Origin of the sequence: Haloarcula sp. 1CSR25-25 (genome assembly GCF_032027985.1) — an archaeon.
Taxonomy (GTDB): Archaea; Halobacteriota; Halobacteria; order Halobacteriales; family Haloarculaceae; genus Haloarcula.
Map to the genome: position 1 here is coordinate 721,273 of NZ_JAHYBW010000002.1, position 111,852 is coordinate 833,124.

At 65.6% G+C, this 111,852-nt stretch carries 110 protein-coding genes (1 of these 110 only partly in view); 42 read left to right on the top strand and 68 right to left on the bottom strand.

Going from position 1 to position 111,852, the window contains the following annotated elements:
• Window positions 1-65 carry the start of a hypothetical protein gene (locus tag KZ498_RS08870; RefSeq protein ID WP_312618325.1) on the bottom strand. 76 nt of this gene lie to the left of the window's left edge, so 65 of the gene's 141 nt are visible here — the first part of the coding sequence; it begins with the start codon at window positions 63-65; its stop codon lies beyond the left edge, outside the window.
• A 497-nt stretch (window positions 66-562) separates the two neighbouring features.
• Between KZ498_RS08870 and KZ498_RS08875 the strand changes: the two genes are divergently transcribed.
• Window positions 563-1,822: a DHHA1 domain-containing protein gene (locus tag KZ498_RS08875; RefSeq protein ID WP_312618326.1), complete on the top strand. Its 1,260-nt coding sequence runs from the start codon at window positions 563-565 to the stop codon at window positions 1,820-1,822.
• Window positions 1,823-1,824: 2 nt separating this feature from the next.
• Here the strand turns inward: KZ498_RS08875 and KZ498_RS08880 are convergent, their stop codons facing one another.
• From KZ498_RS08880 to KZ498_RS08895, 4 genes are read right to left on the bottom strand one after another with little or no spacing between them, the layout of a single operon-like run.
• Window positions 1,825-2,748, bottom strand: a complete 924-nt coding sequence (locus KZ498_RS08880) for a DMT family transporter (protein WP_312618327.1) — start codon at window positions 2,746-2,748, stop codon at window positions 1,825-1,827.
• A 7-nt stretch (window positions 2,749-2,755) separates the two neighbouring features.
• Window positions 2,756-3,565, bottom strand: a complete 810-nt coding sequence (surE, locus tag KZ498_RS08885) for a 5'/3'-nucleotidase SurE (protein WP_312618328.1) — start codon at window positions 3,563-3,565, stop codon at window positions 2,756-2,758.
• Between the two features lie 36 nt (window positions 3,566-3,601).
• On the bottom strand, window positions 3,602-5,071 hold the full coding sequence (locus tag KZ498_RS08890; protein WP_312618329.1) for a class I SAM-dependent methyltransferase: 1,470 nt from the start codon (window positions 5,069-5,071) through the stop codon (window positions 3,602-3,604).
• On the bottom strand, window positions 5,068-5,802 hold the full coding sequence (locus KZ498_RS08895) for a prephenate dehydrogenase/arogenate dehydrogenase family protein (RefSeq protein WP_312618330.1): 735 nt from the start codon (window positions 5,800-5,802) through the stop codon (window positions 5,068-5,070). Before KZ498_RS08895 ends, KZ498_RS08890 begins: the two co-directional genes overlap by 4 nt.
• Before the next feature lie 163 nt (window positions 5,803-5,965).
• Here KZ498_RS08895 and KZ498_RS08900 point away from each other — a divergent pair, with 163 nt between their 5' ends.
• Window positions 5,966-6,739, top strand: coding sequence for a fumarylacetoacetate hydrolase family protein (locus KZ498_RS08900; protein WP_312618331.1), 774 nt, complete (start codon window positions 5,966-5,968; stop codon window positions 6,737-6,739).
• Between the two features lie 25 nt (window positions 6,740-6,764).
• Here KZ498_RS08900 and KZ498_RS08905 read toward each other — a convergent pair whose 3' ends face one another.
• The gene (locus tag KZ498_RS08905) at window positions 6,765-7,649 is read right to left on the bottom strand and encodes a halocyanin domain-containing protein (RefSeq protein ID WP_312618332.1); all 885 of its coding nucleotides are present in this window, start codon (window positions 7,647-7,649) and stop codon (window positions 6,765-6,767) included.
• A gap of 241 nt (window positions 7,650-7,890) precedes the next feature.
• On the opposite strand from KZ498_RS08905, the gene KZ498_RS08910 reads away from it, so the two are divergent.
• Together KZ498_RS08910 and KZ498_RS08915 are read left to right on the top strand one after the other, a co-directional pair.
• Window positions 7,891-8,253, top strand: a complete 363-nt coding sequence (locus KZ498_RS08910; protein ID WP_312618333.1) for a helix-turn-helix domain-containing protein — start codon at window positions 7,891-7,893, stop codon at window positions 8,251-8,253.
• On the top strand, window positions 8,250-8,552 hold the full coding sequence (locus tag KZ498_RS08915) for a hypothetical protein (RefSeq protein ID WP_312618334.1): 303 nt from the start codon (window positions 8,250-8,252) through the stop codon (window positions 8,550-8,552). Before KZ498_RS08910 ends, KZ498_RS08915 begins: the two co-directional genes overlap by 4 nt.
• 22 nt (window positions 8,553-8,574) lie before the next feature.
• Here KZ498_RS08915 and KZ498_RS08920 read toward each other — a convergent pair whose 3' ends face one another.
• Window positions 8,575-9,171 (bottom strand): halocyanin domain-containing protein, encoded by a 597-nt coding sequence (locus KZ498_RS08920; RefSeq protein ID WP_312618335.1) that lies wholly within the window; start codon window positions 9,169-9,171, stop codon window positions 8,575-8,577.
• Between the two features lie 169 nt (window positions 9,172-9,340).
• On the opposite strand from KZ498_RS08920, the gene KZ498_RS08925 reads away from it, so the two are divergent.
• On the top strand, window positions 9,341-10,867 hold the full coding sequence (locus KZ498_RS08925; RefSeq protein ID WP_312618336.1) for a cryptochrome/photolyase family protein: 1,527 nt from the start codon (window positions 9,341-9,343) through the stop codon (window positions 10,865-10,867).
• 30 nt (window positions 10,868-10,897) lie between these two features.
• Here the strand turns inward: KZ498_RS08925 and KZ498_RS08930 are convergent, their stop codons facing one another.
• The 3 genes from KZ498_RS08930 to KZ498_RS08940 all read right to left on the bottom strand — a co-directional run bounded on the left by KZ498_RS08930 (window position 10,898) and on the right by KZ498_RS08940 (window position 16,040).
• Window positions 10,898-12,652: an AarF/ABC1/UbiB kinase family protein gene (locus KZ498_RS08930; protein WP_312618337.1), complete on the bottom strand. Its 1,755-nt coding sequence runs from the start codon at window positions 12,650-12,652 to the stop codon at window positions 10,898-10,900.
• 52 nt (window positions 12,653-12,704) lie between these two features.
• The gene (locus KZ498_RS08935; RefSeq protein ID WP_312618338.1) at window positions 12,705-15,320 is read right to left on the bottom strand and encodes a heavy metal translocating P-type ATPase; all 2,616 of its coding nucleotides are present in this window, start codon (window positions 15,318-15,320) and stop codon (window positions 12,705-12,707) included.
• Between the two features lie 129 nt (window positions 15,321-15,449).
• A complete protein-coding gene (locus KZ498_RS08940; RefSeq protein ID WP_312618339.1) occupies window positions 15,450-16,040 on the bottom strand; it encodes a winged helix-turn-helix transcriptional regulator in 591 nt (196 codons plus the stop codon).
• A 155-nt stretch (window positions 16,041-16,195) separates the two neighbouring features.
• On the opposite strand from KZ498_RS08940, the gene KZ498_RS08945 reads away from it, so the two are divergent.
• The 3 genes from KZ498_RS08945 to KZ498_RS08955 are packed head-to-tail and all read left to right on the top strand — an operon-like array spanning window position 16,196 to window position 19,055.
• Window positions 16,196-17,278: a metal ABC transporter substrate-binding protein gene (locus tag KZ498_RS08945; protein ID WP_312618340.1), complete on the top strand. Its 1,083-nt coding sequence runs from the start codon at window positions 16,196-16,198 to the stop codon at window positions 17,276-17,278.
• Window positions 17,278-18,084, top strand: coding sequence for a metal ABC transporter ATP-binding protein (locus KZ498_RS08950; RefSeq protein ID WP_396276109.1), 807 nt, complete (start codon window positions 17,278-17,280; stop codon window positions 18,082-18,084). Before KZ498_RS08945 ends, KZ498_RS08950 begins: the two co-directional genes overlap by 1 nt.
• Window positions 18,081-19,055, top strand: a complete 975-nt coding sequence (locus KZ498_RS08955) for a metal ABC transporter permease (protein WP_312618342.1) — start codon at window positions 18,081-18,083, stop codon at window positions 19,053-19,055. Before KZ498_RS08950 ends, KZ498_RS08955 begins: the two co-directional genes overlap by 4 nt.
• Window positions 19,056-19,121: 66 nt before the next feature.
• On the opposite strand, the gene KZ498_RS08960 is transcribed toward KZ498_RS08955, so the two are convergent.
• The 11 genes from KZ498_RS08960 to KZ498_RS09010 all read right to left on the bottom strand — a co-directional run bounded on the left by KZ498_RS08960 (window position 19,122) and on the right by KZ498_RS09010 (window position 26,444).
• Window positions 19,122-19,829 carry a TMEM165/GDT1 family protein gene (locus KZ498_RS08960; protein WP_312618343.1) on the bottom strand — a complete coding sequence of 236 codons (708 nt, stop codon included), beginning with the start codon at window positions 19,827-19,829 and terminating at the stop codon, window positions 19,122-19,124.
• The gene (locus tag KZ498_RS08965; protein WP_312618344.1) at window positions 19,826-20,518 is read right to left on the bottom strand and encodes a metal-dependent transcriptional regulator; all 693 of its coding nucleotides are present in this window, start codon (window positions 20,516-20,518) and stop codon (window positions 19,826-19,828) included. The genes KZ498_RS08960 and KZ498_RS08965 overlap by 4 nt, the downstream gene beginning before the upstream one ends.
• A 63-nt stretch (window positions 20,519-20,581) precedes the next feature.
• Window positions 20,582-20,731 (bottom strand): hypothetical protein, encoded by a 150-nt coding sequence (locus KZ498_RS08970; RefSeq protein WP_312618345.1) that lies wholly within the window; start codon window positions 20,729-20,731, stop codon window positions 20,582-20,584.
• 125 nt (window positions 20,732-20,856) lie between these two features.
• On the bottom strand, window positions 20,857-21,105 hold the full coding sequence (locus KZ498_RS08975) for an MTH865 family protein (protein ID WP_312618346.1): 249 nt from the start codon (window positions 21,103-21,105) through the stop codon (window positions 20,857-20,859).
• Between the two features lie 259 nt (window positions 21,106-21,364).
• A complete protein-coding gene (locus KZ498_RS08980; RefSeq protein WP_312618347.1) occupies window positions 21,365-21,535 on the bottom strand; it encodes a hypothetical protein in 171 nt (56 codons plus the stop codon).
• A gap of 2 nt (window positions 21,536-21,537) precedes the next feature.
• Window positions 21,538-21,762 (bottom strand): zinc ribbon domain-containing protein, encoded by a 225-nt coding sequence (locus KZ498_RS08985; RefSeq protein ID WP_312618348.1) that lies wholly within the window; start codon window positions 21,760-21,762, stop codon window positions 21,538-21,540.
• Window positions 21,763-22,088: 326 nt separating this feature from the next.
• Entirely contained in the window at window positions 22,089-22,679 is a 591-nt protein-coding gene (locus tag KZ498_RS08990) for a DJ-1/PfpI family protein (RefSeq protein WP_312618349.1), read from the bottom strand.
• Window positions 22,680-22,745: 66 nt separating this feature from the next.
• Entirely contained in the window at window positions 22,746-23,540 is a 795-nt protein-coding gene (locus KZ498_RS08995; RefSeq protein ID WP_312618350.1) for an HAD-IIA family hydrolase, read from the bottom strand.
• Between the two features lie 36 nt (window positions 23,541-23,576).
• Complete coding sequence (locus KZ498_RS09000) at window positions 23,577-24,962, bottom strand: response regulator (protein WP_312618351.1); 1,386 nt, start codon at window positions 24,960-24,962, stop codon at window positions 23,577-23,579.
• Window positions 24,963-25,043: 81 nt separating this feature from the next.
• Window positions 25,044-25,718 (bottom strand): DUF2071 domain-containing protein, encoded by a 675-nt coding sequence (locus tag KZ498_RS09005; RefSeq protein WP_312618352.1) that lies wholly within the window; start codon window positions 25,716-25,718, stop codon window positions 25,044-25,046.
• A gap of 21 nt (window positions 25,719-25,739) precedes the next feature.
• Window positions 25,740-26,444: a DUF2071 domain-containing protein gene (locus tag KZ498_RS09010; protein ID WP_312618353.1), complete on the bottom strand. Its 705-nt coding sequence runs from the start codon at window positions 26,442-26,444 to the stop codon at window positions 25,740-25,742.
• 116 nt (window positions 26,445-26,560) lie between these two features.
• On the opposite strand from KZ498_RS09010, the gene KZ498_RS09015 reads away from it, so the two are divergent.
• Window positions 26,561-27,061 (top strand): macro domain-containing protein, encoded by a 501-nt coding sequence (locus KZ498_RS09015; protein ID WP_312618354.1) that lies wholly within the window; start codon window positions 26,561-26,563, stop codon window positions 27,059-27,061.
• Between the two features lie 7 nt (window positions 27,062-27,068).
• Here the strand turns inward: KZ498_RS09015 and KZ498_RS09020 are convergent, their stop codons facing one another.
• The 3 genes from KZ498_RS09020 to KZ498_RS09030 all read right to left on the bottom strand — a co-directional run bounded on the left by KZ498_RS09020 (window position 27,069) and on the right by KZ498_RS09030 (window position 29,395).
• On the bottom strand, window positions 27,069-27,362 hold the full coding sequence (locus KZ498_RS09020) for a hypothetical protein (RefSeq protein WP_312618355.1): 294 nt from the start codon (window positions 27,360-27,362) through the stop codon (window positions 27,069-27,071).
• Window positions 27,363-27,419: 57 nt separating this feature from the next.
• On the bottom strand, window positions 27,420-28,397 hold the full coding sequence (locus KZ498_RS09025) for an aldo/keto reductase (RefSeq protein ID WP_312618356.1): 978 nt from the start codon (window positions 28,395-28,397) through the stop codon (window positions 27,420-27,422).
• Window positions 28,398-28,468: 71 nt separating this feature from the next.
• Entirely contained in the window at window positions 28,469-29,395 is a 927-nt protein-coding gene (locus KZ498_RS09030) for a hypothetical protein (RefSeq protein ID WP_312618357.1), read from the bottom strand.
• 104 nt (window positions 29,396-29,499) lie between these two features.
• Between KZ498_RS09030 and KZ498_RS09035 the strand changes: the two genes are divergently transcribed.
• A complete protein-coding gene (locus tag KZ498_RS09035) occupies window positions 29,500-29,913 on the top strand; it encodes a ribbon-helix-helix protein, CopG family (protein ID WP_312618358.1) in 414 nt (137 codons plus the stop codon).
• A gap of 12 nt (window positions 29,914-29,925) precedes the next feature.
• On the opposite strand, the gene KZ498_RS09040 is transcribed toward KZ498_RS09035, so the two are convergent.
• Genes KZ498_RS09040 through KZ498_RS09050 form a run of 3 tightly spaced genes read right to left on the bottom strand, consistent with a single transcriptional unit; the run spans window position 29,926 to window position 33,901 of the window.
• Window positions 29,926-31,014: an ABC transporter permease gene (locus KZ498_RS09040; RefSeq protein ID WP_312618359.1), complete on the bottom strand. Its 1,089-nt coding sequence runs from the start codon at window positions 31,012-31,014 to the stop codon at window positions 29,926-29,928.
• Window positions 31,007-32,998, bottom strand: a complete 1,992-nt coding sequence (locus KZ498_RS09045) for a PrsW family intramembrane metalloprotease (RefSeq protein WP_312618360.1) — start codon at window positions 32,996-32,998, stop codon at window positions 31,007-31,009. The genes KZ498_RS09040 and KZ498_RS09045 overlap by 8 nt, the downstream gene beginning before the upstream one ends.
• The gene (locus tag KZ498_RS09050; protein ID WP_312618361.1) at window positions 32,999-33,901 is read right to left on the bottom strand and encodes an ABC transporter ATP-binding protein; all 903 of its coding nucleotides are present in this window, start codon (window positions 33,899-33,901) and stop codon (window positions 32,999-33,001) included.
• A 60-nt stretch (window positions 33,902-33,961) separates the two neighbouring features.
• Between KZ498_RS09050 and KZ498_RS09055 the strand changes: the two genes are divergently transcribed.
• Window positions 33,962-34,393, top strand: a complete 432-nt coding sequence (locus KZ498_RS09055; protein WP_312618362.1) for an SRPBCC family protein — start codon at window positions 33,962-33,964, stop codon at window positions 34,391-34,393.
• Window positions 34,394-34,562: 169 nt separating this feature from the next.
• Here KZ498_RS09055 and KZ498_RS09060 read toward each other — a convergent pair whose 3' ends face one another.
• The 4 genes from KZ498_RS09060 to sucC all read right to left on the bottom strand — a co-directional run bounded on the left by KZ498_RS09060 (window position 34,563) and on the right by sucC (window position 38,097).
• Window positions 34,563-34,799, bottom strand: a complete 237-nt coding sequence (locus KZ498_RS09060) for a transcriptional regulator (protein WP_312618363.1) — start codon at window positions 34,797-34,799, stop codon at window positions 34,563-34,565.
• Between the two features lie 244 nt (window positions 34,800-35,043).
• Complete coding sequence (locus tag KZ498_RS09065) at window positions 35,044-36,036, bottom strand: ATP-binding protein (protein ID WP_312618364.1); 993 nt, start codon at window positions 36,034-36,036, stop codon at window positions 35,044-35,046.
• 43 nt (window positions 36,037-36,079) lie between these two features.
• The gene (gene sucD, locus KZ498_RS09070) at window positions 36,080-36,952 is read right to left on the bottom strand and encodes a succinate--CoA ligase subunit alpha (protein ID WP_312618365.1); all 873 of its coding nucleotides are present in this window, start codon (window positions 36,950-36,952) and stop codon (window positions 36,080-36,082) included.
• A complete protein-coding gene (sucC, locus tag KZ498_RS09075) occupies window positions 36,949-38,097 on the bottom strand; it encodes an ADP-forming succinate--CoA ligase subunit beta (protein WP_312618366.1) in 1,149 nt (382 codons plus the stop codon). The genes sucD and sucC overlap by 4 nt, the downstream gene beginning before the upstream one ends.
• A gap of 138 nt (window positions 38,098-38,235) precedes the next feature.
• Between sucC and KZ498_RS09080 the strand changes: the two genes are divergently transcribed.
• Window positions 38,236-39,018: an NAD-dependent protein deacylase gene (locus tag KZ498_RS09080; RefSeq protein ID WP_312618367.1), complete on the top strand. Its 783-nt coding sequence runs from the start codon at window positions 38,236-38,238 to the stop codon at window positions 39,016-39,018.
• A gap of 15 nt (window positions 39,019-39,033) precedes the next feature.
• On the opposite strand, the gene KZ498_RS09085 is transcribed toward KZ498_RS09080, so the two are convergent.
• Window positions 39,034-39,459 carry a DUF5793 family protein gene (locus tag KZ498_RS09085; protein ID WP_312618368.1) on the bottom strand — a complete coding sequence of 142 codons (426 nt, stop codon included), beginning with the start codon at window positions 39,457-39,459 and terminating at the stop codon, window positions 39,034-39,036.
• Between the two features lie 102 nt (window positions 39,460-39,561).
• Between KZ498_RS09085 and KZ498_RS09090 the strand changes: the two genes are divergently transcribed.
• From KZ498_RS09090 to KZ498_RS09110, 5 genes are all read left to right on the top strand, one after another.
• On the top strand, window positions 39,562-40,062 hold the full coding sequence (locus KZ498_RS09090) for a TIGR04206 family protein (RefSeq protein WP_312618369.1): 501 nt from the start codon (window positions 39,562-39,564) through the stop codon (window positions 40,060-40,062).
• A gap of 123 nt (window positions 40,063-40,185) precedes the next feature.
• Complete coding sequence (locus tag KZ498_RS09095) at window positions 40,186-41,808, top strand: type II/IV secretion system ATPase subunit (protein WP_312618370.1); 1,623 nt, start codon at window positions 40,186-40,188, stop codon at window positions 41,806-41,808.
• 1 nt (window position 41,809) lies between these two features.
• Window positions 41,810-44,257 (top strand): type II secretion system F family protein, encoded by a 2,448-nt coding sequence (locus KZ498_RS09100; RefSeq protein WP_312618371.1) that lies wholly within the window; start codon window positions 41,810-41,812, stop codon window positions 44,255-44,257.
• Window positions 44,258-44,295: 38 nt separating this feature from the next.
• A complete protein-coding gene (ligA, locus tag KZ498_RS09105; protein ID WP_312618372.1) occupies window positions 44,296-45,957 on the top strand; it encodes an ATP-dependent DNA ligase LigA in 1,662 nt (553 codons plus the stop codon).
• A 63-nt stretch (window positions 45,958-46,020) separates the two neighbouring features.
• A complete protein-coding gene (locus KZ498_RS09110; RefSeq protein WP_312618373.1) occupies window positions 46,021-46,767 on the top strand; it encodes an MBL fold metallo-hydrolase in 747 nt (248 codons plus the stop codon).
• On the opposite strand, the gene KZ498_RS09115 is transcribed toward KZ498_RS09110, so the two are convergent.
• Window positions 46,768-47,874, bottom strand: coding sequence for a DNA topoisomerase IV subunit A (locus tag KZ498_RS09115; RefSeq protein WP_312618374.1), 1,107 nt, complete (start codon window positions 47,872-47,874; stop codon window positions 46,768-46,770). It lies immediately after the preceding gene.
• A gap of 1 nt (window position 47,875) precedes the next feature.
• Entirely contained in the window at window positions 47,876-50,263 is a 2,388-nt protein-coding gene (locus KZ498_RS09120; RefSeq protein WP_312618375.1) for a DNA topoisomerase VI subunit B, read from the bottom strand.
• A 139-nt stretch (window positions 50,264-50,402) separates the two neighbouring features.
• Between KZ498_RS09120 and gyrB the strand changes: the two genes are divergently transcribed.
• From gyrB to KZ498_RS09135, 3 genes are all read left to right on the top strand, one after another.
• Window positions 50,403-52,331, top strand: coding sequence for a DNA topoisomerase (ATP-hydrolyzing) subunit B (gene gyrB / locus KZ498_RS09125; protein ID WP_312618376.1), 1,929 nt, complete (start codon window positions 50,403-50,405; stop codon window positions 52,329-52,331).
• On the top strand, window positions 52,328-54,775 hold the full coding sequence (gene gyrA, locus KZ498_RS09130; protein ID WP_312618377.1) for a DNA gyrase subunit A: 2,448 nt from the start codon (window positions 52,328-52,330) through the stop codon (window positions 54,773-54,775). The genes gyrB and gyrA overlap by 4 nt, the downstream gene beginning before the upstream one ends.
• Before the next feature lie 83 nt (window positions 54,776-54,858).
• A complete protein-coding gene (locus KZ498_RS09135) occupies window positions 54,859-55,905 on the top strand; it encodes an FAD-binding oxidoreductase (protein WP_312618378.1) in 1,047 nt (348 codons plus the stop codon).
• On the opposite strand, the gene rocF is transcribed toward KZ498_RS09135, so the two are convergent.
• Window positions 55,906-56,820 carry an arginase gene (rocF, locus tag KZ498_RS09140; RefSeq protein ID WP_312618379.1) on the bottom strand — a complete coding sequence of 305 codons (915 nt, stop codon included), beginning with the start codon at window positions 56,818-56,820 and terminating at the stop codon, window positions 55,906-55,908.
• A gap of 63 nt (window positions 56,821-56,883) precedes the next feature.
• Window positions 56,884-57,801: an NAD-dependent epimerase/dehydratase family protein gene (locus tag KZ498_RS09145; RefSeq protein WP_312618380.1), complete on the bottom strand. Its 918-nt coding sequence runs from the start codon at window positions 57,799-57,801 to the stop codon at window positions 56,884-56,886.
• Window positions 57,802-57,911: 110 nt separating this feature from the next.
• Between KZ498_RS09145 and KZ498_RS09150 the strand changes: the two genes are divergently transcribed.
• Window positions 57,912-58,445, top strand: a complete 534-nt coding sequence (locus tag KZ498_RS09150) for an Rrf2 family transcriptional regulator (RefSeq protein WP_312618381.1) — start codon at window positions 57,912-57,914, stop codon at window positions 58,443-58,445.
• Window positions 58,446-58,589: 144 nt separating this feature from the next.
• Window positions 58,590-59,759: an NAD(P)/FAD-dependent oxidoreductase gene (locus KZ498_RS09155; RefSeq protein WP_312618382.1), complete on the top strand. Its 1,170-nt coding sequence runs from the start codon at window positions 58,590-58,592 to the stop codon at window positions 59,757-59,759.
• Window positions 59,760-60,023: 264 nt separating this feature from the next.
• Here KZ498_RS09155 and KZ498_RS09160 read toward each other — a convergent pair whose 3' ends face one another.
• The 5 genes from KZ498_RS09160 to KZ498_RS09180 form a co-directional block, all read right to left on the bottom strand.
• Window positions 60,024-60,848: a nucleoside phosphorylase gene (locus KZ498_RS09160; RefSeq protein WP_312618383.1), complete on the bottom strand. Its 825-nt coding sequence runs from the start codon at window positions 60,846-60,848 to the stop codon at window positions 60,024-60,026.
• Complete coding sequence (gene cdd, locus KZ498_RS09165) at window positions 60,845-61,231, bottom strand: cytidine deaminase (protein ID WP_396276110.1); 387 nt, start codon at window positions 61,229-61,231, stop codon at window positions 60,845-60,847. Before cdd ends, KZ498_RS09160 begins: the two co-directional genes overlap by 4 nt.
• 46 nt (window positions 61,232-61,277) lie before the next feature.
• Window positions 61,278-62,645, bottom strand: coding sequence for a phosphopentomutase/phosphoglucosamine mutase (locus KZ498_RS09170; protein WP_312618384.1), 1,368 nt, complete (start codon window positions 62,643-62,645; stop codon window positions 61,278-61,280).
• A gap of 135 nt (window positions 62,646-62,780) precedes the next feature.
• Entirely contained in the window at window positions 62,781-63,503 is a 723-nt protein-coding gene (gene psmB, locus KZ498_RS09175) for an archaeal proteasome endopeptidase complex subunit beta (protein ID WP_312618385.1), read from the bottom strand.
• Between the two features lie 91 nt (window positions 63,504-63,594).
• Window positions 63,595-63,765 carry a hypothetical protein gene (locus tag KZ498_RS09180; protein WP_312618386.1) on the bottom strand — a complete coding sequence of 57 codons (171 nt, stop codon included), beginning with the start codon at window positions 63,763-63,765 and terminating at the stop codon, window positions 63,595-63,597.
• A 273-nt stretch (window positions 63,766-64,038) separates the two neighbouring features.
• Between KZ498_RS09180 and KZ498_RS09185 the strand changes: the two genes are divergently transcribed.
• The 3 genes from KZ498_RS09185 to KZ498_RS09195 all read left to right on the top strand — a co-directional run bounded on the left by KZ498_RS09185 (window position 64,039) and on the right by KZ498_RS09195 (window position 65,290).
• A complete protein-coding gene (locus tag KZ498_RS09185) occupies window positions 64,039-64,410 on the top strand; it encodes a DUF555 domain-containing protein (RefSeq protein ID WP_137682236.1) in 372 nt (123 codons plus the stop codon).
• A 71-nt stretch (window positions 64,411-64,481) separates the two neighbouring features.
• Window positions 64,482-65,024: a CBS domain-containing protein gene (locus KZ498_RS09190; protein ID WP_312618387.1), complete on the top strand. Its 543-nt coding sequence runs from the start codon at window positions 64,482-64,484 to the stop codon at window positions 65,022-65,024.
• Window positions 65,025-65,143: 119 nt separating this feature from the next.
• Window positions 65,144-65,290: a hypothetical protein gene (locus KZ498_RS09195; protein ID WP_396276111.1), complete on the top strand. Its 147-nt coding sequence runs from the start codon at window positions 65,144-65,146 to the stop codon at window positions 65,288-65,290.
• 36 nt (window positions 65,291-65,326) lie between these two features.
• On the opposite strand, the gene purM is transcribed toward KZ498_RS09195, so the two are convergent.
• From purM to KZ498_RS09210, 3 genes are all read right to left on the bottom strand, one after another.
• Window positions 65,327-66,340: a phosphoribosylformylglycinamidine cyclo-ligase gene (gene purM, locus KZ498_RS09200; RefSeq protein ID WP_312618389.1), complete on the bottom strand. Its 1,014-nt coding sequence runs from the start codon at window positions 66,338-66,340 to the stop codon at window positions 65,327-65,329.
• Between the two features lie 63 nt (window positions 66,341-66,403).
• Window positions 66,404-67,078, bottom strand: a complete 675-nt coding sequence (locus tag KZ498_RS09205; RefSeq protein ID WP_312618390.1) for a metalloprotease — start codon at window positions 67,076-67,078, stop codon at window positions 66,404-66,406.
• Entirely contained in the window at window positions 67,078-68,610 is a 1,533-nt protein-coding gene (locus KZ498_RS09210; RefSeq protein ID WP_312618391.1) for a TraB/GumN family protein, read from the bottom strand. The genes KZ498_RS09205 and KZ498_RS09210 overlap by 1 nt, the downstream gene beginning before the upstream one ends.
• A gap of 248 nt (window positions 68,611-68,858) precedes the next feature.
• Between KZ498_RS09210 and KZ498_RS09215 the strand changes: the two genes are divergently transcribed.
• The 4 genes from KZ498_RS09215 to KZ498_RS09230 all read left to right on the top strand — a co-directional run bounded on the left by KZ498_RS09215 (window position 68,859) and on the right by KZ498_RS09230 (window position 70,495).
• Window positions 68,859-69,134 carry a PadR family transcriptional regulator gene (locus KZ498_RS09215; RefSeq protein WP_004515723.1) on the top strand — a complete coding sequence of 92 codons (276 nt, stop codon included), beginning with the start codon at window positions 68,859-68,861 and terminating at the stop codon, window positions 69,132-69,134.
• A 57-nt stretch (window positions 69,135-69,191) separates the two neighbouring features.
• Window positions 69,192-69,635: an acyl-CoA thioesterase gene (locus tag KZ498_RS09220; RefSeq protein WP_312618392.1), complete on the top strand. Its 444-nt coding sequence runs from the start codon at window positions 69,192-69,194 to the stop codon at window positions 69,633-69,635.
• Between the two features lie 110 nt (window positions 69,636-69,745).
• Window positions 69,746-70,201, top strand: a complete 456-nt coding sequence (locus tag KZ498_RS09225; RefSeq protein ID WP_312618393.1) for a hypothetical protein — start codon at window positions 69,746-69,748, stop codon at window positions 70,199-70,201.
• A gap of 114 nt (window positions 70,202-70,315) precedes the next feature.
• Window positions 70,316-70,495, top strand: a complete 180-nt coding sequence (locus tag KZ498_RS09230) for an HEWD family protein (RefSeq protein ID WP_312618394.1) — start codon at window positions 70,316-70,318, stop codon at window positions 70,493-70,495.
• Between the two features lie 120 nt (window positions 70,496-70,615).
• Here KZ498_RS09230 and KZ498_RS09235 read toward each other — a convergent pair whose 3' ends face one another.
• Entirely contained in the window at window positions 70,616-73,417 is a 2,802-nt protein-coding gene (locus tag KZ498_RS09235) for an oligosaccharyl transferase, archaeosortase A system-associated (protein ID WP_312618395.1), read from the bottom strand.
• Between the two features lie 95 nt (window positions 73,418-73,512).
• On the opposite strand from KZ498_RS09235, the gene aglG reads away from it, so the two are divergent.
• Window positions 73,513-74,448 (top strand): glucosyl-dolichyl phosphate glucuronosyltransferase, encoded by a 936-nt coding sequence (gene aglG, locus KZ498_RS09240; protein ID WP_312618396.1) that lies wholly within the window; start codon window positions 73,513-73,515, stop codon window positions 74,446-74,448.
• Window positions 74,449-74,488: 40 nt separating this feature from the next.
• Here aglG and KZ498_RS09245 read toward each other — a convergent pair whose 3' ends face one another.
• From KZ498_RS09245 to KZ498_RS09260, 4 genes are all read right to left on the bottom strand, one after another.
• On the bottom strand, window positions 74,489-75,940 hold the full coding sequence (locus KZ498_RS09245; RefSeq protein WP_312618397.1) for a lipopolysaccharide biosynthesis protein: 1,452 nt from the start codon (window positions 75,938-75,940) through the stop codon (window positions 74,489-74,491).
• The gene (locus KZ498_RS09250; protein ID WP_312618398.1) at window positions 75,940-76,986 is read right to left on the bottom strand and encodes a sulfatase-like hydrolase/transferase; all 1,047 of its coding nucleotides are present in this window, start codon (window positions 76,984-76,986) and stop codon (window positions 75,940-75,942) included. The genes KZ498_RS09245 and KZ498_RS09250 overlap by 1 nt, the downstream gene beginning before the upstream one ends.
• Window positions 76,987-77,082: 96 nt before the next feature.
• A complete protein-coding gene (locus KZ498_RS09255) occupies window positions 77,083-78,378 on the bottom strand; it encodes a sulfatase (RefSeq protein WP_312618399.1) in 1,296 nt (431 codons plus the stop codon).
• A 2-nt stretch (window positions 78,379-78,380) separates the two neighbouring features.
• Window positions 78,381-79,310 (bottom strand): glycosyltransferase family 2 protein, encoded by a 930-nt coding sequence (locus KZ498_RS09260; RefSeq protein WP_312618400.1) that lies wholly within the window; start codon window positions 79,308-79,310, stop codon window positions 78,381-78,383.
• A gap of 308 nt (window positions 79,311-79,618) precedes the next feature.
• Here KZ498_RS09260 and KZ498_RS09265 point away from each other — a divergent pair, with 308 nt between their 5' ends.
• Window positions 79,619-81,316 (top strand): glycosyltransferase family 39 protein, encoded by a 1,698-nt coding sequence (locus tag KZ498_RS09265; RefSeq protein WP_312618401.1) that lies wholly within the window; start codon window positions 79,619-79,621, stop codon window positions 81,314-81,316.
• Between the two features lie 105 nt (window positions 81,317-81,421).
• Entirely contained in the window at window positions 81,422-82,567 is a 1,146-nt protein-coding gene (locus KZ498_RS09270; protein ID WP_312618402.1) for a glycosyltransferase family 4 protein, read from the top strand.
• A gap of 3 nt (window positions 82,568-82,570) precedes the next feature.
• On the opposite strand, the gene KZ498_RS09275 is transcribed toward KZ498_RS09270, so the two are convergent.
• The gene (locus KZ498_RS09275; protein WP_312618403.1) at window positions 82,571-83,971 is read right to left on the bottom strand and encodes an oligosaccharide flippase family protein; all 1,401 of its coding nucleotides are present in this window, start codon (window positions 83,969-83,971) and stop codon (window positions 82,571-82,573) included.
• A 114-nt stretch (window positions 83,972-84,085) separates the two neighbouring features.
• Here KZ498_RS09275 and KZ498_RS09280 point away from each other — a divergent pair, with 114 nt between their 5' ends.
• From KZ498_RS09280 to KZ498_RS09290, 3 genes are all read left to right on the top strand, one after another.
• On the top strand, window positions 84,086-85,267 hold the full coding sequence (locus KZ498_RS09280; protein WP_312618404.1) for a glycosyltransferase family 4 protein: 1,182 nt from the start codon (window positions 84,086-84,088) through the stop codon (window positions 85,265-85,267).
• Between the two features lie 68 nt (window positions 85,268-85,335).
• Complete coding sequence (locus KZ498_RS09285) at window positions 85,336-86,316, top strand: alkaline phosphatase family protein (protein WP_312618405.1); 981 nt, start codon at window positions 85,336-85,338, stop codon at window positions 86,314-86,316.
• Between the two features lie 2 nt (window positions 86,317-86,318).
• Window positions 86,319-87,773: a sulfatase gene (locus tag KZ498_RS09290; RefSeq protein ID WP_312618406.1), complete on the top strand. Its 1,455-nt coding sequence runs from the start codon at window positions 86,319-86,321 to the stop codon at window positions 87,771-87,773.
• Here KZ498_RS09290 and KZ498_RS09295 read toward each other — a convergent pair.
• Window positions 87,764-88,612: a helix-turn-helix domain-containing protein gene (locus tag KZ498_RS09295; RefSeq protein ID WP_312618407.1), complete on the bottom strand. Its 849-nt coding sequence runs from the start codon at window positions 88,610-88,612 to the stop codon at window positions 87,764-87,766. The two genes, KZ498_RS09290 and KZ498_RS09295, sit on opposite strands and share 10 nt — an antisense overlap.
• Window positions 88,613-88,919: 307 nt before the next feature.
• On the opposite strand from KZ498_RS09295, the gene aglJ reads away from it, so the two are divergent.
• Window positions 88,920-89,966 (top strand): S-layer glycoprotein N-glycosyltransferase AglJ, encoded by a 1,047-nt coding sequence (gene aglJ, locus KZ498_RS09300; RefSeq protein ID WP_312618408.1) that lies wholly within the window; start codon window positions 88,920-88,922, stop codon window positions 89,964-89,966.
• Between the two features lies 1 nt (window position 89,967).
• Here aglJ and KZ498_RS09305 read toward each other — a convergent pair whose 3' ends face one another.
• Both KZ498_RS09305 and KZ498_RS09310 read right to left on the bottom strand, forming a co-directional pair.
• On the bottom strand, window positions 89,968-90,294 hold the full coding sequence (locus KZ498_RS09305; RefSeq protein WP_312618409.1) for a hypothetical protein: 327 nt from the start codon (window positions 90,292-90,294) through the stop codon (window positions 89,968-89,970).
• Window positions 90,295-90,340: 46 nt separating this feature from the next.
• The gene (locus KZ498_RS09310; protein WP_312618410.1) at window positions 90,341-90,691 is read right to left on the bottom strand and encodes a helix-turn-helix domain-containing protein; all 351 of its coding nucleotides are present in this window, start codon (window positions 90,689-90,691) and stop codon (window positions 90,341-90,343) included.
• A gap of 136 nt (window positions 90,692-90,827) precedes the next feature.
• Here KZ498_RS09310 and KZ498_RS09315 point away from each other — a divergent pair, with 136 nt between their 5' ends.
• Both KZ498_RS09315 and KZ498_RS09320 read left to right on the top strand, forming a co-directional pair.
• A complete protein-coding gene (locus tag KZ498_RS09315) occupies window positions 90,828-91,247 on the top strand; it encodes a DoxX family protein (RefSeq protein ID WP_312618411.1) in 420 nt (139 codons plus the stop codon).
• Window positions 91,248-91,310: 63 nt separating this feature from the next.
• The gene (locus KZ498_RS09320) at window positions 91,311-92,969 is read left to right on the top strand and encodes a rhomboid family intramembrane serine protease (protein WP_312618412.1); all 1,659 of its coding nucleotides are present in this window, start codon (window positions 91,311-91,313) and stop codon (window positions 92,967-92,969) included.
• Here the strand turns inward: KZ498_RS09320 and KZ498_RS09325 are convergent.
• Genes KZ498_RS09325 through dph2 form a run of 5 tightly spaced genes read right to left on the bottom strand, consistent with a single transcriptional unit; the run spans window position 92,966 to window position 98,190 of the window.
• Window positions 92,966-93,592 carry an METTL5 family protein gene (locus KZ498_RS09325; RefSeq protein WP_312618413.1) on the bottom strand — a complete coding sequence of 209 codons (627 nt, stop codon included), beginning with the start codon at window positions 93,590-93,592 and terminating at the stop codon, window positions 92,966-92,968. The two genes, KZ498_RS09320 and KZ498_RS09325, sit on opposite strands and share 4 nt — an antisense overlap.
• 50 nt (window positions 93,593-93,642) lie before the next feature.
• Window positions 93,643-94,710: an ATP-binding protein gene (locus KZ498_RS09330; protein ID WP_312618414.1), complete on the bottom strand. Its 1,068-nt coding sequence runs from the start codon at window positions 94,708-94,710 to the stop codon at window positions 93,643-93,645.
• A gap of 2 nt (window positions 94,711-94,712) precedes the next feature.
• Window positions 94,713-95,159: a response regulator gene (locus tag KZ498_RS09335; RefSeq protein ID WP_312618415.1), complete on the bottom strand. Its 447-nt coding sequence runs from the start codon at window positions 95,157-95,159 to the stop codon at window positions 94,713-94,715.
• Complete coding sequence (locus tag KZ498_RS09340; protein WP_312618416.1) at window positions 95,152-97,083, bottom strand: PAS domain-containing protein; 1,932 nt, start codon at window positions 97,081-97,083, stop codon at window positions 95,152-95,154. Before KZ498_RS09340 ends, KZ498_RS09335 begins: the two co-directional genes overlap by 8 nt.
• A 60-nt stretch (window positions 97,084-97,143) precedes the next feature.
• On the bottom strand, window positions 97,144-98,190 hold the full coding sequence (gene dph2 / locus KZ498_RS09345; protein ID WP_312618417.1) for a diphthamide biosynthesis enzyme Dph2: 1,047 nt from the start codon (window positions 98,188-98,190) through the stop codon (window positions 97,144-97,146).
• A 279-nt stretch (window positions 98,191-98,469) separates the two neighbouring features.
• Here dph2 and KZ498_RS09350 point away from each other — a divergent pair, with 279 nt between their 5' ends.
• Window positions 98,470-98,868, top strand: a complete 399-nt coding sequence (locus KZ498_RS09350) for a YlbF family regulator (RefSeq protein ID WP_312618418.1) — start codon at window positions 98,470-98,472, stop codon at window positions 98,866-98,868.
• A 122-nt stretch (window positions 98,869-98,990) separates the two neighbouring features.
• On the opposite strand, the gene KZ498_RS09355 is transcribed toward KZ498_RS09350, so the two are convergent.
• Window positions 98,991-99,440 carry a universal stress protein gene (locus KZ498_RS09355; protein ID WP_312618419.1) on the bottom strand — a complete coding sequence of 150 codons (450 nt, stop codon included), beginning with the start codon at window positions 99,438-99,440 and terminating at the stop codon, window positions 98,991-98,993.
• 194 nt (window positions 99,441-99,634) lie between these two features.
• On the opposite strand from KZ498_RS09355, the gene KZ498_RS09360 reads away from it, so the two are divergent.
• The 3 genes from KZ498_RS09360 to KZ498_RS09370 all read left to right on the top strand — a co-directional run bounded on the left by KZ498_RS09360 (window position 99,635) and on the right by KZ498_RS09370 (window position 102,659).
• Entirely contained in the window at window positions 99,635-100,468 is an 834-nt protein-coding gene (locus KZ498_RS09360) for an MBL fold metallo-hydrolase (RefSeq protein ID WP_312618420.1), read from the top strand.
• Window positions 100,469-100,625: 157 nt separating this feature from the next.
• Window positions 100,626-101,723 carry a hypothetical protein gene (locus KZ498_RS09365; RefSeq protein ID WP_312618421.1) on the top strand — a complete coding sequence of 366 codons (1,098 nt, stop codon included), beginning with the start codon at window positions 100,626-100,628 and terminating at the stop codon, window positions 101,721-101,723.
• A gap of 39 nt (window positions 101,724-101,762) precedes the next feature.
• Window positions 101,763-102,659, top strand: a complete 897-nt coding sequence (locus KZ498_RS09370) for a hypothetical protein (protein ID WP_312618422.1) — start codon at window positions 101,763-101,765, stop codon at window positions 102,657-102,659.
• A gap of 12 nt (window positions 102,660-102,671) precedes the next feature.
• Here KZ498_RS09370 and KZ498_RS09375 read toward each other — a convergent pair whose 3' ends face one another.
• The 9 genes from KZ498_RS09375 to KZ498_RS09415 form a co-directional block, all read right to left on the bottom strand.
• Window positions 102,672-103,601, bottom strand: a complete 930-nt coding sequence (locus KZ498_RS09375) for an ABC transporter permease (RefSeq protein WP_312618423.1) — start codon at window positions 103,599-103,601, stop codon at window positions 102,672-102,674.
• Entirely contained in the window at window positions 103,598-104,599 is a 1,002-nt protein-coding gene (locus tag KZ498_RS09380) for an ABC transporter ATP-binding protein (RefSeq protein ID WP_312618424.1), read from the bottom strand. Before KZ498_RS09380 ends, KZ498_RS09375 begins: the two co-directional genes overlap by 4 nt.
• Entirely contained in the window at window positions 104,586-105,977 is a 1,392-nt protein-coding gene (locus KZ498_RS09385; RefSeq protein ID WP_312618425.1) for a nitrous oxide reductase family maturation protein NosD, read from the bottom strand. The genes KZ498_RS09380 and KZ498_RS09385 overlap by 14 nt, the downstream gene beginning before the upstream one ends.
• Window positions 105,974-106,774: a hypothetical protein gene (locus KZ498_RS09390; RefSeq protein ID WP_312618426.1), complete on the bottom strand. Its 801-nt coding sequence runs from the start codon at window positions 106,772-106,774 to the stop codon at window positions 105,974-105,976. Before KZ498_RS09390 ends, KZ498_RS09385 begins: the two co-directional genes overlap by 4 nt.
• Window positions 106,775-106,803: 29 nt before the next feature.
• A complete protein-coding gene (gene nosZ, locus KZ498_RS09395; RefSeq protein ID WP_312618427.1) occupies window positions 106,804-108,783 on the bottom strand; it encodes a TAT-dependent nitrous-oxide reductase in 1,980 nt (659 codons plus the stop codon).
• A gap of 1 nt (window position 108,784) precedes the next feature.
• A complete protein-coding gene (locus KZ498_RS09400) occupies window positions 108,785-109,297 on the bottom strand; it encodes a plastocyanin/azurin family copper-binding protein (protein ID WP_312618428.1) in 513 nt (170 codons plus the stop codon).
• A 201-nt stretch (window positions 109,298-109,498) separates the two neighbouring features.
• Window positions 109,499-110,188 (bottom strand): DUF2071 domain-containing protein, encoded by a 690-nt coding sequence (locus tag KZ498_RS09405; RefSeq protein ID WP_312618429.1) that lies wholly within the window; start codon window positions 110,186-110,188, stop codon window positions 109,499-109,501.
• A 274-nt stretch (window positions 110,189-110,462) separates the two neighbouring features.
• Complete coding sequence (locus KZ498_RS09410) at window positions 110,463-110,855, bottom strand: hypothetical protein (RefSeq protein ID WP_312618430.1); 393 nt, start codon at window positions 110,853-110,855, stop codon at window positions 110,463-110,465.
• A 61-nt stretch (window positions 110,856-110,916) separates the two neighbouring features.
• Window positions 110,917-111,642: a hypothetical protein gene (locus KZ498_RS09415; RefSeq protein WP_312618431.1), complete on the bottom strand. Its 726-nt coding sequence runs from the start codon at window positions 111,640-111,642 to the stop codon at window positions 110,917-110,919.
• Between the last annotated feature and the right edge of the window lie 210 nt (window positions 111,643-111,852).

A 111,852-nucleotide genomic window follows, 5' to 3' on the forward strand; every position in this document is an offset into this window, starting at 1 on the left:
CAGCGCCGACACTCCAGATGCGACCGCTGTCGAGTCCCCACGACCCGGCGTAACTGCTCTATCATACTGTTCGACAGGAGGGCAGGGGTGATATAACCGGGCAATTCGTGGCGGAAGTGAAAACCGCAGGACGCGACGCTTATCTCGACGGGGCCGTCAGCCGAGCGTCAGACGCTGCTGTCTCACCGTCCGGCCTGTCCGTTCGCCGCTACGCTCGCGGATGCTCTCGGCGGTCCCGCTTGCCGGACGCGTACAGAAGTGCCATGAACAGACCAACCGCGAACAACCAGGCCACTACCAGCCAGAGCACCACCGATGGGACCCCACTCCCGAGCATGATATGTAAGCGACACTGTCCGTACTTAATTAGTAACACCGTATCGAGAGCTGACACAGCATAAAACAGCGTATAACGTCTCTATAGCTGCTGAGAATGGCGTAAGTCGCTCCCTACACTCCTCACTGGCACTTTGCGCGTGCGAACTGGGCGGTGGTCCCAGGCGCCCATCCGTCCGGGGGCGACGCCCAGATATTTTTGTCCGTGCCGACGTAGCCATCACCGATGACGGGAACAGCCGCGGCCGAGCCCACTGTGACGACGTTCACGTCGACTGTCGACCGTATCGATACGACCGATGTCGTGCTGACGGAGACGTACTTCTACCCCGAAGGCGGCGGACAGCCGGCGGACCGGGGGACACTCGGCGGCGTCGAGGTCGTCGACGTACAGCACCGAAACGGCGAGATCGTCCACGAACTGGCCGAACCGCCGGCGTTCGACCCGGGCGAGACGGTCGAAGGAAACGTCGACGCGGCGTTTCGGACGTACTGTATGCGTGCCCACACGGCCAGTCACGTCCTCTATGGCGCCGGTCGCCGGGTGCTGTCGGACCTGGGCTACGGCGGCTTCGACATCAGCGCGACAGTGTCGGACGACGACGGAGATGGTACCCTCGGGCCCGCTATCAGCGGGAAGGTGCGGGTGGATTTCGAGACGACAACGGAGATCGACGACGAGACGCTCACCGAACTCGAACGGCTGACCAACCGCGCTGTCTGGGAGTCCTACGACGTGACCTGGGAAGAGATTCCGCGTGACGAGGCACTGGACCGCGACGACATCGCGTTCAACACGAAGACCGAAGAGGGAATCGAGGGCGAGACGGTCCGGGTCGTCAGCATCGAAGACTGGGACGTGGCGGCCTGTGGTGGCACCCACGTCGCGAACACGCGCGAAATCGGGCCGGTGACTGTGCTCGGTCGGTCCAACCCCGGTGAGGGACTGACCCGCGTCGAGTTCGCCGTCGGCCCACGAGCGATTCGCCAGCGCGCGACCGAGCACGAGCGGGCGATGACTGCCGCCCAGTCGCTGGACACGAACGTTGCGGAGCTCCCGGCCGCTGTGGACGGACTCCAGTCGGAGCGCGACGACCTCCGGGACACGGTGTCGACCCTCCGAGAGCGCCTCGTCGATGCCCGTATCGCTGACCTGCGCGACGACGCCGTCGAAGTGGACGGGCGGACGTGGCTCGTCGGCACCGTCACGGGTCTCGACGCGAACGCACTGGCCGACCGAGCGGAGCGCGCTGTCGGTGACGGTATCCACGTCGCCGCGCTGGTGGACGCCGACGGCCAGTATCTGGGCGTCGCGACGACCGGCGGCGTCGACGCCGGCGACGTGGTCGACCGGGTGACGACGGAGTTCGGTGGCGGTGGGGGCGGGCGGCCTACCGTCGCGCAGGGCGGGGGACTCGGTGCTGACGGGGACGATGTCGTCGCGTTCCTCCGGGACGTGACAGCGGCGGTAGACGCCAGCGACTGAACTCACTCCCCGCGGTTCGGCGCACTGCCCAACCGCGTAACCTCGTTTCGCAGCGCGTCCCGCTTCAACAGCGCGAACCCGAGGAGGATACAGACGAAGCCGACACCCGTGTGTACCGTCGGCGTCTCACCGAGGAACAGCAGTCCAGTGGCGGCGGCAACGACCGGCGCGGCGTAGGAGACGAGGTTGATTTCGATGGGCCCGAGCCGCTCCAGCAGGTCGAAGTAGATGAGAAAGCCCAGCGCGCTGGCGACGACGACCAGATACAGCAGGGCCAGCACGGCATCGGCAGTCCACCGGACATCAGCAATCGATTCGGAGGCACCGAGACTGACGCCGTGCATGAGCACCGCACCGAGGAGCATCGACCACGCTTCCATCGTCTCTATCTCCAGGTCGTCGTCGAACCGCCGGGTCAGCACGCTCCCGAGGGCAAATGACGTGGCCGCGAGGAACACCAGAAACAGCGACACGGTTCGGGGGTCGAGGAGGTTCGACGGGTCGGGGTTGCTGAGGACGCCGACACCGACGAACCCCACGAGGAGACCGACGATGCCCAGCGCCGTGAGCCGTTCGTCCGGGAGGAGCGCACGCGCGAATCCGGTCGTGAGAATCGGCGAGAGGCTGACGACGATAGCGGCGGCGGCACTGGTGGTTCCCTGCTCGCCGACGAACAGGAAGATATGGTACGCGGCTATCATGAGCGACCCGCCGATACCAACGACGGTCCAGTCGGTGCGACCCTGCGGGACCCACTGGTCGGTGGCGTACACCGCGTAGCCGAGCATCAACAGTCCGGCGAGGTCGTACCGGAACGCCGCAAACAGGACGGGCGGAAAGTACTCCAGCCCGGCCTTGATGGCGGTGAAGGCGCTCCCCCAGGCGACAGCGAGCGCGACGAAGAGGATGGCGTTGCGGAACCGCATCGGCCGCTCAGTCGGCCGCCTCGCCGTCGTCTCCCGGCTCGTACGTCTCCGCGATGGCGTCCAGGGCCTCGTGGTGTTCCGTCGTGTGCGGTGCAGTCAGCGGCGAGACGCTGACCTGCCCGTCGACGACGGCGCGGCGGTCGGTCCCCTCGGGGTCGGGGACGTCGCCCTCGGCCATGTGCTCCCAGATGCGGTCGTGGAGCGTCACGGCGTCGCCCTCCTGGACGGCGTCCATCTCGTACAGGCGGGACGGTCGCGTGACCGTCATCGGCGCGTCGCCCCATTCGGCGACAGGGGCGTTGATGTTCAGGTAGTCACACTGTTCGAACACGCCGGCGTCGACGGCGTGGTCGGCGAGGTAGGTCGTCGCCTTGACGGCCTCGCCGTAGCTGTCACCGTTGGCCTCGATATCAGAGAAGGCGGCGTCCTCGCGGACCGGGATGTACATCGAGACGGCCATCGCCGGCACGTCGAAGAAGGTGGCCTCGACGGCGGCGCTGACGGTCCCGGAGCGACCGAGGACGTACGCGCCGAGGTTCGCTCCGCGGTTACAGCCCGCGACGACGAGGTCGGTGTCTGTGACGAGCGCCTCGAGCCCCGCCACGACGCAGTCCGACGGGGTCCCCTCGACGGCGTATCCGAGCTCGTGCTCGTGAACGGTCACCTCGTGCGAGATAGCCCGGCCGACCGCGCTCTGGTCCTCCGCCGGGGCGACTGCAGTCACGTCGCCGACTGTCGAGAGACCGTCGTACACCGCCCGGAGGCCGGCGCTCTCGATGCCGTCGTCGTTTGTCAGCAGAATCGTCGGCTCGTCCATACGCTCCGTCAGGTCGTCTTCGAGAAAAGCCCACCGTTAGCGGGCCCGGTCGACGACCGTCTCGCCGTCGACGACGACGTTGTACGCGGCCTCGTCGTCGTTCCAGAGCACCAGGGCGTTCTCGAAAGACAGCAGGTCGCCGTAGTCGGCCGTCCGGAGGTCCTCGTTCAGTATCGACGCCTCGGTGAGGACGGCGAAGTGGTCGACTTTCTGGCTGCCGTCGCCCAGCAGGTACAGCGGGTTCGCGCCCTCCCGCTCGGCGAGGTCGTGGCTGAGTTTCACACCCAGGAAGTTCACCCGGTCGGTGACGTAGTTCTCGGCGTCGGCCATCGGCGCGTGGATGCCCCGGTCGGGCGTCACGTCGTGCTTTCGCTGGCCGTCCGTCCGCAGAACGCTGTAGGCGTACTGCACGTCCGTGTTGACGAACTCGCCGGTCCCGCCCGCAGGGTCGTCGAGGCGCTGTTGCATCGTCGGCACCTCGATGTCCGGTTTCCGGTCGAACGACCACGACTCGCTGTCGGGCGATTGGTGGGGCCAGAGCCGCACCGTCGGCCCGTACACCGTCGCCGGGCCGCCGTCGGCCACCTCGCGTTCGACTGTTCGGAGCTGTATCGCCGTGTTCCGGTCGGCCGGGGCCAGCGCAAGCAGCGTCCCGTCGTCGGAAAGTGCCTCGACGTATCGATACAGCGTCGCCGCCGCGTCGTCGAGTTCGCTGAGGACGTTGCCGAAGATGATGAGGTCGTATCCCTCGGTGTCAGTGCTGCCGTCGGCACTGCTCTCTTCGTCGCCACTGCTGTCGTCGCCGACAAGCGGCGACGACGGGTCGAACTCCTCGGCGAGCGCCCGGTGAATCTCCCAGCGGACGTTCTGGCCGCTGTCATCCAATAGGGTCGCAAGCACGTCGGCGGCGGCGCTGGGCTCGACGGCGTGGTACTCAAGCAGGGCGTCGTCCGGCAGCAGGTCCCGCAGGGCGAGCGCCGGGCCGCCGACGCCGGCCCCCACGTCAAGCACCCGGAGCTGTGACGGGAGCAGCCCGTCCGCGGCGAGGTCCGCGAGGACGTACTTCGCCACGGCGTAGTAGTCCGGCAGGTGGTAGACGGCGTAGCCAAGCGCCGTCAGTTCGTCGTACTCGACGGATTGGCCCTGGAGATACCGCTCTTTGATATCGCGGATGCGCTCGCGGAGCTCGTCACCGCGTTCGCCGCCGTACCAGTCCGCTCCGCCCCACTCCGTAAGGAGTTCCATGACCTGCTGTTCGTAGCGGTCGGGGAACCGCTCGACGCCGTGGAAGTCCACCGAGAGCCGCCCCTCGGGCGCCGGAACGAAGGTCCCGTCGTCCTGCTCGACGATGCCCAGGTCGAACGCCTCCTCCCGGAGCACCTGCCGGACGACGGCGGGGTGGGGCTGTCCCTCGACGTACTCCTGTAGCTCCTCGGGGTCAAGCGGCCGGACGTTACGGAGGTACTGGGCGTTCTCGCGTATCTGCTGACGTGTGTCCTGGTTCATGAGAGTTGCTCGTAGAGCCGTTCGAACGCGTCCGCGTCGGCGTCGGCGAGTTCCCTGGCGGCGTCGGCGACCGCGTCCGCGCCGTCGAAGGCCGCCTGGATGTCGGCGTACACCCGCGGGTCGCCGCCGGTGACCTGCTCGACGAGGTCGAACAGGCCGGCCGAAACCGGCGTCTGGAACCGGTCGGGCACGTCGGCGGCGGCCATCGCGAACGCGAGTACGGCCGCGTGGGCGCTGGCCTGGACCGTCTCCATGGCCTCGTCGTGTTCCGCCGCCGTCGTCTCGAAGCAGTCGTTCCCGGCCGCGGCCAGCGCGTCGACGACGGCGTCAGCGGCGGGTCCCGACGCGTCGGCGACGACGGCGACGTTGCCGGGCGCGTTCTCGGGGGCGAACAGCGGGTGAAGGCTCAGTCGCTGGCCGTCGGGCATCGCCGCCCGCATCGCCGCGACGGGGCCGGCCATGCTCCCGGTCACGTCGACGATTGCACCCGTTGCCAGCGGCGCGAACTCGTCTATGGCCGTCTCGGCGACGGGCATCGGCACCGCGACACAGACCACGTCGAAGGTCTCAGCCGCGTCGCTGGCGACGGCGCGCCCGCCGACCGCGTCGGCAGCGGCTTCGGCAGCCGACTGGTCGATGTCGGTGAAGGCGACGGACGCGCCGGCGTGGGTCCGGACTGTGCGCGCGAACCACCGGCCCATCGCGCCCGCGCCGACGACGAGGACGTTCATCGGCCCAGCGTAGCCCGGCCCGTCTCAAAAGCCGTTCGGTCACACTCCCTGCCGGTGGGACACCGCACGTGACGATGCCCGGGTAGACAGCCGTCGAATAGCCCGCTGTGGTCCGGTTTCCCCCTCCTAAACGCTTATCTGTCGGCCCTGAGAGAACGGTGACATGAAGCGCGTTCGATTCCGTGACACTGCGGGGAACGTCCGTGGGGGCCGCTGGACCGTCGAGGACGGCGAGCCCGTCGTGACCGCCGCCGCCGGACCGTACGGCCGCATCGCCTTCGGCGACGAGTCCTACGACCCCGACGAGGTGGACATCCTCCCGCCCTGCGAACCGACGAAAGTCGTCTGTATCGGGCGCAACTACGCCGACCACGCCGACGAGATGGGCTCGGACCTCCCGGACAGGCCGATGCTGTTTCTCAAAGCCCCCAACGCTGTCGCGTCTCACGGCAAGCACCTCACGCTGCCCTCGGGGAAAGAGCGTATCGACTACGAGGCCGAACTCGGCGTCGTCATCGGCGAGCAGTGCAAGAACGTCAGCGAGTCGGGCGCGATGGACGTCGTCGCGGGGTACACCTGCGTCAACGACATCTCGAACCGCGACGACCAGGAGATAGAGCAGAACTGGGTCCGCGGGAAGGCCTTCGACAACGCTTGCCCAATCGGCCCGCTCGTCGCGACGCCGGAACACGTCCCCGAGGACGCCAGCATCGAACTCCGACTGAACGGCGAGACGAAACAGTCCTCCTCCCGCGAGCATCTCATCTTCTCGGTCCCCGAACTGATCGCGGAGATAACCTCGTACATGACGCTGGAACCGGGCGACGTCATCGCCACGGGGACGCCCGAGGGCGTCGGTCCGATGGAAGACGGTGACGAGGTCGAGGTCGAGATAGAGGGCATCGGGACGCTCAGACACACCGTCAAGATTCCGTAGGCGGGCCGAGACGCCGGCTCCGTGGCTACTCCACGACGATTGCGCCTCGCATCCCGAGACTCTCGTGCGGTTTACACGAGTACAGGTAGGTTCCGGTCTCCTCGAACGTGTGCTCGTAGGCGCTCCCCTCGTCGACGACGAGTTCCGTATCGAGCGGCCCGTCGCCCCTGGAGACGATGTTGTGCGGGCCGCCGTCGCCGGTCCAGTCCCAGCGGACGGTCGCTCCGGTCGAAATCCTCAGTGCGGGTGGGTCGAAGGCGAACCGGCCGCCGTTACCTTCGGCTCCGACGGTGACCGTTGCGGTGTCGGTGTCGGTGCGGTCGGCGATGGTGCCGTCGAAGTTACTCGCCGCTGCGAGCCACTCGTCGACCGCTGAATTACCGGACGACGGTGGCTCTTTGACGATGACAGCGCCTTTCATGCCGCCGTCGCGATGCGGTTCGGAGACGTAGCGGTGCTCGCCGGTCTCCTCGAAGAAGTACCGATACCCCGTCCCGGACTGGGCGTTCGTCCGGCCGCTGTCGAAAGTACCGTCGAGGGCGACCACGTTCTGCTGGCCGCCGTGCCCGGTCCAGTCCCACCGGACGAGCGTCATCGGCGGGACTTCGATGACCGGTGGGTCGAACGCCAGTCCGCCGTCCGTCTCCTCGCCGACCATGACCGTCGGTCGGGACTCGGGCCCGAAGCGGCGAGCCTCGCCGTCGTAGCCGTTGGCGTCGTCGAGCCACGCTTCGAGGGACTCTGGCGTCGATTCCGGCGTTGCTGTGTCGGTAGCAGTTGCAGTCTCGGTTTCGGTTCCACCGCCCGTAGCCGGGTCTGAACTACCCGAGGAGACACAGCCGGCGGTAACGGCGAGCGCTGTCAACCCTGTGCTTGCGAGGAACTGTCTGCGGGTGGAGGGCGGTCGCATGGCACGCTAGCCGTTGCCGTTCCGGGATAGAAAAGGGGGTGTCTCCTTTCCAGATTCTGGAAACGAACGGTCACCCTTTATTTGATAGTGTTTTATATTTTAGACAGATACCGGGAACCGATACCTGGATATCGCGGGACGTCGGGCAACAGCGTCCCACAGTTTCACGTCGCTGGACGGTCATATCGGAACCGAACCGCCCGCAGAACCACCCCGACCGCCCCTCCCCCGAGAGGTCTCCGTGGCACACAACGACGCGAGCGAGACGCAGGCGCTGTTCGACGCCCTCGCCGACCCTGACTGTCGCGACATACTCAGGGCGCTCGACGAGCCGCTGCCAGCCAAACAGGTCGCCGCTGTCTGTGACCTGCCCCAGACGAGCACGTACCGGAAGCTCGAACAGTTGAGCGAGGCCGAGCTGGTGGCCGAAAAGACGGAGGTGCGCGCCGACGGGCATCACGCGACGGCGTACGTCCGGGACTGTGGCGGGGTGTTCGTCGACATCGGCGCCGACGGCGCTTTCGGGGTCGATGTCTTACCGGCCGAGGAGAGGCCGAGCGACCGGCTCGCACTCCTGTGGTCACGCGTCAGCGAGGAACTATGAACGGAGATATCCCACTCGTCGTCGTCGGATTCAAGACCCTGACAGTGTTGCTCGGCGGGCTCATCACCTACTTCGCCGCCCGCGCGGCGCTGAGAACGCGGGCGACCGGACTCAGGCATCTCGCCGTCGGATTCGGGACCATCACCGCCGGATCGCTCGTCGCCGGCGTCGCGGACCAGCTGTTCGGTCTGAGCACTAACGCGGCACTCATCTTCGAGAACGCGCTCACCGCCGTCGGCTTCGCAGTCATCGCGTACTCGCTGTATGTCACCAGTCGCTCCGGGCCGGTGACACGATAAAAACTGACCGCCGGCCGTCGCGTTACTCGACGACGATGGCGCCTTTCATGCCCAGCGCGACGTGGGGCACACAGTTGTAGAGGTAGGTCCCGGCTTCGTCGAATGTGTACTCGTAGGTGGTCCCTTCCTCTGCGACGGCCGAGCCCGAGTCGAGCGGGCCCTCGCCCTCGGAGACGACGTTGTGGCCGCCGCCCTCACCGGTCCACTCCCAGACGACCGTCGTGCCGGTCGAGACCTTCACCGCGGGCGGGTCGAAGGCGAACGCGCCGCCGTTCCCCTCGGCACCGACTGCGACGGAGACCTCGTCCTGGCCGGTCATCACGACGGTGTTCCCGTCGAAATTGGACGAGTCGCCGACGTAGTCCGCCACCTCGCTCGACGCTTCGACGGTCTCCATCCCACCGTTGCTCTCGGTGGCCGTCATCTCCTCGGCTTCAGTGGTCTCCATCTCCTCGGTTTCGGTGGCTTCCGTTTCGCCACTGTCACCATCGCCGCCACTGTCACCATCACCGCCACTACCGCCGTCGCCGCCGGACCCGCCACAGCCAGCAAGCAGTCCAGCGCCTGATACGGCCGCCGTCGTGCGGATGAACGTCCGCCTGTCGAGGTCGTCTGTCATGCGGCTAGGGTTATGACTGTGCACTTATAAGAGAGTCGTTCCTGTCGCTTGTCAAGGAACAATAATTGAGGTTGGCACCGCTCCGCGGCACCACGATACCGACACAGTTCGGACGGGGATTGATGCGGATAGCGGCCCCATGTTCTCCAATGGGAGTGTCCGTCCGAAAATGACTGTCTGGCTTCGCGGCGACCACCTCGTCCGCCGGTCCGGCCCCCTCGTCAACCGGCCCGAGGAGCCGGTGCTCCTGATAGAAGCGGAGTCGTTCGCCCGCAAACTGCCGTACCACCCACACAAGCTGGTGCTGCTGTTCAGTGCGATGCGGCATTTCCGGGACGAACTCCGTGACGAGGGCCGGACGGTTCAGTACCACCGGACAGAGACCTTCGAAGACGGGCTGGCGGCACACGTCGAGGCCAACCCGGACGACACGCTCGTAACCCACCGGCCACAGACAGCGTCCGCACGGGCGCGACTCGAATCGCTGGTGGCCGACGCCGGCGGCACGGTCGAGTTCGTCCCCGACGAGCGGTTCTGCTGCTCCCCGTCGCAGTTCGACGAGTGGGCCGGGGACGGCCGCTACCGACACGAGGAGTTCTACCGGTTCATGCGCCGGGAGACCGGCTACCTGATGGCGGACGGCGACCCCGTCGGCGGCGAGTGGAACTACGACGACCAGAACCGGGAGACGCCGCCGGACGGCTGGACGCCGCCGGAGCCACCGCAGTTCGAGCCCGACGCAGTCACCGAGGCTGTCATCGAGTGGGTGGATGCGACCTTCGAGGGAAGCTACGACGAGCGGCCGTACGGCGGCGACTGGGCCGACCCCGAACCGTTCCGCTGGCCGGTTACCCGCCGGCAGGCCGTCCGTGCGCTCGACCACTTCGTTACGCACCGACTCCCGGAGTTCGGCCCGTACCAGGACGCCATGCTGGACGGGGAGTGGGCGATGAGCCACAGCCTGCTCTCCACGTCGCTCAACCTGGGACTCCTGGGTCCCGACGAGGTCATCGAACGCGCCATCGCCGCCTACGAGGACGACAGCGCTCCCCTGAACAGCGTCGAGGGGTTCGTCCGACAGGTGCTGGGCTGGCGCGAGTTCCTCCGGCACGTCTACCGGCGGGAGATGCCGGCCCTGGCCGAGGCGAACCAGCTCGGCGCGAGCGAGGCCCTGCCCGATTTCTACTGGGACGGCAACACCGACATGGCCTGTCTCTCCGACGTTGTCGATGGGGTCCGAGAACGGGGCTACTCACACCACATCGAGCGGCTGATGGTTCTCGCGAACTTCGGGCTCATCTACGGCGTCGAGCCGACGCAGCTGAACCGCTGGTTCCACGCCGGCTACGTCGACGCGTTCCACTGGGTGACGACGCCCAACGTCGTCGAGATGGGGCTGTACGGCGCGGGCGTGTTCGCCACGAAACCCTACGCCTCGTCGGCGAACTACGTGGACAAGATGAGCGACTACTGCTCGGGCTGTCCGTACTACAAGACGAAGACGACCGGCGACGGGGCGTGCCCGTTCAACGCACTGTACTGGGACTTTCTCGACCGCAACGAGGACACGCTCCGGTCGAACCACCGGATAGGGCTGATGTACAGCCACGTCGACAACAAAAGCGAGGCGGAACTCGCGGAGATACGCGAGCGGGCCACGGAGATCCGGGAGATGGCGGCCGCTGGCGAGCTCTGAGCACGACCCTATGCAGCGACCGCCGCTCGGCTACCCGTCTCTCTCCGCCGGCTCGGCTGCCTGCCGCTGTTGCATCTCGTGGCGGGTGAACTGCGGCGACGACAGCGCCGGCCCGCGGCGTCGGCGGAACGACCAGGCGAGAACTCCGAGCACCGCCGCGCTCCCGCCCAGCGCGACCCCGGCGGACTGGAGCCCGCTTACGGTGTAGAGGTAGGCACTCACCGGCACCCCCGCACTGGCGACGATACCGAGTAGGAGCCGCTTTGCGAGCCGACGACTCAGGCCGTCGTTGTCCTGCAGGACGGTCCTGACGAGCAGTTCTTCGCGCTCAACCCTGTCGAGTGCGTCCTCCAGCTTCGGCGCAGTCCGCACCGCTGACCGTGTCGACGACGTCACTACCTCCTGTATCTCCGTTTTCACCCGCTCCCGGACGTCCTCGCCAGCGCCCTGTTCCATGACGTAGTCTGAAATAATCTCGATGAAGTCGAACTCGGGGTCGAGCGTGCGACAGACGCCCTCGAGGACCGTCGTCACGCGAACCACCAGCGCCAGGTCCTGTGGCAGGCGCATCGGGAACTCGTACAGCTGCGTCTCGAACTGACCGACCAGTTGCTCGATGCGGTACTCGCTGATGTCCTCGCCGCGGAACTGCTCGATGACGATGTCGAAGGCCTCCCGCATCACGTCGCGGTCGGCCATCGGGTCCAGTGCGCCCATCTCGACGAAGGCGTCCATCACGCGGTCGACGTCGTCGGTGGCCAGCCCGACGTAGAAATCCAGTAGCTGCTCCTGTGTCTTCGGACCGAGGTAGCCGGTCATCCCGAAGTCATAGAAGACGAGCGTCCCGTCGGGCTGGACCGCCAGGTTGCCTGGATGGGGGTCGGCATGAAAGAGGCCGTCCTCGACGATCATCTGGATGTACACCTCTTCGAGCCGGCGGACGAGCGCCGGGCGGTCGATGCCGAGTTCGTCCAGGCGCTCCACGTCGTCGATTTTCACGCCGTCGAGATACGTCATCGTCAGCACGCGGTCCGTCGAGTAGCTCTCGACGACGTCCGGGATGGCGATGTGGTCGTCGTTTGCGAAGTTGTCGCCGATCTCACGGAGCATCCGCGCCTCGTGGCCGTAGTCCATCTCTCGGCGGACAGTCGACGCGAACTCCTCCGTGAGGTTCTCGAGGGTGAACGCCTGGCCCGGGTCCGCACCGTAGGTGAGCACCGGCAGCAGCGTCGACAGCACGCGCAGGTCCGACTCGACGCGCGTTCTGATGTTCGGTCGAAGCACTTTCACCGCGACCCGCTGGCCGTCGATTCGCGCCTCGTACACCTGCCCGAGCGAGGCCCCGGAGATCGCCGTGGTGTCGAATTCCTCGAACAGCGCGTCGATGTCGTCGCCCAGCTCCCGCTCGATGACGGGCTCGATGGTGGCCCACGCGTCCGGCGGGACGTTGTCCTGGAGCTCCGAGAGCACGTCGACGTACGCCCGCGGCAGGGCGTCGGGCCGGGTCGACAGCATCTGTCCGAGCTTGATAAAGGCCGGGCCGAGGTCGACGAAGGTGTCCTTCAGGTAGCGGGCGCGCCGCGTCCGCGCCTCGGGGGCCACTGTCCGGGACCGACCGAACAGGAGAAACCGCTTGCGGTCACGGCCCCACTGCCAGAGCAGCGGGACGAACTGCCAGACGATGACGAGCGCCCGCCAGAGGGCCCGGAGCCGAACGCCGACACCGCCCGGCTGTGCCACTGTCCCCCCCGGCGGCTCGTCGGCGACACGGTCCTCGGCAGTCACTGTTGACAAGTGAGGCCCGGCCACAAATGAGTCTGCTGGAGACGGGTCCCGCTCAGCGACGAAGGAAGCCGAACAGGCGGTACTCCGAGTCCGGCGTGTACCGGCGGAACGCGAGGCTGTTTGCGAGCACGGACACGGACGAGGCGGCCATCGCGGCGGCGGCCAGCACCGGCTGGAGGAGTCCAAGCGATGCCAGCGGAATCATCACCGTGTTGTAGCCCAGCGCCCAGAAGAGGTTCTGCTTGATTTTCCGGAGCGTCGCCTCGGAGATCCGGATAGCCTTCACCACGTCGGCGGGGTCGTCCCGGAGCAGGGTCACGTCGCCGGCCTCGATTGCCACGTCGGTGCCCGAGCCGATGGCACAGCCGACGCTCGCGGCCGCCAGCGCCGGCGCGTCGTTGACCCCGTCGCCGACCATCATGGCCTGGCCGCCGTCTGTCTGGAGGTCATCCACTGCGTCGGCTTTGTCCTCAGGCAGCACGTCGGCCATCACGTTGTCGGGGTCGATACCGACCTCCTCGGCGACGGCGCGGGCGGTCCGCTCGTTGTCGCCGGTGATGAGCCAGACGCCGAGTCCGCGCTCACGCAGCCCGCTGACGGCGGCCTTCGCGGACGGTTTGACCGTGTCGGCGTCCGCGACGATGCCGATGAGCCGGTAGTCCGGGTCGTCCTCCGTCGCGGCGCCCTCTGCCAGTGCGACCAGCATCGCCGTCTTGCCCTCGCGTTCGAGGGCGTCCATCCGCTCCTCTGCCGGTGCGGTGTCGACGCCGGCCTCCGACAGCAGTTTCCGGTTGCCCACGAGGACGCGACCGTGCCTCGTCGTCGCTTGCACGCCCTGTCCGGGGACGTTCTCGAACGCCTCGGGGTCTTCGACCTCGATGCCGCGCTCGCGAGCGCCCTCGACGATAGCCTCGGCAAGCGGGTGCTCGCTGGCGTGTTCGGCGCCGGCGGCGACTTCGAGGACGAACGCCTCGGTCAGTTCGCTCTCGGGTCGGAGCGTGCCACCGTCGGCGGCCGGCCCGACGACTTCGACGTCGGTCAGTTCCATCTCGCCTTTCGTCAGCGTCCCCGTCTTGTCGAAGACGACGGTGTCGACCTCGTGGACCCGTTCGAGCACGTCGCCGCCCTTGAACAGGACGCCGTTGCGCGCGCCGATGGCCGTCCCGACCATCGTCGCGGCGGGCGTCGCAAGCCCCAGCGCGCAGGGGCAGGCGATGAGCACGGCGGAGGCGAACACGACGACGGCGAACTCCGAGACGCCGACGCCGGCCGGGCCGCCCGCGGCCAGCCCCCACAGCGGGAGCGCGTCGACGACGGCCGCCAGCGTCTCCGGCGCGACCGCCCACAGCACCGCCCAGAGGACGGCGTTAGCGATGACCGCCGGGACGAAGTACGCCGAGATGCGGTCGGCGACGTTCTGGATGTCGGGCTGGCGGGACTGGGCCTGCCGGACCCGCTCGGCGATCTGCTGGATGGCGGTCTCCGCGCCGACCTTCGTCGCCTCGACTTCGAGGACGCCGTTCTGGTTCACCGTCGAGCCGATGACTTCGTCGCCCGCACCTTTCTCGACCGGGACGGACTCGCCGGTCACCATCGACTCGTCGACGGCCGAGTCGCCGTCGACCACGACGCCGTCCGTCGGAATCTTCTCGCCGGGCCGGACTTTCAGCCGGTCGCCGACCGCGACCTCGTCGATAGGGACCTCCTCCTCGCTGCCGTCGTCGCGGACGACTGTCGCCGTGTCGGCCTCCATCTCGAGCAGTTGCTGGATGGCGGCCCCGGCCTGGCTCTTCGAGCGGGCCTCGAGGTAGTTCCCGAGCGTGATGAACACGAGAATCAGCGCGGCCGTGTCGAAGTACAGCCCCGTGCTCGCGATGAGGCCAGACAGCGCGGCCACCGAGTAGAGGTACGCTGTCGAGGACCCCAGGGCGATGAGCACGTCCATGTTGGCCCGGCGGTTGTTGACCAGCGCCTTGTAGGAGTTCTCGTAGAAGGGCTTGCCCAGCAGAATCTGGACTGGTGTCGCCAGCGCGAAGGCGACCCAGCCCTGGGGAACCCCCAGAACCGTCTCGCCGACGATTCCGAGCGAGAACAGGTGGTCCGCCATGAACAGCAAGAGCGGCGCCGACAACACCGCTCCGAACAGTGTGAGCCGGAGCTGTCGGCGCGTCTCCTCGTCGCGCGCGGCGGCCCTGCGGTCGGCGCCGGACTGCTCACCGCCGTCGCCGCCGCTCTCACTCCCGCTGCCCTCTCTCACGGGCGTGTAGCCGGCGGACTCGATGGCGTCGTAGAGGTCCGCACGCGACACGTCGGCCGGGTTGTACGTGACCTGGGCCTCATCAGTGGCGTAGTTCACGCTGGCTTCGATGACCCCCGCAGTCGCTTCGAGCGCCTCCTCGTTGGTCTCCGCGCAGTTCGCACACGACATGTCGGTGATGCCGACGGTCACCGTCTCCGTCGCCACGCCGTAGCCGGCGTCCTGGACGGCGGCGACGATATCGGCGAGCGATACCACGTCTGGGTCGTACTCGACGCTCCCCTCGTCGGTGGCGTAGTTCGCGTCGACGGACGCGACTCCCTCGAGCTCGCCCACCGACTCCTCGATGGTGCCCGCGCAGTTGGCACAGCTCATCCCCGTCAGTTCGAGACGGGTGGTCCGTTCACTCATGTTGTCTTACTGTAGGCACCCCTCGTTCATGCGGTTTGTCCCTTTGGTTCGAAAGTCAGACTCGGATATTTCCTCCAGGACTGAACTCACAGCGCCGGCGGACTACGATTCTGAACTCAAGGTCGGATTTCAGGCCCCTTCTTTCAACGATTCGTACTGTTCGACGAACCGTTCGGCACAGGAGCCACAGCAGAAGTAGTACCGCTCGCCGTCGAGCGTGCGCTGTTCGCCCTCCTCGTCGACGGTGTTGCCACACTCCGCGCAGTCGGGCGCGAACTCCGCCCCACCCAGCCCGGCGGTCCATTCGCTGTCCGCAATCATTCGGACCTCGTAGCGGTCCACGTCCCCCAGGGCGACGTGTTCGGCGAGGAGTTCGCTGGCATCGGACTGGGAGACGGTCGCGGCCAGCACCACTCGGCCGCCGGCGGTCCGATAGACTCGCTCGACGGTGTCGGCGTCACCGACCGCCGCGGCGATATCGGCGGCCCGCCCCGGTTTCGCGTCGATCTCGATCAGGACCGGGACGCCGGCCTGCAGCAGCGAGCGGTCGATGTCGAGGGTAAAGCCCTGTATCAGTCCCATTTCGACGAGGCGGTCGACGCGGTCGGAGACCGCGGGGGCCGAGAGGTCCACGCGCTCGGCGATGTCGCTGTAGGGCCGCCTGGCGTCTTCCAGCAGGAGCTGGAGGATTTCGTGGTCGGTGTCGTCGAGTCCGGGCATATCGGACCAACTTCCAGCGCCGGTTTATGTGTTGGGTCCGCTCGCGTCTGTAGTTCGCCGGCCGCGTCGGGTCTGGAAGCGAGATAATTAGAGTAGTCTAATCTCTGGGTTAGATACTAACAATTATATACTTCTACGATAGCAATTCACGTATAATGACTATCGAACCCTGCAGCGAGCCGTCGCGAGGACTCACCCGCAGGCAGGCACTCGGTGCCGGAGCGGGGGCCCTCGCGTCCGGCCTTGCCGGCTGTCTGACCGGCGGCGGGACGGAGCCGGCATCAAACAGCAACGAGAGCGGCAGCGCCGCGGACGGACCGGTCGCGGTGGCGTCTTTCTTCAGCTTCTATGACTTCGCCCGCGAGGTCGCACGCGGGACGCCGATAACAGTCGAGAACCTCATCCCGACCGGACTGCACGGCCACGGCTGGGAACCGGACGCCAGTATCACGCGAGACATCATCGACGCGGACGCGTTCATCCACGTCGGCCCGGACTTCCAGCCGTGGGCGGACCGGGCGATCCAGACGCTCGAGGACGACGACGTCGATACCGAACTCATCAACGTCCGCGAGGGCATCGAACTCGAAACGCTGGCGGCGAGCCTCGACCCCGACGAGGAGGGGGTCGGACAGAACAGGGCCAGGGACCCCCATTTCTGGCTTGACCCACAGCGCGCGAAACAGTCGGTCGACAACATCGCCGAGGGGCTGGTCGCGCTCGCACCGGACGCCGAAGACACGCTTCGGAACAACGCCGAGACGTACAAGTCAGACGTCCTCGACCGCATCGACGCGGACTACGCCGATATCTTCGACCGGGCCGACCGGAACGTGGTCCAGCTCGCGGCGCACAACGCCTTCCAGTACATCGGGACGCGCTACGGCGTCAGGATGCGCCCGCTCGTGGTCAACCTCGCGGCCAGCGGCGACGTGAAGCCGTCGGACATCACCGAGGCGAAGGCGGTCATCGAGGAAAACGACATCCGGTACATCGGGGCCGGCGTGTTCGAGACGCGGAAGCCAGCGAGACAGTTGCTCGCCGAGACACCGGTCGAGGCCTACTACCCGGTGACGCCCTACGCCGGCGTCCGCGAGGAGTGGGTGGCAAACGACTGGGGCTACGAGGAGATCGCCTACCGAATCAACATGCCGACGTTCGAGGTCGTCCTGGGGAACACGGCACCCGAAGACGCGGGTCCCGACGGCTGGAACGAGACCTGGCGGAACTTCGAATGATGGCGTCACTGGGTTCGCTCTTACAGGGTGATACCGTCGAGGAAACGGCCGATTCGGAGGGGAGCGACTCGCCGGTCGTCGAGCTCACCGACGTGTCGTTCGGGTACACGTCCACCCCAGTGGTCGAAGACATCAGCGTCAGTATCGACGGCGGGGAGTACGTCGCCGTGGTCGGGCCGAACGGCTCCGGCAAGTCGACGCTCATGCAGTTGCTGCTCGGACTGCTGGAACCGGACGCGGGCACCGCGGAACTGTTCGGCGTCGACGCGACGGGGTTCGACGACGGGGCCAGAGTCGGCTACGTCGCCCAACGCGCCGGGACGAGCCGAGAGATGCCGATAACGGTCCGCGAAGTGGTGAAGATGGGCCGGTTCCCACACGTCGGGTTCGGGTGGCTCTCCGCGGCCGACTGGCGCATCGTCGACAAGGCCATCGACACGGTCGGGATGGCGGCCTTCGCAGACAGGCGCATCACGCAGCTTTCGGGCGGGCAGCGCCAGCGGGCGTTCATCGCACGAGCCCTGGCTGGCGAGGCCGACCTGCTCGTCCTGGACGAACCGACAGTCGGCGTCGACACCGAATCGGTCGACGCCTTCTACGAACTGCTCGACTCGCTGCACGCCGACGGGATCACCGTCCTGCTCATCGAACACGACCTGCAGGCCGTCACCGAATACGCGGAGCGCGTCATCTGTCTGAACCGGGAGATATACTTCGACGGCCCCTCGACGGAATTCACCGACAGCGCGGCGCTGGCCAGGGCGTTCGGGACGGGCGCGCAGTCACTGACCGGAGGCGGCGGATGACGGTGGCGTTCGCGGCCGGTGGCGTCTACGAGGCGTTCCTCCCGGTCCTCGAAGCCTGGTACTGGCTCCTGACACTGCTCTACCGCCTCACTGGGCTGGAGCTCATCAGCCCCGAGTACACCTTCATGTACCGGGCGATACTCGTCGGGCTGTGTGTCGGCGTCATCGCGCCGCTCATCGGGACCTTCCTCGTCCACCGCCAGCTCGCGCTCATCGGGGACGCCCTCGCCCACACGGCCTTCGCCGGCGTCGCCGTCGGGCTGTTTCTCAACGGCGTCTTCGAACTGGGCGTCTCACCGTATCTCACCGCAGTCGTCGTGGCCGTCATCGCGGCGCTGCTCATCGAACTCATCTCCGAGGCGACCGACGCCTACAACGACGTCTCGATGGCGATCGTCCTCTCGACCGGGTTCGCGCTGGGGACGGTCCTCATCAGCCTCAACGCCGGCGGACTGGCCGTCGGCATCAACCAGTACCTGTTCGGGAACCTCTCGACGGTGTCCGCCGAGAACGCGGTCATCATGCTCGGCCTGTTCAGCGTCATCGTCGGCACGGTCGCGCTCACCCGCAACCAGCTGCTGTACGTCACGTTCGACGAGACTGCCGCCGCCGTCTCCGGGCTCCCGGTGGCCTGGTACAACCGGATTATGGTGATGCTGACGGCGCTCGTCGTCGTCGGCGCGATGCAGATAATGGGCGTCATCCTCGTCGCGGCCATGCTCGTCGTCCCGGTCGCCGGCGCGACGCAGGTGTCCCGGAGCTTCTCGGAGTCGCTGCTGGTCTCGATTGTGCTGGCCGAACTGGCCGTGGTGCTCGGCATCAGTGTCTCGTACTACGCCGGCGCGACGGCCGGCGGCGTCATCGTCCTCGTCGCGGTGGGGATATACGTCCTCTCGGTAGTTGTCGGAAAACTCCGGACGACGGCCGCTGCGGACGAGACGCGGGAACTCGACGCTATCAGCCAGGACTGAGAGCACGACCGGGACCCGTCAGCGGGCCCGAAACCGGACCGGAATCACGCGATAGAGCGGCGCTTCTCAGCCGCCTATCTGTGCCGCGATACCCGAGACCATCGTCTCCCACAGCGAGACCCCCATCGTCACGCTCAGGGCGAAATCCGCCGCGAAAAACAGGAACAGCCCCGCGCCGACGAAGTGAGCTTTACGGAGGTTGAAGCGATGGGCGAAGCGGTGGAAAAAGAGGGCGTTGGCCAGGCTCACCGGGATGATAGCGAGCATCTCACCGGTCCAGATGGCGCTGGCGTGGGCGCTGTACTGGGCGGCGAGCGTGATCGTAATGAGCTGGGTCTTGTCGCCGAACTCGCCGAAGGCCATCATCGCGAAGATGGGCAGGAAGCCGCCGAGTTTGTTCGGCACCTGCCAGTCGACGACGGGGACGCGGACGTCCAGCTGTCCGCCGTCAGTAATGAAGCCGGACGCGGGTTCCAGTTGCTCCGTCTCGGCCGCCGGGGCACTGCGGACCAGCAGTACCGCGAACAGCAGGAACATCCCGGCGGTGAGACTCTCGAGGACGATACCCGGCAGTACCGACGTGATGGCGGAGCCGAACCAGATCTCCAGTGCCGTCCAGCCGGCGAAGGCCGTGCCCGCGGCGCTGACGACGAGAAACGGGTTGAACCGCGTCGACAGGCCGGCGATGATGAACTGGACCTTCTCGCCGGGGAGGACCGCCAGCTGCGCACCGGCTGCTATCGCCACGACTGTCAGCCACGTCGCCTCGCTCACGCCTGGCTCACTCCGTCTTCGCCCTGCGTATCCGGTACGCGGACCTGAATCGCGTCGGCGATGTGGTCCGGTAGCGACACCGACGACCCGCTCTCTAGTTGGACCGTCACCATCCCGATGGGGGCGACCTCTCCGATTGTCAGCACGGTTCCCGGCGTGATGCCGGCGTCGGAGAGATACGTGAGTTCGTCGGGGTCCCGGTCCCGAACCCGCGCGACCTCGAGTCGCCGCCCTTCCCCGTGTTCCGACAGCGCCGTCGCGGACTCGTCGTCGATGGGGTCCAGCGAGTCGCTGGGAATCGGGTCCCCGTGGGGGTCGAACTCGGGTTCGTCGAGGACGGCCGCGACACGGCGCTCGAACTCCTCGCTGATGTGGTGTTCGAGCACCTCCGCTTCCTCGTGGACCTCGGCCCAGTCGTAGCCCAGTTGTTCGGTGAGAAACGTCTCGAGCAGGCGGTGGTGACGGATGATCTCTAGGGCCACCGTCTCGCCTTCCGGCGTCGTCCGTACGCCCTTGTACTTCTCGCGCTCGACGAGCCCGCGGTCGGCCAACTTCTCGACCATACTGGTGACCGTGGGTGCCGTGACATCCAGCATCTCGGCGATGGTAGACGGAGAGATCGGCGGGTCGCCGTCCCGCTCCAGGCGATAGATCGCCTTCAGGTAATCCTCCATTTTGGCACTTAGCATACATCAGATTAGACGAATCTAACGCAAAAGATTGGCGGTTCCAACAACTCCGGACAGACGCCGTTACTTATCAGCGGCGTACGTCTCTCGCCGTTTCCGGGTCAGGAGCCACAGGAACAGATACCCGATGGCACCCAGAACGAACAGCGTTGCGGGGATGAGAAACGGTCCGAACGTCCGAACCAGCGTCTCGACCACCGGCAAAGCGACCATACCCCGGCTAGGGACGTTGCCCTGATAAAGCTCAAGGGTACGGTGGGCACGGCCCCGACGCGGCCATTCGACGGTGTCACGGATTGTGACGAGAAATCAGAGACGCGGGCGGACCCTTGCGCCGCTCAGATGAGGTCCTGGTCTTCGAGCGAGGCCATGACGTCGTCGACGAACTCGTCAACGGTGTCGTAGGGGAACTCCCCGTCGAGTTTGGTGTTCAGCTCCATCGCCGTCATCGAGAAGTCGCCGGATTCGAACTTCGTCGACGGGCCGCCGGGGAGTGCCGGCACGAGGTCCATCGGGCTGGATATCGGGTAGTCTGCGTCCTCGAACGCCTCGACGAACTGCGAGCGGAGGTCTTCTTTATCAACCATGGGCGGACGTTGTGCGAGAATTATGATAAAAGGTTCGACATCGGGGCACTCTCCCGTTGTTTTGAGTTTATTTGGAGAGTACGCCGGTATTTGGACCTCGCGTCGCTGGGTCGGTGTGCAGCGGCCTCCTGATGGTGGGACGGCTACGCATCTATACAGCCGCTGCTGTCGGCGACAGTGACAATAGCGATGTAGGACACCGACTCCGACAGGCGAAAGTCGGTGCGGCGGGCCACCCGACGGGCCGGTTCCGGGTTGCTCACCGGGTCCGGCTCTCGTCGTCCGTATCGCGCCGGGCCAGCCGTTCGGCCGTCTCGCGGTCCGTCTCGACGCGCTGGTCGCGTTCGCTCCGGACCAGCGCATAGAGGACCAGCGGCGCGGCCAGTGACAGGAGCAGGAACACGACGACCAGCCCGGTTCCGGCGGGCATGGTCAGCCGAGGAAGATGTCCGCCAGGTCACTGCCTCCGGACCCGGTGTCCCGGTACAGCTCCGAGTAGCCGCAGTTCGTGCACGTGACGACCTGGAACTGGTTGGTCTGGATGTCGAACATCTTCGAGAGGCCGCCGCCGGTGGTCGAGATGCTACCCACGTCAGTGCCGGTGTGGCCGCACTTCGGACAGCCGCGCTCGTCAGCCGAGTGTGTGTTGGAGGGCATTGCACGCGGGTGTTCGACCCCCAGCGTAACAAATCTGGTGCCACCGTGAGACGTGCTCATGCTGTTTGTGTCTCTATGGGGAGATATTCGCCACCCAGGGTGGCGAACTCAGTCACAGACGGTATCAGTCGCCGCTCGTCACAGATGTACAGCCGACAGTACCAGTCGTCGCTTGTCACAGCCAGTAACTGGTATCTGTCACGTAGCGTGCCAGTCGAAAACGAGACGGGCGAAGGTAGTGGTGCACTATGCCAGTTCCCACCCGCCTCAACGGAGAGAAACGCCCACGTTATTTGTTTGTTATGAATCCCACAATCCTGCCTGGCTCAGTCGTCGGCCGGAATCGGGTCGCCGTGGGACACTTCGTCGCCGAGCAGGTCCATGAACTGCGCGAGCCACTCGGGGTGGTCGGGCCATGCCTGTCCGGTGACCAGGTTGCCGTCGGTGACCACCTCGTCGACCCACGAGCAGCCAGCGGCCTCACACTCGGCGCGACAGGCCGGATAGGAGGTCATCTCGTAGCCGTCAAGCACGCCGGCGGCGGCGAGTATCTGCGGGCCGTGACACAGCGCCGCGACGGGTTTGTCCTCCTCGAAGAAGTGCCTAACTGCGTCGAGCACCGCGTCGTAGGTCCGGAGATACTCGGGGGCGCGACCGCCGGGGACGACGAGCGCGTCGTAGTCGCTCGGGCTCACGTCGGCCATCGTCGCGTTCAAAACGAAGTCGTGGCCCCGGGACTCCATGTAGGTCTGGTCGCCACGGAAGTCGTGTATCGCTGTCTTGACCGTCTGTTCGGCTTCCCTGTCGGGACACACCGCGTCGACGTCGTGGCCGACCGTCTGTAGCGTCTGGAACGGCACCATTATCTCGTAGTCTTCGCCGAAATCGCCGACAATCATGAGGATGTCTTTACCCATTGGAAACACCAGGAGACGCTAGGGCCGCCGTCGAAATAAAGTCGCAGGTGAATTACCAGCGCCGTGTCACGCGTCGAGCGACGCCAGCACCTGCTCGATATCCGCCAGCGAGTCGATGACGTAGTCGGGCGTCACGGCGCTTCGTTCCAGTGCCCGCTCGTTGGACACGCCGGTCCGGACGAGAACGGTCGTCATGCCGTTTCGCTCGCCCATCGCGATGTCCGTCTCCAGCCGGTCGCCGACGACTAGACAATCCGCCGGGGCACAGCCCAGTCGTTCCAGCGCCGCCTGGACGGCGATCTCGGAGGGTTTGCCGAGTATCCGGTCCGGGTCCCGTTCGATGACCCCGGAGACGGCGTTTATTATGGCCCCGGAACCGGGGACCGGGTCGCCGTCCTCGTTGGGAAACGTCCGGTCCGGGTCGGTCCCGAGGAACACGGTGTCGTCACCGATGGCCCGGAGCGCGTCGACCATGTCGCGGTAGTGAAAGCCGTCGGTCCAGGAGGCCAGTAGCACGTCCGTCTCTGCGGGGTCCTCGGTCAGCTGCGCGCCTGTCCGCTCGACCAGCCTGCGGAGCTGGTCGCTTCCGATGAGGAACACGTCCTCGCCCCCGTGGGTCCCGTCGAGGTACTCGCGGGTGACGACGCCGGAGGAACAGGCCTCACCCTCGCGGGCGTCGACGCCCATCCCGCGCAACCGGTCGACGTACTCGCCGCCGTCGTGGATTGGGTTGTTCGAGAAGAAACAGAGCTCCAGTCCCCGCTCTCTTACCACGTCGATTGCTGACGCCGCGCCCGGCACGAGCGTGTCTCCGTGGTAGACCGTTCCGTCCAGGTCGATGATGGCCCCCGCAGCTGTCATTACCACCACTCGGGCCCCGGCAGTGAAAAGTCCGTCTCAGTCGTGCAGTTCGACGTCTCTCACTTCGAAGCGCGCCCCGCCGCTGTCGCTGTCGGTCAGCGCCACCGACCAGCCGTGGGCCTCGGCGACCTGTTCGACGATAGCCAGGCCGAACCCGGTTCCGTCCGCCGTCGAGGAGTACCCCATCTCGAACACGTCGTCGGCGTCGCCGTCGACGCCGGTGCCGTTGTCGGCGATGTAGAAGCCGTCGCGTGACTCGAGCAGCCCCACCTCGATTTCGACCTCGCCGTCGTTGTGTTCGATTGCGTTCCGGAACAGGTTCGCCAGCAGGTCCTGGGCGCGCCCGCTGTCGGCCGCGAGTTCCGCGCTCGACTCGACCGACATGGACGACTGTTCCGCCTCGATCCAGGTCCAGGCGGTCGACGCCAGCGTCGATAGCTCGGTCTCCTGGGGGTCACTGACAGTCCGGCCCTCTCGAGCCAGCGCGAGCACGTCCTCGATGATACAGCCCATCCGGTCCAGCGACCGGTCGATTTTCGCGACCAGTTCGGCCGCTTCGCTGTCGGCGGGTTCCGAAAGCAGGTCGACCGCGCCCTGGGCGACGTTCAGCGGGTTCCGGAGGTCGTGACTAACGACGCTTGCGAACTCTTCTAACCGCTCGTTCTGGCGCTCCAGTTGGCGCTGGCGTTCGACGCGCTCGGTGATGTCCCGTGAGACCAACTGGAACGTCTCCGCCTTGCGGTGGCTGTCGACGGGGATGTACTGGTTGTGGTAATGTCGCCCCCCGACGGCGTCCTCTGACCGTGTCGCAGCGCCGTTTTCGACGGCGCTCTTCCCGGCTTCGAGACGCTGATTGGCTGCCTCGCTGTCCATCACCGCGGCCAGCTTCCGACCGACGAGCGCGTCGGGGTCGTCACCCAGTCTGCTCGCCATCGAGGGATTCACAGAGAGGATGGTCCCGCCAGTCGTCAGGTGGACGATACCGTCCGGCGAGTCCGCCACGAGCGACTCGAACTTCTTGCGGGTCCGCTCCTGTGAGACGACGTTCTCGATTCGGTTGGCCAGCCGACCGTACTGTTTGTCTTCGACGACTTCGAGCTTCAGGAGGTAGTCGGCGACACCCGCCGCAATAGCCGCATTCGCCGTCTCTTCGTCCCCCCGGCCGGTCAGCAGGATGAACGGGACCGACGGGTTCGTCTCTCTGATCTCCCCGAGCAGTTCTAGCCCGTCCATCTCGGGCATCTCGTAGTCGCTGACGATGCAGTCGAACCCGCCCCCGTCGAGTCGGTCCAGCGCTTCCGTCGCACTGGTTGCAGCAACCGACTCGATGCCGTGTTGTTGCGTGAGCGTATCAGCGGTCATCTCCGCGAAAAAACCGCTATCGTCCACGACAAGCGTCCGTATATTGTTTTCAGATGTCATGTTTCCGGCGGGGGGCCTTGTCGCCTCAACGGTCTGTCCGTATTTATATTTCAAGGGAGTCAGTTCGACCGCTGGACCCCGCTATCGCGGCACCGGCGGAGCAATCGATACTCCGATACCGGGGCTGTGATGGACCAGTGGGTCCGACTCGGGCGCCGATATATCAACGAACGGTAATACTGAGCCGGTCACGGTGGCGTCGACGCGGTCGAGCCGCCACGGGTCGTGCCCGACGCTGCCGACCAGGTGCGTCCCGAAGCGCCCAGTCGTGAAGTATCGCTGCCGGTCGACGAGGAACGAGGCCAGCGAGTCCGGCGGGATAGCCACCGGGTCACCCCCAGCCGTGTACCGGCACTCGAACAGCCGTCGGTCGCCGGCGTCGAGGACCCGGCGACGGTCAGACGTCGGGAGCGTCCGCGGGGTAGCGTCCCCGACCGTGATGCGAAACAGCTCCGAGACCGCTGTCGCTGTCCGCCTGTCGTCACCGAACAGCGCTAACACGCAGACCCCGCGCTGGCCGGTCGGCCCGCGGACGTAGGTCCGAACTGTGAGCAACTCAGACGGCCCGGCAATCTCGATACCGAAGGTCTCGACGCGGTCGACGGTCGCCGCGACAGTTGACACCCAGGCGTCCCCGTCGGCCGTCTCGACGGCCAGCCAGTCGGGGACGGCCGCCTGCACTGCTGTCTTGGCGGCCGGCCAGTGACAGAAGCAGACGTCCTCGAGCGTGACCTGTAGCGGACGGAGGGCGACCACACCCTCACTGGGGCCGACACGCTAATCAGTGTACTGGGCGACCCCGTCGAGCCGGTGGAGTCGGCCTGCTGTCACCGGAATCTCGGCGCAGTAGTGGACGAGCGGATCGCCGTCGGGGCTATCGAACCCCGACGCGGCGAACAGCCCGTTCGTCCGGATGTCGGCCCGCCCCGCCTGGAGCGGCCACGGCTCGTGGCTGATGTCGGCGTAATACACCGTCCCGTCGTCGCTCGCGGCGTAGAAGCGGTACCGCTCTACCAGGAACGACTCCAGCGAACCCGGCTCGGGTGTCGACGGCGGCGCAGTCGGCTCGTAGGTGGCGTGGAAATCCGCCGGCGGTGCGCGCGAACTGGTCCGGCGACTCCGGAACTCCACGCTATCGCCGTCGGTCCGGACCTGCATCGATGCCCGGTAGTAGGCTAACTGGAACAGCCGCCGGGCCAGCGTGACACTGAGCCGGTCGTCGGCGTCGAGGTTGTAGAAGTACACCCCCGGCGTCCCGTCGGCGACCACGTAGGTCCGGAGGTTCAGTTCGCCGAAGGACCGCCCGACCGGACTGCCTCGCGGTCTGATGTCTGCCATGCGAAACGGGACCACACTGAGCCACGCCTGCCCGTCGTACGTGTCGACAGCGAGCCCGTCCGGCAGCGTCGTCTGGACGGTGTCGGGGTCGACCGGCCAGTGCATGAACCCCACGTCCCGCCACGTCATCGTCAGCAGGTCCATGTCTGATTGTAGGGGCCAAGCCGGTTTTTGCCTGTCGTGGGACGCGGTGACACGTCACCAGCACACGCGGCCGCTTCGGCACTAGAACTTTCACCGTTCCACCCCCAGCACCGCGTATGGAGTTCGAGGTAATCCAGGGCGATATCGCTGCACAGTCGGCGGACGCACTGGTCAACGCGGCGAACACGAGCCTGCGGATGGGTTCAGGCGTCGCCGGGGCGCTCAAACGCGCGGCCGGGTCGGGCCTGAACGACGAGGCCGTCGCGAAGGGACCGGTCGACCTGGGTGGTGTCGCGACCACCGACGCCTACGACCTTGACGCCGAGTACGTCATCCACGCCGCGGCGATGCCGCCGGGCGGTCAGTCCAACGCCGAGAGCATCCAGAGCGCGACCCGGAACACGCTGGCGGAAGCGGACGCGCTGAACTGCGAGTCGCTCGTTCTCCCGGCCATCGGCTGTGGAATCGCCGGGTTCGACTTCGAGGAGGGTGTCCGAATCATCTGCACTGTCATCGACGAGTACGAGCCCGACTCCCTGACGGACGTGCGACTCATCGCCTACTCCGACGACGACTTCAGGAAACTGCAACGAATCGCGGCCGACGTTCGCGACTGATTGCCCGTCACAGCAGGTGTACGCGCCCGGCTCGCCACTCCCAGGCGACTTCCAGTACGATCCAGCAGACGAGCCATATCGCGGCGAAACTAAACACCAGCCACGTCGAGGCGAGATACGGTGTGGTCCCGGCGACGGACTGCAACCACGGATAGGCCTGTATGCCGACGACGAGCGTCGCGACGAGCCCCAGCATCCCGGTCACGTAGTGTTCTGTCGCGTTACCGACCGAACAGACGCAGGCGTCACTGCCTGCCGTCTCCTCGAATGTCTCGCTGCTCGGCCCCCGAGCATTGGTCATTGTTACCTTTCCTCAACCTAGGGCTTGACCACACAGCGCATTAATCGTTTCGGCGGCTCACTCGTGGCCTGACACCCGCACTGGCTCGTAAGGGTCTTCCAGCCACTCCACGTCGCTCTCCGAGAGGTCGATCTCCAGCGCCGCGACCGCTTCTTCGAGGTGGTCGAGGCTACTCGTTCCGATGATCGGTGCGTCGACCCACTCCTTGTCGAGCACCCAGGCCAGCGCGATCTGTGCCATGGAGGCGTCGTACTCCTCGGCCAGTTCCTGTACGCGCTCGTTGACCTCGCGGCCGTTCCCCTCGTAGTAGGGGTGCTCGCGGGCGTGGTCGTCCGTCTCTCCACGGACCGTCTCCTCGACCTGCTCGTGCGGGCGAGTGAGATAGCCCCGGGCCAGCGGACTCCACGGGATGACGCCGACGTCCTCTTTCTCACACAGCGGGAGCATCTCGCGTTCCTCCTCGCGGTACAGCAGGTTGTAGTGGTTCTGCATCGTCTCGAACCGCTCCAGGCCCTCGCGCTCGCTCGTCCGCAGGGCGTCGGCGAACTGGTGGGCCCACATCGACGACGCGCCGACGTAACGCGCCTGTCCCCGCCTGACCGCGTCGTCCAGCGCCCGGAGCGTCCCCTCGATGGGCGTGTCGTAGTCCCAGCGGTGAATCTGGTAGAGGTCGACGGCGTCCATCCCCAGGCGGGACAGCGAGTTCGACAGTTCCTGTTCGATGGCCTTCCGCGAGAGCCCCCCTGAGTTGGGGTTGTCCGCGTCCATCTGGAAGTAGCCCTTCGTCGCCACGACCTGTCCGTCGCGGTCGTAGTCGTCGAGAACGGTTCCGAGGACACGCTCGGACTCGCCCATCGAGTACATGTTTGCCGTATCGAAGAAGTTGATGCCGAGGTCGATGGCCCGCTCGATGACCTCGCGGCTCTCCTCTTCGTCGAGCACCCAGTCGCGCCACTCCGAGGTTCCGAAGCTCATACAGCCCAGACAGAGCCGGCTGACCTCCACGCCAGTCGACCCGAGTGTCGTGTACTCCATGCCCCGAGTCGCGGGCGCGCTGCGCAAAAAAGGTGGGGCGAGCGGCCACGGCGCGGTCGGACATGGAACTCTCAGAGCACGCCAGCCACGAACCCGAGACCCATCGTGACGAGCACGGCGGCGGAGGCCAGCGGGAGGTAGGGCGTATACCGTTCGACGGCGGCCTCGTGGTGCTGGTAGCCGGCGACGAGCGCCATCGTCAGGCCGACGAGCGCGACGACGACCGTGACCGCGTAGGCGCTCATCAGTTCGAGACAGTACGGCGAGCCGGCACAGAGCGCGATGATCTCGAACTCCTCCTCGTGGGCGAAGCCCAGCAGGAAGGCGGCCCACGCGATGCCGAACAGCCCGCGGTCGGCGGCGTCGTCGAGACTGTCGTGGGCGTGTGAGTGGCCGCCGACGAGCGGGAGTCGGTCGCGCAGGCGCGACCAGCGTCCGTCGCTGTCGTTGTGGTGCGAATGCTCTGTAGCGTGGTGGGTCTGCGAGTCGGAATGTACGTGGTCGTGGCCGTCTGTCGCTCCGTGCCCGTGTCCGCCGTCCTCCGTTTCGCCATGCCCGTGTCCGTCGTCCTCCGTTTCGCCATGCCCGTGTCCGCCGTCCTCCGTTTCGCCATGCCCGTGTCCGCCGTCCTCCGTTTCGCCATGCCCGTGGTCGCGTCCGTGCCGATACTCACGGACGCCCAGCAGTACGAGTAAGACGCCGGCCACGACGCTCACCGGCCCGCCGATGTGGACACCGGCAACGAGTTCCAGCGGCTCGTTGGCCTGTGTGAGGTCGAAGTAGGCCTTCGCGTAGAAGAACGCGAACACCATCGCGATGCTGCTGAGGAGGTGGCCGACGCCGAGCAGCAGGCTCGCCGCGAACCCGGAGAGCCACGCGTTCGACTGGTCGAGGGCGTAGGACGCCGCGACCGGCCAGCCGTGGCCCGGCTCGAGGCCGTGGACCGCGCCGAGAGCGATTGCCCCGAGGAACAGACCGAACGCTTCGCTGTATCCCATCGCTGTGCGGAATCGACGACGGGGCCCGGCCTAAGGGTTGTTACTACGCACTCGGCGGGTCCGTAATACGGAGAGCTTTGTGGACCGCCGACAGCTATACACACATGCGAACGAGTGTCAATATTCCCGAGAGCCTCCTTTCGGAGTTCGACCACGTCTGGCGCGAGCAGGGCCTGGAGAACCGCTCACGAGCGGTCAGGGAGGCGATGGAGGAGTACGTCGAGCGCCACTCGCGGCTGGAGGCGATAGACGGCGACGTGGTCGCGCTGGTCGGGTTCGACTACCGCCACACCGACGTGATTCGGGAACTCCACGGCGTCCAGCACACGTTTCAGGACGTGATACTCAACACGAGCCACACCCACCAGGGCGAGTGGTGTCTCGAATCGCTGTTCTGTCGCGGCCCGGCCCAGCGAGTCCGGGCGCTCACCTATCGACTGCGTGATTTCGACGCCGTCCGCCGGGTGAAGGTGATGGTCATCCGCGACGACGCGACCGAACCGCACTGCCGCGAGTAACGCCTGCGGGGCCTACAGCGACTCCGCCGCGACCCGACCGATGTACAGCCTGGCCGCGGCGTAGCCGGCACCCGCCAGCACGACCGCCCCGCCGACGTGCCCGTAGGTCAGCAGCGTCGGGCTGTCGACGGCTAACTTCGCCACGGTGGTCGCCGGGTGCTCCGGGAGTAGCACGGCCCCGCCGAACAGCACGAGCGTGACCACGGAGAACAGTAACTGCGCCGGGCGACGGTTCTGAAGCGTGATGCCCAGGACGACGCCGAGGGTCACGACGACGACGGTGACTGCGGTGATGAACAGCACAATTGCCGCCGGGTTCGAGACGGCGATGCCGTTCGTGGACAGCAGCGCGAGCCACAGCAGCGCCTGCGCGGGAGCGAGCAACACCATTCCCAGCGCCTTCCCGTCGATGATATCCAGCAGTGACACAGGGGCGACGCGGAGTAGTTCCATCGTGCCGCGCTCGATTTCCTCGGTGACGGTGTCGACGGCCACCGAGCCGCTGATAAAAGGCGGCAGGAACAGCAGCAGAGGGATGAGGATGGTGTAGGTGAACCCGAAGTACTGGCTCGCGCTGACCGTGTCCGGCAGTGGCACGGGCGGCCGGTCGAGATACGGTGTCCGGTCCAGTCGCTCCTGGCGCTCCAGCGCGCTCAGGACCCGGCGCACCTCGACGACGATGAGCGTCGACCGGATGCTCCCCTCGGGAGCGATGGCGGTGACCTGTACCTGCTCCCCCGGCCCGCGCGTCGACGGGACGTACTCGCCGTGCAGTATCGCGTCCACTCGCCGCTGGTCGAACGCCTGCCGTGCGGCGGCCTCGCTCTCGAAGACGGTGACGCTGGTCCCGTCCTGTTCGGCGGCCGCGGCCACCAGTTCGTCGCGGGCCTCGCCGGTGACGGCCATCTCCACCTCGCCGGCCGCGACCGACCCGGGGTCGTACAGCGACGTGAGACCGACGACGAGAAACGACGAAAAGCCCGCGACGAACAGCTGGATGAGCAGCGCCAGCACGATAGTCTTCTCGCGGGACAGCGACCGGATGTCCCGCCGGGCGACGACGACCCGCGGGTCGCGCCAGACCGGGCGGTCCTCAGACAAGGGTACTCACCACCGCGAAGTTGTAGGCGAAGTGGACGACGATAGCCAGCCCCAGGCCACCGAGGTAGGCCCGGCGTCCGCGGCTCGCGCCCACCGACGAGATGGCCGCCGTCACCGTGTGCAGCGCCAGCGGGAGCAGGAACAACAGTCCCGCGACCCACAGCGGCAGACCGGCCGGCAGGGTCGCGCCCTGGAGCGCCGCCTCGCCGATAGGCAGGCTCTCAAGGTCTGACAGCCTGGCGATGAGCAGGCCCTTTTCGCCGATGAAAAAGCCGAGTCCAGAGAGCGCGCCGACCCCGAGCGCCGACCGGAGCGTCCGCTCGTAGCGGGCGTGTTCGTAGCCGGCGTAGACGTGCAGGCTCTTGGCCAGTTCCTCGATGACGACGATGACCACAAGCACCAGCACGATGCCCAGCGACTGGTTCGTCCCGAAGACGTTCAGCGACACCGAGTCGAGGACGAACAGGAACGCGACGGCCGCCAGTTCGGCGACGATGACCAGCGGCAACAGGACGACGCTCATCTTCAGCGCGCTCCGGCGGGTCCTGATGCCCCCGGCCAGCGCGTCGAGCACCTTCAGCGGGATGGGCCGCTGGGTGAACATGTCCTCTTCCCGGTACAGACCGGCCCCCAGACCGAACAGCACCAGCCCGGTCAAAAGCGGCGGTGTCGCCGAGAAGACAAACGACGAGAGCCCGACCGACTGGCCGGTAAGATCGAGGACGACCAGCGTCAGCGGCGAGATGAGCGCGATCGGCGTCACGTCGGTGAAGATAGCCGGCACGAACGCGTAGGAGGTCAGCGTCACCGTTATCGTCACCGTCACGAAGGTGAGTTCCTTGAACGAGCGGGCGAACATCGCCCCGCAGAACGTCGCCGAGAGGAAGAGGACGACGAGCGGAACCACCGCCAGCACCGCGACGAGGCTCCCCGCCGGCGCGATATTCCCGACCCGTAGCGCCGCGGTGATGAGCGCCGCCACGCCGACGGCACCCAGGAAGTACGGGAGTGTCTTCCCGCCGATGATGTCCCCCCGGGAGGCGGGCGTCACCAGCAGGAGTTCCCCGCGGCGGTTCAGCCGTTCCGAGAGCATCGACGAGCCGTAGGCCTGGATGACGAAGTTCATCGGCACGATGTAGAGGAAGGCGAGCACGAGGGATTCGAAGGGGAACGGCGGCGAGATGTCCGAGGGGGTGCCGCCCTGTACGTCACCGGTCAGGCGCGCGCCGACAGCGCCGAGATTCGCTCCGCTGCTGCTTGTGGCCCCGTCACTGCTGCCGATGCGCTCCTCGCCGCCTGCACTGTCACCGCTATCGCCGACGCCCCCCTCACCACCGTCGCTCGTCGCCGAGCTATCGCCGCTCCCGGCACCGCCCTCGCTGCTGGCGTCGCTCGTCTCGTCACTGCTTTCGTCCGAACCGCCGCCGCTCGAAGTACTCTGTTCTCCCATATCCGAGGCGCTGGTGCCGCTGTCCGACGTGTCCGATTCGTCACTGCTGTCCCCGCTTCGGGGGTCGAGCCGACTGCTCCCCGACTGCTGCTCGTAGACGAGCGTCACAGAGACCGGGAACGCGGCGGTCTGGTTGTCGTCACGGGCGAGGGTGCGGTCGTTGTACTGCGCTGTGCTGTCGCGGAGTTCGGTGAGCGCTGCCCGCTCCTTGGCCGTCCGTGGCTCGTTCTGCAGTCGGATGCCCCGATACAGGAGTTCCTGCTGGCGGCGCTCGACGGCGGCGGGGTCGGGCTCTCGGATGTCGAAGGTCCGGTCGTCGGCCGCGACGCCGTGGTACGGGCTGGACTCGTCGACGCCGATACGGTAGATACCGTCGTCCATGCCCGCACCGGTGCCGCCGCTGACGGCGATTGCGGCCACCGCGCCCATCGCCACGAGTGCCAGTGCCATCACGACGACGGTCCGCTTGTCGACGCCGCCGGCGTTTTTCGTCACCTCCCACTTGGCGACCCGCAGGAGCTTGTCCGGTTGCATCTACTCCGCGTCCTCCTCTACGTACCGCGTGCCGCGGGTGCCGGCCTCGGAGACGTTGAGGAACACCTCCTCCAGGCTCGACTCCTCTGTCCGTATATCGACCACTTCTCCGCCGTTTGCCGCCGCCTGTTCGCGCGTCGCTTCCACGGCGTCCATACTCTCGACGACTCGCCTGTAGGACCCGTTCTCCTGTGCTGCGTCGGGCACGTCGACGGTGGTGTAGACGTGATACCGCGTGTGGCCATACTCGGCCTGGAGTTCTTCGAGGTCGCCGCGGGCGACGATTTCGCCCTCGTTCATGATGACGACCCGGTCACAGATCGATTCGACGTGAAAGAGGTTGTGCGCCGAGAAGACGATGGTCTTGCCCTCCTTTGCCAGCTGCTCTGTGAACTCGATGACGTAGTTCGTCGTCAGCGGGTCAAGTCCCGAGGCCGGCTCGTCGTAGATGAGTACGTCCGGGTCGTTGATGAGCGACCGCGCGATGGCGACCTTCCGTTTCATCCCCTTGGACATGTCGCCGAGCTTCCGGTCCCGGTGTTCCAGTTCCAGCTCGTCCAGCGTGTCGTGCATGCGCTCCTCGGCCACGTCCGGGTCCACGTCGTAGAGGTCGGCGAAGAACTGCAGGTAGGAGATCGGCGTCATCTCCTCGTACAGCGGCGACTCCTCGGGGAGAAAGCCCAGTTGCTGGCGCATCTCGGCGGTTTCGGTGTCGAGTCCCGCTATCTCGGCCGAGCCGCTCGTCGGCTCCAGCAGGCCCGCGAGCATCTTCAGCGTCGTCGTCTTGCCGGCCCCGTTCGGCCCGATGATACCGAACACTTCGCCGCGGTCGACCGAAAACGAACTGCCCTGTACAGCGACGAAACCGCCGTACTCCTTCCGAATATCCCGGGCGTCGATCATCTTGCGAGTGGTTGTGAGTGAACTAACCTATACCTTGGCTCCGCCCTATTGCTTCTGATAATGGCACTCGAACTCGGCGGCAGCAGCGTCTCACTGGAGCCGACACCGGACGGGCGACGCCTCGTCGTCCGGCGCGACGTCGCCGCGTCTGCCGTCACTGTGTGGGATATCCTGACAGACACTGACTCCTGGCCCGACTGGGGGCCGTCGGTCACGGCCGTCGAGACGGACAGCCGGTACATCTCCGCGGGGACGACCGGCCGCGTTCGCGTTGCCCGCGCGGTGTGGCTCCCCTTCGAAGTGACGGCGTGTACGCCGTACCGCTGGACGTGGGCCGTCGCACGGCTCCCCGCAACGGGGCATTTCGCCGAAGAACGGGCCGACGGCTCCGTCGTCGGGTTCGAGATTCCACCGCTGGCGACCGGCTACGCCCCGGTGTGTGCCCGTGCGTGTCGGCACATTGCTTCTATCGCACAGCGGCGCGACGCGTAGGCAGCGGCCACGCTACCGTCGGCAGGACCGTCTGAAACAAAGATAATCGACGAGTCCGAGAAGACGAGGCTACGCATCTCTCTCAACAGCGGCTTGCAGGTGGCCCGAGCGTCGGTCTGGGACAGTCACTTCGGAACCAGTTTGGGGCCCACTCTGTTCGTGCCGTCAGCTACTGTTTGGTTACGCGTGCGTCCGATACTTTGTGGATGTCGTCGTCGATGCCGGTTCCGTCACAGTCGTCGTTCGGACATCGATAGTGCCAGCCGTCCTCCGTGGCCGCTCGCTCCGTGAATCGGTCGCCGCATTCGTCACAGTAGAGCTGCCCGGCCGAGCACGTATCGCGGTGGAGTTCGAGTTCGAGTTCTGTGCCGAAGGTCCGCTTGCAGTTCCGACAAATATGAGGCATATTCGAAAATACAGATTCATCCCTTATAGCGATACCGGAACGTTCACGGCCGCTTCTTTCCGTTGTCGGTAGGTACGGGGCGTCCGCCGTCCGTCGGTTTTCGGCGCGGCATACGTTTCATATCCTGGACAGTAATGGCTGCCATAACTGCCCTGTCATGTACACATCTCGGCATTGGCCAGTATCGACCGATGCTGACGGACGTCGTGTTCCGGAGTCCCAAATCTAGCTCGCCTGAGAGAGGTCAGGACGTGATAACGTCTATCCGGGTGCCGCCGGCGTCGCTGTCTCCGACCGACACCGTCCACCCGTGGGCCCGCGCCGCGGTGTCGACGAGGAACAGTCCGTACCCCTCCCCGTCCCGCGTCGTCCCGAAGCCGAGGTCGAACACCCTGTCGCGTTCCGAATCGGGAATCCCGGGACCGTCGTCGGCCACGTAGAACCCGGAATCGGTGTCGCCGACGGTGACGGTCACCGGCTTCTCGCTATGTGTGACCGCGTTGTCGAACAGTTCGCGCAACAGCATCCGCAGCCGGTCGCTTTCGGCGTCGACAGACGCGTCTGTCGCCACTTCCAGCGTCGCGTCCCCGTAGCTCTCCGCGGTCCAGACCTCAGTCGCTACGTCAGCCAGCGAGAGTGGGTGGGTCTCCGAGACCGGGCACGCGATGCTTCCGATGCGGGAGAGGTCGGTAAGCAGTGACTCGACGCGCCGGACCGAACGAAGCAGCGGTTCCTCGTGGGGCTCGCCGATGTCAAGCAGTTCCAGCCGGCCCATGACGACGTTCAGCGGGTTCTTCGCGTCGTGTGAGACGCCGCTCGAAATCGCGTCCCACTGTGTGGCACCGACCCGCCAGTCGGTCGGCCAGCGGGTCGCGTACGCTTCGAGTTTCGCGGCCAGCAGGGACGGCGGCGTCCCCGTGGGCAGGTAATCGGTGACGCCGGCCCGGAGCGCCTCGGTGACACGGTCCGTGTCTGGGTCGGTCGCGACGAGCACGATCGGAATCTCGGCCCCTGCTGCCCGCAGTTCCTCGAACACCGCTACCCCGTCGTGGTCGGCGTCGTCGCTGACGACGACGCCTCTGACAGCCCCGTCGCGCAGCCGGTCCTGAACGACGCTCGTGTCTCGGACTGCTTCGACAGTTGCACCGTCCGGTGGCAGCGCTTCGGAGAGGTCCCCAGCCAGGGCAGTCGCGTCGGTACCGGTGACGAGATAGACGGTCCCACGAGCAGGCGTCATCGCCTGGGAGTACGAAAACAGGCGATAAGAAACCGACGGTGCCCTACAGCAGGTCTTCGACGTGGTCGGCGACTTCCTCGGGCGTGTCACCGACCGGGACACCGTTGTCCTCGAGGGCGGTGATCTTCGACTGCGCGGTGCCGGTGCCGGAACCGGAGACGATGGCGCCGGCGTGGCCCATCCGCTTTCCGGGCGGCGCGGTCCGGCCGGCGATGAAGCCGGCGACCGGCGTGTCCATGTGCTCGCCGATGTAGCGGGCGGCCTCTTCCTCGTCTTCGCCGCCGATCTCGCCGCACATGACGACGGCGTGGGTGTCGGGGTCGGCCTCGAATTGTTCGAGCGCGCCGATGAAGTCCGTCCCGATGATGGGGTCGCCGCCGATGCCGATAGCCGTCGACTGCCCGATACCGCGGTTGGTGAGGTTGTCGACGACCTGGTAGGTCAGCGTCCCCGAGCGGGAGACGAGGCCGACGTTCCCGGACGAGAAGATGTTCCCCGGGAGGATGCCGAGTTTGGCGACGCCGGGCGTGATGACGCCGGGGCAGTTCGGGCCGACGAGATGCGTGTCGGTCTCCTGCAGTTTGCGGTAGACCCGGGCCATGTCCTGGGTCGGGATGCCCTCGGTGATGGTGACGACGAGGTCGATGCCCTTCGCGTCGAGTGCCTCGAAGCAGGCGTCACCGGCGAAGGCCGGCGGCACGAACACGACGGCGGCGTTCGCGTCGGCCTCGCGGGCCGCGCCCTGCACGGTGTCGAACACCGGCACACCGGCGACTTCCTGCCCGCCGCGACCGGGCACTGCGCCGGCGACGACGTTCGTGCCGTACTCAAGCATCTGTTCGGTGTGGAACTTCCCTTCACCGCCGGTGATTCCCTGTACAACGACGCGTGTGTCTTCGTCGACTAGAACACTCATGCTTCCACCTCCTTTGCGTACTCGACCGCACGCTGGACGGCGTCCTCCAGCGTGTGCTCAACCGTCACCAGGTCCTCGTTCAGAATCTCCATGCCTTCCTCGGCGTTGGTCCCCGCGAGTCGGACGGTGACCGGTTTCGGAATCTCGTCGAACTGCTCTAGGGCCTGGTTGATGCCGTTGGCGACTTCGTCGCCGCGGGTGATGCCGCCGAAGATGTTGAACACGACGGAGTCGACGTTGTCGTCGGAGAACACCATATCGAGCGCGTTGGCGATGCGGTCGGCCTTCGCGCCGCCGCCCACGTCGAGGAAGTTGGCGGGCTCGCCGCCGTAGTAGTCGACGAGGTCGAGCGTCGTCATCACGAGGCCCGCGCCGTTGCCGATGATGCCGACGTTGCCGTCCAGTCGGACGTAATCGAAGCCGTACTCGTCGGCCTTCTGTTCGAGTGCGTCGCCCTCCGCGGCCTCCTCGCCCATCTCGGCGATTTCGGGCTGGCGGAACAGAGCGTCGTCGTCGATGTTCATCACGGCGTCTGCCGCGATGACTTCGTTGTCGCTCGTGATCATCAGCGGGTTGATCTCCGTGTCGGCGCCGTCGCGGTCGTCCCAGAGCTGGTACAGCGTCGTGAGGACGCTCGCCACGTCGTTTGCGAGCTCGCGGTCGACGCCGGCCTCGTAGACGACCTTCCGGGCCTGGAACGGGTGCATCCCGAAGGCCGGGTCGATGTGCTCGCGGGCGATGGCGTCGGGGTCCTCCTCGGCGACCTCCTCGATGTTGACGCCGCCTTTCGTCGAGACCATGGCGACGGGACGCCCCTCGCCGCGGTCCATCGTCACGCCGACGTACAACTCGTTGACGAAGTCGACGGCCTCCTCGACGAGCACCTTCGAGACGTGATAGCCCTTGAGGTCCATCCCGATGATGTCCTCGGCGGCCTCCCGGGCCTCCTCTTTGGACTCGACGAGCTTGATGCCGCCGGCCTTGCCGCGGCCGCCCACGTGTACCTGTGCCTTGATGGCGACCGGATATCCGATGTCCTCGGCCGCGTCGACGGCTTCATCCACTGTCTCGGCCAGCTGCGAGGCGGGCGTCGGGATGCCCGCGTCGGCGAAGACCTGCTTCGCCTGATATTCGTGCAAGCGCATGTCATGCAGAGAGGCGAGCGGTGGCGATTTAAATCCGTCTTTCTCCTTCTGCGACGGGCGACATCCGTCCCGCCGTACTGTGGGTCGGGACGCCGATGCGACCGACAGACCCACAGCATCGCACTGCGAAGCGAGCGTATGACCGACGACAGGCACGGGACCGACGGCGTCGACGAGGAGACGCTCGACGCGGTGGCCGAGGCGCTCCGCACCGCCGAAACCGCCGTCGCGCTCACCGGCGCGGGCGTCTCGACGGCGTCGGGCATCCCCTCCTTTCGCGGCGACGACGGTATCTGGGAGCGCCACGACCCGGCGGACTTCCATCGTCGCCGCCTCGACGCCGACCCGGCGGGCTTCTGGGAAGACCGACTCTCGCTTCGGGCGGCCATCTACGACGGTCTGGACCCCGAACCCAACGCCGCACACGAGGCGCTGACGGCACTCGAATCCGCGGGCCATCTCGACGCCGTCCTCACACAGAACGTCGACGGGCTACACGACGCCGCCGGGACGGACCGGGTCATCGAACTGCACGGGACCCACCAGCGCGTGGTCTGTGACGACTGCGGCCACCGCCGGGACGCCGAGGCCGTGTTCGAGCAGGCCGCCGAGGGCGGCGACCTGCCGCCGCGCTGTGACTGCGGCGGCGTCTACCGCCCGGACGTCGTGTTGTTCGGCGAACCCATGCCCGACGTGGCGATGGACGAGGGCCAGCGCCTCGCCCGGGACAGCGACGTGTTCCTGGCTGTGGGGTCGTCACTGTCGGTTCGACCGGCGTCACTCCTGCCGAAAATCGCGGCGGAGGCGGGCAGCACGCTGGTCGTGATAAACTACGAGGCGACGCCGCGTGACGCGAGTGCGGCGCACGTCCTCCGGGCGGATGTCACACAGGTGCTCCCGGCGGTTCTCGAACGGATATAGCGCTGCGAGACGCGTCTATAGCTCGACGCTGCCGGGAATCAGGCTCTGTCCGCGCAGGAGACTCCCGTCGTGGTCGTAGACGAGCAGCGTCCGCTTCTCGTAGGTCCGTAATTCGCCGTCGCCGTCGGTGAGACGGACTGTAAACTGTGGGTCTTCTTGGGCGTCCGCCGCGGAAACGAGCGCGTCGATGTCCGCCGTCGGCGCTGTCGCCTCGAAGATGTACTCACCGGTGAGGCGGTTCGTCAGCGAGAGCACGCCGTCGCTCTCGGGCTGGCGGCGGAAGGTCACGTCGATCTCCTCGCCATCGAGTGTGCCGTCGTCTACTTTGGTGAGGCGCTCGCGGAGCTCTCCTGTCGGCCCATCGTACACAATCGCGATCGTCGGGTCGTCGTTGTCGGTGGCCGAAGCCTGGATATCGACAGTGAAGTAATCACGCCTCATTCCGGTACCCAACTGTACGTCGCCCGAGCAAATGAACGTAACGGCGCACCGACTGTCGGTATCGGTAGCTTTTACCGGACCGGCCCTCCCTCTGACAGTAGCATGGCCTGGGTGAAATCAGAGTACGCGGGCGAGTTCGCGGTGCTTGCGACGTGGCTCGTGGGACTGGCGCCGTGGTCTGTCTCGCTGTTCGAGATTGAGGGGCTGACTGTCGTCGGTCTCCGATTCCTCCCGTTCCGGTTCCAGTTCATCTTCGGCGCGACCCTCCCCGGCGAACGACCCTTCCTCTGGGCCTGGCAGGTCGCCGCCTTCCAGGAGTCGGCCTCGCTCGCGCTCGCCGGGACCCTCGGGTTCGCGGCACTGGCAGTTTTCCTGCTCCCGCTCGGACTCAGCCTCTACTACTACGCCGCCGAGGAGCGCGTCGAAGCGGCCTCTCCCGTCGACCCGGTCCGGCTGTTCGGCGGGCTGCTCGGACTGGTTGGCGTCCTCACGCTCGCGGCCAGCGGGCTGTTCATCACGACGTTTCCCGGCCTCACCGTTCCCGTCGGCGCGCTCGTCGCGCTCGTGTTCGCTTACCTCCTGCTGACCGTCGACCGGACGTGACGGACGGTCCGTGCGCCCGCTGGCGATTATACTTCTGATAATTTGGCGAGCGAATTTAAGTAGGTGGATACGATAGCAGAGGTATACTCCGTGGAGCGCCGTCTGCTCCCCGAGGAACCACCGATGTCGAACCCAGAACCCCCCGAACCCGGTGACTTCGTCTCGGACCCGCTCGGCCGTATCCAGTCGTGGCTCTCGCGGACTGCCACAGTACTGAGCGGGTCGGCGGTCCCGACGGCGAACTACGACCCCAGCCGCCACGGCGCGCTGGTCGAGTTCGACGGGCTGGACGGCTACGACGAGGTCGACCGCTACTGGCTGAACGCCCCCTTCGCCTTTGCCTCCATCAACCACGACCCTGACCGCGACGAGCACCTGTACCAGGTCGTCGAGCCGTCGCTTTCCGACATCGAGCGGGAGCTGCTCGACCGCCTGTTCGAGGACATCCGCATCCCGCTCATCTACCGCGACGACGTCGACACCGACCCGGAGCGGGTCCTCGCCGAGGAACTCGAAGCCAGGCTGGAGGAGTACGGCGTCGTCATCGAGCCAGAGACGTTCTACCGGCTGTTCTACTACTTGTATCGCTCGTTCCAGGGCTACGGCCACATCGACCCCCTGATGCACGACCCGGACATCGAGGACATCTCCTGTGACGGGGCGAACCTCCCCATCTTCGTCTACCACGACCAGTACACCGACATCGAGACGAGCATCGTCTACGACGCCGAGGAACTGAACGACTTCGTCATCCAACTGGCTCAGCGGTCGGGTCGGCACGTCTCCGTCTCTGACCCCGTCGTCTCCACGACGCTCCCCGACGGCTCCCGCATCGAACTGGCGCTTGGCGAGGAAGTGACCCCGCGTGGCTCGGCGTTCACCATCCGGAAGTACGCCGACGAGCCGTTCACGCCTATCGAACTGCTGGAGTACGGCACCTTCTCCGTCGAGATGCTCGCCTACCTCTGGCTGGCAATCGAGTCCAACAAGTCGCTCATCTTCGCCGGCGGGACCGCCGCCGGTAAGACCACGTCGATGAACGCCCTGGCGATGTTCCTGCCGCCCCGGTCGAAGGTGCTCTCCATCGAGGACACCCGCGAGCTGTCGCTGTATCACGACAACTGGCTCTCCTCGGTCACCCGCGAGCGGCTTGACGACTCCGATATCACGATGTACGACCTGCTGCGGTCCGCGCTGCGCCACCGTCCCGAGTACATCATCGTCGGCGAGGTGCGCGGCGAGGAGGCCATCACGCTGTTTCAGGCGATGAACACCGGCCACACCACGTTCTCGACGATGCACGCGGACTCCGTCCAGACCGTCATCAACCGGCTGGAGAACGAGCCCATCAACGTCCCGCGGCCGATGGTCCAGAGCCTCGACATCCTCTGTGTCCAGGTACTGGCCCGCTCGGGCGATGAGCGCGTCCGGCGGGCGAAGACCCTCGCTGAAATCGAGGGCATCGACCAGCGGACCGGCGAGCTGGACTACTCGACGACGTACAACTGGCGGGCCACCGAGGACCGCTTCGCCGAGAACAACAGCGAGCTACTGGACGAAATCCGGTCGGAGCGCGGCTGGACACAGTCGGAACTGCTGACCGACCTCCGCAACCGCCAGCGGTTCCTCCGCTATCTCCAGTCAGAAGGCATCAGCGACTACCGGAAGTTCACGGCGATGGTCAACAAGTACTACGCGGACAAAGCGCAGGTCATGGCCAACATCGACGACGGCGCGATAGCCTGACATGGCGCTGAACCCGCTCGGTCTGGCACCGCTCGCCGTCGTCGTCGGGATTCTCGGGCTGATCGGCTACAGCACTGTCGACGAGCGCTTCGGCCGCAACCTCACGCGGCTGTCCCGACGGCTCTTCGGTCGGTACGTGGGCCAGTCGCCCGGACGGGAACGCCAGCTCGAAGCCGCGTACGTCGACGAGACGTACCGCGGGTACGCCGCCAGAACCCTGGTGTACGCCTGTGCGGGGGCCGTCGCCGGTGCTATCACCGGCGCGTACGCCATCGGCGGCCTGCTGCTGGTGTTGCCGGCGCTGGTGGAGCTTGCACAGGGGCTCCCCTCGACGATGGTGACCGCCTTCGGCCTGCGGACGTTCGAGCTCGTGTTGACGCCGACGGGGACGCTCTACATCCTCATCGGCGGCGGCGTGCTCGCTGGCGCGACGACGGCGGGGCTCACGTACCTCTACCGCTGGGAACGGCTCCAGAACCGGGCGGACGTTCGGAGCCGGAACATCGACGAGGGGATGGCCCGCACCATCGCCTTCATGTACGCCCTCTCCCGCGGCGGGATGTCGTTCCCTGACGTGATGCGGGTGCTGGCCCGAAATCAGGAGATATACGGCGATACGGCGAAGGAAGTCGGCGTCGCCGTCAGGGAGATGGACCTGTTCGGCCGGGACATGATATCGGCGCTCGAACACGTGTCCCGGCGGACCCCCAGCGAACAGTTCAAGACGTTCACCGAGAACCTCTCCAGCGTCCTCCAGAGCGGCCAGTCGCTTGCCCCGTTCCTCCGCGAGCAGTACGAGCGCCACCAGGAGCAGGCCGCCGAGCGCCAGGCGGACCTGCTCGAACGGCTGGCCACGGTCGCCGAGGCGTACGTCACCGTGTTCGTCGCCGCCGTGCTCTTCCTGATGACGATTCTGCTCGTGTTCGGCCTGACGACGACGGACACGCTCTGGCTGTTGCAGCTGATGGCGTATCTCGTCATCCCGCTGGCCAACGCCGGATTCGTGGTGTATCTCGATATCAAGCTCCAGTCTCTCGGCATCGGCAGCGCCGGAACGACGGATATTCTGGAGCGATACGAGACGGCGACGCTGGGGAAACCCAGCCTCGGGACTGACCGCCTCGGCCTGCCCGACGGCGGCGTCGTCCCGGCCGACGAGGCGAACTGGCACCGGCTCCGGTTCTACGACCGCGTCAGATCTGTTCGGGACCTGCTCAGCGCCCCGATTCAGTCGCTGGTCTGGAACCCGGTGTACGTCCTCTACCTCGCCGTCCCCGTCGCGGTGGTGCTGTTGCTCGTCCGCGCCCCGTCGGCGTTCCAGGCGTCGTCGGTGAACGTCCGCATCCTCGACGACCTCGTCATCCAGTCCGTACTGTTGATTCTGGGACCGTTCGCGCTGGTACGGTTCGTCTACACCCGGCGGCTGTCCCGCATCGAGGACGCGACGCCGGACCTGCTCGAACGGCTGGCCAGCCTGAACGAGGCCGGGATGACCGTCGTGGAGAGCCTCCGCCGGGTCCGCGGGAGCGACATCGGCGTGCTCACCCGGGAGATGCACCGCATCTGGGCCGACATCAGGATGGGCGCGAACGTCGACGACGCCCTGGTGCGGTTCGGCCGCCGGGTCCAGACGACGGCGATAACCCGCATCGTGACGCTGCTGACCCACGCGATGCACGCCTCGGGCCAGCTCGGGCCGGTGTTCCGCATCGCGGCCACGCAATCACGGGCGGACCTCCGGCTGAAACGCCGTAGACGCCAGCAGATGCTCACCTACCTCGTGGTCATCTACGTCGCCTTCCTGGTGTTCCTGGTCATCATCGTCGCCGTCCAGGAGGTGCTCGTCCCGAGCCTCCCATCGAGCGTGCCGATGCCGGCCGGCGAGTCGAACCGACTCGGCGTCAGCGTCGACCAGTTCGCTCGCTTCGGCCGCGTCGATAAGGCCGCGTACACGCTCGTGTTCTTCCACACTGCACTTATCCAGGCGGTCCTGACGGGTTTCATCGGCGGTCAGCTCGGCGAAGGGACGCTCAAGGACGGCGCGAAACACGCCGCGATTCTCCTGGGTGTCGCGTACGTCGCCTTCATCCTCCTCTCTTCGCCGGTCGCGTCGATGACGGTCACCAGCCCCGCCGTTTCCGGCGACCAGATAACCGTCGAATCCGCATCCCTCTCGGAAGGCGGGTTCATCGTCGTCCGGCAGTTCGAGGCCGACGGGAAAGTGCTCGGAACCTCCGAGTACCTCTCCTCGGGGTCCCACAGCGACGTACAGATAACGCTTGACAGGCCGCCGTCGGCCGGCCAGTCGCTCGTGCTCGTCGCCCATCAGGACACCAACGGGAACCAGCAACTGGACTACCCCTTCGACAGCAATTCGGGGTCGCCGGACCGACCGTACGCGTCGTCGACGGCCGGCGAGAACGTCACCGTCGAGTACACGGTCGAGTGACGCTGGATTTACGGTGCCTAGTCGGGTAGGAGGCGCCCATGGAGTTCGCCGCCTTCGCCGACCGGGCCGAAGCCATCGAAGCCGAGAGCGCCGACACCGCGATTACTGAGGCGGTCACCGACCTGTTCGCCGACGCGGGGTCGGACCTCCCGACGCTCGCTCGCTTCGTCCAGGGCCGGGTGTTCCCCGCCTACGAGTCCCGTACGCTCGACATCGGACCGCGGCTCTGCTACGAGGCCATCGCCCGCGCGGCCGGCCGGAACGTCGGCGCCGACGACGTGGAGGGGCGGCTGGCCGACGTGGGCGAGATCGGGGCCGTCGCGGCCAGCTACGACCTCGGCGGGCAGCAGGGCCTCGCCGCGTTCGGCGCTGACGGCGGGAACGACGCACTGACGGTCGCGGAACTCGACGCCGAGCTACGGAACCTGGCCGCCGTCGACGGCAGCGGGAGCCAGGGGACGAAAGTCGACATCCTCTTTGGCCTGTTCTCGCGGTGCTCCCCGACCGAAGCCGGCTACCTCGCCCGGCTCGTCCTCTCTGAGATGCGCATCGGCGTCGGCGAGGGGACGGTCCGGGACGCCGTCGCGGCCGCCTTCGACGTGCCGGTCGAGGCCGTCGAACGGGCGGTGCAGGTGTCTAACGACTACGGCATGGTGGCCGAGGTGGCCCGCGACGAGGGCGAGTCGGGACTGACGACCATCACCCTCGACGTCGGCCGCCCCGTCCAGGCGATGCTCGCCCAGGCCGGAACTGTCGCCGGCGCGCTCGAAGACTGGGACCGCGCCGCGGTCGAGTGGAAGTACGACGGGGCTCGCGTCCAGGTCCACTTCGACGGCGAGGACGCCCGGCTGTTCTCCCGGAACATGGAGGAAGTCACCGACCCGCTCCCGGAGGTAGTCGAGGCCGTGGAGTCGGCGCTGGACGCCCCGGCAATCCTCGACGGCGAGGTGGTCGCGGTCGACGCAGACGGCGACCCGCTCCCTTTTCAGGAGGTGCTGCGGCGCTTCCGCCGGAAACACGACGTGGCCGCGGCCCGCGAGGACGTGGCCGTCCGCCTGCACGCCTTCGACTGCCTGCACGCCGACGGCGAGGACCTGCTGGACGCCCCGCTGGAGACCCGCCACGACCGCCTGGAATCGCTGTTCCCCGCCGGGAGCGACGTCGTCTCGGAGATGTGGCTGTCCGACGACCCCGGGGAAATCGAGGAGCTGGAGGCGGCGGCCCTCGACGCCGGACAGGAGGGCATCATGCTGAAGGACCCGGCGGCGGCGTACTCGCCCGGCAAGCGGGGCAAAAACTGGCGCAAGCGCAAGCCCGACGTGGAGACCCTCGACTGCGTCGTCACCGGTGCGGAGTGGGGCGAGGGCCGCCGGGCGAACGTCCTCGGGTCGTTCGAACTCTCTGTGCGGACCGACGACGGCTACGCCACCGTCGGCAACGTGGCGACGGGCATCACCGACGAGGAACTGGCAGACCTGACCGAACGGTTCGAACCGCACGTCCGGCGCGAGGACGGCCGCGACGTGGCGCTTGCCCCGGCGGTCGTCTTCGAGGTCGGCTACGAAGAGATTCAGGCCTCCCAGTCCTACGACTCGGGCTATGCGCTCCGGTTCCCCCGATTCCTCTCGGTCCGCGCGGACAAGACGCCCGGGGACGCCGACTCGCTGGAGCGCGTCGAGCGGCTGGCGGCGTCACAGTGACGGCGCTTTGCTAATTGGAAGCGGACCGACACGCGTAATGGGCGTCTCCGAGAACGTCCGTACATGACAGTCAGACACGACGGCATCACCGCGGAGTGGCTCGGCTACGCCACGCTCCGACTGGAGGGCGAGGACACCGTGGTCTACTTCGACCCCGGCCGCTACGGCGTCCTCACCGGCGAGTGGGAACCGGACACGCCCGGCGTCGGCCATCCGCCGACCCAGGACTACGCCCCGAAGGACGGCGACATCGTCTGTGTGACCCACATCCACCACTACGACCCGGACGGCATCCGCCGCGTCGCGAGCGACGACGCCACTGTCGTCGCGTTCGAGGGCATCAACGTCCACGCGACCGACCGCGACCTCGACCGCCTGGCCGACCTCGACTACGAGGTCCGCAAAGTGGGGATGGAGGCTGACGTGCTGGTCGACGACGTGCCCATCTGGACGATGCCGGCCTACAACCACGAGGACGGCCGGAACGTGAAAGACGACGGCACGCCCATCCACCCAAAGGGCATCGGCTGTGGCTTCCTCGTCGCCATCGACGACATCCGCGTGTTCTGGACCGGCGACACGGACGTGCTGGAGGGCCACGCGGAACTGGACGTGTCGCTGTTCGTCCCCTCTATCGCTCAGCACTACACGATGAACCGCCACGAGGCCGCCGACCTCGCCGAGGCGATGGACCCCGACCTCGTGCTCCCGATGCACTACAACACGTTCACGTCGCTGGAAGCGGACTCTGGGGCCTTCGCCGAAGACGTAGCAAAACGCGGCGTCCCGGTCGTGCTGGACGAGAACTAGTTAGAGGATACCCATCTCGTCCAGCCGCTCGGGCAGATACGTATCCGTCACGAAGTCGAGCCCCCGAGAGGCCAGCGCCTGCTGCTCGGCCTTCTTGTTGATGTCGAGCTGGAGCTCGATCTGTTCTTTCCAGAACTCCGTCTGGAACCGCGGGTCCTCCAGTTCGCTCTCCAGGGCGTTGACGTCGGAGTCAGACAGCGGGTCCGTCGGCAGTTCGTACTCGACGATGTCCTCCGGGCGGATGCCGATGAACTGGGCCTCGGGGGTCGCCAGGTACTCCGAGAGGTGTGCCGATTTGATAGAGCCGTAGGAGACCGACCCGAAGATGCGGTACGACCACGGGTCACCGTCAGTGAACACCGTGACCGGGAGGTCGAGTTCGTCGTGCAGCCGTTTGATGAGCCGCCGGGTCGCCCGCGCGGGTTGGCCGCCGAGGTGGACGACCAGCGCGTCGTACTCGTCGTCGAAGCCGTTCTCGACGAGTCGGTCGCGCATGCCGCCGGTCTCGACACAGAGGACGAACTTCGCGTCGTTGTCGAGGAACTCGATGGTGTCGGGGTTGTTCGGGATCTGGTAGCCGCCCTGCCCCACGTCGTCCTGGCAGTGGATCTCGCGGTCGCCGCGGTTGGTCTGCTCGCGCAGGAGCAGCGGGCCCATCACCTTCGCCCCGGACTCCTCCGGGCGCATGTGGAAGTCCTCGCGTTTGACGTCCGAGACGATTTCGAGGTCCTCGATGAGGTTGTTGGACTCGTCTTGCGTGTTGAACTGGGCCTCGTCGAGGTCCCAGGACTCCGAGAGGTAGTACAGTTCACGCAGGGTCGAGGAACGGTCCTCCTCCAGTTGCTGGGAGAGGAAGTCGATGGTGTAGACGGCCTTCAGGATCTTCTCGGCCCCCGATATCGTCTTCGCCGACCGGGTGGAGTTTCGGTCGCCGTACACCCAGACCTGCTCGTCCTCGTCGAAGACGATGTTCGACTTCGTCCGGGTAGGGATGGTCATCGTCGGCACCTCGCCGCCGGCGAACTGGTCGTAGAAGTCCGCCGCGAGGTCGATGAGTTGCTCGCGCGCTTCCTCGGTGTCTGGTGTGGTGTCTGAGTCGGTGCTCATATCAGGCGTTCACCGTGAGTTTCTCGTCTTCGACGCCGTCGACCGAGACGGTGAACTCGGCCTCGTCGGGGACGCTGTACTCCAGTACGGCGGTCTCGCCGGCCGCCACCGTCGGCGACCACTTGACGAACCACTCGCCGTCCATCTCGACGACCGTCGCGCCGTTGGTGACCTGCGGTTCGGCGGTGACGATGTCGGTCAGTTCCACGTCGGCGTTCGTATCGTCGTTGTTCTCGACGGTCACGCGGACGGTGTCGCCCTCGATATCGCGCTCGACGAGGACGTTGTTCATGATGCGGGCCAGCGAGTCGTCGATGTGGAGCTCGTCGTTGCCGGTCACTTCGGTGAGCTTCTCGGCCATCTCCGGCAGGATGGTCGCGAGCTTGTCCTGCTTCTCGCGGCGCTGTTGCATCGACTGGCGCTTGTTCAGGTAGCTCTTGAGCTCGCGGGCGGCCTCCCGGATGGCGAGTTCGATCTCGTCTTCCATCTCGGGGACGTTCGCGATGGCGTCCTTGGACTCGCTTGTGAAGGGCACGTTCGTCGAGGCGACGTGGACCATGATGACGGCCGGCCCCTTCGGGATGCCCGAGCCGCCGGGCTGGTCGAGGTTGTAGTTGCGCCAGCGGATGGATTTGACCACGTCCGTCGTCGCACAGGCCCCGCGCTGGTACACCAGCGGCACGCGGTTGGCAAAGCGCATCACGTCGACTGCGCCCTCGCTTTCGAGTTCGCCGCCGTAGGCGATGCCGGCCTCGACGATGAAGGGGTCGCCGCCGTGGACCGCCGCGTCCCGCGTCGACGCGGCGTAGAAGTCCGCGTCGAACTCCTTGCGGAGCCCCTCCTCGACGAGTTCCGCGCTGATGGGGGCGAGACAGTCCGTCGGCGGTGCAATGATGTCCGTCTCGCGCATCGCCGACAGCAGTTGGCTCGCGGTGTCGCGGTCGTCGGCGATGTCGGCGACCTTCGGCGGCTCCTCCGGGACGCCCTCGGCGGCCGTCCAGAGCGCCTCCAGTACGTTCTCGCGGGCCGTCTCACCGAACGTGGCGCCGTCCTGCTCCTCGGTCATGTCGGCCGCGCGGTCGACGTAGCCCCGGAGGTCGTCGCGAGTCAGGCGGTGGCGGCCGTCGCCGAACTTGTCCGCGAGTCGGCTCGCGAGCCCTTCGATTGCGGCGTCGTCCTTGCGCTTCGTCGTCGCGTCGTCGACCAGGGCGTAGAGGTCGGGGGTCCGCTCGGCGGTGACGGCCTCCCAGGCGGCGTCGACGGCGTTCTCGCGGACGGTCTTCCCGAAGGTGGTGTCACCGTCGGCTTCGGCGTCGGCCGCGGCGTCGTCGACGATGGACTCGACCTCGTGGTACGCGACCCGGTTGCGGTCGTGGATGGCATCGGAGACCGCGGCGGCGAAGGTCGCGGTCGTCTCGGCCCCTTTGTTGGCGACGGCGTCCTCGACGGCGGCCTCGATGTCTGCGTCCTCGCCGACCTTGGGCGGCTGCCAGGCCATGCCGCGGCCGTAGTGGCGGTCGTTGAAGTTCGCAATGACGCTGTCGGCCGTCTTCCCGCCGACGCGGGTGAACTCCTCCTGCATGAACCCCGACACGGAGTAGGAGTCCGTGGCTTCGAGCATCTTCAGGAGCGTCCCCAGTTCGACGCCGTGTGGGTGGGGGCGGATCTCCTCGGTCTCGTCGGGAAGTTCAGCCCGCTCGGCCCGCTCGAACTTCAGGGACTCGTCCAGTCCCGGCTCGTCGAACTCGATGCGGGCGTGGGGGTTGACGACCGCGGTGTCCTGGATGTAGTCCCGCAGCGTCGACCGGGCCCGCATGTTGGCCTCCATCTCCAGTTCGATGCGGGTCCCGTGGGGCCGCTCCCACGTCGTCGTCTCGTCGACGCTGATTTCGGGTTCGTTGGTGTCCGTGTCGACGATGAGTTCGAAGTACTGTGCCTCGTCCTGGCCCTTCGGCCGGGAGGTGATCTTCGCGGGCTTGCCGGAGGTGAGCTGCGAGTAGAGAACGGCCGCGGAGATCCCGATCCCCTGCTGCCCGCGGTTCTGCTCTCTGGCGTGAAAGCGGGAGCCATAGAGGAGCTTCCCGAAGATCTTCGGTGCCTGTTCCTTCGTGATACCGGGGCCGTTGTCCTCGACGACCAGCTTGTAGTAGTCGCCGGACTCCTGGATCTCGACGTAGATATCGGGGAGAATACCGGCCTCCTCGCAGGCGTCGAGCGCGTTGTCGACGGCCTCCTTGACGGCCGTGACGAGCGCTCGGGCCTCCGAGTCGAAGCCCAGCATGTGCTTGTTCTTCTCGAAGAACTCGGCGATGGAGATGGCCCGCTGGGACTCGGCCAGCTCCTCGGCGATTCCCTCGCCCTCGCCGATTCGCGACTGATACGAGGTCATTGTCGTGCGGTACGTACCCGCGTCGGGGTTATAAGGTAATCGCCACCGGAGTGAAAGTGAACGCCGTCTCCCGAAACCGGGCTCCCGCGCGCGTGCGGGAGCTTTATACGTCCCCCTCTATTAGGACGGGTAAGTTCCTATGTCAGGAGAGTCTGATGAGTACGGCGCAAAGTCGATCCAGACCCTCGAAGGGCTGGAAGCCGTCCAGAAACGGCCCGCGATGTATATCGGGTCGACGGACGCTCGCGGCCTGCACCACCTCGTCTACGAGGTGGTCGACAACGCGATCGACGAGGCGCTCGCCGGCTACTGTGACAACATCGACGTAACGATTCACGACGACGGCTCCGTCTCTGTCAGCGACGACGGGCGGGGCATCCCCGTCGATACCCACGAAGAGCACGGCCGTCCGGCCGTCGAGGTCGTGATGACGATTCTCCACGCTGGCGGGAAGTTCGACAACAAGTCCTACCAGGTCTCCGGGGGGCTCCACGGGGTCGGGGTGAGCGTGGTCAACGCGCTCTCGAAGTGGCTCGAAGTCGAAGTCAGGCGCGACGGCGCGCTCTGGAAGCAGCGCTTCGACCACGGCAAACCGGAGTACGACCTGAAGAAGGTCCGGGACCTCGAACCCGACGAGGAGACGGGGACGACGGTCCGGTTCTGGCCCGACGACGCAATCTTCGAGACCGGCGAGTTCAAGTTCTCGACGCTGTCGTCCCGACTGCGCGAACTCGCCTTCCTCAACTCCGGCGTCGCCATCTCTATCATCGACGAGCGCAACGGCGAGACGCAGACGTTCGCCTACGACGGCGGCATCCGCGAGTTCGTCGAGTATCTCAACGAGACCAAAGAGCCGCTCCACCGCGACGTCATCTACTTCGAGGACGAAGAGAGCATCTCAGAGGGAACGGTCCAGGTCGAGATCGCACTGCAGGGGACCGACGACCTCCAGGGGTCGATCCACGCCTTCGCCAACAACATCAACACACGCGAGGGCGGGACACACCTCACGGGGTTCAAAACGTCACTGACACGCGTGGTCAACGACTACGCGACCGATAACAATCTGCTGAAAGACCTGGACGACACGCTCAAAGGCGACGACATCCGCGAGGGGCTGACGGCCGTCATTTCTGTCAAACATCCCGACCCGCAGTTCGAGGGCCAGACCAAGACGAAACTCGGCAACAGCGAGGTCCGTGGCATCGTCGAATCGGCGATGCACGACGGGCTGGCGACCTTCTTCGAGGAGAACCCGGACACGGCCGAGACGATTGTCGGGAAGGCCGTCGAAGCCGCGAAAGCGCGGAAGGCCGCACAGAAGGCCGAGGAGCTCACCCGACGGAAGTCGGCGCTCGACTCGACCGCACTGCCCGGAAAGCTGGCGGACTGCCAGACGCGGGACCCGGAGGAAGCCGAACTGTTCGTCGTGGAGGGCGACTCTGCGGGCGGGAGCGCAAAGCAGGGCCGGAACCCGGAGTTCCAGGCCATCCTGCCTATCAAGGGGAAGATTCTGAACGTCGAGAAACACCGACTGGACCGGATTCTGGAGAACAACGAGATACGGAACCTCATCACCGCGCTGGGGACCGGTATCGGCGACGAGTTCGATATCGACGACCTGCGCTACGAGAAGATCATCCTGATGACGGACGCCGACGTCGACGGAGCACACATCCGGACGCTCCTGTTGACGCTGTTCTACCGCCACATGAAGCCGCTGCTGGAAGCAGGCTACGTCTACGCCTCCCAGCCGCCGCTGTACCGGGTTCGCTACCGCGGGGACACCTACGACGCGATGACCGAGGCGGAGCGCGACCGCATCGTCGAGGAGAAATGCGACGGGAACCCGACCCAGGTCCAGCGGTTCAAGGGACTGGGCGAGATGAACCCCGGGCAACTGTGGGAGACGACGATGAACCCCGACAACCGGATTCTCAAGCAGATAACAATCGAGGACGCCGCGGCCGCGGACAAGATGTTCAACGTCCTGATGGGCGACGCCGTCGAACCGCGCAAGGAGTTCATCAAGGAGCACTCGCCTGAAGCGGAGTGGGTCGACATATGAGTTCCGACGCTGACGACGCGAACGCCCCGGCAGAGCAGATCAAGCACGTCCGAATCGAGGACGAGATGGAGCAGTCCTACATCGACTACGCGATGTCGGTCATCGCGGGGCGGGCGCTCCCGGACGTCCGGGACGGCCTCAAGCCCGTCCACCGGCGCATCCTCTATGCGATGCACGAGATGGGCGTCTCCTCGAACGCCGCCCATCGGAAGTCCTCCTCGATCATCGGGGAGACGATGGGTGACTACCACCCACACGGCGACTCGGCCATCTACGACACGCTCGTCCGGATGGCACAGGACTTCTCGATGCGGTATCCGCTGATCGACGGCCAGGGGAACTTCGGCTCGATGGACGGCGACCCGGCGGCAGCCATGCGGTACACGGAGGCGCGGATGGCCCCCATCGCCGAGGAACTGCTCGACGACATCGAGAAAGACACCGTCGATTTCTCCAGCAACTACGACGACCGCCTGCAAGAGCCCGACGTGCTGCCCTCGAAGGTCCCGAACCTCCTGTTGAACGGCTCTTCGGGCATCGCTGTCGGGATGTCGACCAACATCCCGCCGCACAACCTCGGCGAACTGGTCGACGCGACGGTCCACCTGCTGGAAAACCCCGACTGCACCGTCGAGGACCTGATGGAGCACGTCAAGGGGCCGGACTTCCCGACCGGCGGCAACATCGTCGGTCGCGACGCCATCTACTCGGCGTACGCGACCGGCCGGGGCCGCCTGCGGGTCCGCGCCGAGTACGAGGTGGACCCGGAGGCGGGTCGCATCGTCATCAGTGAACTCCCCTACCAGGAGAACAAGGCCCGCGTCGTCGAGCGCATCGCCGACGACGTGAACGAGGGGAAAATCGAGGGAATATCGGACCTCCGCGACGAGTCCGACCGCAACGGCGTCCGTATCGTCGTCGAACTCAAGCGCGGGGCGAACGTCGACGTGGTCGAGAACCGGCTACTGGACCACCACCTCGAATCCACCTTCGGCGTCATCAACCTCTCGCTGGTCGACGGCCAGCCGAAGGTCCTCTCGCTGAAAGAGACTCTCCAGCACTACATCGACCACCGCCGCGAGGTCGTCCGCCGGCGCTCCGAGTACGACCTCGCCGAGGCCGAGGACCGCGCCCACATCCTCGAAGGCCGACTGAAGGCGCTGGAAAACGTCGAGGACGTGGTCGAACTCATCCGCAACAGCGAGGACCGCGACGCCGCGCGAGCGGGCCTGCAGGAGTCCTTCGAGTTCTCCGAGGAGCAGGCCGCCCACATCGTCAGGATGCAGCTCGGCTCGCTCACCTCGATGGAGGCCGCCGAGATCGAAGAGGAGTACGAGGACGTCCAGGACACCATCGACTACCTCGAATCCGTCCTCGACAGCCGCGCGAAGCTCGACGGCGTCATCGCCGACGAACTCCAGGATGTCAAAGACGAGTACGACGACGACCGCCGGACGAGCATCATCGAGGACGAGGGCCAGGTCACCCACGAGGACCTCATCCCCGAGGAGGACTGCGTCGTCGTCATCACCGAGGACGACTACATCAAGCGGATGCCGGTCGAGAACTTCGACCCCCAGAACCGCGGCGGCAAGGGCATCATCGGGGCCGACCCCAAGGAGGACGACCGCGTCTCGAAGGTGTTCCGCGCCAACAGCCACGACTACCTGCTCTGTTTCACCAACCAGGGGCAGGTCTACCGGCTCAAGACCTACGAGATTCCGGAGATGTCCCGGACTGCGCGGGGCAAATCCGCCATCAACCTCATCGACCTGGACGACGGCGAGGAGCTGACCGCCGTCGTCTCGACCGACGAGTTCGAGGACGACGAGTGCATCACGATGGTGACCCGGAACGGCTACGTCAAGCGGACCTGCTGTACGGAGTTCGAGAACATCCTCTCGACTGGAATCATCGCCGCCAAACTCGAAGACGGCGACGAACTCATCGACGTGGACGTCACCGACGGCACCGGCGACCTCGTCATCGCCACGGAGGCGGGGATGACCATCCGCTTCAGCGAGAGCGAGGTCAGCGAGATGGGCCGCTCCGCACGCGGCGTCAACGGCATCAAACTGCAGGGCGACGACAAGGTCGCGGCGATGGTCGCCACCGACGACGACGACCCCCGTTCGCTGTTGACCGTCACCGAACACGGCTTCGGGAAGCGGACCAAACTCGACGAGTACCGGACCCAGTCCCGCTACGGCAAGGGGCTCATCGACATCAAGACCGACGACCGCAACGGCCGCGTCTCGACCGCCAAGGCCGTCACCGACGAGGACCACCTGGTCATCATGTCAGAACAGGGCCAGATTATGCGTATCCGCGCCGGCGACGTGTCGCAGGTCGGGCGCAACACCAAGGGTGTGACGATTATGGGACTTGCGGACGGTGACCGAGTTGCGAGCGTGACGGTCGTGCCAGCGGCCACCGACAGGTAAGGGCAGATTCCCGGCCCGCGTCTTTCATTTTTACTGTCAGTTTTGTGGCATAGACATACCCGTGTCGGCGACGTAGCCCGTTCATGGACTTGCCCCGGCACCTCTCACAGCACGACCGGGCGGCGCAGTTGCCGCTGGTCACCGAGGACGCGCGGGTGACGCTCGTCGAACCGATGGACCGCAACCGCAACAACGAGGTGTTGTCGGCGGTCCGCGACCAGGTCGCAGCCGTCGGGGACCGGTCGTGGGTGGCGGCCGCACGGGACGGGTCGACGATACGGTGGCCGGCGCTGCTCGACCGCGTTCGTGACGCGGGGGCGTCGAAACGAAGGCTCGCACGCATCGAGACGCTGGCCGAGCGCTTCGACCGCCCCTATCCCTCGCTGCTGCGACTCCGTGTCAAACCCGACGTGGACCTCGACTTCGCGCCCGGACAGTACGTCACGCTCAGGCTCCACGACACGCCGCGGGCGTACTCGCTTTCGAACTCGCCCAGCGAGGACGAACTGGAGTTTTGCATCCGGCTGGTCCCCGGCGGGAAACTGACCAGCGGGCTGTTCGAACGCGTCGACGTGGGCGAGGCAGTCGTCGTTCGCGGGCCGAACGGCGACATGGTACTGGACCCGCCGTCGAGCCGGGACATGGTCTTTCTGGCGACCGGGACCGGCGTCGCGCCGTTCAAAAGCATGATCGACTACACGCTCGAACAGGGCCGGGACGTGGTCGACGGCGAACCCCGCGATATCTGGCTGTTTCTCGGCTGTGGCTGGGAGGACGACCTGCCCCACCGGACGCACTTCCGACGACTCGACGCCCAGTACGACCACTTCCATTTCGTTCCGACGCTCACGCGCGAACCGCTGTTGACCGAGTGGGAGGGCGCGACTGACTACGTCCAGTCGGTGTTTGTCAGCCACGTGGCGCGGGACGCGCTGGCCGGCGCGGACCTGCCGGCACGGTTCGACTCTGTGCGGGACCACCCTCCTCAGTCCGGCGTCGACGCCCGCATCGACCCGACGAACGTCGAACTGTACGCGTGTGGCATCAGCGCGATGGTATCGACGCTGGTCCGGGCCGCCCGAAGCGTCGGGGTGCCCGACTCCGAGATGCAGTACGAAGGGTTCGGATAGCTACAGCACGCGCTTGCCGAAGGCGCTGGCGACGAGTTCACAGCCCAGTTCGGCGGTGCGGTTGTGTTCGTCGAGAATCGGGTTCACCTCGACCATCTCCATCGAGCGCAGCTGGTCGTGGTGTTCGGCGACGTACTCCATCGCGATGTGGGCCTCACGGTAGGAAACGCCGCCCCGAACCGGCGTCCCGACGCCGGGCGCTTCCGTCGGGTCGAGCCAGTCGAGGTCGAGCGAGACGTGTATGCCGTCCGTTCCGTCGGTCGCGATCTCCAGTGCTTCGTCGACGACCTCCGGTGCGCTCCGGGCGTCGATATCCGACATCGTGTACGCCGTAACGTCACTGTCCGCTATCAGGCGGCGCTCCCCGTCGTCCACGTCCCGCAGGCCGACGATGACGACGTTTTCCTCGCTCACTGCCGGTGTGTGGGCCCACTCGTGGTCGGCGAACGCGCCCAGACCGAGGACGGCCGCCAGCGACATCCCGTGGATGTTCCCGCTGGGCGTCGTCTCTGGCGTGTTGAAATCGCCGTGGGCGTCGAACCAGATGACGCCCAGGTCCTCGTCGTCGCGGGCTGCGCCGGCGATGGTTCCGATTCCGATGGAGTGGTCGCCGCCCAGGACGAGCGGAACACGCCCTTCCCGGAGGGTCGCGTCGACCGCCGTCGTCACGTCCTCACAGACCTCCCTCGTCTCCCTGAAGAACTTCGCGCGGCCGCTCTCCAGGCCGCCGGCGTCGGGGTCACGCTCTTCCGGCCGGGGCACGGCGATGTCGCCGCCGTCGACGCAGTCGATGCCAGCACTCGCCAGTTGGTCGGCGAGGCCGCCGTACCGTATCGCCGACGGCCCCATATCGACGCCACGCCGGTCGGCGCCGAGGTCCATCGGGACACCGAGAACCCGAACCTGTCGTTGCATACTGTCGCCTCCACGGGCGACGGATAAAGACCCAGCGTTGAGAGGGCGACAGCCAGCGGTTTCCTACGTGTACGGCGCACAGACCAGTTCGATGCCCTCTTCGAAACTAATCTGGGGCTCCCAGCCTGTCGCCTCGTGCATCCTCGAGAAGTCAGCGCAGGTGTCGTGGACGTACACGTCCTCGGGAATCGGGTTCGCGACGTACTCCGGCTCGATGTCCGTTCCGAGTTCGTCGTTCAGCATCTCGACGACGGTGTTGAAGTCGTAGGCTTCGCCGGTACCGAGGTTGTACACGCCGTTCAGTTCGTGTTCGGCGGCCAGGACGAGTCCCCGGACGATGTCGTCGACGTGGGTGAAATCGCGGGTCTGCTCGCCGTCGCCGTACAGTTTCGGCGCGTCGCCGCCGGCCAGATCGTCGGCGAACTGGGCGATGACGTTGGCGTACTCGCCCTTGTGTTCCTCCGCGCCGCCGTAGCCCTGATACACCGAGAAAAAGCGCATACCGGCCAGCGTGAGGTCGTAGTGGTTCTGGAAGTACTCCGCGTACGTCTCCCGGGCCATCTTCGAGGCCTCGTAGCCGGTGTTGACCGTGACGTCCATGTCCTCCGGCGAGGGGTCGGTCCGGCTGCCGTAGATGGAGGACGTCGAGGCGTAGACGACGGTGTCACAGCCGTCGTCCCGGGCCTGTTCGACCGTGTTGACGAACCCTTCGACGTTCACGCGGGCCCCGTGTGTCGGGTTGTCCTCGTGCATCGCATAGGAGGAAAGCGCTGCGAGGTGGAACACGACATCAACGTCGGTCGGCAGGTCGTCCGCGAGGACGCTCCGCTCGACGTACTCTACGTCTTCTGATACGTTCTCCGGCGTGCCGAGGTAGCCGTTATCGAGGGCGATGACCTCGTTTGTCTCGGCCAGTTTGTTCGCGAGGTTCGCCCCGATGAACCCCCCACCGCCAGTCACCAGGACGCGCTGATTTTCCATATCTGTGTCAGGTCGTCGGTGGAATAAAGTACTAACGTTTTCCGCGATTCTAAGGCGGTTCTAGACGGTTTACCGTCGCATTTAAGGACGGCTATACCGAACAACAGATTATGTCATCTATCGAACTGACACCCAGTCAAAAGAACATTCTGCAGGAACTGGTAAATCTCTATCGGGAAAGTGAAAGCGCCGTCAAAGGCGAGGACATCGCCGAGAAGGTCGACCGGAACCCGGGCACGATCCGAAACCAGATGCAGAGCCTCAAGGCCCTGCAGCTGGTCGAGGGCGTCCCCGGCCCCAAAGGTGGGTACAAGCCCACCGCCAACGCTTACGACGCGCTCCAGATTCAGGACATGGACCAGGCCGCGGAGGTCCCCCTGCGCCACAACGGCGAGCTTGTCGAACACCTGAACGTCGAGGAGATCGATCTGACCAGTGTGCACCACCCCGAAGAGTGCCGCGCCGAAATCCAGATTCAGGGGTCTATGTCCGAATTCCACGAGGGCGACTCGGTGACCGTCGGCCCGACGCCGCTGTCGAAGCTCCAGATCATCGGCACGCTCGAAGGCAAGGACGACACGAACAACAAGCTCATCCTCGCTATCGACGACATGCGGGCGCCGGCGGGCGAGCCGGAACACTAGTACGTGTCACCAGTCTTTTAGATTGTTCTCCTGCGGTCGCCGGGGCCCCCATCATAGCGCCCCTGTCACGATTATTTCTGTAGAATTCTCCCCACGGAGAGGGATTTCAAAGGGTTTGTATCAGTCGGTTGCTGAGTCACCTGTATGACAGAGAACGTGGTCGTGCTCGGTGCAGGGTATGCAGGTGCGGGGGCAATCAAGAGTTTAGAGGACGAACTGGACGGTGGGGCGGACGCCGATGTCACCTGGATCTCCGAGACGGACTATCATCTGGTCTTGCACGAGTCCCACCGGTGCATTCGGGACCCGAGCGTCCAGGAGAACATCGCGATTCCCGTCCACGAGATCAAACAGCCCTCGACCGCGTTCATCCAGGACGAGGTCGTCGGTATCGACACCGACGCCCAGGAAGTGGCTCTCGCCGAGTCCGACACCGTCGAGTATGACTACCTGCTGGTGGGGCTGGGCTCGCGGACGGCCTTCTTCGGTATCGACGGTCTCAGAGAGCACGCGCTGACGCTGAAGAGCCTCGACGACGCTCTGGCGATTCACGACGCCGTCCAGCAGGCCGCTCGTGAAGCTTCCCAGAACGACCCCGCGCAGGTCGTCATCGGCGGCGCTGGCCTCTCGGGTATCCAGACCGCCGGCGAGGTCGCGGAGTTCCGCGACGAACACAACGCCCCGATTGATATTCACCTCGTGGAAGGACTCGATAACGTTCTCCCCAACAGTGACCCGGAACTGCAGGGCGCGCTGCGCAAGCGACTCGAAGCCGCCGGCGTGAACATCGAGTGCGGTGAGTTCATCGGCGAGGTCGACGAGGAGACCGTCTACATCGGCGACGAGGACGAACTGGACTACGACGTGTTGGTCTGGACGGGCGGCATCACCGGCCGGGAGTGCATGCACGATGTCGACCTCGACAAGGACGAGCGCAACCACCGCGTCCACGCGGAGGGGAACTTCCAGACCGACGACGAGCGTGTTCTGGCCATCGGCGATTCGGCACTCATCGACCAGCCGGGCGACCAGCCCGCGCCGCCGACGGCCCAGGCCGCCTGGCAGGCCGCCGAGGTGGCCGGCGAGAACCTGGCTCGCGCAGTCCGGGGCCAGCCACTGAAGACCTGGACCCACAAGGACAAGGGCACGGTCGTCTCCGTCGGGGAGAAAGCCGTGGCCCACGACGTGATGAACGTCCCAATAGAGACGTTCGGCGGGATGCCGGCGAAACTGCTGAAGAAAGCCATCGCCGCCCGCTGGATCAACGACGTGACCGGCATCGGTCGGGCCGCAAAGGCCTGGCCCGACATGTAGAGAAGACCTTTTTACTACAGGGGGTTTCCTCGCGCCTGCGGCGCTGTGGGAACCCCCTGTAGTAAAAAATCTACGCTAAAAACGACCTCCGAGTCGCGCTCTGGGAGCGCGCTCGGAGTGAAACCGCGCTCGCTCCGCTCGCGCGGTATGCTATTTCTACCGCGCCACGACTGCAACCGAATCCGGAGTCCCGACTGTTCCTACCACTGTACTGCACCGCTGACTACAACAGCGGCCGCTCGCGGCTAACGGGCGTAGAGAACCCTACCGGTCGATAGATAGACCGGCGTGCCAGCCGTCGGCGTCGGCCTCCTCGACAGCGGCATCCATTTCGGCGAGATACGAGACGGCGAGACTGGCGCATTTCGCTGCTTTACGCTCCCCTTCGGTGCGGAACTCGCCGGTGACGCGGTTGGCGTACACCGTACAGACAGCGCCGGCCCGCAGGCCGTACAGGTTCGCGAGCGTGAGAATGGTCGCGGCCTCCATCTCGAAGTTTTGGACGCCGGCTTCCTGCAGCGCCGCGATACGTTCGTCGCTGCCGCTGGCCTCGAACCCCTCGAACCCGGCGCGCGACTGGCCGGCGTAGAAACTGTCCGTCGAGCAGGTGACCCCGAGGTGGTAGTCGTAGCCGAGTTCCTCGGCGGCGGCGACGAGCGCCGAGACGACGCGGTGGTCGGCGCTGGCGGGATAGTCCTCGCGGATGTACTCCTTGCTGGTGCCCTCCTGTCGCACCGCGCCGGTCGTGATGACGAGGTCGCCGATGCTGGCTTCTTCCTGGATGGCCCCACAGGAGCCGACCCGGATGAACGAATCAGCGCCGACGCGGGCCAGTTCCTCGAGCGCGATAGCGGCCGACGGGCCGCCGATGCCGGTCGAGGTTACCGAGATGGGCGTTCCTTCGTGGGTGCCTGTCGCCGTTCGGTACTCGCGGTGTTCGGCGACGACCTCGTGGTCGTCCCAGTAGTCGACGACCTTCTCGACGCGCTCGGGGTTGCCCGGCAGCAGGACGCTGTCGGCCACGTCCGACTCGCTCACCTCCAGGTGGTACTGTACGTCGTCGTTCGGGTCTTCGCTGTCGCCAGTCATTTGTCGAGGTGGTCGCTGGTAATCGTGTTCGGCAGGAGTTCGCCGAGTTCGTACACGGCCTGCTCGTCGCCGTCGGTGATGATTTCGAACGATTCGTCGCAGAACTCGGCGAACGTCTGGCGGCACATCCCACACGGGGTGACGCCGTCGCGCTTGCCCGAGGTGACGGCGACGCGTTCGAAGGACTGATGGCCGTCGCTTACTGCCGCGCCGATGGCGACTTCTTCGGCGTGCAGGCTGTTGCTGTAGTTGGCGTTCTCGATGTTACAGCCGGTGTAGACGCTGCCGTCGCTCGTTTCAAGCGCCGCGCCGACGGTGTACTCCGAGTACGGAGTGTAGGCTGCATCCATCGCATCTCTCGCCGCGTCGAGGAGGTCTTCCATGCACTGGGCGTCGGCGGGCCGCGTAGAAATTCTGTCGGTCTCGGGGTCAGGCGTCAGCGGCACCGACAGCCGCGACGGCGTCGCGGACCGCCTGCGTGGTTTCCGCGACCAGCGCGTCGATGTCGTCGCTCTCTGCGTACACCCGAACGTACGGTTCGGTGCCGCTCGGGCGGACGAGCGTCCACGACCCGTCGTCGAATGAGAGCCGGACGCCGTACTCGGTGGCGACGTCGGCCTCAGGGAACGCCTCCGGCAGGCTGGATTCGAGTCGACCCATCGTCGCGGCTTTGGCGTCGTCGGGACACTCGACGCTCACCTTCTCGTAAGGCCGTTCGGAGACGACGGCCCGCCTGTCGGCGACGCTCTCCGCGGCGAACAGACGCGTGAGCACGGCCGCGCTGGCCACGCCGTCTATCCAGCCGCCGAAAGCGGCGTGGATGTGCTTCCAGGGCTCCGCGGCGAAGACGACCTCCGTTTCGTCGGTCGCGTCCGCGCGGACGTCGGCGATGCCCACGTGGAGCGAGCCGAGGTGGATGCGCTCGACGCGGCCGCCGGCGGCCTCGACCCGCTCGTCGATACGGCCGGAGGCGTTCGGCGTCGTGACGACGACCGGGTCCGAGACGTCGGCAGCGCGCGTGTAGTGCTCCGCGAGCATCGCGAGTATCGTGTCCTCGTGGACCACGTCGCCGTCGGCGTCGACGACGACGATGCGGTCGGCGTCGCCGTCGTGACCGAAACCGAAGTCGGCGTCCGTCTCGGCGACGAACGTCCGGAAATCGGCCAGCGTCTCCGGCGTCGGCTTGCTCTCCCGCCCGGGGAAGGTCCCGTCGACGTTCGCCTCCGTCGCCAGCACGTCGGCTCCGAGTTCGCGGATGACCTGTGGCGTTGCCACGCTGGCCATTCCGTTCCCGCAGTCGACAGCGACCGTCAGTCCCGACGGGTCGTCTCCGAGTGACTCGGCGTAGTCAGCGACGGCGGAACGGTAGTCCTGGAGGTAGTCGACCGACTCCGTATCGCCCCAGTCGCGCCAGGTCGCCGGTGTGGTGCCGTCCTCGATTTGTCCTTCGATGCGCGTCTCGTCGTCGTCGCCGTACTCGGTGCCGTCGGCGAACACCTTGATGCCGTTGTCCGTGGGCGGGTTGTGGCTCGCGGTAATCATCACGCCGTGACGGCCCTGCGAGGCGTAGGCCAGCGTCGGCGTCGGGACGCGGCCGATTCTGACGACGCGTGCGCCAGCGCTCTGGAGGCCGGCGGCCATCGCATTAGCGAGGGCTGGCGAGGTCACCCGGCCGTCGTACCCCAGCACGAACGTCTCGCCGTCCCGGCCAGTAGCCTGTCCGACTCGCAACGCGAGGTCCGGCGTCACCTTCGATACGACAGCACCGCGGATTCCCGCCGTCCCGAACAGTTCCATACCGGCGATGCGGAAGCCGACCGTATAATTCTCTCGTTCGCACGTCAGTTCGGGGTTACCGGGGCGGACGGTCAGTCGGGACCTGCGGTTAAGATCTGATGCAGACGGCGTAGAAAATACCGCGAACCGGCCGGCTTACAGCAGTTCGTCGAAGTCGTACCCGTTGATATCGACGCCCTCGGCGGTGACGTCGGCGAGGTAGATACCGTTGCCGGAGCCGGTGTCGCGCTCGGCGGCGGCCTTGATCGAGGCGGCGGCGACTTCCTTGGCCTCCTCGTTGGTCATGTCCTCCTCGTAGCGGTCTTCGAGGGTCCCGTATGCGACGGTGAGCCCGGAGCCGGTGACGGTGTAGTCGTCTTTCATCACGCCGCCGGCCGGGTCGATAGAGTAGACGTGGTGGCCGTCGTCGTCGACGCCGCCGAGGATGGGGTTGATAGCGAAGAAGGGGCCGCCGCGGGCGAAGTTGCCGGCCAGCGTCGAGAGGCCCTTCATCGTGATGTCCTCGCCGCGCCGGGCCTCGTAGAGGTTGACCTCGGCGCGGAGCGTCCGGATGAACGACTGTGCGCCGCCGACGCTGCCGACGAGAGTTAGCGCTGCCGTGGGGTGAATCTGCTCGACCTTCTGGACGTTCTTGTTCGAGACGAAGCGACCGCCGAGCGAGGCGCGCATGTCCGTCGCGATGACGACGCCCTCGGACGTGCTGATGCCGATGGTGGTCGTCCCGGTCTTGTTCACCTTCTCCGAATCCTGTGTGGACTGTTCGGGGAGCTCACCGACTTCGGGCGCGTACGGGTCGCTCTGGAACTCGTCAGCAGTCTGGGGTCCAGAAAGGTCCGGCCCCGGAGTCATGTCTCGCATTACCGTCTGATACTGGTCGGGCGCTGATAAAACCTCTTTTCCTGGTGAGCCTGACCGCCATCACCGCGGTCAGGCGTCAGTCGGCTGTCCCTTACGCGCTCGCCTGGTCGTAGGCCTCGTTGAGTCCCGACACGGCCCGGTCCATCGGCAGTCGGAAACCGAACCGCTCCGTGACCATCGCCACCGGAAGCAGCATGATGCCCAGCAGCAGGGTAAGTTGGTACAGTGCGAACAGCGTTGCGGAGTACAGTCGAGCTACCATCTTCCTCGGTCCATCCAGAGTGGGTCTAGTATATAAGTCTTGCCGCCGCGTTTCAGTTCGTTATTATCGATAGTGAAGAAACAACGGGCCGCTGTCTTGCGGTTTGCCGAACTACCCGAGAGACCCGACCGACAGCCGAACGGTACCCCGAACTGACATAACGGGAGCGTGTGTCAGGTGGGTGGTTCGCATAAGTTATAGAGATAGTAACGGTGACGTGCGCACCAGGGGCGAATCAAAACTATCGAATAGTCGGGCCCCGAGAGGGACAGTATGAACTACCTCGTGGCGATGGAAGCAGCCTGGCTGGTTCGTGACGTAGACGACATCGACGACGCTATCGGTGTAGCAGTGAGCGAAGCGGGGAAGCGGCTCAACGAGGCCGAGATGGACTACGTCGAGGTCGAAGTCGGCGCGACCGGCTGCCCGGCCTGTGGCGAACCGTTCGACTCGGCGTTCATCGCGGCCGACACGGCACTCGTCGGACTGGTACTCGAGATGGACGTGTTCAACGCCGAATCCCCCGAGCACGCCCAGCGGATCGCCAAGAGCGAGATCGGCGGCGCGCTCCGGGACGTCCCGCTGAAAGTCATCGAGGTATTCGAGACCGAAGCCGACGAAGACGAGGCCGAAGCCGAAGCGTAGTCCGTGCACCCTCTGAGTCGCCCACCTCGGTAGCCGTGGGCTTTTTATATTACCACAGGTAATTAGCGAACATGGACTTACCGACGCCACAGGACCTGCGGGAGCGCCGCAACGAACTCGGCTTGACCCAGAGCGAACTGGCGGAACGGGCTGACGTCTCCCAGCCCCTCATCGCTCGTATCGAAGGGGGCGACGTGGACCCGCGGCTGTCGACACTCCGCCGTATCGTGACCGCCCTGGAAGAGGCCGAGGGCGGCATCATCAAGGCACGTGACCTGATGAACTCCCCCGTCGTTGGCGTCGCGCCCGACGACTCCGTCCACCAGACGAAGGCCCTGATGGACGAGAAGGGGTACTCCCAGGTCCCGGTCATCCGGGACGGGGCACCGCAGGGCCTCATCGGCAACTCCGACATCCGCCAGCGCCCCGAGGAGAACGTCGGCGATCTTCCGGTGGCTGAAGTGATGAACGAGTCTATCGCGACTGTCGAACCCGACGCACCTATCGACGAAGTCGACGCTTACCTGAACCACAATGCCGCTGTGATGGTCGTCGAAGGCGGGGAAACTATCGGTGTCATAACCGAAGCGGACATCGCGCGTACGGTCAGCTAACTCCGATTCTCAGAAACGCAAACAGCGATAGTAGCTCCGTACTCCCCGTAGGAGGGGCTTAATAACGAAAACGGTGTCAGGGGTATATGTCTATTCTCACTAACGAGAGACATAGCGCAATGCCCAACCCCAGCGATCCACTGTATGCCGAACTCGAAAAGGCCCTCGAGAACGCCGACAACGAAGCGGCCAGATACCACATCCGGCAGGCCCTCCAGATACGTATCGCGGAGGAGACCGCCGGCAAGGACATCCTGTCCGCCTGACCCGGCCGACAGGGTCCTGTCCGAGTTTCGCGTCACTCACTCGGTGAGTTCGAGCCCGCGAACCGCGACCGCCTCGTCCCCGTCAGCCACTTCACCGACGACGCGGGCGTCCTCGCTGTCGCCGACGATCTCCTCGGCATCGGCCTCGGGTACCGCAGCGACGAACCCGGTGCCCATGTTGAACGTCCGGTGCATCTCCTCGTCAGTTACCTCACCTTCCTGCTGGACGAACTCGAAGACGGGCTGGGCCTCGAAGGGGTCCGTAATCGAGTACCGGTAGCTCCCCATTCGCGTGAGGTTCGTCCAGCCGCCGCCGGTGACGTGTGCGGCCGCGTGCGTTTCGCTGGCTCGGAGCGGGGCCAGCACCTCGCTGTAAATACGTGTCGGCGTCAGCAGCTCCTCGGCGATGGTCCTGTCGGGGTTCGGCGGGAACGGGTCGGTGTACTCGTGATCACGCGTGACCGCCTCGCGTGCGAGGGTGAGCCCGTTGGAGTGGATGCCCGAGGAGGGCCAGCCGACGATGGCGTCGCCGGGTTCGGCCTCGCCGGGGAAGACGGCGTCTTTCGGTGCCAGTCCGGCGCAGGTCCCGGCGATGTCGAGTCCCCTAATAACGTCCGGCATCACGGCGGTTTCGCCGCCCACGAGCGCCACGCCGGCCCGCTCGGCCCCCGTCCGGAGCCCCGCGCCGATGTCCTCGCTCGTCTCCTCGTCCGGCGTCTCGACTGCGAGGTAGTCGACGAACGCGACCGGTTCGACGCCGGTCGCGATGAGGTCGTTCGCGTTCATCGCGATGCAGTCGATGCCGATGGTCGAGTAATCGTCGACGGCCTCTGCGACGAGGAGCTTGGTTCCGACGCCGTCGGTCGCGAGCGCGAGGTACTGGTCGCCGATATCGACCAGCCCGGCGTAGTCGCCCTCGAACTCGCCGGCTGCGCCGATGAGCGCCTTCGTCGCCGCCTCGCTGGCGTCGATGTCCACACCGGTTTCCGCGTAGGTCAGTCCCTCCTCGCTGTCGGCGTCGTCCCCAGACTCGGACTCACTGTCGGTCATACCCGAGAGCGTGCGTGGCGCGGGCAAAAGAGCGTCGTTCCGCCGGAAGCGTCGCTGGCCGTCTCAGAGGACGAACAGGGCACCGACACCGAGCAGAATGGACGGAACCGCCACGGCGAGAAACACCGGCGTACTCCAGTCTCGGACCGTTCGGCCGTCCAGCGGACCGAACGGAAGCATGTTGAAGCCGGCAAGCAGGAGATTGATCTGCAGGCCCATCCGGGCGACCTCCCAGAGGAAACCACCCGTACTCGTCAGTACCGCTGCCACGAACGGGACGAGAAACGCGGCGGCGAGCGCGAGGTTCGTCACCGGTCCGGCGACGGCGATGAGTCCGTGTTGCTTCGCCGTGAGGCGGCCGCGGTGGACGACCGCACCCGGCGCGGCAAACAGGAAGCCGACGAGGCCGCCAAGGACGGCGAACCCGAGCATCCGATAGTCGGCTTTGAACGCGGCAATCTGACCGAAGCGGACGGCGACGACCTTGTGGGCCAGTTCGTGCAGCAGGAAGCCGACGCCGACTGTCAGCAGGCTGACCGCGAACGTGCTCGCGATTTCAGCCCCCGAGAGGCCGCCGAACTGGCCGAAGACGATGCGGCGGAACTCCCGTTCGAGGAAGAAGGTAAAGGCCAGTCCGAGCGCGAGCCAGGCGATGAGGAGGTCCCGGAGTTCGCGCCCGCTGAAGCTGAGGCCGCCGATGGTCCGGTCCGCGGTGGTTCGCTGTCGTCGACCCGCCATCAGAGCACCCCCACGAGTATCTGCGTTCCCTGACGGACACCCTGCCAGAGCAGCCGTGAGACGCCCTGCATCCCGCCGATGTCCGAGGAGATGTACGGGATCAACACCGGGAAGACGACGTAGGAGGCGACCGCGCTGCCGACGTTCGTCAGCGCGACGACGAGAATCAGCCGGAACAGCGGTACTTCTTGCATCCGGCTGACGAGGTCCAGCACCGGCGACTCCTGGTCGTTGAGTATCTCGTTGAGCGTCGCGATGTCGCTGATGTTGACGGAGATGTACCGGAGTTCGACGTAGCCCGCGAACCAGCCGGCCGCAAGCAGCGGAAACAGGCTCGTCAGCCAGCCGAAGGCCCCGGCGGCGAGTGCGCTCGACCAGTGAGCGCCGGCCACCTTCGCCAGCCCGCCGGCCAGGACGGCGTTGACTACCACCAGCGCGACGAACAACTCCAGCAGCACCGCCTGGCTCGCGCCGCCGAGGATGAGCAGGCCGAAGAAGGCCAGAAAGACGACGCCGAAGCCGTAGCCGACGAGCTTGTACAGCGACACGCGACGCCCACCTTCGGTTCCGGTGAGCGACTCCATCGGCGGGAGCGTCTCCGGGTTGTCGAGGTAGCGCTGGATGCCCTCGCGGTGGCCGGCCCCGACGACGGCGAGGACGTGATAGCCGGCCTCGCGGAGGGCGACGAGCCGGTGGGCGATGAACGCGTCGCGTTCGTCGATGAGCGCCTCCGCGCCGCCGGGGGAGAACTGACGGAACTCCTCTATCATCGCGCTGACCACGTCGGTGTCGGTCAGTTGCTCCATGTCGAACTCCTCGACGTCGGCCTCGCCGCGGAACCAGGTCAACAGCGCGGCGATGGGAATCCCGATTGCGGCCGAGACAGTACAGACGAGCAACAGGGTATCGAGCAGGCCCTCGACCGTGCCGGCGAGACCGCCCGGGATAACCCCCGAGAGGACCCCGCTCGGGACGATGAAGGGGCCACCGAAGGCCCCGGCGACGACCGCAAACAGCCCGCCGAAGACAGCGCCGACGGTCAGCCCGACGGTCAACGGCGGCCCCATCTCGGCCGCGAGACTGCCGACGAGCTTGAGCTTCTCGACGGCGGTCAGCCGTGCCCAGAACCGCTGGACGGTCGTCTGGATGTCCCGGTCGACGAGGGCCACGCCGAGGCCGAGGCGTTCGGCCGTGTCGATGCCCGCCTTCATGTCCGCGCCTGGCTCGATGTCGAATCGGTCGCCAAGCCGGGTCTGGATGTACGACAGCATCCAGTACGCGAGGAACTGGAAGACGGTGTTCCCGCGCAGGAGGTCGCTCGCATCGAGGTCGTCGGGCGTTTCGCCCTTGATCTGGCGGTACCGGCCTTCGTCGAGTTCCACGGCGACGATGTCGGGCTCGGACTCTTCGATCGCTGCTTCCACTTCCCTGACGCTGTGCTCGGAAACGTGGGCGGTTCCGACGACATCGACGCGTCCCGCCCCTGACGGTTCCGGGAACTCGTCTGCCGCCGACTCCGCGTGTTCGGTCATCATCCGCGTTACACATTCGCTTCCTTTACCCTTGTCGGGTCCGGCTGACCGCCGAGAAACTGCCGGGGAGGATAATGTCTGTGGCATTGTATGTCTTCGCCAGGCGGCGAAGCTATTACCGACTCTCGTGTTAATACAGCCACAGATGTCGTGGTAACTACAGGACGATGCCGTGATTCGTTGAAACCGATATATTCTACCGATTCAAAAGACTGATATGTATGGGGTCAAACCGTATCGGATATACAATGTATGACCTGACCGGATTCCAGCGGGATCTGCTGTACGTCATCGCGGGCCTCGATGAACCGCACGGGCTAGCGATCAAGGAAGAACTCGAAAACTACTACGAGAGCGAGGTCAACCACGGTCGACTGTATCCGAACCTTGACACGCTCGTCGAGAAGGCGCTCATCGAGAAGGGCGAACGCGACCGCCGAACGAACTTTTACACGCTGACCAAGCGCGGCCAGCGCGAACTCGACGCCCGGAAGGAGTGGGAAGCGCAGTACGTTTCCGCATAGCCGCGTTTTCCAGGCCCGTTCGACAGACTCAACCGGGGTGCTGGCAAACCTCGTGCCATGCCAACGGTACTGGACACCTATATCGAGAACCGCTGGATGGTCCAGCCCAACCACTCGAACCACCTGGGTTCGACCCACGGGGGGAACGTGCTGAAGTGGATGGACGAACTGGGGGCGATGTCCGCGATGCGTTTTGCCGGTGAAACCTGTGTCACCGCGCGGATGGACCAGGTCAATTTCAAGCGACCGATTCCCGTGGGCGACACGGCACTCGTCGAGGCGTTCGTCTACGACGCCGGCGAAACGAGTGTCAAGGTCCGGCTCCGAGCCGCCCGAGAAAACCCCAGAACCGGCGACGCCGAGTCGACGACGGAGTCGTACTCTGTGTACGTCGCGGTCGACGAGGACCGGAATCCGGTCCCCGTCCCTGACGTGACTACAGCCACAGACCGCGGTGAACGACTGCGACAGCGCGCCCTCGACGGGGAAGCAAAGCGCTGATACTATCGGCTGTAGTCACGAAGAATATCGCTACCCCGGAGTGGCGAATATCGTCACGAAGTCACAGCCAACAGTACGACCTTTATTCCGCTCCGCCGCCTACCACGACTATGACACTCGATGTCGAGACGCCAGCCCGGCCGGCGCTTTCCACCGGCGTCGCCGCCGACGAGTACGACGACGCGGACGTCCAGGGCGACGAGTACCGGCGCGAAGAGCTTGCCGAGGCCCTCGACGACGGAGCGTGGGAGGAAGCTTTCGAGGAATGGGCCGCGGACGCGTCGCTCGATGCCGACCAGTGGGCAATCGTTACCGACCTGGGACTCATCGAGGAGTTCGACTTCTTCTGGGACTCCTTCGCGGGCCGTGTGGGCTATCACGCCCCGGGCCTGCCCGAGGATTGGCGCGAGCGGGAGCTCCACCCGGACATCGAGTCCTGGGGCACTGTCTCGGGCATCAACGCCGGACTGACCGAGTTCGGACAGGTCGTCTGTGAGGTGCTGGCCGACGAGTACATCGACTGGGAGGCGGAGGAGGTCGGCGCGGACGACCTCCCGGACTTTTGAGTCATAGCGTTCGCATTACTCCAGCAACACGTCGTCCGGCCCGAAGGTCCCCATCCCGGTTCGGGGTCAGTCAGGGACCGGCAGCCTGATAACGACCCACGCGCTTGCACCAATATGGCTGAAATCGTCACCCCACGCAAACGCGAGTGCGAGCGGTGTGGGCGGGTCGACGAGTGGGACCCGGAGCGACACAGTTGGCGTATCGTCACCGACGACGGCACCAAACGGTCCGGCGACCCGCACTGTCTCCACGAGTGGGACATCAACGGCACGTTCAATCCACTGGCCGAGTGAGCGCTCGCTTTTCGGCTGTCACTTTTCCCACAGGCAGGCGTGTGGCTACCACGGGTCCGACGACGAGATCCCGAAAACAGTCTCAGTTAGGTCGGACAGCGACCGGTTGCAGTTAGATCGCTACGCTCCCGCTTCAGCGGCGTCCTCGCTCATCGGGGCGCGCGATTCGCCGCCCTGCTGAACCGATATCGGCTCCAGTTCGACGGTCGCGGCGGAGTCGTCCTCGCCGATGACCTGCCCTTCGGTGACATCGGTCGTGCCGGTAAAGCCGGTCCGGTTCCCGTTCTCGGCTCCGACCGCGGTGAACTGGTACTGGGTCTCGGCACGGACGCTCACGTTCGTGTACCCCTCGTCGGTGCCCCAGTCGTCGTAGCCGGTCGTCGAATAGGGAACGGTCATCTCGAAGTTCCCGTTCTGGTCGGTCCGGGTCTGCTGGCGGTAGATGAACGTCTTGTTCGTCGCCGGGTTGTACATCCGAACGGCGGCCCGAACCGTCGTGTTGGCCGGGCCGCTCCCGTCCACCGTCGCGCCGGGCACGCGCTCGAATATCTTCGTCCAGGCGGAGTGCTGGTACTGCGGACTGTTCGGGAACGCCTCTGTCTCGCTGGACCCGACGAGGCGGTAGTGCTCCATCGCCGGCACGCGTTCGCTGGGCGCGTCGCCGTAACCGCCGAGTTGCGAGGTTGCGTCCTCCTCGACGTACTGACGGGCCTGTTCGAGGGACTGGAACTGTCGGATGACCTGGCCCTGCTGTTGGCCCTCCGGTTCCTGCTCGTTGGTCGGCGCGCCGCGGTACTGCGCCCCCTGGCTGGTCTGCTTGTTCTCCCAGTCGATGACAATCGGCTGTGGCTCCGCGGCGCTGCCGTGGAACCGGTACAGTCGGGCGACAGTGGTCTCGTAGTAGGCCTGCCGCTGGAACGTCACCTGCTGGACACCGCCCTGGGACTGGATGTACAGCCGACTGTAGTAATCACTGGTCTGGGCCCCGTCGACGAAGGCCGGTGGAGCGAAGAACTTGCCACCGATGTTCCCGTTGGTCTCGGCCATCTTCCAGTCGACGGCGACGTACCGTGTCTTTGCGTCATCTTCGTCTGTTCTCTCGAGGATGTTGTTTGCCTGCGTCTCGTTCTGTGCGATCAGGAACGGCGCGGCCGTGTCCGTTCCCTGCTGGAAGGGGTTCGCGTTCGGAACGCGCTCGGCCCTGGTCGTAATCCAGTGCCCGTAGTCCCACCACGACAGAACGCCGTACTGACCCTCCTGGTAGTCGAAGTCGTCCTGTTTCTGATAGGTGCCGTAGTACTCGAGCGTCGCTTCACCGCCGGAGCCGTACGCCCCTTCCGCGGGCGTGTTCGCCTCCATCCACTGCATGCTCTCGTCCCAGCTCTGAATACTCTGGCCGGGCCCGGTCGAACCCGCCTCGACCGGCGTTGCGCCGAAGGCAAACAGCGGGACGACGATGACGAGAAGCACCGTGAAGACGGTCAAGACCTGATAGTACTCGATGCCGTCGTCGGCGCTGAAATCGAACCAGACGATGAACCGACCGACGAGCATTCCCGACAGCACCGCAATCGGCGCGACGAGATAGTAGGCGAACCGCCGCTGGGTGAACGTGGCGAGTAGAATAAACAGCGCCCAGACGACGACGAGTAGCTCCTCGGCGGGGGCATCGTCAGAGAGGAACTGCTTTCCGAGCAGGACGAGGCCACCGATTCCCGCGACGACGACTGCGAACCCGTGCCGGTCGAACAGGACGCCGGCGTTCCGGAGCGGCGAGGCTTCGCCGACGGTGCCGGCCGTCTCGCTGATGCTGAACCCGACGACCCGCATGACGTTTCGGCTGAAGAACTCCCACAGGCTCGGGGTCAGCACCGCCATCAGTACGGCCCCGAAAGCGAGGATTCCGAACACGGTCGCGGGGTACACGTACCGGCCGTACTCGCGTTGCTCCATGAACCGGGCCAGCCACGCCATGAACACACAGCCGAAGCCGACGGCCACCGCCAGTCCGGGCTGTAGCAGCGACTGAGAGGTTGCTGTGACTTCCAGGGCGGTGATCCGAGACGCACTCAGCACGGCTGCCGTCGCCATCGTAATCGCGCCCGCGATGGCCGTGTGTTCCGGGCTGCTGTCGTGGACGTATTCGAGGGAGAGCCGGATCAGGAAGAAGACACCGAGGATACCGAGCAGGAGTACACCGGGCGGCCAGACCCAGAGATACAGCGCAATCGCCACGCCGGCCAGCACGGACCAGCTGATGGTGTCACGCAGCGCGTCGATGTCCCGCTCTAGGAACTGCTCGTAGATCGGCTTGTCCCGCGCGGCGACGCTGACAGCCACCATGACGCCGAGGACCCCGAGCACCTGGAAGAGGGCTTCGGCGACGTGGTGGTCGGAGAACCCGACGAGGCTCCGCCGGAGGAGCGACCCCGTCGAGAACGCGAGCACGGTGACCGCGGTCACGCCGCCGATGCGGCCGCCGAGTCGCCGTCCGATGAGGTACGTCGGAACTGCCACCAGCGTCCCGAACACCGCCGGTGCGAACAGGACCGTCATCGCGACCGTCTGGTCGCTGGGCGAGCCCAGGCCGACAATCAGGGCCACCGTCGCGATTATCTGGTCGAACAGCGTTCCGAACTGCCCGTTGCTGGTGCCGTATGGGAACGCCGTCCACGGGTCAAACGGCATCGTCGAGGGCCAGTTGTTGACGACGTACTGCGTCGACCGGTAGTGATACCAGGCGTCGTTGCCGCTGAAAAGCACCTCGCCGTCGACGATGAAGTTCTGCCAACTCCGGACGCGATTCCACAGCATGAACCCGAGCAGTACCAGGAGGACCGGAATGTGGTACCAGCGCTCGGCCCACTCCAGGGCGGACTCGAGTTCGGGGTTGTCGTCAAGATAGCCCCGTGATTGACTCATTGCACGGAAAAACTGCCAAGGCGCGCATAAGCCTTTTGACCTCTGTACGAGGAAGTATGGAAACGCCTAACAGCACCGGTAGCCCACCACGGACTATGCGAGTCTCGGTCGTGCTCTGTACGCACACGATGGAGCGGTACGACGACTGCCGAGCGGCGGCCGAGAGCGTCTTGGACCAGACCTACGACGACGTTGAACTCGTACTGGTCTCGGACGGCAACCGGGAAGTGTACGAACAGTACGAGTCCGAATTCGGTGGCCGAGACGACGTCCTGACCCACTGCAACGACGAGAACGTCGGCCTGCTGGAGAGCCGGAACAACGGGGCCGAAGTCGCCACGGGTGACGTGGTCGCGTTCATCGACGACGACGCAATCGCCGATGAGGGGTGGGTCGCGGCGTTAGTCAACGCCTACGAACGGCACGACGCGCTCGCGGTGGGCGGACGAATGACGCCAGCGTGGGTCGCCGGCAAACCCAGCTTCCTGCCGGCGGAGTTCTACTGGCTCATCGGCGTCACCCACCGCGGGTTCGGGCCCAACGGCGACCCCGACGAACCCGGCGTCGTGCGCAACACCTTCGGCTCGAACATCTCCTTCGACCGGGACGTGTTTCTCGACCTGGGGGGCTTCGATGACGACATCGGCGGCCGCCAGGGCGAGAAGAACCTCCAGGGCGGCGAGACGGAACTCTGTGCCCGCCTCCGAACGGAGTACGACGAAGGGGTGTACTACACCCCGGACGCGCTCGTCGCACACAAGATATTCGACTACCGGACCGACCCCGGGTGGCTCGTGGACCGCGCGTTCTGGCAGGGGTACTCAAAGCGCGGGATGGAGGTGTTCGTTCCCGAATCGACCGGTGAGGAGTCCGACTTCCTCGGCGACCTCCTGCTTCGGTTCGTTCCGTCACGTCTCCGCGGACTCGCCGACTCCCCGTCGCTCGGGGCGGTCCTGCAGCTCGTCTTCCTGTTTCTTCTCACCGGCAGCGTCGGCGTCGGCTACCTCTACGGGATGTACGTCTGGCGGTAGCCGCGGGGCTCCGGAACGCTGTCGGCTCTGTCGCCATGGCTCAGTTCAGGACCGAGTCCAGTACCTCCGTGGCCTCACCGATAGTCAGGACGCCGGAGACGTGGCTCCCGAGTGCGTAGACGCCAAGCCCCACGAGCGGGAGGACACTCAGGTCGACGAACCACGGGCCGTACGGTTCCAGTGCGAGCAACAGCAGGGTCGTGCCGAGGCCGAGCGCGAGAACCCGGACTGCCGGGAACCCGGTGAGTGGCCTGAGGCCGACGTTGCGTGCGGCCACGACGTGGGTCACCGCCATCAGCCCGTACGCGGTCGAGGTGCCGATGGCTGCGCCGACGATGCCGATACGCGGTATCAGAATCACGTTCAACACGACGTTGACGACCACTGCCGCCCCTGTTGCGAGCAGTAACTGTCGCAAGTGGCCCCCGGCCTGTAACACCGGCCAGATGACTCGCGCGACAGCGAAACCAAGTACACCCGGAAGGAGCACCTGTAGCGGTCGGACGCTCGCCTCGTACGGTGGGCCGAAATACACGGTGAGGAACTGCTCGCCCAGGACGAACACGCCGGCGACGAGCAACACCGTGAGGACGACGACGTACCGGAGCAGCCGCGACAGCAGCGACGTGAGGCGAGCTATCTCATCGTCTGCCCAGAGGTCCGCAGTCGACTGAATCATCACCATCTCCATCGCCACCGAAACGACCCACATGAACTCCGATACCTGCAGCGCCGCCCGGTAGTGCCCGGTTTTGGTCGCGTCCCAGAAGTGGCTGACCAGCAGGACATCTATCTTGTACATGCTCGTCAACAGGAGCGTGAGCGCCATCGACTGGACCCCGAACCGGACCAGCGGTCGCGTGTACGTTCTGAGGGCTAACCCGCGCACAGACGGGAACGCCCCGGCCTCACGGAACGCCAGTGCCGTCGAGAGGACGCCGGTAAGCAGAAACCCGGTCGCGAACCCGGCGAAGACGCCCGGGACACCGTACCCGGCACCGGCCAGCGCGAGCCCCACGACGGCGAGGATGACTGACCGGGCCGGTACGAGCGGTTCAGCGAGCTCCTCCCGTTTGTACGCGTGGAGAACGCCCCGCCCGAAGTAGTACAGCTGCTCGCCGACGACCGCACCGAGCATCAGGTACAGCGCCGACTGGAGCGTCCCGTCGGTAAACCAGGTTATGAGCCCGGCCAGCGTCGGAATCCCGATGAGGAGGCTCCCAGTATGGAGTGCAAACGACGTGGTGACGACGCTGGTCCGGTCGTCGCCGGTCTCCCGCGACGCGTACGTCTTCGTCGCCTCGAACAGCCCGAGGTTCAGTACCTTCCGGCTCGGGAGGAAAATCGCCATCACGAGCGCGTAGGTCCCGAACCCGTCCTCGCCGACGGTCCGGACCAGCAACGGGATGAAGACGGCGAACGTCAGGAGCCGGCCGAGGTCGCCGGTGAAAACCGAGAGGTACCCTTTCAGAATGCTGCCGTCATCGGCCATCACTCGACGTAACCGAGGTCACGCATCTGTTGTTTGAGGTCGTCGTCCACGTCGTCGCGCTCTACGTCGACCGTTTCGCCGTTCCGGACCATCGATACGTCGGCGTCACGGCTCACGATCTTCGTCTCGAAGTCCTGCCACGCGACGGTCGTGGTTCCGTGCCACGGTGCTATGGTGAGCGTCTGGTCGCGTGGCGTCTCGCGGACGTCTTTCCCGTGCCACTCAGACGGTATCTCACCGCCGACTTCACCCAGCAGCGACGGGGCGATGTCGAGGACGCTGAGTGGGCCACACAGCGAGAGGTCGTTCGTCGCCACGGGAACGGTGGTCAGCGTGTCGGCCACCCGTCGCCGCTGTGGCTGGTGGAAGTAGTGCCCGTCCTCCCCGAACTCGTCGCCGTGGTCCGAACTGAACACCACGAGCGGGTCCGACGAGTCGACGGCGTCGACGAGGCGCTCTATCTCGGCATCCGCTCTGGAGAGGGACTGGCGGTACTTCTGTGTGATCGTCTCCTTCTCGGCCGCGCTGAGTTTTTCCGGGGCGAACAGCGCCTTTCGGTCGATATCCTTCGGCACCGCCTCATCGCCGAGCCCGTACGGGCGATGTGTCCCCATCATGTGGAGCCACATGAACCGCGGCCCCGACTCGTCGTTGAACGCCGCGATTGCGTTGTCGATGAGTTCGTCGTCGGGAAGCCGGTTCGATAGCTTCGCGTGGGGCGGCCGGAAGCGGTGATACACCTTCCGGATGAGGTCAAACTGTGACGCGAACTGGCGGAGGGGGTTGCCGCGGTTGCCCGCCTCACAGTAGTTGTTGTACACGTCGAACCCGGCATCGAACCCGAATCGCGGGTCGGTGTGAGGGGACGAGGAGAGACCGATTGTCGTGTACCCGGCCCGGGAGAACGCCTCGGCGACCGTCGGAGACATCGCGCGGGATTCGATAGCCCCCTGGTACGACGCGGTCAGAATACTGGCGAGACTGGGCCGCGTGTAGTGGGCTCCGGTCACGCCCTGGTGTTGAGAAAACGTAGAAACAAACTCCATTGCGTCCACGAAATCGTGGCGGACGGAGTCTGCGGTAACGAAGATGACATCTCTCATTGCTACCAGAACCGATTGAGAAACACTTGAGTCCTGCGGTTAGTCCACGTAACCCAGGTCTTTCAGCATCTCCTGGGTGTCGGCATCGACGTCCTGGTCGCTGACGTCGCTCCCGGCGCTGTCCCACGCCTGGAGCTTCTCGCGGAGGTCGTCGTACGGTGTTCCGTCTGTCGCTCCAGCGGCGACGAGGTCGTTCTTTTCGTCGGGGTCGGCAGAGAGGTCGTACAGTTCGTACTCCGACCCCTCCTGAATGAGTTTCCACCTCGGCGTTCGGAGGCCGATGGATTCCGCGAACTCCGGATAGGCGGTCAGGAACGCGTCGCGGTCTCCCGGCGGCGTGCCGTCGTCGTTCGCGCGGACGCTCCGTCCCTCGAACGCGTCCGGGACATCGACGTCCAGCAGGTCAAGCACCGTCGGCGCGATGTCGATCGTTCGGACCTGATCGGAGACGGTCTCCGATTCGATATCCGGGTGATGGAACACGAGCGGGACGTGGAGTTCCTCGTCGTAGAGCTGGCGGCCGTGGCCGGTGTATCCGTGGTCGTCCAGGGCCTCCCCGTGGTCGGCGGTGAGAACCACGAGCGTCTCCTCGCGGAGGTTCCGGTCCGCGAGCTCGTCGAGCAACCGTTCGACGTAGCCGTCGACGAGCTTCATCGCGGCCGTGTACTCGTCGTGTTCGTCGAGGTCGCCGCGGTCGTAGTTCCGCGGCTCGTGCATATCGAAGTAGTGGACCCAGCCGAAGAAGGGGCCGTCGACGCGGTCGAGCTGGTCGACGGCGTCCTGTGTCACGCTCTTGGCCGTTCGACAGTGCAGTCTGATGAGGCCCGTCTGGCGCAGGAGCGACTTGAGGTTCCACTGTTCCGTGCCGATGTCCTTCACCGCACCGAACACCGTGTTGAACGTCTGCGTGTCGTATATCCGGCTCAGAATCGGGTACAGCGTATCGTAGGAGCCGCCGCCGTCGCAGTATTCGTCGAAGCCGCGTCCCAGTCCCGAGTGTTCGTCGCTGAGATGGTCGACACTGACGACGCCGAACGTCTCCTGTCCAGCCTCCTGTATCGACTCCGCCAGGACGGGGACGGACTCGTCGAGGCCCCACCCGTTCTCCTGAACGCCGTGGGTGTGGGGGTACGAGGCGGTCATGAACGACGTGAGGCTCGGGTCGGTGGTGTTTGCCACGGTGAACGCCTGGTCGAAGTACAGGCCGTCCGTCGCCAGCCGTTCGAGCGTCGGGACGATCCCCTCAGAGATGCCCCGCTGGAGCCAGTCTTCACGGAGACAGTCGATGCTGACCAGCAGTACGTTCTCGATAGCGTGTGTGTCGAAGTCTTGCATTGTCAGTCTTCACCGATGATGGCGTTGACGCGGTACGGTTGCTCGTCCCGATACTGCTGTTTCACGATCATCTCCGCGAGGAACCCGAACATCACGAGCTGCACGCCGAATATGACGAGGGCGACAGTCAGAATAAGCCGCGGGACGTGTGGCGCCAGCGACTGCCCGAAGGCGTACTTGAGAAACACCATGTGGGACCCGATGAGGCCCCCGACCGCCATCAGGACCAGTCCGATACCACCGAAGAAATGCGATGGCCGGGTCGAAAACCGGTTCCAGAAGACGTGAAACAGGAGGTCGACGAACCCCTTGAGCAGTCGTTTCGTGCCGTACTTCGTCTCACCAGCGGTCCGTGGTCGGTGGTCGACTGGCAGTTCCGTTATCTTGTACCCGCGCTTGTGTAACTTCGCCGGGATGTACCGGTGCCCCTCCCCGTAGAGGTCTATCTCTTTCAGTCCCGCGGCACGATAGGCGGTCAGCGTGCATCCGAAATCGTGGATATCCGGTCCGGTCAGCTTCGCCAGCCGCGTCTGTATCGCCGACGGAATCGTCTTCGAGAGCGGGTCGTCGCGGTCGCGCCGCCAGCCGCTGACACAGTCGTAGCCTTCTTCGAGTTTCGTGAGGAGCCTCGGAATGTCCGCAGGGTTGTTCTGCCGGTCGGCGTCCATCGTCACGATGTACTCCCCCGTGGCGTAGTCGATTCCGGCGGCCAGGGCGGCGCTCTGGCCGAAGTTGCGTCGCAGTAGTACCCCGGTCACTTCGTCACGGTCCGTTGCGATCTGTCGTATCGTCTCGGCAGTCCCGTCCGTGCTCCCGTCGTCAACGATAACTATCTCGTAGGGCCCGTACGTCGTGTTGTCGCGGAACGTAGACTGAATCTCGTCGATTAACGGCTCCAGGTTCTCTGACTCGTTATACGCAGGAAGCACCATAGATGTCTGGACCTCACTGTCGGTAGACGTCGCTGACACGACCGACCCATCCGGCATGCTCCCTGTTTTTGCCATTCTAGGGCTCTGTATGTGCTACAAGATGCGCATTTATTAACAGTTGCCATTTGCTACGTGTCAAGCCCACGCAGATACCGCGGATATAGGACGAATTAGGGCCTCAGACTGCGGTTTGTCATTACAGATACCTTTGGGGTAGACGTGTAAGTCCCTGACACCAGAAGCTGTACTCTGGATGCCGTCTCCCGGAACCGTACAGACTATTACAGTCAGTGGTCAATCACGAGGAAATGCCCTCTAGCCCCTGGAACAGAATCAGGGAGTCGGTCCGGCGCGAGCCGTTCGTGCCGGTCATTGCGCTCGCTGCGCTCCTGCTGATGATCTTCGGGACCTGGCGACTGCGGCCGCATCTGACGTTTCCCGATGAAACCGGCGCCATCGAACTCGCTCTCAGGATGGGATACGAACAGAACCCCTTCATAGACAACTTCCGGAAGGGCGGGAACCTCCACCTCTACCTCCTCGCGCTCTCCTTTGTCCCGGTGACGCTGTACTGGCTTGTGACCGGACAGTTCGGCGACATCATCTCGGGCGCGGCCAGCGTCGGCAGCTCACCTAGCTGGGGCGTGTCCCCGGACCTCCTCACCGCGTTCTACGACGTGCTGTTCGCCGGTCGGCTGGTCTCTGTCCTGTTCGGTGTCGGCACTGTTGTGGTCGTCTACTACCTTGGTCGGGAACTACTGGACCGCCGTGCCGGAATGTTCGCTTCGGTGTTTCTCGCGACTTCTGTCGGGTACGTCCTCACCGCTCATTACGCGACTGAAGACGTCCCGATGACGTTTTTCCTCATGCTCGGATTCCTCCTCACAGTTCGCGCGTTTCACTCAGGAGACACCAGAACGCTGCTGGCCGCCGCGCTGGTCGCTGGCCTGGCAGCATCGACGAAGGCCACCGCCGGACTTCTCGTCTTGCCTATCGCTATCGTCATCATCGAGCGCCACTGGAGCGAGTCGGGAACGGCTGTCGGGTTCGTCAAGGCGGCCTGGAAGTACCCGACACTGACGATACTCGGCTACGTGAGCACGACGCCGTCGATATTCGTCCATCCCGTTTCGTGGGCCGACGAGATATCCCGATACGTCGTTCGCAGCACGAGCGACGTCTCGTACAACTGGTCCGATCCCGGGTGGCTCATCCAGCTCGCACACCTCGCAGAAGGGCAGGGAATCGCCCTGTTCCTGTTCTCAGTACTGTCCGTACTGCTCGTTGTCGCTTTCCTCTTGCGAGGCACTCTCGACAGTGCGGTCTGGCTGTTGCTCCTCTATGCTATCCCGTACTTCTCCGTAATCATCCGGGGGAACATGACGCAGTTCCCACGGGTGATGCCGCTGTTCCCGATTCTCGCTGTCCTCGCTGGCCTCGCCGGGTCCGAGCTAACCCGGTCTACGCGTTCGGTCCGAGTGGTCGGTATCGGACTCCTGACGCTGGTTGTAGTATTCTCGGGTGTACACACTGCCGTTGGCGTTTCCGATTTCAGCCAGTCACGACAGGAGGCGACGGCATGGACACACGCCAATCTGGATAGTTCTGACACCGTCGACGTGTATTCCCAGCGGGTGTACCTTCCGGAGTTCCCCGAGGAAGCCACGGTGAACCGGTACGTCATCCACTCGTCGTTCCCGCGCGAAGAGTGGCAACCCGGTCTCGACCGGCTGGACTGTAACGCGCCAGACTACGTCGTGCTCTCGAGCTACCACTACTTCCGCTTTTTCAAGGACCCGTCGGTGTTCCCAAGCGTGACCGAACGCATGTCGGCGCTGTTCGCCGAGGAGGACTACGAAATCGTCCGGACGTTCGGTCCGCCAGTCGACACCGAACTCAGCGCCGAACGGAAGTTCCGGGACAGCGCCGGACTCTCGTCGTTCCCCGAAGACGGGAACCCGACTATCGTTGTGCTGAAGCGGATAGACGATGAACCGACCTGCTGATGACAACTGTGTGCCGAAACTACTGTCCGCTACCGCCCCTCTCTGCTCACATACACCGCGTGGTAGCCGACGGTCCGACCGTATCTGACAACCGAGGTCGAATCTGTGACTGACGAACCGCTTCCGAGCGTCTGTGTCGTGACCCATCCGCTCGCCGCCGCCGGCGAGAACGCGACCCGGAGCCTGCTCGACATCCTGTCGGCCGTGACGTCAGTCGCGCTCGTGACGGCTGACCTGCCGGCTGACTCCGAGATCCGCGACCGACACGAACTCGTCGAACTCACGCGGAAAGGCGCGGGCGAGTCCGTCGTCACCGCTGCCGGTCGGTTCCTGCTGAACCAGCTCCGGATGTGCCGCGTCATCGCCGACCGTGACGAGGACGTGGTCCTGTTTTTCGGTGCGACATCGTACCTGCTCCCCATCGTTGCGGCTCGGCTGCTCGGGAAGACTGTCCTCGTCGAACCGCGTGGCGACGTGCCGCTGACGCTCCGTCTGAACTGGGAGCAGCAGTTGCCCGACCGGGTGGCCGCCGGACTCGCCGGCGCCGTCCGCGCACTCGAACGGACCGGCTTCGCCACGGCCCACGGTGTCATCACCTACACGCCGGAGATGGCCCGCCAACTGGAGCTCCACCCGGAAGCCCCGACGGTGTATCCGACGGGCGCGCGCTACGTTCGAACGGACGAGTTCCGCGTCCAGCGGCCCTACGTCGACCGGGGCCGCGTCGTCGGGTTCCTCGGGCGGCTTGACGAGGAGAAAAGCGTCCGTGAACTCGCTGCTGTCGCCACAGAGCTGCCAGACGATGTGACGTTCCGATTCATCGGCGACGGCGACCTCCGGGACTGGCTCGAAACCGAACTCGCGGCGGAAATCGAACGCGGCGCGGTCGAACTCACCGGCTGGGTAGACCACGACGAGGTTCCGGACCAGCTGAACGACCTCTCGCTGCTCGTGCTGCCCTCACAGCCGACGGAGGGGCTTCCGACGACGATTCTGGAGGCGCTGGCCTGCGGAACGCCGGTACTGGCCTCGCCGGTTTCGGGCGTCCCCGACGTCGTTCGCGAGGGCGAAACCGGCTTCCTGCTCGATTCGCGACAGCCGGCGGTGCTTCGGGAGACGATACTGGCGGTTCTGGAACGGGATGACCTGGACACCATCAGTGAGAACGGGCGCGACCTGATCGAGGCCGAATACAGCTTCGAGGCCGCTTGCGAGCGGTACAGGGCGATACTCAGAGCGTGCAGCCGGTAGGCGTTACACCATCTGTAACACGCGCTCTCTGATTTCCCGGTCAGTCGCCATACCGAGGCCGTACGCGACGACGCCGAGTGCAACCAGACCGCCGAGCGTTACCAATCGCGACGGCGGCAGGACGGTCGCCGACGCGTACACGACTCCGCCCATCGCCAGCGCGGTAACCGCCTGTCGGCCCAGTGCCCGCCAGTTTGCCGACACGGTAATGAACCGCCGGAGATACACCAGCTGGACGACGAGCGCGACGGTGACCGTCGTTATCGTCGCCGCAGCCGCACCGAACATCCCGAACTCCGGGACGAGCAACAGATTGAGTATGACATTCGCCACCAGCGTCAATGCGGCCGTCCGGAACACCAGGTTCGGGTAGCCGATGCCGGTGAGTGTCCGCTGAACCAGGATCTTCGGCGCCTGCAGGAGCTTCTCGGCCATCAGCAGGACGAGAATCAGCCCGCCGGTGTCGAAGCCATACACCAGTTGCATGAACGGCTCTGCGAGGATAGCTACACCGACTACGGCGGGGATGACGAGCAGGAGCCCGTAAGTGAACCCTTCGCTCAGGGCGGTTTCGATGCGACCGTACTCGTCGCGGGACGCCCACTCGCTGATTGACGGAAACACCGCCCGACTCAGCGCCTGGCTGGCCATGACCGCAACGACGCTGACCTTCCAGGAGGCTTCGTACACTGCCACAGCGGTCTTTGACGCGAAGTACGCCAGCACGAGCGTATCGGCCCAGTTGTACGCCAGCGAACTCACGCTGTTGAAAGACGTGTACTTCGAGAACCCCCAGAGGTCCCGTATCGTCTCCCGGGTCGGCCAGACGATGGCACTGGACAGCGAGAAGTAGAACACGACGAACTTGAACAGGATTCCGCCGAGGACACCGTACAGGAGCGCGAAGATCTCGTATCCGACCGCGATGAGAGCGACACTGGTGGCCACTCTGACCACCTCCCCGAACAGTTCGATAATCGAGGCCCGCGCAACCTCTCCCTCGCCGCGAAGCGCCGCACCGATGAGCCAGCGCCCGGTACTTGAGACAATGAGCACGATCAGCAGCGGGACGATTGCGACACCGATGTAGGCGGTAACCCAGTCCTGGAACAGGAAAAGCAGGGCGCCGACGATGCAGATCGGGACGAGTGTTATCAGATAGCCAGCAGTCAGGTACGCGCCTCGGCGCTCCTGTCCGGCTTCGCTCATCCGTTTCTCGATGCCCGTGTCGACACCCAACCGGGTCGCCGTCTCGACGACGCTCATCACGGCGTCGAATGTGAAGAAAATCCCGAGTACTGTCCCGCCAAGCGTCTGTGCGAAGTAGGCGGTGCCGACGAATCCCAGGAGGCTCAAGAGGAGATTCGAGGCGTAAATGGTGACGCTCGCCCGGTCGATGTCCATCGTACACGCCCTGTTTTTCCCGTTGGGTTATTATGTTCTCCGTCTCGGTTCTATCCGCCGGACGGGTTAGCGACAGACGCAACGGTTTTATCCGCGACTACTCCATCACCACCCATGCCGCGGGTTCTCGTCGGGCCGACCAAAGCAGATATGCACAACGACGAATACGGGAAGAGCTACAACCTCCTGAACAACCTCCGCGACGACTACTTTACTATCGATACGTACACGAGAACGGTTGCCGACCAGCTCGACCCCGAAAACGTCACTGTGTACCCGCTCGGTGGCGCCAACAGGGTCGCGTTTTACGCGAAATTGTACCGGAAACTCTTAGAGGAGTTGCGCCACGGAGCCGTGGACATCTACCACCACATGAACCTCAGCTTCCGGTGGTTCAATCCGCTCCTGGTTTCGGGCCTGCAGGGTGACGTCCCGGTCGTTGTGGGGCCCTGTCAGGCGGGACACGCGATTATGGCCGAAGAGTTCAACCGGATGGTCTCGTCGTGGGTCGGGACGGACCTGCCGCGGTCTCTCACCGACCCGCTGCACGCGACCATCGACGCCACCCGCGACGTCATCCTTGATCCGCCCCGCATGGACCTGTTCAAACGGACGCTCGAAGCCGCGGATCGGGTCGTCGTCGTCCACGAGGAGGCTCGAGAGGTGTACGCCGAGTTCGTCGACGAGTCGAAGCTTCGGACGATACCGCTCGGCGTCGACCCGGACGTTTTCCAGTACAGCGAGCCAGCCGACACGAAAGAGCTGGTAGCCATCGGGAGCCTCCGGAGACGGAAGGGGTACGACGTTCTCCTCGATGCGCTCGATATCATCCGTCAGGAACATCCGGACGTCCAGCTCAACGTATTTGGTGATGGACCGCTGGAAGACGAACTACGCGCACAGGTCGGGCGCCTCGACCTGGGCGGAAATGTCACGTTCCACGGGTACGTCGAACAGTCCATCGTCCGGGACCATCTGTCGCGGGCGCGTGCCTTCGTCCACCCCTCTCGGTCGGAGAGTTTTTCCCTCGTCCGTCTGGAAGCGATGTCGACCGGCTGTCCGATGGTCGTCACCGATATCTCCGGGGCACGCGAGATGGTCCGCGAGGGGGAGGAGGGGTTCGTCGTTCCGATAGAGTCACCCGAGCCCATCGCCGACGCCGTCACCACGTTGTTCTCCGATTACGAACTCACGAAAGATATCTCCAGGCGGGCACGGGCCCGCGTCGAGGAGAAGTACGACTGGCGGACAATCGCAGCGGAGTATCTCGACCTGTACCGCTCGCTGTCCGGGTGAGGTCGTGCTGTCGCCTACCACGTGCATCGAAAGGTCTTAAGCCATCGACTGAGACGTTCTGGGTAGATATGGTCCTCGTAGTGCTGGGTATCGATGCACTCGACCCTGAGCTTGTAGACTCGACGGCACATCCGAACCTGACGCTTGCCGACCACCACGCTATCGAGACGATCCGGAGCGTCGAGGGCGGACCCAGCACGCACGAACTCTGGCCGACGATCATTACCGGACTCAGACCGCCGGAACACGGCATCACGCTCGACGACGGCGTCGCCTGGGAGAACCCCGTCCTCAGATTCGGGAGCGCCGCCGCGGACTATCTCCTCCCGTCGGGGCTCCAGACGCGTCTCGGCGCGTGGCTCCTGAACAACACCGAACAGGACGCGTTCCGGATTCCGGCGACCTACTACGAGGAGAACGGTCTGACGACAGTTTTCGACGGCCGTGAGGCGGCCCCAATCGGCATCCCCAACTACGTGGTCGACCCGGACACGGAGGACCGCGAGCACAGCCTCCGTCGGAACCTCGGGGACCTCTTCGAGCGTGACCTCGAAGCGAAGGGCGGCCACTCCTCGGCGGACCCGGCGCTGTTCTACGAGCAGTGCCTGGAGATGTCGATGGTTCGCCTCGCTCGCGCACGCCGGGCGCTCAGAGGGGGGCGACACGAACTGGTGTTCGCGTACACGAGCGGGCTCGACCTCATCGGCCACGTCGCGTACGAACAGCCCTCGCTGCAGGACCGCGCCTACGAGGAACTCGACGAGTTCGTCGGTGAGGTCAGGGACGACCTCGGTGCCGACGACGAGTTGTTGCTCGTCAGTGACCACGGCCTGCAGGACGGCGTTCACACCGACGAGGCGATGGTTGCGGGGACAGACACCGCCATGGTCGACTCGATCGAGAGCGTCGTCGACGTCCGGGCCGCTATCGAAGCCGAACTCGACGAGACCGACCACACGTCGACGCCGCAGGTGACGGCGTCGGACGACAGCGGCGACCGGTCGGGGGAAGAAGTCAGAGAGCACCTCGAAGACCTCGGGTACATGTAGCCATGTCGGCCGACCCGAACGTTCTCCTGGTCATCCTCGACAGTGTCCGCGCACAGAACCTCGGTTCCTACGGCCACGTCAACGAGACGACGCCGTTCCTGGACTCGTTCGCCGCCGAGCGGGCGACGCTGTACGAGCAGGCCCGGGCACCCGGTGCGCGGAGCGTCACGAGCCACGCGAGCATCTTCTCCGGGTTGCACGTCGAAGAACACGGGGTCGTCTCGGCGGGGCATCGGCTCGACCCCTCGGCCCCGATTTTCGCGCAGTTACGAGAAGCCGGGTACAGCACCGGCGTATTCACCGAGAACGACTGGCTGACGGCCGTCGATGTCGGACTTCGGGACGGCTTCGACGAGATCGTCGGGGCGCGGAACGTCCCGTTTCCGGGCGCAGTCAACCCTCACGAATTCGTCTCGAACGAGGGCCGCGGACAGTACGCGGCGTTCCTCAAGCTCGCGCTGGGCAGCGACGCACCGGTCCGGTCGCTGGCAAACGGCGTCGCGACGAAGCTCCAGTCGGATTACAAGCGGTTCCTCCCCGATAGCGTCAGAGCGTCGACGCCGGCAGACGTCTACGTGGATTCGCTGCTGGACTGGAGCGACCGACAGGACGGGCCGTGGGCGGCGTGTCTCAACCTGATGGACGCACACATTCCGTACGAGCCGACGCCGGAATACGACCACTGGGGCGGTTCGGAGGCGGCGTCACTGCAGGCCGCCTTCGAAGACCAGAAATGGGACTTCAACGGCGGACACCGACCGTGGTGGCAAAAGAAGGCGGTCGAGTCGTTGTACGACGGCGCGATTCGACAGATGGACGCGGAACTCGAACGGCTCGTCTCGACGCTCGAACAGCGGGGTGAACTCGACGACACGCTCATCGTCGTGACGAGCGACCACGGCGAGGGCTTCGGCGAGCGAAGCGACGTGCGCCCGGGCGTCCGGGTCGCGGAACACGGCGTCGCGATTCACGACTGTCTCCTCCACGTCCCGCTCGTCGTGCGCTATCCGGGCCAGACCGACCCTCACCGGGTCGACCGCCCCGCGTCGCTGGTCGAGTTTCCGCGGGTCGTGAACCGGCTCCGGGACGGGGACCGCCAGACGGCCGGCTTCTGTCCCGAGGGCCGGGTCCTCGCTACCGCGGTCGGCCTCGACGAACCGCTGCAGGAACGAGCCGGTGCGTACGTCGAGGACCTGTCGCCGTGGACTGCCACGTCGCGGGCGGTGTTCGAAGACGACGGCGAGGGTATCCTGAAGTACTGCACCAACCGCGACCGCGCCGCCACCGTTGTCAGCCGCGACGCCCAGACGTCGTACAAAGTAGCCGACGACGGTTCGGAACACGTCGACCGCGCCTTCGAATCGATAGAGGAACGCGACGTCAAGACGGCGGGCGAGGACTTCGACGACCTCGACGACGGGACGTACCAGCGGCTGGAAGACCTCGGCTACGTCTGAGTCGGCGTCGCGACGCTCTCGTACTCCCAGATCAGATCGAAGTAGCGCTTCATCCCGGCGACGAACGAGCCGTTGTCCGTAATCGCGGCCTGGCGCATGTGGTTCGGAACCTCGGGCTCCTCGACCAGCAGAATCGCCTCGCCGCTGTCGTAGTCCATGCTCGGGTCGACGAGCGTGCCACGCCAGGGGAGTTTCTCCGTGCTGAACCGCAGGTCGACGGCGGGATACGCCCCCGTCAGCCGGTCGACGATGTCGGCCTGGACAGCGGCCTTCTCCGCCGGGAGTTCGTCGGGGTGTAGGAAGAGCACGCTGACCTGGACCCCCCGGTCGAGTGTGTCGGCCAGTGCGCGCTCGACGTTGTCGAGATAGGCGAAGCTGTTGGTGATAACCCGAAGCGTCTCGTCGGCGTCGTCGTACAGCCGTCTGGTCTCGCGTTCGCTCGGTTCGCCGACGTCGACGACGTGGAACAGCTCGGCCGTCGGGGAGATGTCCTCGCTGGCGCGTTCGAACCGCGGCTCGTACTCGGCGAGGAAGGCGTCGCGGCTGGACTCGATGTCGGCGGCGAACGATTCGTACGACTGCCTGCGGTTCTCGACGGCCCGGTCGAGGATTTCGCGGGGGGATTTCGGCTGGTATTCCTTGGGGCGGCCGGGGACCACCTTGATGAACCCACGGTCGGACAGCGACTCCAGCACGCCGTAGACGCGGGCCTTCGGGATGCCGCTGGCCTCCGCGAGATTCGGGGCCGTCGTCCGTCCGAGCGAGAGCAACTGTTCCAGCGCCGTCGCCTCGTATTCGGTCAGCCCGACCAGGTCGAACACGTCCGCAGGGTCGCTCATACACGCTCATGTGCGGCGGGGGATGTAAAACGCGTCGCCAGCCGCCGGAATCTATTAGTGCGTGGCGGCGAGTAGTTACTCGCAGAGTGAGTAACACAACTGACCCGTCCCGGACCGAGGACACGGCCCACCTGGCGGACATCGAAGACGGCTGTGGCTGTACGGAGATCTGGGAACACATGAGCGAGCAGCGCGACGACTGAGGCCGTTTCCGAACGTCGGCGCTTCCGGGTCCATAGAACCGGCGCGGAATCCGTCTGCGCCCAGACCCGCATTTATTTGCCTCCGCGTGGCCGACGTTGGGTCGATGGCCGACCGAGACGACGTCTGTATACTGTTGCCGACATTCAACGAGGCCGAGACTATCGAGTCGGTCGTGTCCGGGTTCCGCGAGCAGGGGTTCGACAACGTCCTCGTCATCGACGGCGGGTCGACCGACGGGACACGGGACATCGCCGAATCGGCCGGCGCGCGGGTCGTAGAGCAGTCCGGCTCGGGGAAGGGGCAGGCTGTCAGAGAGGCAGTGACACGCCACATCGAGCAGCCGTACGTCCTGATGGCCGACGGCGACGCGACCTACCGACCCGACGAGGCGGACCGGTTGCTCGAACCGCTGCTGTCCGGCCAGGCCGCACACGTCATCGGGAACCGCTTTGCCGACATGCAACCCGGCGCGATGACGAGACTGAACCAGATCGGCAACCGCATCATCAACAGTGCCTTCGGAACGATTCACGGACGGGACCTCACAGACATCCTCTCCGGGTACCGGGCGTTCACGCGCCAGTCCTTCCAGCGGAGTTCCCTGACGGCCTCGGGGTTCGGTATCGAGACGGAGATGGCCGTCGAGTGTGTCAAGCACAACATCTCGACGGCGGTGGTGCCGATCACCTACCAGCCCCGGCCCGACGAGTCCGACACGAACCTCCGGCCGTTCCGGGACGGCGCGACGATTATCCTGACGCTGTACCAGATGGCAAAGACCAACAATCCGCTGTTTTACTTCGGCAGCGTCGGCCTCGGGAGCACTGTGGTCGGGTTCCTGCTCGGGGCGTACGTGGCCTACGACTGGGTCGTCAACAGCATCTCACACGAGGTGATAGCCGTTATCGGCTCGTTCGCCATCCTCCTGGGGATTCAGCTCCTGATGTTCGGCGTCCTGTCGGATATGCTCGTGGCGGTAAACCGCGAACAGACGCGCCGGCTGGAGGACATCGCCGTCCAGCTCACACACGAGAGCCGTACCGCCTCGGCGGACGTGTTCGACGACCAGCAGGCCAGCGACCCGGAACACACTGAAGACGGCGACGCGGAGACCGAGCCGGCGGTGTCCCCGCACCAGCCTGACGAGTAACTCAGAACGGGACCAGCGCGCGCAGCTGGGAGAGGATACTGTTTCTGGTGGCTTCCCGTTTCCGTTCGAATATCGGATGGAGGTCGTTGAGCAGCTCCTGCTCGTTGTCGAACCGTGTCGCGTTCGTCTCGTCGAGCGCCTCAGCGACAGTCATCGAGTGTCCCGACGCGTCGAACGGGACCGCAATCGGGCCGGCGGCGTCCCGCACCTCCGCCGCGGTCGCGGGATACTCTATCTCCACGTCGGTCAGGCGGGCGTCGAGGGCCGCGATACCGAACTCGATGACGTCTGGCTCGTCGCTATTGTCGGCTGGTGGCCGTACTCCCATTGGTAAAGCGATGGGGCCGGGGGATAGAAAAGTCTGTGTTGTCAGGTCAGCTCTCGCAGCCGGCCAGCCACTCCTCGGCCCAGTCCTCGATCTCGTCGAAGACCGGACAGAGGGATTCGCCCTTGTCCGTGAGCTGGTAGTACGTCGCGACGGGGGCGTCTTCCTCCAGCCGTCGGTCGACAAAGCCCATCTCCTGGAGATCGTCGAGAACCCGCGAGAGAGTGCGGGAGCTGGCGTCGGTGGCGCGTTTGAGCTCGTTGAACCGCTGTTCGCCGTTCTGGAGCTCGTGGAGCACGACCAGTCGCCAGCGCGATCCGATCTGTTCCAGCGACTCGATGACGGCACACGGTCCGCTCTCTTCCTCTTCGTCCGCGGCGGTGAATACTTCAGATGACATCGGTGCTACCTGGTATCCTCGTTGTCCGGGAACGTACAAATAGGTTCGGAAACGAACCAAGTAACGTAATGAAACTACCAATCGCGGCTCGGCAGTCTCGCGGCGAAACCACCCCTGTGCCGGCGGTGAGCGCCTGATGGCGTTCGAGTCCGCCGGGGCCGGTGAACTGTTCCTGCTGGGGCGGCTCCTGTTCGGTGGGGTCCTCGCGTTTACCGGTCTGAACCACTTCCTGAACGTCGAGCAGATGGCCCCCTACGCGGAGGCGAAGGGGCTCCCGGCACCTGCGGCGGCCGTCTACGGGAGCGGCGGGTTGCTCGTCGTCAGCGGCGTCCTCGTCATCCTCGGCGCGTATCCCGTCGTCGCGGCCGGGGCGCTGGCGACGTTCCTCGTCGGCTCCGCCGTCCTGATGCACGATTTCTGGGCGGCCCCGGACGACCAGGTACAGGACGAGATGACGCAGTTCCTCAAGAACGTCGCCCTCGCCGGCGGCGCGGTGTCGCTGCTTTCGGTGGCCGGCACGTCGTGGCCGTACAGCGTCGGCGTGACCCTGTTCTAATCACTGTTCGAGAGTGACAGCTGCCGCCATCCATAAGCCGTCCCGTACCTGAACTGTGCGTGAATGATGCAGTCGCTGCCGACGCCTGTCGCTCCAGCGTGGCTCCCCTGGCAGGAAGCGGTCGTCCTTGCCGTGGTTCTTGTCGTCCTCGCTGGGGTCCGCCGCCTGGTGGACGCGCGACCGGGGGACGGTTTACGAGCACGGCTTCTCCTCGGAGTCCCGTGGGGAACGCTGCTGACGATGGCCGGCGTCGCGTCGGTGTACCTGTTCCTGCAGGGCGCGTGGTGGCACCCGCGAGACCCGCTGGTCACGCCCTTCCGGACGTGGTCGTACTTCTACCCGTTCGGAATGCTCACCGGGGCGTTCACCCACGGCAGCCAGGGACACATCACGGGGAATCTCATGGGCACACTGGTGTACGGGACGGTCGCGGAGTACGTCTGGGGGCACTACCCCCGCAAGCGGGGCGTTCAGACCTTCACCTCGCTTCGGACGAACCCGTTCGCCCGTATTCTGGCCGTCCCCGTCGCTATGTTCGTCGTCGGCGTGTTCTCCGCGGTGTTCGCCATCGGGCCGATAGTGGGCTTTTCCGGCGTGGTGTTCGCCCTCGCCGGGTTCGCGCTCGTGACGCGGCCGACGCTGTTTCTCGGCGCGCTGCTTGGCACCCGCGTGCTCGACCTCCTGTATTCGGCGCTTCGCTACCCGGTGTCGACGGCGTCGGGCCAGACCCGCTTCGTGACGCCGTGGTGGTCCAACATCGCCATCCAGGGCCACGCAATCGGTATCCTGGCCGGCGTCGTCGTGGCCCTCGCGCTCCTCTGGAACCGGGACGAACGCCCCGACACGCTGCGGGTGTTCTTTGCGACGCTCGTGTTCGCCGTCGCACAGGGGCTGTGGGCGGTGTACCTCCCGCTCGGCGGCGGTCAGTTCCGGCTGTTCCGCTGGGTCGGGACGGCGCTGGTGTTCGTGCTAGCGCTGGTCGTCGCAGCGGCGACCGCCGGGTCCGACCGGACGCTTCGGCCGTCGTTCGACCGCCGCCCCGCCTCACTCGCGGCGCTGGTCCTGCTCGTCGTCCTCGGCGCGCTGAGTCTCGCGGCCGTCCCGACGAACGTCGTCGACATCCGTGCGGACCAGCTCCCCGAAGACGGTATCGAGGTCCGAGACTACGTGGTCAGCTACGACGAGAACGTGCCGAACGCGTACTTCGGGAGCATCTGGGACCCTACGCAGCGAGCGGGCGCGAGCGTCAACGAGAGCGGCGTCATCGTCGCCAGTGCAGAGCGGGAGGTCTGGATAGCCGCCGTCCAGCCGGGCCAGCTCGCCGTCAACGGTGTAGAGCGGGTCACGGTCGGCGGGCCGACCTGGCGCGAGTCGGTGTACGCGAACCGGACCGATTGGTCGGTGCTGGGCAACGAAAGCGTCTACCGGGTCCGACTCAGGCGCGAGGGCGGCCAGCCCCGGACGGCCTACGCCTCCGAGCCGTCGACGGCGGACGTGATACTCGACGGGCGGAACGTGACGGTGACGGCCCGTGACAGCGGGTTCGACGTGGTCGTCACTCGGGGTACCGAGACTCTCGGGCAGGCGCCGATTCCGGCGAACATGACGCGGACGCGAGTCGGCGGGCTGACCTTCGAGCGGAACCGGTCGCGGCTGTACGCGCGGACCGACGGCACGCGCGTCAAGGTCGCGGAGCGCCGCCAGCAAGCGGCGCGGAGCTAGGTCCAGTCGATGCGGTACACTTCCGCGGTAATCGCCTGTCGGTCCGACTCGTGGAACTCGAACTGTCGCGGCAGGTCGAACTCCGTCTCGAAGGCGTGGGTCACCTCGCCGCCGTTGTCGGCGGCGAAGGACTCGACGAACGACCTGCTGCCCTCGTTGTGAATCGAGTACGAGACGCCCGCGATGGCGGCGGCGGTTTCGAGGAACCGACGGTCGGCGTGTTCGTTGTCCGACTGCGCGCCGAACGGCGGGTTCATCACGACGGTGGTCTCGGCGACAGGGGGACACAGCGGGGCTCTCGTGGCATCCGCCCGGACCCACGACACCGACGTCGTCGACCCGACCCGCCGCTCGTTCCCTCGCGCAGTCGACAGCGGCGCGGGGTCGATGTCCAGCCCGACGACCCGCGCTGGCGACCGCAGCGCTGCGCCCAGTGCCAACATTCCGGTGCCACAGCCGAGATCGACGACCGTCCGTCCCTGGATGTCGCCCTGGAGGTCCGCAGTGTGGACCAGATGCGCCGCCAGGTCCGGCGGTGTCCGGTACTGTTCGAGACTGGCCCGTGGGTTGTCGAACCCGGCGACAACGGCGAGCTGCTGGGCGAGCGCACTCTTTGTCGGCATTATGTGAGATACGTCCAGTTCATTCAAAAACGTTTGGAAATGCTCAGTGGTTATTTCCGGGGGAGCTCGATGTAGAAGGCCGCCCCGCCGAGGTCGCTGTCCTCGACCCAGACGTCGCCGCCGTAGCTCCGGACCATCGTGTCCACGAAGTAGAGCCCGAAACCGGTGCCGCCGGACTCGGACCCCTTCTCGCCGCGCTCGAAGATGCGCCGGGCTTCGCTGCTTGGAACGCCGTCCCCGTCGTCCGCGAGACAGACGGTGACGACCCCGTCCCCGACTGTCGTCGTCACGTCGATGGTCACGTCTGCTCCGCCGTGTTCGACCGCGTTGAGAAAGAGGTTGCCGAACACGTCATCGAGCAGGTCGTCGGCGACGACGGTAGCCGGCTGTGGCTCGATGCTGACGATACAGTCGTCGCTGACCGACCGGGCGCGTTCTGCCGCGTCATTGAGGACCGCCTGTAGCTCACGGTGCTCGTGGTCCCGGCCGCCTTCGTCGGTGACCGTCTCCAGCACCGACCGGACCTTCTCCGTGAGTTCGATGAGGTCGTCGCTCCACTGGACGATGGTCGAGGCGTACTCGCGCTCCTCGCTGTCGAGCGAGTCCTCGAGGAGTTCCCCGCGCGCCCGGATGACGTTCATCCCGTTGAGGATGTCGTGTTGCAGGATGCTGTTGAAGAAGTCCATCTGGTCGGTCTGGCGCTGGATGGCACGCTGCTGGCGGCTCCTGACGACTGCGTACCGGAGCGCCCTCACGAGTCGGTCACCGTCCAGGTCCTCTTTCGGCAGGTAGTCCTGTGCGCCCCGGTTGATAGCTTCGATTGCCATCTGCCGGTCCTGCATCCCCGTGAGGACGATGATCGGCACTGCGTCCACCATCTCGGTTGCCCGGTCGAGCGTCGCAAGCCCTGTCGACTCGGGCAGTCCGAGGTCCAGCAGTACCACGTCGTATGCCGCCCCCGAATACTCGTCGACCGGCGCCAGCGAATCGACGTGCGAGATAGTCACCTCGTCGACGAAGTGTGCCACCGCCGGGGAGTTCAGGTGATGCTCGACGAGACGGGCGTCGCCCGGGTTGTCCTCTACGAGAAGCACGTCGAGGTGGACCGTCTCAGCCATCGTTACTTCGGCGGCCGCTTGACGACCGTAAGGAAGAACTCTTCGACGCTGCTCACGATGTCGACGAAGCCGTCGAAGTCGATCGGCTTCGTCAGGTAGGCATTCGCGTGGAGGTCGTACGATTCGATGATGTCCTCTTCCGCCTCGGAACTGGTCAGGACGACGACTGGAATCCGCCGGAGCGACTCGTCGGTCTTCATCTCATCGAGGACTTCCTGCCCTCCCTTGCGGGGCATGTTGAGATCGAGCAACAGCAGGTCCGGGCGGAGGGCGTCCGCGTACTCGCCCTCCTGCCGGAGGAATTTCAGCGCTTCGACGCCGTCGTTGACCACGTGGAGGTTGTTCAGCACCTTCCCCTTCTCCAGGGCCTTCTCGGTCAGTTTGACGTCCCCGGGGTTGTCCTCGGCCAGCAGAATCTCGACCGGCCGCCCCTCCTCGGATTCAGTCATCGCCTGTCACCTCCGCCACCGCTGGTAGCGTGAACTTGAACGTCGCCCCGTCATCGGACGGCTCGACCCAGATTCGGCCGTCGTGGCGCAGGACGATCCGCTTGCAGACGGCCAGGCCGATGCCGGTGCCTGCCGTGTCGTGGGCACCGGCGCGGTGGAAGATGTCGAACACCTCCTCGCGGTCCGCCGCCGGAATCCCCGGCCCGTTGTCCGAGACGGTCACCGTCACCATGTCGTCGTCTTCCTCCGCGCTGACCTCGATACGGGGTTCGATACCGGCCTCCGCGGCGTACTCGATGGCGTTTTCAAGCAGGTTCTGGAACACCTGGCCGACCTGGTTCGAGTCGGCCTGGACGGGCGGCAGTGACTCCGCCGTGACGACGGCGTCAACCTCCTCGATTCGCATCCGCAAGGCGTCCAGCGTCCGGTCGAGAACCACTTCGGGGTCCGTCTCCTCGAAATCGCCGGCGTTCGTCTCGACCCGGGAGTACCGGAGCAGGGCATTGACCATCTCCTGCATCCGGTGGGCGCCGTCGACGGCGAAGGCCATGTACTCGGCGGCCTCTTCGTCGAGGTCCTCGCCGTACTCGCTGTCCAGTAGGTCGACGTAGCTCGAGACCATCCGGAGCGGTTCCTGCAGGTCGTGCGAGGCGATGTAGGCGAACTGCTGGAGCGCCTCGTTCGAGCGCTCCAGTTCCGCCTGTTTGGACTTGAGCCGCGTCTCGCGTTCGATGCGCTCCAGCGCGGCAGCCGCCGTGCTCGCGAGTATCTCAAGCAGGAACCGCTCGTCACCGCCGAACGAGGACACGGTCTCGGACCCGATACACAGCATCCCCTGGTCATCGAGCGGGAGACACAGGAGCGTCCGCATCGGCATCCCCGGGGCTGACGGGCTCGACAGCTCCTGGTAGTCCTCGATAACCGTCGGCTCGCCGGCGTGGAAGATACGGTTCTCGTCGCTGTCCGGGCCCATCGGCGGGAGGTCCGCCGCCGTTTCCACCCCGGCGAAATCGGTCGCCACTCCCGTCGCACCGATGGGATAGAGCGTGTCGTCGCCGCTGTCGTAGGACCACATCGCCGCCAGTGGTTGGTCGATGATACGGTCTGCAATCCCCGTCACCGTGTCCGCGACCGCGCTTTCGGTCCGGCTGTACAACAGTTCGTTCGTCGCCTCGCTGAGTGCTTCGACGCGCTCCTCGCGGTGCTTGAGGTCCGTGATGTCACGGGCTACGCTGACGACTTGGTCGATAGTCCCGTCCCTGTCGAACACCGGTCGGTACCACGTCTCGAAGACGAGGTCCTCGACCGACTGGGTCACGCGGATCTCCTCGCCGTCGAGGGCCTGTTCGACGGCGGTGATGATGTCGGGGTACTCGGCGTACACGTCGAACACCGACGCCCCTTCGAGCTCGCCGGGTTCCAGGCCCAGTCCCTGGAGACCTTTGCCGGCGGAGTACGTGAACACACCGTCAGGGTCGAGCGTGAACACGACGACCGGCAGATTCCCCATCAGCGTGTCGAGGTGGTGGGTCCGTGCGGCGTGTTCGCGCTCCCGGCCACGCCGCTCGGTCACGTCGTGAACAAACGCAACGACACGGGTTGTTCCGCCGATGGCCGTTCGCTTGAGCGTCACTTCGAGCAATCGCTCCGTACCGTCTGGCCCCCGAACCGACCATTCGACCTCGACCGGCTCGGTCGCGGAGACCTGTTCCATCAGACTCATCGCATCCGCGGTGGAATACTCCGGTGGGCTCAATTCCCCGACTTCCATCCCGATAACCTCGTCAGGGTCCAACCCCACGAGGTTGCTGACCGCCTGGTTCGCTCGGACGACCGTGCCGGTATCGGCATCGAGGACCGCAATGGGGTCCGGACTCGCCTCAAAAACATCCTGATAGATGACAGCGTCCTCTGTAGAAGCCATACGCCGATTCGATTGGCAGGGTACAAGACTGTATTCCCGCCGTTCTCAGGCGTGAGAACGCTACCAGGTGCCGTGGAAGGTGTCGAACTCCAGGGAGTCCAGCGGCTTCTCGCCGACTGCGATCTCGTACTCGCCGGGCGTCAGCATCGGCTTCTTGAACTGCGGACCGTCGTCGGTGGTGATGCGGGGACAGCCGGTGTTGACGTACGCGTCCATGCCGAAGTTCGTCAGCCGGTCCGGCGTCACCTCGTCCATCGTGATGAGGTAGGCGTTCTCGTTGTTCTCGACGATTTCCTGGGCCTTGTCCCAGCGACCCTGCCCGATCTTCGTACAGAAGATGACGCCCCACGTCTCGGCGTCCATCGCCCGGTGGACCGCGCCGTAGCGCTGTTTCATGAACTTCTCCGTGTCGGCGACGGTGACGACGTTGTTGACCGGGTCCGCGATGACGACGTGTTTCTCCGGGTGTTCCATCGCCAGCCCGAGGGGGTGGAACTTCCCGCCGCCGACGTACAGCATCTGGTCGGCGTCCACGTCGGCGCTGGCGTAGTTACAGCCGAGCACCTGCCCCTCGTGGGTCAGCCGCTCGTCGCCGCGGCGCGTGTGGACGGTGTAGCCCCGCTCTTCGAGCCAGTCACGCATCTCGCCGAACTTGTTCATGTGCTGGGCCGTCGTCACCAGCCCCACGTCGGGGTCCTCCTCGGGGTCGGCCAGTTGCTCCTCGCGGGCCTGCTCCATGATGGGGAAGACGTCGACGTTCGAGAACAGCGGCACGTAGATAATCTTGTCAGACTCCTTCATCGGCGAGTGCCCGAAGTGGACGAACACGTCTGTCCGGCGCATCATGTACGTATCGAGGTCACAGGCCCCATAACAGGGCTGGCCCGAGAGCAACACGGTCACGTTGTCGGGGAGGTTCTCGCGGAGGTCGTCGGCCACGGCCGGGCCGCGGCGTTTCAGCCCCTCGGGGAACTGCAGTCCCACCTTCTCGGCGTCCCGTTCCTCGACGGCTTCTACAATCCGGTCGAGCTCGTAATCCCACTCGCGGTCGTGTTTGAGCGACAGTCCGGTGTTCCGGAGGTCGCCGTCAGTCCGCTCTTGACTCATTGCAACCTTGTATCGGTTCGAGCGGCATAACCCCCGTGTTTCGCTGAGCGGGGGGTACGCCACGACCTCGGAAAGCTGTCGCTCGGCGCTGTTGCCGACTTCGAGCGGAAACTCCATCGGACCGACGGCGTCGCCGCCGGGTCCGGCGTGTGGCGTTGTCCTTATGCTCGCGAATCTACCGCCATATGCTCGCGCATCAACCATCGTCAATGCTTGCGCATCCGCCATCGTCCCCCTGTTTCGGCAGGCCTATACCGCCCGAGTCCATACCTGACAGTGATGAGTATCGAGACCGATACCGCCGCTGACATCGACGGTGACGACGTCGAGGCGCTCGCTACAGAGTTCGGCGAAGCGATCGCCGAACTGCCGGTGTACCAGCGATTCATGGAGACGAAAGACGCCGTCGAAAATCACGAGGAGGCGCAGGCGGCCATCAAGGAGTTCGAGCAGATCCGCGAGGAGTTCATGCTCGCCCGCCAGACCGGCAACGCCTCCCAGGAGGACCTCCGGAAGGTCCAGCAAAAGCAGGAGGCGCTCCACGACATCCCGGTGATGAGCGACTACCTGGAGGCCCAGAACGAACTCGAACTGCGCCTGCAGGAGCTCAACGAGATCGTCTCGGAAGAGCTGGCCGTCGACTTCGGCCAGAAGGCCGGCGGTTGCTGCGAGGACTGAGCACCGGACGTTTTTCACTGACACCGGAGTAGCCGGTCGGAGCACCGCGAAATAGCCGGTCTGAGCGCCGGCGCCGGCGCCATCTACCGACCGTCAGCGATACAGTTCTACCGACTGGGCCGTCACTCCCCGACTTCGGTTTTCACCACGACCGACGGCCGTTCGCTCAGTCTGAGCACCTTGTCCGTGATGCTGCCCAGGAGGCTCCGGTACTCCGCCGGCCGCCGTTTCGTGCCGAGCACGAGCAGGTCGACGTCCGCCTCGTCGGCGGTTTCGATGATGGACTCGGCCGGTCGGCCGTGTTTCAGCGTCGTCGTCACGTCGACGCCGGACGCCTCCGCGTCACCCTGTATCCGGGCCAGCGTCTCTTGCCCTATCTCTTCGAGGCCGTGCTCCGGGCCCTCCGACTCATCGACGTATTCGTCGCCGCTGTAGGCCGAATACACGTCTTCGTCGACGACATACAGGACATGGAGGGTGGCGTCGTGTGCCGCTGCGAGAGCAATCGCGTGGGATTCGGCGTTCGTCGAGGCTACTGTCCCATCCGAGGCGAGCAGGATCTGTTCGTACATACAGGTGTTGTTTCACCCAGTTGGCAAATAAACCGAGGGTCCCGTTCTCAGAGAGCGGGACCCGCCGGCAAACACGGAGAGCCACGGGTGAGTGGTCGGTCACGTACGTCCGCTGGAACACCAGCACAGCACCCAGCAACCATCGGCCCGGTGGCTTCGAAAGGTCTTAGCGACAGGGCGTGGCATCTCTGAACATGACAGTCGAATCTGACTGGGCGGACTGGCTCCCCCGTGCGGTGGAGTCCGCGACCCCCGACGGACTGGCTATCTGGTATCTGGGCTGTAACGGCTTCATCGTGAAATCGAGCGGCGGGACGACCGTCTTCATCGATCCGTATCTCGGGACGGGCGACCCCCCGCGGACCGTGCGGATGGTCCCGGTGCCGTTCAACCCCGACGACGTCACTGACTGCGACGCGGTTCTTGGCACCCACGAACACACCGACCACGTTCACGGCCCCTCTCAGGCCCCGATTCTCGCCGGGACCGGTGCGGACTACTACACGACCGACAGCGGTCACGCCGTGGTTCGGGAGGAAGCGTGGCTCGAGAACTACAGCGTCACCGACGACCAGCTCCACGAAGTCACAGAGGGGGACACACTCGAGATTGGGGACCTGACGGTTCACGTCGAACCGGCCAACGACCCCGACGCCGAGCACCCGGTGTCGTACGTGTTCGAACACGAGGCCGGCACGTTCTTCCACGGCGGCGACGCCCGCCCCGGCGCGTTCGAATCCGTCGGCGAGCGCTACGATATCGACGTCGGCGTCCTCGCGTTCGGGACAGTCGGGATGATAGACGACAAGGAGACCGGCGACCCCGTCCGGACGCAGTGGTACAACGACGAGAACATGATCATCGAGGCCGCGAACGAACTCCAGCTGGACACGCTCCTGCCCAGCCACTGGGACATGTGGAAGGGGATGACCACCGAACCGACCGTGCTGCACAACCACGCGAACAGCTTCGAGTACCCGTCGACGTTATCGATTGTCGAAATCGGCGACCGCTACGACCTGAACTGAGGGCCGGTCACGTCGACGTCGTCGCGGAGGAACGCCCAGCTCGCGCCCTGACCACGGCTAACTTGTTTTCATCTCGATGGGGCAGTAGTATAATTGCGTTGACGATATTGATAATTGGAGACGTAGTTTTAATACGATTGCCGAGACCATACCGACTATGAGTGAATCGCAGGCATACGAAGAAATCACTGTCAGTTCGGACGGCGTGACGGTGACCAAACGGTTCGAGGCGGACGAGTTTCCCGTGCCCGCTATCGCGTTCAATCTCACCTCGCGTCGGTCCGTTCCGGTGACAGTCAGGCTGGTCGACACCGTCCCGGAAGACGTGGCAGTCGAGGACCTGGGCTTTCACCCCGAGTACGGCAGCGAGCACTGGGACATCAACGAGGACCGGATCGCCTTCGAGAAGGAACTCGAACCCGAAGCCGACTACACGACCGTCTACGGTATCCGGGCGACCGGAACCGACGACGTCGAGAAGTTCCTGACCGAACCCGAAATCGAGAACGTGGACCCGCCTCTGGACGAGGACGAGGAGGACCTCGTCGGCGGCAGCGACGACGCCGTCCGGGACGTCATCTCCGGTGACGCCGACAGCGTTCCGGGCCTCGAAGACGGGGACGAGGGGGACATCGAGACGCTTGACCTCTCGGACCCGAACAACTCGGGCTCGGCCGTCGAAGCCCCGGCAGAGAGCAACGCCGCACCGGCGAACTCCGAGGTGCAGTCCGGCGCTGTCGTCGCGACGATGGCACAGGAGATCCGCGACCAGAACGTCTCCCCGGAGGACGTGAAACTCCTCAAACGCGCGCTCGACGCCGTCTCCGAGGACGAGAGCGGCACCGGCGGCGTCAACGACGCCCGGATCCAGCGCATCCAGAGCGATATCGCGGACCTCCGTGCGTACACGGACGCCCTCGAGGAGTTCCTCGAGGAGAACGGCACCGGAGAGGACATGATCCAGGGGTTCAGCGAGCGCCTCGACTCCTTCGAGGAGTCTCTGGACGGGTTCGAAGACGAGATCGAGTCGGCGGCGGAGACAGCCACCACCGCCTCCGACCAGGTCGATGAACTCGCAGAGGAAGTCGAGACCGTCGAGGGACAGCTGTACGACCTCGAAGACGACATCGAGAGCGTCCGCGAGGAGATCGGCGAGGGCGAACTCGCCGACCGGATCGAGGAGACCGAATCGGAGATCGAGGACCTCCAGGAGTGGCGCGAACAGCTCTCGTCGGTCATCGGCGGCGGCGACTAACCGAACTCGTTTTACCGGTCCCCCGTCTGTGCCTGAGTAATGACGACGACGAGAGTGGCCGTTCCGCGCAAGGGCCGGCCTCTCGAGGCAGTGCTGGAGCGACTCGCCGGGCGCACGGGGACCACCGACCTGGCCGACGAGATCATCTCGACGCTTCGCTACGAGAAGGCCGTCACCAAGGACAAACAGGACGCGGTCGCCGACGTGTACCATCGCATCAGCGACTACTCTTCGCTCGATGAGCCCTACAAACCAGAGTATACGCTGCTGCGTGACGACCGCGACGGGATGCCACGACGTATCGTCTTCGACAGCGTCACCGTCCCGACCGACCACGGCGACGTCCAGCTCGTCGGCCGTGAGGAGCCGTTCCGGGCGCTCCGGACCCACGAGTTCGCGCTCGGGTTCGACAGCGCCGACCTCGTTCTCGAGGAGGTCGTCCAGCTCCGCGACGAGCCACTGACCGCCATCGACGAGATCAACGACCGCATCGACCCGCTGGACACGGACGTGCGGGTCGTGACCGGGCTGGGCGATACAGTGTATCACACGCTGCTGGCGACGCCGGAGGTCGTGGATTCACAGGACGGCCCCCTGGACCGGGCCTTCGTCACCAACTACGAGGGCGACCTCTGTATCTCCCCGCGCTACGAACGGCTCGTCGAAGCCGTCCTCGGGACGAGCGCGCTCGACGGCGTCTCCTTTACGTATCCCGCCGAGGGCGGCGAGGAGGAAGCAGACATCGCGGCGACCGGCCTGGGCGTCTACCTCACCGTCACAGGGTCGACCGCGCGGGACCACGGCCTCGAACTCGGCGAACGGCTGTTCCCGAGCGAGACAGTGCTTCTGGAGAACGCCCACGAGCGCACCGAGACGACGAAGCGGGTCGCCGGACTGTTCGAAGACCCCGAAGAGACGGCGCTGCAATCGGTCTGAAACGACGTCTTCTCAGAGACGCCGCCGCCCGATGAGTTTTGCCGCGACGCCGACGGGCACGACTACCCACGCCGCGAGTGCCGCGGCGACCATCGGCGCGGTCAGCCCGGCCTGTGCCAGCACGCTGCCGAAGCCGCCGGCGACCACGTCCACCTGCGAGAGCGCGATCACGCGGAAACAGTCCACGGGATTGAGCAGTATCGCCGCGGCGATGGCGCCGGGGCCGAGGTCGAACCCTGCGACCGCCCCCAGCGCGACCAGGTCGTGCAACAGCGCGACCCACAGCCAGATGGCGAGAGAGACGCCGAGCGCGTGCGTTTTCGTCTGCGCGACCGTCGAGACCAGCACCGCCACGCCCAGCATCGCACAGGCGGTCAGCACCGCGGCGAGGGCGACGGCCGCGTACTGGCCGACGCTGCCGAGACCGATGTAGCGGACGGTCAACAGCGCGCCGGGGACGAAGCCGAGCAACATCGCGCCGGACAGCACCGCCGCCCGGCCGACGGCAGTCCCGACGACGACACGGCCTTTCGTCACCGGGAGCGCGAGCATGAGTTCCAGCGACCCGCGCTCGTCGGCCCCGACGATGGCGTCGTACCCGACGGCCAGCGCGGTCAGTGGGACGAGGTAGACGCCCAGTTCGGCGATGGTCGCGATAACCGCGTCGAAGCGACCCGGACCGACCGCGCTTGCGCCGAACTGGACGACTGCGGTGGTGAAAAGGCCAAACAGCAGGGCCACGCCGAGCGCCCATCGACTCCGGACGGCCAGGCGGTACTCCCGGCGAGCGATGGTGAGCAGGCTGCTGTCGGCGAGCCGTGCGAGCGTCGACTGGGTGGTCGTATTCCGCTCGGTTCCGCCGTCGTGCAACCGGGTGGCCGGAGCGTCTACCGCGACGCCGCCATCGGGGGCCGGGTCCGTCGAGGAGTCCCCGTCGCTCATGCCGGCTCACCTCCGGAGTCCTCGGCCGCCGCCTCCGCAGCCGCTGTGCTGTCGGAGCCGGGGCGGTCGTCGCCGTCGTCCGTCCCGACTGCCTCGTGGAACGCGGCCTCGAGGCCGGGTTCCCGGACCTCGAAGCGGTCGATGTCGCAGGCCTCACCGACGGCTGTGAGCAGGTCGTAGGCGTCGGCCGGCGCGGTGGTTACCGTCAGGTCGACGCCGGCGCGGGCGACATTCGTCGCGGCCCCATGGTCACGGAGCAGGGCCGCGGCATCGCTTGCAGCCGTCTCCGAGACGAGCGACAGCGACACCGTCACCGCGTCGGCGGCGGCGCGGCGAAGCTCCTCGACCGGCCCCGCCGTGGCGACCCGTCCGTCGGCGATGATGACCGCCTCCGAGCAGAGCCGCTGGATCTCCCCGAGCGCGTGCGAGGAGAAGACGATGGTCACGTCCGTCTCGGCCGCCAGGGACTCGACGACCCCGTGGAACGCCCGGATGCCGTCGGGGTCGAGTCCGGCGGTCGGTTCGTCGAGTATCAGCACGGCCGGCTCGCCGACGAGGGCCGTGCCGAGTCCGAGCCGGCGGTTCATCCCGTTTGAGTAGCCGCCGACGCGGCGGTCCGCGGCGTCCGCGAGCCCGACGGTGTGCAGGACCCGCTCGACGTGGTGGCCCCGGTCCTCGCGGGGCACCGAGCGCATCTTCGCGTGGAATCGGAGTATCTCGCGGCCGGTCAGGCTCGGCGGGAAGCCGGCGTGTTCCGGCAGGTAGCGCACCCGCTCGCGGACGGTCGTCCCGTCGGTCGGGTCCGCGCCGGCGACGGAGACGCTGCCCTCGTCGGGCCGGTTCAGCCCGGCCAACAGCTTGAACAGCGTCGTCTTGCCGGCCCCGTTCGTGCCGAACACGCCGAGGGTCGCCCCCCGCTCGACGGACAGACTCAGTCCGTCCAGGGCCTGTACGTCGCCGTAGGCTTTCGATACGTCGTCGACGTCAATCACGTTCATAGTAGCTCCTCCAGTTCTCGTGGGGTGGTTCGGTGAGCGGGCGGGCATCGACCACGCCGGGCGACTGGACGACCGGAACGGACGACTCGGCCAGCCGAACGGCGTCGAAGGCCGGACTGCTGGCGAACACTCGCGCGGCAGGCTTTTCGGCGGTCACCTGCTGGACGGCCCCGGCCGGCTGGTAGCGGGTGTCGCCGACGCCGTCGTCGTCGACGTCCGTCGGGTTCGCCCGCGACCAGTAGTTCCCGACGCTCTCGTTCCAGTGGACCTGGTCGCTCATCACCGCCAGCACCGGCCTGTCGTTGCGGATGAAACTGTTCTCGGTCACGGTGCCGTCGGTGCTGCCGGCGGCGATGTGGACGCCGACGTCGTTACCGACCACGAGGTTGCCGACGATGCGGTTGCTGACGGAGTTGTAGACGAACAGCCCGTTCTCGTTGGCGACGAGGTGATTGTCGCGGATGTCCGTGTCGTCGATGCTCTTGACGAGGATGCCGTGGCCGGACTGGCCGCTGTTGTTCACCGCGACGTTGCCCTCGATGACGAGGTGTTTCGACACCATCAGCGCGTACCCGACGTCGTTGTCGAAGGCGGTGTTGTCCCGCAGGTGTGAGTCGTCGGAGTACATGTAGTGGACCCCGTAGCGGAGGTCCCACATCGTGTTGGCACTGGCGTTGACGTCTTTCGCCCAGTTGAAGTAGAGCCCGTCGCGGACGGTAGTGATGTCGTTACCGTGGATGACGCTGTCTTCGGTCTTCCATATCTGGACCCCGTTGCCGCGTCTGGTCAACTGCGTTATCTCCTCGCGGCCGACGATGGTGTTGTTGCGGACCTCGGCGCCGTCGACGCCGTCGAGCCAGATGCCGAAGGTCATGTCGGTCACGCGGCTGTCGCGGACGGTGACCTCGCTGGCGTTGACGAATATCGCGGCGTCGTTGCTGGCGGTGCTGTAGCCGCTGTTGCGGACCCAGAGGTTCGTTACGGTGACCCCTTCCGCTTCGATAGCGAGCACGTCGCCCTCGCCGTTGCCGTGCAGCAGCGCCGACCCGGGACCGCTCCCGGCCAGCGTTACGTTCGGCGTCGTGACGACGATGGTCTCGTCGAATCGACCGTCGAGTGCGACGGTGTCCCCGGGGTCCGCGGCGTCGACCGCCGCCTGCGCGCTGTCGTAGGTCTCGCCGTCGACCGTCGCGGTGCCGTCGGCCGACGGGGCGGTGAACGAGTCGGTGTCGGGCACGTCGGGGTCGAAGGCGAGGTCGTCGCCGGCGCTGTCGGGCGAGCCGGCGCTGGCCATCCCGACAGTTACGACTGACACCACGAGCAGGAGTGCGGTACTGACAGCGAACGCGCGCTCGAAACCGTGGGACAGTGGGCTCATGGGCGGGCTCCTGGTCGCTGGGTTTCGGCCGTGGTAGTCGTCGGACTGTGCGGGGTGTCGTCATCGTCGTCGGCCTCGCCGTCACGACCGAGCCGGTCCCGAACGGCGTCGGGAAGCCCGGTCAGCCCGCTGCGCAGTCGGGCCGGGAGGTCCCCGAACGCCACGGACTCGTTGCGGTAGTAGTACCCGACCGCGAGCAGTCCGACGGCCGTGGCAGCCATGTACGCGCCGAGGCCGAACCGGGAGACGCTGGTGATGTTGGCGACCTGGTACTGGCCCCACAGCGGCGGCGTGAAGCCGTCGACGCCCATCACCGGCGCGCTCGGATCGAGCGTGTGACCGGCCTGCCAGAGCCGGTACTGGATGTCGGCCAGCATCACGGTGAACACCAGCACGGTACCGCCGAACTGGTATTTCAGGCCGCGCTTGAGCTTCTCGGTGGTCGGCGCGACGGCGACGAACACCGACAGCAGCGACACGCCGACGAAGGCGACGGGGCCCAGCGACCACTCGGGCACGTCGATGGCGTTCTCCTCGACGGGGAAGTTGGGCTCGACTAAAACCGGGTCGGGGAAGTAGAACCCGACGTAGTGGTTCAGCCGCGCCATCTCGATGAAGTCCCCGGTCAGGTGGGGGTAGGCGTACAGTGAGACGTGAAGCGTCGTACTGGGGTACTGGACCGCGTCGACGCTGATACGCCACATCGGGAACGCGAGCGCCGCGACGAACAGCAGCGCCGCTATGACGGGGAGGCCGCGTCGAATCTCGCGGAAGTCGTCGAAAGTAGGTCGTTGCATGGCTGGACACCTCCGAACTTGGTCGTGGCTTACCCCTCCGCCGGTTCGACGATCATCCGGCTACGCATCTCCAGGTGCAGGGCGCTACAGAAGTACGTGCAGTAGATCCAGTACACGCCGGGGTCGTCGGCGGTAAAGGTGACCTCCCGGGTGTCCTGCGGGGCCACGGCGTAGTTGATGTCGTGCTCGGGGATGGCAACGCCGTGGATGATGTCCTGGATGCCCTCGATGTTGGTCGTGGACAGTTTCACCTCGTCGCCCTCCTGGACCGTGAAGTCCGGCAGGCCGAACTCCGAGCGCTTGGTCGTCATCTTGACGTGGACGCTGTCCTCGCCCGTGCGCTCGACGCCGGAGTCCTCTTCGGTGATGTAGGTCTCCTCGTAGTCGTTCTTGTCGTAGACCTTCTTGGCGTCGATCTTGTCCCTGTGGGCGAACACGCAGTCGTGGGGCTCGGGGTAAGCCGGGTGGTCCGCGACCAGTTCCATCGACTCCTCGCCCTGCCCGATGTGGATGAGCTGGTCGTTGTCGGGCATGATGGGGCCGACCGGGAGGAACCGGTCCTTCGAGAGCTTGTTGAGGCTGACGAGCCACTCCCCGTCGGGGTCGGTCGTCATCGCCTCGAGCGCCTGGATGTGGCCCGGGTTGTAGTGGACGTCCTGCTTCTCGATGATGGGGTCTTCGGACCCTTCTTCGGCCTCGACGGCCGCCTCGATGTCCCACTTGACGGCCTGGGAGTCGATGAACAGCGACGTGTAGGCGTGCCCGTTCCCGTCGAAGGTCGTGTGCAGTGGGCCGAGGCCGACGCGCGGTCGCCCGGCGACGACCTCCTCCGGGTCCGAGGAGTCCGCCAGCGCGTTCAGGTCGATCATCGTCACCGTCGGGGAGAGCTTCCCGGCGACGAAGGCGTAGTCGCCGTTGGGTCCGACCTCGACGCAGTGGGGGCTCTTCGGCGTCGGGATATACTTCACGACAGGCCGGTCGCCCTGGTTGAGCGAACTCTCCTGCGTGCCGTCGACGACGGGGATGCCGTTGACCTCCTCGTAGTTGCCGTTCTCGACGGCCTGCTCGATGGCCGGGATATCGAAGGCCTTGACGTTGTCCCGGTCGTCCTTCGTCATCCCCTGGATGTCGGTGGCCTCCTCGCTGTTGTACGCCGAGGAGATGGCCCACCGCCCCTCTTTGCCGGTGTCGACGATGTCGAGGTTGCCGTCGACCTTGACCTGCCACTGGGTCTCCATCGATTCGGGGTCGACGGCGACGAACAGCGAGGTGTAGTTGTCGGGGTTTTTCACGTCGGTCCCGTCGTTTGGCAGGGGGGCGCGGAACTCACCGTTGCCCAGCACGTACTTCGTGTCCGGCGAGAGGACACAGCAGCCGTGGATGGCCTGCATGTTCGGGACGTCCGTGATGGCGTCCGTCTCGAAGTACGTCAGATTCACGCGGGCGATGCGGCCGTTGGCCTTGTCGTTGACGTACAGGTACTCGCCGTCGTAGTCGCCGTCCGTCTCCGAGAGGTTCGGGTGGTGGTTGTCACCCCAGGAGTAGCCGCCGCTCTCCTCGAGCATCTCCTGTGTACCGTCCGTGAATCCATAGCCGGACGCACAGTCGGTGTTGAACACCGGAATGCGGGTGAGCTCGCGCATCGACGGGATGCCGACGACCCGCAGTTCCCCGGAGTGCCCGCCCGACCAGAAGCCGTAGTACTCGTCGTGTTCGCCCGGCTCGACAGTGTGGCTCGCGCCGCTTCCCGATGGCGTCGACTGGCTACCAGCGCTGCCACCGCCGCCGGTCAGCGCTGAACAGCCGGCCACCGACCCCATCGCACCGGCGGCGACGCCGGCCTTCATGAAGTCCCGCCGCCCGAGCGAGAGGCCGGGCAGTCCCAGCGAGAGGTCGTCGTCGCCAGTCGTTTCGTCCGGGGACTCGACCTCTGCAAGCACCGAGTCGAGTGTCTCTTCGTACTCTTCGAGTACCTCGTTCGGGTCGCGTGGGGTTTCGTTCTTGCTCATGTTAGACCACCTTTATCTGGCCGACCATCCCGTTCATCTCGTGGGGGATGCAGTAGTACTCGTAGGTCCCCGTCGTCTCCAGGGTGACCTCGTAGCTTTCGCCTTTCGGGATGTTACCTTCCTGCCCGTTACTGTAGCCGTCTTTCGCGGCCTGCAGGGAGTCGAACCCGCCGGAGGCGAAGTAGTCCGCGCCGTCGGGAATCTCCTCCTCGTAGGCCGTCACCGTGTGGCCGATGCTGCCGACGTTCTCGAACGTGACCGTCGTGCCGGCCTCGACCTGGATCTTCTTCGGCTCGTATGCCAGCCCGTCAGTCATCTCGACGGTGCTCGTCTCGGTCCACTCGGACCCGCTCCCGCCGCCGCCGGACTCGGTGTCGCCGCTACCTGACCCGTCACCGCCACTGCCCGAGTCGCCGTCACCGCTGCTGCCGGACTCGCTGCTCGATGAACAGCCAGCCAGCGCGACTCCAGCTGCGATACCCAGACCGCGCACGAATGTTCTACGCGTTGCCATGGTAGCTCACGACTGCAACTCGAAGACCAGCCCGTATATATGGGGAATCGCACTCTCACCTCGCAGGAAGCGGGGCGAATATGTTCGTCGGTGGATAGTGAACCGACTACTCCTGCCGGGATTCCGTCGGAATCCAGCACCGGTCGACCAGCCTGACCGGGTCAGTGGTAGCGTCCGGTTCAGGCCGCTGCGGGAGACGGCTCACACCCGTTTACTCCGGGAGGCAACAACGTCCAGGCCGGGGCTGTAGTAGTACACTGGGTCATCCTCGGGACGGGCGAACCCGTCGGCCCGCAGCAACGTATCGGTCTCGACGGTCGCCGACGCCGGGTACAGCGTCCAGGAGTCGTGGCTGACATCGGTGTATCTGAGCGACCCGTCCGGGGCCTCGGTGTAGAAGCGATAGCGTTCGACCAGGAACTCGGCCAGCGAATCCGCGGATGACGGGAACGGGTCGTCCGTCGGCCAGTACGTGGCCTCGTACACGCCGGGACGTGCCCCAGGATGTCGCCGTCGGCTGTCGAACTGTACGCGACCGTCGCGAAACTGCAGGGAGATGCGGGCGTAGTAGTACGGGAGGTGGTGAAACAGGCGCGCGCCGACGACGCTCGCCAGCCCCTGTGCGTCGAGGCTGAAGAAGTAGACGCTCGGGACGCCGTCGCGGGTGACGTACGTCCGGACGTTGATTTCAGGGAGGCGGACGCCGAGTGACCGCGGGAGTCCCTTCGGACGGACGGCGACGTTGGTGAACGGAACGACCGAGAGCCACGCGGACCCGTCATAGCGGTCGGCTTCAAGCGTCGACGGGAGATGTGCGTCCATCAGTTCGGGGTCGACCGGCCAGTTCTCGAACAGCAACCGCCGCCAGCCCATCTCGAGGGGGAGGACCATACGACCGGTTTCGCGCCGTAGCGAAAAGAGTCTCGGGCCGGAGGACATCAGCCTTCGGGTACCGTTAGCTTTCGGTCACGAGGCGCCGGCCTCAACCGACGCCCGTGTGCGAGACACAGATAGGTGTCCTGTAACTCCAGTGTGGCATAGAATCATTCACAGGGTCCTGCAACTCCAGTGTGGCATAGAACCATTCACAGTCGATTTACAGCGGTACAACCTGGAGGGTACTTGAGATAGAGCTGCTTTCCGAAGGCAGTGCAAAATAGGAGAATCATCGCCGAGTCAGCTCGCCTGTTTCTCGGATGTCGAAGGTGAGACTCTCTGTGTCGTCTCCGGATGGGATGAAGTGAACGTGGTCCTCGTCGGTCAGTCTGGAGTGGTCCTCGTAAGCGCGGTAGCGAACGAGATACCGTCCGGTCTCGACGACCGCCTCACGCGATACCTCACCGTCAGGTTCGATCTCGAGGGGCGAACTGTATGCTCTCGCCGCTCCTTCCGAAGCACCGTCGTCGAAGAATCCTATCTCGACAGTGTAGGAGGCACCTGTTTGGTTGAAGACGGTCAGGTCGACGCTTCCGTTACCGGACTGGAGCCAGGAACAACCGGTGAGGGTACTGGCCGTTGCGACACCGACCGTTCCGAGGACGGTTCGTCGGGAGGGCATAGCTCCAATGCGAAAGTACGCATAATAAGCTTTCTTTGAATTCGCCTCCTCACACACCCGTTCAGCTGTCCACTGACTCCTGTAGCCGCGCGAGACTGGTTAAGACGGGATACGTCCAGAGCTGCTCTTCGTACATGTACCCACAGAACTCGTGCGCTTCGAACCGGTGAACGCTGGAGTGCAGCTGTTCCTGGCGTTCCTGCAGGAGCCTTGACACGTCGTTCTGGAACGTCTCCCGATACCACTCGGGCACGACGGTGCTGTCGAGCGTATCGATGACCTCCCGCAGACGGCACCGGTACTCCTGTATCGACTCCTGTTCGACTCTGACAGCGCGGTCCAGCGAGGCCCGTTCGTCGACTGCTTGCTCAACTGCGGCAACCAGCGAGCGTTTGAGCGGCGGCGAAAAGCTGACCTTCGTCTCGGGGTGAAACAGCGCCGCGTAGTCCGGCCCGAACTCGATGGAGACGTTCTCGACGAGCGATTCATCGTACACTGACTCGTAGTGATCGACAGCCAGAACCGTGTCGGTGTAGGCCTCTCGCAGCGCTTCGACGGGGTCGGATGCGGCCTGTCGGCTCGGTGCGCCGACGGGGGAGGAGGGCTGTTCGGCGGGCTCGACGGCACGCAGTCGCTGGAGAAAGTCTTCGAGACCGTCTTGCTCGGCTGCAAGCTCGGTATGCTCCGCGTCGAGCACAGTGAGAGCCGTCTCTATTGGCTCGAGGATGTGGTCTCGCCATGTGTGCAGGAACCACTGCGTGCCGTCCTGCGCAGGCGTCGTTGACATACTAGCGTATCGTTCGGTAACAACAATAAGTGTTTTAGTTACCGGTCAACACCGCTGTGTTCTGGAGGGGAATTTATATACCTGGTCATCTCAATCAGTGCTGCTCCCAGTGGCCGTCATGCGGTTTCATTCCTCCCGACCGTTTCAGTCTTGAAGCCAGACGCCTTCTACATCTATATCTGAGTTTCCAACACGACAAAACACTATTTG

Coding starts and splice junctions, on each gene's coding strand:
- KZ498_RS09415 (WP_312618431.1), bottom strand. CDS start 111,642: ATGTCAACGACGCCTGCGCAGGACGGCACGCAGTGGTTCCTGCACACA.
- KZ498_RS09110 (WP_312618373.1), top strand. CDS start 46,021: ATGACAGTCAGACACGACGGCATCACCGCGGAGTGGCTCGGCTACGCC.
- KZ498_RS09020 (WP_312618355.1), bottom strand. CDS start 27,362: ATGACCAATGCTCGGGGGCCGAGCAGCGAGACATTCGAGGAGACGGCA.
- KZ498_RS08915 (WP_312618334.1), top strand. CDS start 8,250: ATGAACGGAGATATCCCACTCGTCGTCGTCGGATTCAAGACCCTGACA.
- KZ498_RS09145 (WP_312618380.1), bottom strand. CDS start 57,801: ATGGAAAATCAGCGCGTCCTGGTGACTGGCGGTGGGGGGTTCATCGGG.
- KZ498_RS09285 (WP_312618405.1), top strand. CDS start 85,336: ATGGTCCTCGTAGTGCTGGGTATCGATGCACTCGACCCTGAGCTTGTA.
- KZ498_RS09220 (WP_312618392.1), top strand. CDS start 69,192: ATGCCAACGGTACTGGACACCTATATCGAGAACCGCTGGATGGTCCAG.
- KZ498_RS09255 (WP_312618399.1), bottom strand. CDS start 78,378: ATGCAAGACTTCGACACACACGCTATCGAGAACGTACTGCTGGTCAGC.
- sucD (WP_312618365.1), bottom strand. CDS start 36,952: ATGAGTGTTCTAGTCGACGAAGACACACGCGTCGTTGTACAGGGAATC.
- KZ498_RS09150 (WP_312618381.1), top strand. CDS start 57,912: ATGTCATCTATCGAACTGACACCCAGTCAAAAGAACATTCTGCAGGAA.
- KZ498_RS09080 (WP_312618367.1), top strand. CDS start 38,236: ATGACCGACGACAGGCACGGGACCGACGGCGTCGACGAGGAGACGCTC.
- aglG (WP_312618396.1), top strand. CDS start 73,513: ATGCGAGTCTCGGTCGTGCTCTGTACGCACACGATGGAGCGGTACGAC.
- KZ498_RS08920 (WP_312618335.1), bottom strand. CDS start 9,171: ATGACAGACGACCTCGACAGGCGGACGTTCATCCGCACGACGGCGGCC.
- KZ498_RS08965 (WP_312618344.1), bottom strand. CDS start 20,518: ATGCTAAGTGCCAAAATGGAGGATTACCTGAAGGCGATCTATCGCCTG.
- KZ498_RS09180 (WP_312618386.1), bottom strand. CDS start 63,765: ATGGTAGCTCGACTGTACTCCGCAACGCTGTTCGCACTGTACCAACTT.
- KZ498_RS08975 (WP_312618346.1), bottom strand. CDS start 21,105: ATGGTTGATAAAGAAGACCTCCGCTCGCAGTTCGTCGAGGCGTTCGAG.
- purM (WP_312618389.1), bottom strand. CDS start 66,340: ATGACCGACAGTGAGTCCGAGTCTGGGGACGACGCCGACAGCGAGGAG.
- KZ498_RS08940 (WP_312618339.1), bottom strand. CDS start 16,040: ATGCCCGGACTCGACGACACCGACCACGAAATCCTCCAGCTCCTGCTG.
- KZ498_RS08880 (WP_312618327.1), bottom strand. CDS start 2,748: ATGCGGTTCCGCAACGCCATCCTCTTCGTCGCGCTCGCTGTCGCCTGG.
- KZ498_RS09155 (WP_312618382.1), top strand. CDS start 58,590: ATGACAGAGAACGTGGTCGTGCTCGGTGCAGGGTATGCAGGTGCGGGG.
- KZ498_RS09360 (WP_312618420.1), top strand. CDS start 99,635: ATGACAGTCGAATCTGACTGGGCGGACTGGCTCCCCCGTGCGGTGGAG.
- aglJ (WP_312618408.1), top strand. CDS start 88,920: ATGGCCGACCGAGACGACGTCTGTATACTGTTGCCGACATTCAACGAG.
- KZ498_RS09335 (WP_312618415.1), bottom strand. CDS start 95,159: ATGACTGAATCCGAGGAGGGGCGGCCGGTCGAGATTCTGCTGGCCGAG.
- KZ498_RS09045 (WP_312618360.1), bottom strand. CDS start 32,998: ATGCAACCGGACAAGCTCCTGCGGGTCGCCAAGTGGGAGGTGACGAAA.
- KZ498_RS09355 (WP_312618419.1), bottom strand. CDS start 99,440: ATGTACGAACAGATCCTGCTCGCCTCGGATGGGACAGTAGCCTCGACG.
- sucC (WP_312618366.1), bottom strand. CDS start 38,097: ATGCGCTTGCACGAATATCAGGCGAAGCAGGTCTTCGCCGACGCGGGC.
- KZ498_RS09290 (WP_312618406.1), top strand. CDS start 86,319: ATGTCGGCCGACCCGAACGTTCTCCTGGTCATCCTCGACAGTGTCCGC.
- KZ498_RS09185 (WP_137682236.1), top strand. CDS start 64,039: ATGAACTACCTCGTGGCGATGGAAGCAGCCTGGCTGGTTCGTGACGTA.
- KZ498_RS09035 (WP_312618358.1), top strand. CDS start 29,500: ATGCGAACGAGTGTCAATATTCCCGAGAGCCTCCTTTCGGAGTTCGAC.
- KZ498_RS09350 (WP_312618418.1), top strand. CDS start 98,470: ATGAGTATCGAGACCGATACCGCCGCTGACATCGACGGTGACGACGTC.
- KZ498_RS09330 (WP_312618414.1), bottom strand. CDS start 94,710: ATGGCTGAGACGGTCCACCTCGACGTGCTTCTCGTAGAGGACAACCCG.
- KZ498_RS08895 (WP_312618330.1), bottom strand. CDS start 5,802: ATGAACGTCCTCGTCGTCGGCGCGGGCGCGATGGGCCGGTGGTTCGCG.
- KZ498_RS08955 (WP_312618342.1), top strand. CDS start 18,081: ATGACGGTGGCGTTCGCGGCCGGTGGCGTCTACGAGGCGTTCCTCCCG.
- KZ498_RS09190 (WP_312618387.1), top strand. CDS start 64,482: ATGGACTTACCGACGCCACAGGACCTGCGGGAGCGCCGCAACGAACTC.
- KZ498_RS09085 (WP_312618368.1), bottom strand. CDS start 39,459: ATGAGGCGTGATTACTTCACTGTCGATATCCAGGCTTCGGCCACCGAC.
- KZ498_RS09160 (WP_312618383.1), bottom strand. CDS start 60,848: ATGACTGGCGACAGCGAAGACCCGAACGACGACGTACAGTACCACCTG.
- KZ498_RS09015 (WP_312618354.1), top strand. CDS start 26,561: ATGGAGTTCGAGGTAATCCAGGGCGATATCGCTGCACAGTCGGCGGAC.
- KZ498_RS09325 (WP_312618413.1), bottom strand. CDS start 93,592: ATGCCGACAAAGAGTGCGCTCGCCCAGCAGCTCGCCGTTGTCGCCGGG.
- KZ498_RS09060 (WP_312618363.1), bottom strand. CDS start 34,799: ATGCCTCATATTTGTCGGAACTGCAAGCGGACCTTCGGCACAGAACTC.
- KZ498_RS09170 (WP_312618384.1), bottom strand. CDS start 62,645: ATGGAACTGTTCGGGACGGCGGGAATCCGCGGTGCTGTCGTATCGAAG.
- KZ498_RS09215 (WP_004515723.1), top strand. CDS start 68,859: ATGTATGACCTGACCGGATTCCAGCGGGATCTGCTGTACGTCATCGCG.
- KZ498_RS08995 (WP_312618350.1), bottom strand. CDS start 23,540: ATGACAGCTGCGGGGGCCATCATCGACCTGGACGGAACGGTCTACCAC.
- KZ498_RS09065 (WP_312618364.1), bottom strand. CDS start 36,036: ATGACGCCTGCTCGTGGGACCGTCTATCTCGTCACCGGTACCGACGCG.
- KZ498_RS09235 (WP_312618395.1), bottom strand. CDS start 73,417: ATGAGTCAATCACGGGGCTATCTTGACGACAACCCCGAACTCGAGTCC.
- KZ498_RS09010 (WP_312618353.1), bottom strand. CDS start 26,444: ATGGACCTGCTGACGATGACGTGGCGGGACGTGGGGTTCATGCACTGG.
- KZ498_RS09275 (WP_312618403.1), bottom strand. CDS start 83,971: ATGGACATCGACCGGGCGAGCGTCACCATTTACGCCTCGAATCTCCTC.
- KZ498_RS09030 (WP_312618357.1), bottom strand. CDS start 29,395: ATGGGATACAGCGAAGCGTTCGGTCTGTTCCTCGGGGCAATCGCTCTC.
- KZ498_RS08990 (WP_312618349.1), bottom strand. CDS start 22,679: ATGGGTAAAGACATCCTCATGATTGTCGGCGATTTCGGCGAAGACTAC.
- KZ498_RS08980 (WP_312618347.1), bottom strand. CDS start 21,535: ATGCCCGCCGGAACCGGGCTGGTCGTCGTGTTCCTGCTCCTGTCACTG.
- KZ498_RS09315 (WP_312618411.1), top strand. CDS start 90,828: ATGGCGTTCGAGTCCGCCGGGGCCGGTGAACTGTTCCTGCTGGGGCGG.
- KZ498_RS09225 (WP_312618393.1), top strand. CDS start 69,746: ATGACACTCGATGTCGAGACGCCAGCCCGGCCGGCGCTTTCCACCGGC.
- nosZ (WP_312618427.1), bottom strand. CDS start 108,783: ATGAGCAAGAACGAAACCCCACGCGACCCGAACGAGGTACTCGAAGAG.
- gyrA (WP_312618377.1), top strand. CDS start 52,328: ATGAGTTCCGACGCTGACGACGCGAACGCCCCGGCAGAGCAGATCAAG.
- KZ498_RS09055 (WP_312618362.1), top strand. CDS start 33,962: ATGGCACTCGAACTCGGCGGCAGCAGCGTCTCACTGGAGCCGACACCG.
- KZ498_RS09260 (WP_312618400.1), bottom strand. CDS start 79,310: ATGGTGCTTCCTGCGTATAACGAGTCAGAGAACCTGGAGCCGTTAATC.
- KZ498_RS09310 (WP_312618410.1), bottom strand. CDS start 90,691: ATGTCATCTGAAGTATTCACCGCCGCGGACGAAGAGGAAGAGAGCGGA.
- KZ498_RS09365 (WP_312618421.1), top strand. CDS start 100,626: ATGAGTGAATCGCAGGCATACGAAGAAATCACTGTCAGTTCGGACGGC.
- KZ498_RS08890 (WP_312618329.1), bottom strand. CDS start 5,071: ATGAACCAGGACACACGTCAGCAGATACGCGAGAACGCCCAGTACCTC.
- KZ498_RS09000 (WP_312618351.1), bottom strand. CDS start 24,962: ATGACATCTGAAAACAATATACGGACGCTTGTCGTGGACGATAGCGGT.
- psmB (WP_312618385.1), bottom strand. CDS start 63,503: ATGCGAGACATGACTCCGGGGCCGGACCTTTCTGGACCCCAGACTGCT.
- KZ498_RS08970 (WP_312618345.1), bottom strand. CDS start 20,731: ATGGTCGCTTTGCCGGTGGTCGAGACGCTGGTTCGGACGTTCGGACCG.
- KZ498_RS08905 (WP_312618332.1), bottom strand. CDS start 7,649: ATGCGACCGCCCTCCACCCGCAGACAGTTCCTCGCAAGCACAGGGTTG.
- KZ498_RS08925 (WP_312618336.1), top strand. CDS start 9,341: ATGACTGTCTGGCTTCGCGGCGACCACCTCGTCCGCCGGTCCGGCCCC.
- dph2 (WP_312618417.1), bottom strand. CDS start 98,190: ATGAGTCAAGAGCGGACTGACGGCGACCTCCGGAACACCGGACTGTCG.
- KZ498_RS09320 (WP_312618412.1), top strand. CDS start 91,311: ATGATGCAGTCGCTGCCGACGCCTGTCGCTCCAGCGTGGCTCCCCTGG.
- KZ498_RS09410 (WP_312618430.1), bottom strand. CDS start 110,855: ATGCCCTCCCGACGAACCGTCCTCGGAACGGTCGGTGTCGCAACGGCC.
- KZ498_RS09295 (WP_312618407.1), bottom strand. CDS start 88,612: ATGAGCGACCCTGCGGACGTGTTCGACCTGGTCGGGCTGACCGAATAC.
- KZ498_RS09265 (WP_312618401.1), top strand. CDS start 79,619: ATGCCCTCTAGCCCCTGGAACAGAATCAGGGAGTCGGTCCGGCGCGAG.
- ligA (WP_312618372.1), top strand. CDS start 44,296: ATGGAGTTCGCCGCCTTCGCCGACCGGGCCGAAGCCATCGAAGCCGAG.
- KZ498_RS09100 (WP_312618371.1), top strand. CDS start 41,810: ATGGCGCTGAACCCGCTCGGTCTGGCACCGCTCGCCGTCGTCGTCGGG.
- KZ498_RS09385 (WP_312618425.1), bottom strand. CDS start 105,977: ATGAGCCCACTGTCCCACGGTTTCGAGCGCGCGTTCGCTGTCAGTACC.
- KZ498_RS09250 (WP_312618398.1), bottom strand. CDS start 76,986: ATGGAGTTTGTTTCTACGTTTTCTCAACACCAGGGCGTGACCGGAGCC.
- KZ498_RS09090 (WP_312618369.1), top strand. CDS start 39,562: ATGGCCTGGGTGAAATCAGAGTACGCGGGCGAGTTCGCGGTGCTTGCG.
- KZ498_RS09280 (WP_312618404.1), top strand. CDS start 84,086: ATGCCGCGGGTTCTCGTCGGGCCGACCAAAGCAGATATGCACAACGAC.
- KZ498_RS09400 (WP_312618428.1), bottom strand. CDS start 109,297: ATGGCAACGCGTAGAACATTCGTGCGCGGTCTGGGTATCGCAGCTGGA.
- KZ498_RS09405 (WP_312618429.1), bottom strand. CDS start 110,188: ATGGTCCTCCCCCTCGAGATGGGCTGGCGGCGGTTGCTGTTCGAGAAC.
- KZ498_RS09375 (WP_312618423.1), bottom strand. CDS start 103,601: ATGAGCGACGGGGACTCCTCGACGGACCCGGCCCCCGATGGCGGCGTC.
- KZ498_RS09135 (WP_312618378.1), top strand. CDS start 54,859: ATGGACTTGCCCCGGCACCTCTCACAGCACGACCGGGCGGCGCAGTTG.
- KZ498_RS09120 (WP_312618375.1), bottom strand. CDS start 50,263: ATGACCTCGTATCAGTCGCGAATCGGCGAGGGCGAGGGAATCGCCGAG.
- KZ498_RS09195 (WP_396276111.1), top strand. CDS start 65,144: ATGCCCAACCCCAGCGATCCACTGTATGCCGAACTCGAAAAGGCCCTC.
- KZ498_RS09380 (WP_312618424.1), bottom strand. CDS start 104,599: ATGAACGTGATTGACGTCGACGACGTATCGAAAGCCTACGGCGACGTA.
- KZ498_RS08950 (WP_396276109.1), top strand. CDS start 17,278: ATGGCGTCACTGGGTTCGCTCTTACAGGGTGATACCGTCGAGGAAACG.
- KZ498_RS09370 (WP_312618422.1), top strand. CDS start 101,763: ATGACGACGACGAGAGTGGCCGTTCCGCGCAAGGGCCGGCCTCTCGAG.
- KZ498_RS08900 (WP_312618331.1), top strand. CDS start 5,966: ATGAAGCGCGTTCGATTCCGTGACACTGCGGGGAACGTCCGTGGGGGC.
- surE (WP_312618328.1), bottom strand. CDS start 3,565: ATGGACGAGCCGACGATTCTGCTGACAAACGACGACGGCATCGAGAGC.
- KZ498_RS09340 (WP_312618416.1), bottom strand. CDS start 97,083: ATGGCTTCTACAGAGGACGCTGTCATCTATCAGGATGTTTTTGAGGCG.
- KZ498_RS09390 (WP_312618426.1), bottom strand. CDS start 106,774: ATGCAACGACCTACTTTCGACGACTTCCGCGAGATTCGACGCGGCCTC.
- rocF (WP_312618379.1), bottom strand. CDS start 56,820: ATGCAACGACAGGTTCGGGTTCTCGGTGTCCCGATGGACCTCGGCGCC.
- KZ498_RS09095 (WP_312618370.1), top strand. CDS start 40,186: ATGTCGAACCCAGAACCCCCCGAACCCGGTGACTTCGTCTCGGACCCG.
- KZ498_RS09210 (WP_312618391.1), bottom strand. CDS start 68,610: ATGACCGAACACGCGGAGTCGGCGGCAGACGAGTTCCCGGAACCGTCA.
- KZ498_RS09025 (WP_312618356.1), bottom strand. CDS start 28,397: ATGGAGTACACGACACTCGGGTCGACTGGCGTGGAGGTCAGCCGGCTC.
- KZ498_RS08985 (WP_312618348.1), bottom strand. CDS start 21,762: ATGCCCTCCAACACACACTCGGCTGACGAGCGCGGCTGTCCGAAGTGC.
- KZ498_RS09205 (WP_312618390.1), bottom strand. CDS start 67,078: ATGGCGGGTCGACGACAGCGAACCACCGCGGACCGGACCATCGGCGGC.
- cdd (WP_396276110.1), bottom strand. CDS start 61,231: ATGGAAGACCTCCTCGACGCGGCGAGAGATGCGATGGATGCAGCCTAC.
- KZ498_RS09230 (WP_312618394.1), top strand. CDS start 70,316: ATGGCTGAAATCGTCACCCCACGCAAACGCGAGTGCGAGCGGTGTGGG.
- gyrB (WP_312618376.1), top strand. CDS start 50,403: ATGTCAGGAGAGTCTGATGAGTACGGCGCAAAGTCGATCCAGACCCTC.
- KZ498_RS09245 (WP_312618397.1), bottom strand. CDS start 75,940: ATGGCCGATGACGGCAGCATTCTGAAAGGGTACCTCTCGGTTTTCACC.
- KZ498_RS09305 (WP_312618409.1), bottom strand. CDS start 90,294: ATGGGAGTACGGCCACCAGCCGACAATAGCGACGAGCCAGACGTCATC.
- KZ498_RS08935 (WP_312618338.1), bottom strand. CDS start 15,320: ATGAGTGAACGGACCACCCGTCTCGAACTGACGGGGATGAGCTGTGCC.
- KZ498_RS08945 (WP_312618340.1), top strand. CDS start 16,196: ATGACTATCGAACCCTGCAGCGAGCCGTCGCGAGGACTCACCCGCAGG.
- KZ498_RS09050 (WP_312618361.1), bottom strand. CDS start 33,901: ATGATCGACGCCCGGGATATTCGGAAGGAGTACGGCGGTTTCGTCGCT.
- KZ498_RS08875 (WP_312618326.1), top strand. CDS start 563: ATGACGGGAACAGCCGCGGCCGAGCCCACTGTGACGACGTTCACGTCG.
- KZ498_RS09115 (WP_312618374.1), bottom strand. CDS start 47,874: ATGAGCACCGACTCAGACACCACACCAGACACCGAGGAAGCGCGCGAG.